The sequence below is a fragment of the Palleniella intestinalis genome (assembly GCF_013166595.1).
Classification (GTDB): domain Bacteria; phylum Bacteroidota; class Bacteroidia; order Bacteroidales; family Bacteroidaceae; genus Prevotella; species Prevotella intestinalis.
Genome location: NZ_JABKKG010000007.1, coordinates 1 through 115343, shown reverse-complemented (window position 1 = coordinate 115343; position 115343 = coordinate 1). Strand labels below are relative to the sequence as shown.

The 115343-nt window shown below is 45.0% G+C and carries 100 protein-coding genes, 1 tRNA gene and 1 pseudogene (1 of these 102 running past the window's edge); 43 read left to right on the top strand and 59 right to left on the bottom strand.

Going from position 1 to position 115343, the window contains the following annotated elements; all coding sequences use genetic code 11:
* From HPS57_RS10570 to HPS57_RS10540, 7 genes are all read left to right on the top strand, one after another.
* Positions 1-254 carry the final stretch of an SPFH domain-containing protein gene (locus tag HPS57_RS10570; protein WP_172182902.1) on the top strand. It extends 700 nt beyond the left edge of the window, so only the last 254 of its 954 coding nucleotides appear in the window; its start codon lies off the left edge, out of view; the stop codon is at positions 252-254.
* Positions 255-522: 268 nt separating this feature from the next.
* Positions 523-604 (top strand) — tRNA-Leu (locus HPS57_RS10565).
* Between the two features lie 152 nt (positions 605-756).
* Positions 757-1071 (top strand): ATP-dependent Clp protease adaptor ClpS, encoded by a 315-nt coding sequence (locus HPS57_RS10560; protein ID WP_172182900.1) that lies wholly within the window; start codon positions 757-759, stop codon positions 1069-1071.
* A gap of 3 nt (positions 1072-1074) precedes the next feature.
* Positions 1075-3300, top strand: coding sequence for an AAA family ATPase (locus HPS57_RS10555; RefSeq protein ID WP_172182898.1), 2226 nt, complete (start codon positions 1075-1077; stop codon positions 3298-3300).
* 50 nt (positions 3301-3350) lie between these two features.
* Entirely contained in the window at positions 3351-4010 is a 660-nt protein-coding gene (aat, locus tag HPS57_RS10550; protein ID WP_172182988.1) for a leucyl/phenylalanyl-tRNA--protein transferase, read from the top strand.
* A 512-nt stretch (positions 4011-4522) separates the two neighbouring features.
* The gene (locus HPS57_RS10545; RefSeq protein WP_172182896.1) at positions 4523-5017 is read left to right on the top strand and encodes an RNA polymerase sigma factor; all 495 of its coding nucleotides are present in this window, start codon (positions 4523-4525) and stop codon (positions 5015-5017) included.
* Between the two features lie 21 nt (positions 5018-5038).
* On the top strand, positions 5039-5623 hold the full coding sequence (locus HPS57_RS10540) for a hypothetical protein (RefSeq protein ID WP_172182894.1): 585 nt from the start codon (positions 5039-5041) through the stop codon (positions 5621-5623).
* Positions 5624-5795: 172 nt separating this feature from the next.
* Here HPS57_RS10540 and HPS57_RS10535 read toward each other — a convergent pair whose 3' ends face one another.
* The 6 genes from HPS57_RS10535 to HPS57_RS10510 all read right to left on the bottom strand — a co-directional run bounded on the left by HPS57_RS10535 (position 5796) and on the right by HPS57_RS10510 (position 12426).
* On the bottom strand, positions 5796-8108 hold the full coding sequence (locus HPS57_RS10535; RefSeq protein ID WP_172182892.1) for a TonB-dependent receptor: 2313 nt from the start codon (positions 8106-8108) through the stop codon (positions 5796-5798).
* 4 nt (positions 8109-8112) lie between these two features.
* The gene (locus HPS57_RS10530; protein ID WP_172182890.1) at positions 8113-9828 is read right to left on the bottom strand and encodes an ABC transporter ATP-binding protein; all 1716 of its coding nucleotides are present in this window, start codon (positions 9826-9828) and stop codon (positions 8113-8115) included.
* Positions 9788-10516 (bottom strand): M48 family metalloprotease, encoded by a 729-nt coding sequence (locus HPS57_RS10525; RefSeq protein WP_172182888.1) that lies wholly within the window; start codon positions 10514-10516, stop codon positions 9788-9790. Before HPS57_RS10525 ends, HPS57_RS10530 begins: the two co-directional genes overlap by 41 nt.
* A 43-nt stretch (positions 10517-10559) precedes the next feature.
* Positions 10560-11216: a hypothetical protein gene (locus HPS57_RS10520; protein ID WP_172182886.1), complete on the bottom strand. Its 657-nt coding sequence runs from the start codon at positions 11214-11216 to the stop codon at positions 10560-10562.
* Complete coding sequence (locus tag HPS57_RS10515; RefSeq protein ID WP_172182884.1) at positions 11209-12111, bottom strand: DUF6895 family protein; 903 nt, start codon at positions 12109-12111, stop codon at positions 11209-11211. Before HPS57_RS10515 ends, HPS57_RS10520 begins: the two co-directional genes overlap by 8 nt.
* 159 nt (positions 12112-12270) lie before the next feature.
* Complete coding sequence (locus tag HPS57_RS10510) at positions 12271-12426, bottom strand: hypothetical protein (RefSeq protein ID WP_172182882.1); 156 nt, start codon at positions 12424-12426, stop codon at positions 12271-12273.
* Positions 12427-12707: 281 nt separating this feature from the next.
* Between HPS57_RS10510 and HPS57_RS10505 the strand changes: the two genes are divergently transcribed.
* Together HPS57_RS10505 and HPS57_RS10500 are read left to right on the top strand one after the other, a co-directional pair.
* A complete protein-coding gene (locus HPS57_RS10505) occupies positions 12708-13460 on the top strand; it encodes a response regulator transcription factor (RefSeq protein WP_172182880.1) in 753 nt (250 codons plus the stop codon).
* 332 nt (positions 13461-13792) lie between these two features.
* Positions 13793-14308 carry a 3'-5' exonuclease gene (locus HPS57_RS10500; protein WP_172182878.1) on the top strand — a complete coding sequence of 172 codons (516 nt, stop codon included), beginning with the start codon at positions 13793-13795 and terminating at the stop codon, positions 14306-14308.
* Between the two features lie 52 nt (positions 14309-14360).
* Here HPS57_RS10500 and HPS57_RS10495 read toward each other — a convergent pair whose 3' ends face one another.
* From HPS57_RS10495 to HPS57_RS10445, 11 genes are all read right to left on the bottom strand, one after another.
* On the bottom strand, positions 14361-14876 hold the full coding sequence (locus HPS57_RS10495) for a nucleotidyltransferase domain-containing protein (protein ID WP_253946529.1): 516 nt from the start codon (positions 14874-14876) through the stop codon (positions 14361-14363).
* A gap of 28 nt (positions 14877-14904) precedes the next feature.
* Positions 14905-15285 (bottom strand): MmcQ/YjbR family DNA-binding protein, encoded by a 381-nt coding sequence (locus tag HPS57_RS10490; protein WP_172182876.1) that lies wholly within the window; start codon positions 15283-15285, stop codon positions 14905-14907.
* A 13-nt stretch (positions 15286-15298) separates the two neighbouring features.
* Positions 15299-16015 carry a hypothetical protein gene (locus tag HPS57_RS10485; RefSeq protein ID WP_172182874.1) on the bottom strand — a complete coding sequence of 239 codons (717 nt, stop codon included), beginning with the start codon at positions 16013-16015 and terminating at the stop codon, positions 15299-15301.
* Positions 15996-16829, bottom strand: coding sequence for a metallophosphoesterase family protein (locus HPS57_RS10480; protein WP_253946528.1), 834 nt, complete (start codon positions 16827-16829; stop codon positions 15996-15998). The genes HPS57_RS10485 and HPS57_RS10480 overlap by 20 nt, the downstream gene beginning before the upstream one ends.
* Positions 16830-16908: 79 nt before the next feature.
* Positions 16909-17706, bottom strand: coding sequence for an HNH endonuclease (locus tag HPS57_RS10475; RefSeq protein WP_172182872.1), 798 nt, complete (start codon positions 17704-17706; stop codon positions 16909-16911).
* Between the two features lie 114 nt (positions 17707-17820).
* Positions 17821-19149 carry an HNH endonuclease gene (locus tag HPS57_RS10470; RefSeq protein ID WP_172182870.1) on the bottom strand — a complete coding sequence of 443 codons (1329 nt, stop codon included), beginning with the start codon at positions 19147-19149 and terminating at the stop codon, positions 17821-17823.
* Positions 19146-21626 carry a DNA cytosine methyltransferase gene (locus HPS57_RS10465; RefSeq protein ID WP_172182868.1) on the bottom strand — a complete coding sequence of 827 codons (2481 nt, stop codon included), beginning with the start codon at positions 21624-21626 and terminating at the stop codon, positions 19146-19148. Before HPS57_RS10465 ends, HPS57_RS10470 begins: the two co-directional genes overlap by 4 nt.
* A 367-nt stretch (positions 21627-21993) precedes the next feature.
* Positions 21994-22854 carry an enoyl-ACP reductase FabI gene (locus tag HPS57_RS10460; protein ID WP_135939745.1) on the bottom strand — a complete coding sequence of 287 codons (861 nt, stop codon included), beginning with the start codon at positions 22852-22854 and terminating at the stop codon, positions 21994-21996.
* Positions 22855-23035: 181 nt separating this feature from the next.
* Complete coding sequence (locus tag HPS57_RS10455) at positions 23036-24790, bottom strand: acyl-CoA dehydrogenase family protein (RefSeq protein WP_172182866.1); 1755 nt, start codon at positions 24788-24790, stop codon at positions 23036-23038.
* Positions 24791-24905: 115 nt separating this feature from the next.
* Positions 24906-25946: an electron transfer flavoprotein subunit alpha/FixB family protein gene (locus HPS57_RS10450; protein ID WP_172182864.1), complete on the bottom strand. Its 1041-nt coding sequence runs from the start codon at positions 25944-25946 to the stop codon at positions 24906-24908.
* A 15-nt stretch (positions 25947-25961) separates the two neighbouring features.
* Positions 25962-26771, bottom strand: a complete 810-nt coding sequence (locus HPS57_RS10445) for an electron transfer flavoprotein subunit beta/FixA family protein (RefSeq protein WP_172182862.1) — start codon at positions 26769-26771, stop codon at positions 25962-25964.
* 1183 nt (positions 26772-27954) lie between these two features.
* On the opposite strand from HPS57_RS10445, the gene HPS57_RS10440 reads away from it, so the two are divergent.
* The 6 genes from HPS57_RS10440 (at position 27955) to HPS57_RS14345 (ending at position 34511) form a co-directional block, all read left to right on the top strand.
* Entirely contained in the window at positions 27955-28686 is a 732-nt protein-coding gene (locus HPS57_RS10440; RefSeq protein ID WP_172182860.1) for an NUDIX hydrolase, read from the top strand.
* A gap of 17 nt (positions 28687-28703) precedes the next feature.
* A complete protein-coding gene (locus HPS57_RS10435; RefSeq protein WP_172182858.1) occupies positions 28704-29516 on the top strand; it encodes an ADP-ribosylglycohydrolase family protein in 813 nt (270 codons plus the stop codon).
* A 229-nt stretch (positions 29517-29745) separates the two neighbouring features.
* Complete coding sequence (locus tag HPS57_RS10430; RefSeq protein ID WP_172182856.1) at positions 29746-30057, top strand: hypothetical protein; 312 nt, start codon at positions 29746-29748, stop codon at positions 30055-30057.
* A gap of 172 nt (positions 30058-30229) precedes the next feature.
* The gene (locus HPS57_RS10425) at positions 30230-31276 is read left to right on the top strand and encodes a tetratricopeptide repeat protein (protein WP_253946530.1); all 1047 of its coding nucleotides are present in this window, start codon (positions 30230-30232) and stop codon (positions 31274-31276) included.
* Between the two features lie 47 nt (positions 31277-31323).
* Positions 31324-31839: a tetratricopeptide repeat protein gene (locus HPS57_RS10420; RefSeq protein WP_172182852.1), complete on the top strand. Its 516-nt coding sequence runs from the start codon at positions 31324-31326 to the stop codon at positions 31837-31839.
* Positions 31836-34511 (top strand): CHAT domain-containing protein, encoded by a 2676-nt coding sequence (locus tag HPS57_RS14345; protein WP_253946527.1) that lies wholly within the window; start codon positions 31836-31838, stop codon positions 34509-34511. Before HPS57_RS10420 ends, HPS57_RS14345 begins: the two co-directional genes overlap by 4 nt.
* A 104-nt stretch (positions 34512-34615) precedes the next feature.
* Here HPS57_RS14345 and HPS57_RS14585 read toward each other — a convergent pair.
* Positions 34616-34830 (bottom strand): annotated as a pseudogene (locus tag HPS57_RS14585) (IS982 family transposase); the annotation flags it as partial.
* Positions 34831-34957: 127 nt separating this feature from the next.
* On the opposite strand from HPS57_RS14585, the gene HPS57_RS10410 reads away from it, so the two are divergent.
* The 14 genes from HPS57_RS10410 (at position 34958) to HPS57_RS10345 (ending at position 50214) form a co-directional block, all read left to right on the top strand.
* A complete protein-coding gene (locus tag HPS57_RS10410) occupies positions 34958-36007 on the top strand; it encodes a hypothetical protein (protein ID WP_172182850.1) in 1050 nt (349 codons plus the stop codon).
* Positions 36008-36439: 432 nt separating this feature from the next.
* Positions 36440-37354 (top strand): caspase family protein, encoded by a 915-nt coding sequence (locus HPS57_RS10405; RefSeq protein ID WP_172182848.1) that lies wholly within the window; start codon positions 36440-36442, stop codon positions 37352-37354.
* Complete coding sequence (locus HPS57_RS10400) at positions 37344-38069, top strand: RNA polymerase sigma factor (protein ID WP_172182846.1); 726 nt, start codon at positions 37344-37346, stop codon at positions 38067-38069. Before HPS57_RS10405 ends, HPS57_RS10400 begins: the two co-directional genes overlap by 11 nt.
* Positions 38062-38829, top strand: a complete 768-nt coding sequence (locus HPS57_RS10395) for a hypothetical protein (protein ID WP_172182845.1) — start codon at positions 38062-38064, stop codon at positions 38827-38829. The genes HPS57_RS10400 and HPS57_RS10395 overlap by 8 nt, the downstream gene beginning before the upstream one ends.
* A gap of 158 nt (positions 38830-38987) precedes the next feature.
* The gene (locus HPS57_RS10390) at positions 38988-39380 is read left to right on the top strand and encodes a hypothetical protein (protein ID WP_172182843.1); all 393 of its coding nucleotides are present in this window, start codon (positions 38988-38990) and stop codon (positions 39378-39380) included.
* A gap of 39 nt (positions 39381-39419) precedes the next feature.
* The gene (locus HPS57_RS10385; RefSeq protein ID WP_172182841.1) at positions 39420-40634 is read left to right on the top strand and encodes a hypothetical protein; all 1215 of its coding nucleotides are present in this window, start codon (positions 39420-39422) and stop codon (positions 40632-40634) included.
* Positions 40635-40718: 84 nt separating this feature from the next.
* A complete protein-coding gene (locus tag HPS57_RS10380; RefSeq protein WP_172182839.1) occupies positions 40719-41090 on the top strand; it encodes a hypothetical protein in 372 nt (123 codons plus the stop codon).
* A 212-nt stretch (positions 41091-41302) separates the two neighbouring features.
* Positions 41303-42013: a hypothetical protein gene (locus HPS57_RS10375; RefSeq protein WP_172182837.1), complete on the top strand. Its 711-nt coding sequence runs from the start codon at positions 41303-41305 to the stop codon at positions 42011-42013.
* Positions 42014-42047: 34 nt separating this feature from the next.
* Complete coding sequence (locus tag HPS57_RS10370; RefSeq protein ID WP_172182835.1) at positions 42048-43103, top strand: tetratricopeptide repeat protein; 1056 nt, start codon at positions 42048-42050, stop codon at positions 43101-43103.
* 122 nt (positions 43104-43225) lie between these two features.
* Positions 43226-43393, top strand: coding sequence for a hypothetical protein (locus tag HPS57_RS10365; RefSeq protein WP_172182833.1), 168 nt, complete (start codon positions 43226-43228; stop codon positions 43391-43393).
* 33 nt (positions 43394-43426) lie between these two features.
* Complete coding sequence (locus HPS57_RS10360; protein ID WP_172182832.1) at positions 43427-44002, top strand: hypothetical protein; 576 nt, start codon at positions 43427-43429, stop codon at positions 44000-44002.
* Positions 44003-44156: 154 nt separating this feature from the next.
* Positions 44157-45443, top strand: a complete 1287-nt coding sequence (locus HPS57_RS10355; RefSeq protein ID WP_172182831.1) for an L-cysteine desulfidase family protein — start codon at positions 44157-44159, stop codon at positions 45441-45443.
* 23 nt (positions 45444-45466) lie between these two features.
* Positions 45467-48763 carry an exo-rhamnogalacturonan lyase family protein gene (locus HPS57_RS10350; RefSeq protein WP_253946526.1) on the top strand — a complete coding sequence of 1099 codons (3297 nt, stop codon included), beginning with the start codon at positions 45467-45469 and terminating at the stop codon, positions 48761-48763.
* Positions 48764-48795: 32 nt separating this feature from the next.
* On the top strand, positions 48796-50214 hold the full coding sequence (locus tag HPS57_RS10345; RefSeq protein ID WP_172182829.1) for a glycoside hydrolase family 88/105 protein: 1419 nt from the start codon (positions 48796-48798) through the stop codon (positions 50212-50214).
* Between the two features lie 424 nt (positions 50215-50638).
* Here the strand turns inward: HPS57_RS10345 and HPS57_RS10340 are convergent, their stop codons facing one another.
* From HPS57_RS10340 to ruvA, 4 genes are all read right to left on the bottom strand, one after another.
* Positions 50639-50980: a winged helix-turn-helix domain-containing protein gene (locus HPS57_RS10340; protein WP_172182827.1), complete on the bottom strand. Its 342-nt coding sequence runs from the start codon at positions 50978-50980 to the stop codon at positions 50639-50641.
* 146 nt (positions 50981-51126) lie between these two features.
* Positions 51127-52416 carry a D-alanyl-D-alanine carboxypeptidase/D-alanyl-D-alanine endopeptidase gene (gene dacB / locus HPS57_RS10335; protein ID WP_172182825.1) on the bottom strand — a complete coding sequence of 430 codons (1290 nt, stop codon included), beginning with the start codon at positions 52414-52416 and terminating at the stop codon, positions 51127-51129.
* Between the two features lie 159 nt (positions 52417-52575).
* On the bottom strand, positions 52576-60147 hold the full coding sequence (sov, locus tag HPS57_RS10330) for a T9SS outer membrane translocon Sov/SprA (RefSeq protein ID WP_501981540.1): 7572 nt from the start codon (positions 60145-60147) through the stop codon (positions 52576-52578).
* Between the two features lie 77 nt (positions 60148-60224).
* Positions 60225-60863, bottom strand: coding sequence for a Holliday junction branch migration protein RuvA (gene ruvA / locus HPS57_RS10325; protein WP_172182823.1), 639 nt, complete (start codon positions 60861-60863; stop codon positions 60225-60227).
* A 252-nt stretch (positions 60864-61115) separates the two neighbouring features.
* On the opposite strand from ruvA, the gene HPS57_RS10320 reads away from it, so the two are divergent.
* Complete coding sequence (locus HPS57_RS10320; protein ID WP_172182821.1) at positions 61116-62015, top strand: diaminopimelate dehydrogenase; 900 nt, start codon at positions 61116-61118, stop codon at positions 62013-62015.
* A gap of 89 nt (positions 62016-62104) precedes the next feature.
* On the opposite strand, the gene HPS57_RS10315 is transcribed toward HPS57_RS10320, so the two are convergent.
* Entirely contained in the window at positions 62105-63451 is a 1347-nt protein-coding gene (locus HPS57_RS10315) for an MATE family efflux transporter (protein ID WP_172182819.1), read from the bottom strand.
* A 45-nt stretch (positions 63452-63496) separates the two neighbouring features.
* Entirely contained in the window at positions 63497-64045 is a 549-nt protein-coding gene (locus HPS57_RS10310) for a hypothetical protein (protein WP_172182817.1), read from the bottom strand.
* Between the two features lie 771 nt (positions 64046-64816).
* On the opposite strand from HPS57_RS10310, the gene HPS57_RS10305 reads away from it, so the two are divergent.
* The 6 genes from HPS57_RS10305 (at position 64817) to HPS57_RS10280 (ending at position 73436) form a co-directional block, all read left to right on the top strand.
* Entirely contained in the window at positions 64817-66223 is a 1407-nt protein-coding gene (locus HPS57_RS10305; RefSeq protein ID WP_172182815.1) for a C1 family peptidase, read from the top strand.
* 105 nt (positions 66224-66328) lie between these two features.
* Positions 66329-68293 (top strand): 1-deoxy-D-xylulose-5-phosphate synthase, encoded by a 1965-nt coding sequence (dxs, locus tag HPS57_RS10300; RefSeq protein WP_172182813.1) that lies wholly within the window; start codon positions 66329-66331, stop codon positions 68291-68293.
* Entirely contained in the window at positions 68290-69633 is a 1344-nt protein-coding gene (gene trkA / locus HPS57_RS10295; protein ID WP_172182811.1) for a Trk system potassium transporter TrkA, read from the top strand. Before dxs ends, trkA begins: the two co-directional genes overlap by 4 nt.
* Before the next feature lie 120 nt (positions 69634-69753).
* Positions 69754-71217, top strand: coding sequence for a TrkH family potassium uptake protein (locus tag HPS57_RS10290; protein ID WP_172182982.1), 1464 nt, complete (start codon positions 69754-69756; stop codon positions 71215-71217).
* Positions 71218-71249: 32 nt separating this feature from the next.
* Positions 71250-72308, top strand: a complete 1059-nt coding sequence (locus HPS57_RS10285) for an aspartate-semialdehyde dehydrogenase (RefSeq protein WP_172182809.1) — start codon at positions 71250-71252, stop codon at positions 72306-72308.
* A gap of 114 nt (positions 72309-72422) precedes the next feature.
* Positions 72423-73436: a PTS sugar transporter subunit IIC gene (locus tag HPS57_RS10280; RefSeq protein WP_172182807.1), complete on the top strand. Its 1014-nt coding sequence runs from the start codon at positions 72423-72425 to the stop codon at positions 73434-73436.
* 42 nt (positions 73437-73478) lie between these two features.
* Here HPS57_RS10280 and HPS57_RS10275 read toward each other — a convergent pair whose 3' ends face one another.
* From HPS57_RS10275 to HPS57_RS10150, 27 genes are all read right to left on the bottom strand, one after another.
* Positions 73479-76949 carry a DEAD/DEAH box helicase gene (locus tag HPS57_RS10275; RefSeq protein ID WP_172182805.1) on the bottom strand — a complete coding sequence of 1157 codons (3471 nt, stop codon included), beginning with the start codon at positions 76947-76949 and terminating at the stop codon, positions 73479-73481.
* A 179-nt stretch (positions 76950-77128) separates the two neighbouring features.
* A complete protein-coding gene (locus tag HPS57_RS10270; RefSeq protein ID WP_172182803.1) occupies positions 77129-77479 on the bottom strand; it encodes a HepT-like ribonuclease domain-containing protein in 351 nt (116 codons plus the stop codon).
* On the bottom strand, positions 77463-77771 hold the full coding sequence (locus tag HPS57_RS10265; protein ID WP_172182801.1) for a nucleotidyltransferase family protein: 309 nt from the start codon (positions 77769-77771) through the stop codon (positions 77463-77465). Before HPS57_RS10265 ends, HPS57_RS10270 begins: the two co-directional genes overlap by 17 nt.
* Positions 77772-77925: 154 nt before the next feature.
* The gene (locus HPS57_RS10260; protein WP_172182799.1) at positions 77926-79206 is read right to left on the bottom strand and encodes an RtcB family protein; all 1281 of its coding nucleotides are present in this window, start codon (positions 79204-79206) and stop codon (positions 77926-77928) included.
* A gap of 155 nt (positions 79207-79361) precedes the next feature.
* Positions 79362-79727, bottom strand: coding sequence for a hypothetical protein (locus HPS57_RS10255; protein ID WP_172182797.1), 366 nt, complete (start codon positions 79725-79727; stop codon positions 79362-79364).
* A gap of 1008 nt (positions 79728-80735) precedes the next feature.
* Positions 80736-80867 carry a hypothetical protein gene (locus HPS57_RS14445; RefSeq protein WP_256378288.1) on the bottom strand — a complete coding sequence of 44 codons (132 nt, stop codon included), beginning with the start codon at positions 80865-80867 and terminating at the stop codon, positions 80736-80738.
* Between the two features lie 26 nt (positions 80868-80893).
* Positions 80894-81037, bottom strand: coding sequence for a hypothetical protein (locus tag HPS57_RS10250; RefSeq protein WP_172182795.1), 144 nt, complete (start codon positions 81035-81037; stop codon positions 80894-80896).
* Positions 81038-81059: 22 nt separating this feature from the next.
* A complete protein-coding gene (locus HPS57_RS10245) occupies positions 81060-81404 on the bottom strand; it encodes a PM1101 family membrane protein (protein WP_172182793.1) in 345 nt (114 codons plus the stop codon).
* Between the two features lie 48 nt (positions 81405-81452).
* On the bottom strand, positions 81453-81647 hold the full coding sequence (locus HPS57_RS10240) for a hypothetical protein (protein ID WP_172182791.1): 195 nt from the start codon (positions 81645-81647) through the stop codon (positions 81453-81455).
* Between the two features lie 354 nt (positions 81648-82001).
* On the bottom strand, positions 82002-82571 hold the full coding sequence (locus HPS57_RS10235) for a hypothetical protein (RefSeq protein WP_172182789.1): 570 nt from the start codon (positions 82569-82571) through the stop codon (positions 82002-82004).
* A 47-nt stretch (positions 82572-82618) separates the two neighbouring features.
* Positions 82619-83179, bottom strand: coding sequence for an HNH endonuclease signature motif containing protein (locus HPS57_RS10230; RefSeq protein WP_172182787.1), 561 nt, complete (start codon positions 83177-83179; stop codon positions 82619-82621).
* A gap of 25 nt (positions 83180-83204) precedes the next feature.
* The gene (locus tag HPS57_RS10225; protein ID WP_172182785.1) at positions 83205-83462 is read right to left on the bottom strand and encodes a hypothetical protein; all 258 of its coding nucleotides are present in this window, start codon (positions 83460-83462) and stop codon (positions 83205-83207) included.
* 186 nt (positions 83463-83648) lie between these two features.
* Positions 83649-83957, bottom strand: a complete 309-nt coding sequence (locus HPS57_RS10220; protein ID WP_172182783.1) for a YkvA family protein — start codon at positions 83955-83957, stop codon at positions 83649-83651.
* Positions 83958-84432: 475 nt separating this feature from the next.
* Entirely contained in the window at positions 84433-87492 is a 3060-nt protein-coding gene (locus tag HPS57_RS10215; protein WP_172182781.1) for a hypothetical protein, read from the bottom strand.
* A 252-nt stretch (positions 87493-87744) separates the two neighbouring features.
* Complete coding sequence (locus tag HPS57_RS10210; RefSeq protein WP_172182779.1) at positions 87745-88395, bottom strand: hypothetical protein; 651 nt, start codon at positions 88393-88395, stop codon at positions 87745-87747.
* A gap of 4 nt (positions 88396-88399) precedes the next feature.
* Positions 88400-89086: a hypothetical protein gene (locus HPS57_RS10205; RefSeq protein WP_172182777.1), complete on the bottom strand. Its 687-nt coding sequence runs from the start codon at positions 89084-89086 to the stop codon at positions 88400-88402.
* A 4-nt stretch (positions 89087-89090) separates the two neighbouring features.
* Positions 89091-89282 carry a hypothetical protein gene (locus tag HPS57_RS10200; RefSeq protein WP_172182775.1) on the bottom strand — a complete coding sequence of 64 codons (192 nt, stop codon included), beginning with the start codon at positions 89280-89282 and terminating at the stop codon, positions 89091-89093.
* A 7-nt stretch (positions 89283-89289) separates the two neighbouring features.
* On the bottom strand, positions 89290-90060 hold the full coding sequence (locus HPS57_RS10195; protein WP_172182773.1) for a hypothetical protein: 771 nt from the start codon (positions 90058-90060) through the stop codon (positions 89290-89292).
* Positions 90061-90065: 5 nt separating this feature from the next.
* On the bottom strand, positions 90066-90269 hold the full coding sequence (locus HPS57_RS10190) for a hypothetical protein (RefSeq protein ID WP_172182771.1): 204 nt from the start codon (positions 90267-90269) through the stop codon (positions 90066-90068).
* A 334-nt stretch (positions 90270-90603) separates the two neighbouring features.
* Positions 90604-91728, bottom strand: a complete 1125-nt coding sequence (locus tag HPS57_RS10185; RefSeq protein WP_172182769.1) for an AAA family ATPase — start codon at positions 91726-91728, stop codon at positions 90604-90606.
* Between the two features lie 154 nt (positions 91729-91882).
* Positions 91883-92995: a hypothetical protein gene (locus HPS57_RS10180; RefSeq protein ID WP_172182767.1), complete on the bottom strand. Its 1113-nt coding sequence runs from the start codon at positions 92993-92995 to the stop codon at positions 91883-91885.
* A gap of 35 nt (positions 92996-93030) precedes the next feature.
* On the bottom strand, positions 93031-94068 hold the full coding sequence (locus HPS57_RS10175) for a PDDEXK nuclease domain-containing protein (RefSeq protein WP_172182765.1): 1038 nt from the start codon (positions 94066-94068) through the stop codon (positions 93031-93033).
* Between the two features lie 100 nt (positions 94069-94168).
* Positions 94169-94678, bottom strand: coding sequence for a GNAT family N-acetyltransferase (locus HPS57_RS10170; protein WP_172182763.1), 510 nt, complete (start codon positions 94676-94678; stop codon positions 94169-94171).
* On the bottom strand, positions 94660-95049 hold the full coding sequence (locus HPS57_RS10165; RefSeq protein WP_172182761.1) for a hypothetical protein: 390 nt from the start codon (positions 95047-95049) through the stop codon (positions 94660-94662). Before HPS57_RS10165 ends, HPS57_RS10170 begins: the two co-directional genes overlap by 19 nt.
* Before the next feature lie 20 nt (positions 95050-95069).
* Positions 95070-95678, bottom strand: coding sequence for a recombination mediator RecR (gene recR / locus HPS57_RS10160; protein ID WP_135938609.1), 609 nt, complete (start codon positions 95676-95678; stop codon positions 95070-95072).
* Between the two features lie 82 nt (positions 95679-95760).
* Positions 95761-97359, bottom strand: coding sequence for an OmpP1/FadL family transporter (locus tag HPS57_RS10155; RefSeq protein WP_172182759.1), 1599 nt, complete (start codon positions 97357-97359; stop codon positions 95761-95763).
* 54 nt (positions 97360-97413) lie between these two features.
* Positions 97414-98427 carry a hypothetical protein gene (locus tag HPS57_RS10150; RefSeq protein ID WP_172182757.1) on the bottom strand — a complete coding sequence of 338 codons (1014 nt, stop codon included), beginning with the start codon at positions 98425-98427 and terminating at the stop codon, positions 97414-97416.
* Positions 98428-98596: 169 nt separating this feature from the next.
* On the opposite strand from HPS57_RS10150, the gene prmA reads away from it, so the two are divergent.
* Positions 98597-99463, top strand: a complete 867-nt coding sequence (gene prmA / locus HPS57_RS10145; protein WP_172182755.1) for a 50S ribosomal protein L11 methyltransferase — start codon at positions 98597-98599, stop codon at positions 99461-99463.
* Between the two features lie 77 nt (positions 99464-99540).
* On the opposite strand, the gene HPS57_RS10140 is transcribed toward prmA, so the two are convergent.
* Positions 99541-100086 carry a hypothetical protein gene (locus HPS57_RS10140; protein ID WP_172182753.1) on the bottom strand — a complete coding sequence of 182 codons (546 nt, stop codon included), beginning with the start codon at positions 100084-100086 and terminating at the stop codon, positions 99541-99543.
* 362 nt (positions 100087-100448) lie between these two features.
* Entirely contained in the window at positions 100449-101741 is a 1293-nt protein-coding gene (locus HPS57_RS10135; protein WP_172182751.1) for an MFS transporter, read from the bottom strand.
* 193 nt (positions 101742-101934) lie between these two features.
* On the opposite strand from HPS57_RS10135, the gene HPS57_RS10130 reads away from it, so the two are divergent.
* The 6 genes from HPS57_RS10130 (at position 101935) to mnmA (ending at position 107256) form a co-directional block, all read left to right on the top strand.
* On the top strand, positions 101935-102729 hold the full coding sequence (locus tag HPS57_RS10130) for a DUF8458 domain-containing protein (protein ID WP_172182749.1): 795 nt from the start codon (positions 101935-101937) through the stop codon (positions 102727-102729).
* A gap of 3 nt (positions 102730-102732) precedes the next feature.
* Positions 102733-103092, top strand: coding sequence for a preprotein translocase subunit SecG (gene secG, locus HPS57_RS10125; protein WP_135938604.1), 360 nt, complete (start codon positions 102733-102735; stop codon positions 103090-103092).
* A gap of 23 nt (positions 103093-103115) precedes the next feature.
* On the top strand, positions 103116-103676 hold the full coding sequence (frr, locus tag HPS57_RS10120) for a ribosome recycling factor (RefSeq protein WP_172182747.1): 561 nt from the start codon (positions 103116-103118) through the stop codon (positions 103674-103676).
* Positions 103676-104647, top strand: coding sequence for a ribosome small subunit-dependent GTPase A (gene rsgA, locus HPS57_RS10115; protein WP_172182745.1), 972 nt, complete (start codon positions 103676-103678; stop codon positions 104645-104647). The genes frr and rsgA overlap by 1 nt, the downstream gene beginning before the upstream one ends.
* 137 nt (positions 104648-104784) lie before the next feature.
* Positions 104785-106155, top strand: coding sequence for an alpha/beta hydrolase family protein (locus HPS57_RS10110; protein ID WP_172182743.1), 1371 nt, complete (start codon positions 104785-104787; stop codon positions 106153-106155).
* A 21-nt stretch (positions 106156-106176) separates the two neighbouring features.
* Complete coding sequence (mnmA, locus tag HPS57_RS10105; RefSeq protein WP_172182741.1) at positions 106177-107256, top strand: tRNA 2-thiouridine(34) synthase MnmA; 1080 nt, start codon at positions 106177-106179, stop codon at positions 107254-107256.
* Positions 107257-108160: 904 nt separating this feature from the next.
* On the opposite strand, the gene HPS57_RS10100 is transcribed toward mnmA, so the two are convergent.
* The 6 genes from HPS57_RS10100 to HPS57_RS10075 form a co-directional block, all read right to left on the bottom strand.
* Complete coding sequence (locus tag HPS57_RS10100; protein ID WP_172182739.1) at positions 108161-110353, bottom strand: peptidase domain-containing ABC transporter; 2193 nt, start codon at positions 110351-110353, stop codon at positions 108161-108163.
* Positions 110354-110359: 6 nt separating this feature from the next.
* Complete coding sequence (locus tag HPS57_RS10095) at positions 110360-112432, bottom strand: TonB-dependent receptor (protein ID WP_172182737.1); 2073 nt, start codon at positions 112430-112432, stop codon at positions 110360-110362.
* 9 nt (positions 112433-112441) lie between these two features.
* Complete coding sequence (locus HPS57_RS10090; protein WP_172182735.1) at positions 112442-114283, bottom strand: B12-binding domain-containing radical SAM protein; 1842 nt, start codon at positions 114281-114283, stop codon at positions 112442-112444.
* Between the two features lie 203 nt (positions 114284-114486).
* The gene (locus tag HPS57_RS10085; RefSeq protein ID WP_172182733.1) at positions 114487-114657 is read right to left on the bottom strand and encodes a hypothetical protein; all 171 of its coding nucleotides are present in this window, start codon (positions 114655-114657) and stop codon (positions 114487-114489) included.
* Between the two features lie 11 nt (positions 114658-114668).
* Complete coding sequence (locus tag HPS57_RS10080) at positions 114669-114839, bottom strand: hypothetical protein (protein WP_172182731.1); 171 nt, start codon at positions 114837-114839, stop codon at positions 114669-114671.
* Between the two features lie 102 nt (positions 114840-114941).
* On the bottom strand, positions 114942-115343 hold a 402-nt coding region (locus HPS57_RS10075), incomplete at its 5' end, for a hypothetical protein (RefSeq protein WP_172182729.1).

Below are 115343 nucleotides of genomic sequence, written 5' to 3'. Positions count from 1 at the left end.
TCCTGCGTGCCGAAGGTGAGGCACAGGCACGCATCCGCAAGGCAGAGGCTGAGGCCATTGCCATACAGAAGATTACAGAGGCTGTCGGACAGAGCACCAATCCTGCAAACTATCTCCTTGCACAGAAGTACATACAGATGATGGAGGAGCTTGCTCAGGGTGACAAGACTAAGACTGTTTACTTGCCTTATGAGGCCACTAATGTCCTCGGCTCTATCGGTGGAATAAAGGAATTGTTCAAGGAAGGCAAGTAAAGCATGCTTGAAATCCTCACACCGCCATTTGTCGAACGGTGTTGAAGACAGAAGTATAATACAGAACAAATGTGCAGAACCGTAACCATTTCGGTTCTGCACATTTGTTTTTCTTCGTTGTTGGGCTTACTCTTCTTCGTGATTAAAACAACCTTTCTTCATTATTTGAAATACCTCTTTTTGTTGTTAAGAAAATCTAATTATTCTCCTGTAATCCCAATATAGTTTTGCAATCTGCCATTTTCTTCGTACCTTTGTATTCGCTTTTGCGCCTGTGGCGAAATTGGTAGACGCGCCAGACTTAGGATCTGGTGTTTTGCGACGTGTAGGTTCGAGTCCTATCAGGCGCACAAAGAAGAGTCCTTGCAGTACATTTGTACAGTAAGGACTCTTTCGTTTTATGTGATAATATGTTTGCTTTTTCGCCACGAAAAAGGAGGATTTTACAAAAAAGTTTTATAATTTTGCACCTGATAGTTTATAATTGAAAAACGAAACAGATATGCCACAGTATAAAGAACAGGAAGGGACAGGCTCGAAGACAAGGGTTAGGGACGAAGAACCGGACATGTATGATGTAGTGATGCTTAACGACGACTTCACGACAATGGACTTTGTCGTGGAAGTGTTGCGGACGGTCTTCTTCCATAACCGGCCTGCTGCGGAGCGGATAATGCTTGCCATACATAAGAAAGGGCAGAGCGTTGTCGGCACATACATTCTTGACATTGCAGAGTCAAAGCAGCACAAGGCAATGCAAATGGCGCAGGCGGAAGGGTTTCCGTTGCGCGTTAAGGTACAACCTCATAAAGGATAGAAGATGCTAATCATAGAAAACTCCACAGAACTACTTCAGGAAGCCCTGAGCGAAGCGGAAGCTTTTGCACAGGAATCACGCCACGAGTTCCTTACTCCGGAACATCTGCTGTGGGCTATTGCGCAGCAGGAACAGTTCCAAAAGGCATGCCCTGACAGTGAAGAATGCCAACGTGCACAGGACAGCCTGCAAGAATATCTGGAGAAATATTCGTCGGTTGTTCCTGACGACATGGACTGTCAGGTTGCTCCTTCACAGCACCTTGGCAAAGTGGTGAATGCCGCCTTCTTGGCTCTTGAAGGCGCTTACGGAAGGCTTCTTGATGTTACGCATATCGTTCAAGTGATGATGATTCAGGAGGATTCCTATTGCAGCAAGATTCTTGCCCGTATTCATGGCGGAAACAAAGGGCTTTTCATGTCGAACCTTGTGACGGAATACGAGTCAGAAGGTATCGAGGAAGAGCATGATGAGAGTGCGGAAACAGTAGAAAAGCAGAGTGAATGGGAGAAATATGCCACTTGCCTGAATGACAATGTTGACCGGTGCAATCCTTTGGTGGGGCGCAAGGAAGAGTTGGAGCGCACCATCCGGATTCTCAGCCGTAAGGACAAGAACAACCCTCTGCACGTAGGCGAACCGGGAGTAGGCAAGACGGCAATCGCCTATGGTCTTGCTGCGATGATAGAAAACGAAGAAGTGCCGGAATGCATAGCCGGCAGCAGGATCTACGCCCTTGACTTAGGCGCGCTCATTGCCGGCACAAGCTATCGTGGAGAGTTTGAGAAACGTTTGAAGAGTGTGCTTGACGGTGTTGCGGAGACAGGCAATGCAATACTGTACATTGACGAGATTCACAACATCATCGGTGCCGGTAGGATGGACCAAGGGTCGCTGGATGCCGGGAACATCATGAAGCCTTATCTTGCCGACGGCACTGTGCGTGTCATCGGTGCGACAACTTACGAGGAGTACAACAAGAACTTCATACGCGACAAGGCTTTCAGCCGAAGGTTTGAGATTGTGCCAATCCTTGAACCGTCCATTGACGATTGCATAGAAATCCTTAACGGTATAAAGGGCAGATACGAGGATTTCCACCATGTGGTGTTTACGGATGAGGCTGTAAAGTATGCCGTCACGGCGTCTGCAAAGTTCATCACAGGACGCTATCTTCCTGACAAGGCTGTCGACATTTTGGACGAAGCCGGCGCATGGAGAAAGCTGCATCCGACACAAGACTCTGTCCAAACCGTTGACAAAAAACTTGTTGCGGAGGTGCTGGCAAAGATATGCAAGGTGGACATACTTGCCGAAGACAAGGACGATTTGCAGCGTCTTGTCGATTTGGACAAGAGAATCAAGGCGCAGATATTCGGCCAGGACAAGGCGGTTCTGGAAGTCTCCGAGGCGGTGCAGATGGCAGGCACAGGACTGATTGACGACAACAAACCCATGGGAAGCCTGCTGTTTGTCGGTCCGACAGGTGTAGGAAAAACGGAGGTTGCCAAGGTTCTTGCAGCAGAATTGGGTGTGCCGCTTATCCGCTTTGACATGAGCGAGTATGCCGAAAAGCATACTGTCGCCAAACTAATCGGCTCACCTGCGGGATATGTCGGCTACGATGACGGCGGTCTGCTGACAGATGCCATACGCAAGACTCCCCACTGTGTCCTGCTCCTTGATGAGTTGGAGAAGGCGCATCAGGACATTTACAACATTCTCCTGCAGGTCATGGACTATGCCATGCTTACCGACAACAAAGGTCAGAAAGCGGATTTCCGACACGCCGTAATCATCATGACCACCAATGCCGGTGCGCAGTTTGCCAAGCAGTCCATAGGTTTTGCCAGCACATCTACCGCCGGCAGCGTGATGATGAAGAGCGTGAAGAGCACTTTCAAGCCGGAATTCCTCAACCGCCTGACCTCAATCACTGTCTTCAACGACATGGACAGAAATATGGCGCAGCGCATTCTTGAAAAGAAACTGCAGCAATTAGCCGACAAACTGAAGGCGAAAAACATCACTCTGAGCTTGTCCGAAGAGGCAAAACAACTGCTGCTTGAAAAAGGTTTTTCGGCAGAATATGGCGGCAGGGAGATAGACCGCGTCATCACTTCGATGCTGAAACCGTTGCTCATGCGCAGCATTCTGCGAGGAGAAACCATGAATGGCAATGCCGTGGAGGTCGTTGTCGAAGACTCTAACCTTAAAATAAAAGCGTAATTCCCGATATGGCGGATACAGAATACTATTATGTTGAGGTGCAGGGAAAGATAATCTTTCTGCTGGATGATGACGACAAATCGTTCCCTGATCCATTGTCCGTTCCTATGACGGACAGACTTTCGGATGGGCTGTTCGCCGTGGGCGGAGACCTCAGTCCTGAGCGTCTTGTCGAGGCTTATTCACAAGGAATATTCCCATGGGCGGCATTCCGTCTCAACGAACTGCATTGGTACTGCCCGATGGAGAGGTTTGTCATCTTTCCGGAAGAGATACATGTCTCGCATTCCATGCGCACATTGCTGAACAAAGGCAAGTACACTGTCACGATGGACACATGTTTCCGCGATGTCATCAATCACTGTTCTCGACTTAGGATAGAGGAGGAGGGTGCTTGGTTGGGACCTCAAATGGTCGAGGCATACACGCTACTGCATGACCGGGGCGTCACACACAGTGTGGAAGTGTGGGACATGGACGGCAAACTTGCAGGCGGACTGTATGGCGTTTACCTCAATGGCGGATTCTTTGGCGAGAGTATGTTCTCCCTTGTGCCGAGTGCGTCGAAGGTAGCACTGGTTCGTTTGGCGGAGCATCTTAAGGAACATGGCGGCAAACTGATAGACTGCCAGTTTGAGACTCCCCACCTGAAATCCATGGGCGGACGGCATATCTCCTACGAAGAGTATATGGATATCCTGTGGACATAGCATTTTGGAATAATGATAAAGAGGCTCTGCCGAAACAGGCATAGTCTCTTTTTTTCACAAATTCCTATTGAAAATTATAGGTATCTGGCAAAAAAATATCACCTCATGTCATGAAAAATTGACACAAGAAAACAGCAGAAGGTGTGGCGGAGCCACAGCCCTTAGGGTAACCACCGGCTTTAGCCGTGTGGATAGTGCGGATGTCTCTAACGCCGTGTGGCAGCGCCACACTCCTTTATGCTACCACTCTCATCTCAGATGCTCTACATATCAGGCAAAAAGGAGTGTGGTTCCACCACACAGCAAGATGGCGTCATTACTACCTCACGGCTAAAGCCGGAGGTTACCATGAGGATTGTGGCTCCGCCACACCTTAAGCGATATTTTGTATATTAATGTTTAAATATTGCATTGAATTTTACCGGACAGTAATAAAAAAACACTTCTTCGTGTAGTTTTTCGCCAAAAACGAATACTAACGATTGAAAGCTGAACAAAAAAACAACAGAAAAATGGAACAGAAAGAACAAGAGTTCATGCAGATGGTCAGGGCGAACAAGAGCACAATCTACACCGTCTGCTATATGTTCTCCAAAGACAGCGATGAGGTGGACGACCTCTTTCAGGAGATTCTCGTCAATCTCTGGCAAGGCTATCCGCGCTTCGAGGGGAGAAGCAACATCAAGACTTGGGTCTACCGTGTAAGCCTTAATGTCTGCATCACCCTCGACAAGAAGAAAAAGCGGAAGCGCGCCGTGGAGAGTGTGCTAAGCGGTGTGAGTCCTTTCGACGACACGGACAGCAATGCCCGACAGATGGAAATGCTGCGCAAGAGACTAGCCAAGCTCTGTCCGTTTGACCGCGCCATCATCCTCCTTTGGCTTGAGAACATGAGCTACGAAGAGATTGGCGATGTCGTGGGCATCACGGCCAAGAATGTGTCGGTAAGGCTTTTTCGCATAAAGGAGGAACTTAAACGGATGAATTCACAGGACAATGAATGTTGAACGATTAAAAGACAAATGATTATGAATACAAATACAACTGACGAACTGGAGATGATGCGCAAGGAACTTTCCGCATTCAAGGAACGGCTTGATAAGCAAGTGACCGTGGGCGACAAGATGCTGCGCAAGGCGATGCACTCGAAAATCATGTGGATACGCAACTGTAATGTCTATATCACCGTGGCAGGGCTCATCATGCTGCCACTTGTTGCAGCTGCCGTCTATTCATTCACGCACTCGCTGTTGCTCACAATGACCCTCTGCATCGGTGCGATAGCCGAGGCTGTCTACAATGCTATTAACACACGTGGGATGAAAGACCTTTCGACGGGTGCCCTCCTTGCCACAAGCCGCCGCATGCTCCGCTTCAAGCGCAATGAGAAACTTGCCATGGCGATAGAGGTGCCGGCACTGCTTGTTTGGCTGGCTTTGCTGACATTCTGCATGTTCCAGGACCATTCCGACAATGCGCTGATGCTCTCAAACATCTATGTGATGTTGGTAGGTTTCGCCCTCGGCTTAGTGTTTTTTGCATGGATGTTCCGCAAGGAAATGCGGCTCATCAACGAGACTGTCAAGGAGATAGAGGAGTTCACGGGACAATGATTCCGCACCCAATGTAAACACTTGTTTTTGCACGCTATGAATTATATGTGATTTGAGAATGGAGACGAAAGTACGACTTAGCATCAATACTCAAATAATCTACTAAAAGATACGGCTCCGATAGTTTTTTTTGAAACTATCAGAGCCATGTTCTTTTATACTTCACATTCGTTTATAATCTCTTTTTTTCAGAGTTTCCTGCTCCTGTACCCTTGTATTTGTGTTTAGAGGCATTGAGATTGTAGGAGAGTGTCATCTTGAACAGACGAGTGTCGAAAGTGTTCTCCTGCAGCAAATGCATCTGATTGCTGTATATAAGGTTGCCGGTCTTTTGCAAATGAAGAAGGTCTTTCCCCTCGAGTTTCAGCACAAGTCTGTTCTTTAGGAATTGCTTTGTGACTCCCATGTCCAGACAGAATACGTTTCGTGTGGAATATATATTCTGATAGTGCCCCTTGGATAGATAGCTTATATCCACATTGGCAATCATATCCCAAGGCAGTCTTATGATATTTGCCAATAGCACATTCAGCATAGGCTTGTTCATTTTGAAAGTGCCCATCATTGTCTTCAGGTCAAGCCACTGTTTTCGTATTCCGACAGTAAAACGTGGATTCCACAATCCAAAAGATGGAGCAGCGGCAATCATAGCATCAAAACTCTTGACACTATTTTGGTTTTTGTATTTTATAGTGGTAACAGATGTGTTTTCAGGCATCTGCTCTGCCCAATATATGATAGCGTCGCGATCGTCTTGCCAACCGGCCATAGCCTGAATGAACTTCCATTGAACCATGGCTGTGATTGCATGAATATGCTCACTGCCAAGATTTGGATTGCCGGACTGCATGGAAAAACGGTTGATATATATGATATTGTTGGATAATTGACGATAAGTTGGCCGTTTGGTCTTGACAGAATATCCTATATTGAGACTTGTCTTGCCTATGTTTGTGGTCAGGGAGAGAGTTGGAAACAGATTGTTGAAATGATGGCTTTGGGACGGCTGGTCGGTGGCATTCTCGTAATGTTTGAATGAAACATGCTCAAAACGTACACCGGCGTTCAGCCGTCCAAAAGATAATCTGTACTGATATTCAAGGAATGGGCTGACTTGGAATTCTTTGAGCCGGCCGGCTGAATTGGAAAGGATGTCCGTTTGGTCGATTGTGTAATCATCATGGCGGTTGTTGGCAACAACTTCAACACCACTCCTGAGTGTTCCTCCAAACAGCGGATTCCCTACAATCAGTTTAGCCGCAACCATGTTGTTGCGTACAGAACTCGTTGATGTGATTTCACGAGATTCATGTGATATGCTGGTCTCGTCATTGTGTTGAGTATTCTTGTTGTTATTGAAAAAGTAGTCAACATTCATGTTGACCGATGTCTTGCCCAGCATTCCATTGTAATAAGCGTTCAATTGATGCTTTGGCCGGTTGTCATATTTTGTCCAAGTGTGTGTGGCTAATTCATCGTAAGCCTGCCCGTTTGCTGTCATCTTGGTATATGTAAGCAAATCAGAGCAGTGGTGGCCATTGAAACTTGCTATGTACCTGACCCCGACAGAATGTTTCTTTGATATCATGTAATCAACTCCGGCTGTCAGGTCATGATTGTTGTTTACAACTTGATTGTCCAATTCGTTCGTCTGTTCCCATAATGGGTCTGCATACACGGTCTGCTGTAAACATCCTTTCTGGAGCACTTTGTCGTGGCTCCATTTGTACAGGCCAAAGGCGTAAAGCCCCTTCTTGTTGTAAGAAAACTCAATCTGAGTGGAATAGTCAGAGTTCTCCGATTGGGCATAAGTGCCGACAAAGCCAATCCCTAACCCTTCGCCCTTAGGCTTCAGAAGGCGAATCTTAACTACAGCTCTTGTGTCAGAAGGGTATTCCGGACCGGGGTTGTGAATGACTTCAACATCCTTTACTTGGTTGGAGTTGATACGCTTCAATTCTTCAGAATTCCTTATCTGACGGTCATTGATGTATATCAAAGGGGTGCCCTTGCCGAAAACATTAATGCCTTCGTTGGTGATTACCATCCCCGGAACATATTTGAGAATGTCCATTATAGAGCCTGCCAAGTTAAGAGATGTTCCGGCAAAATTGGCGACAAGACCTTCCTTGCCCATCAAATATGTAGGGCGACGCCCTTTAGCCGTAATCGTGCCAAGCGTCTTGATGTCTTGCTGAAGGACAATCTCGCCCCCAAGTGGAACAGAAGAAACAGTTTTTGGGACAAAACCAATGACACTGACACGGATAAGACTTTTCTCTGCCGGAGCTGTAATGCGGAACTCGCCATGCTGACCTGAAACAGTACCAGAGATGAATGTGCTGTCACTGTCACTAATGAGGATGACATTGGCGAATTTAATGGCCTGATGATTCTCGTCCACTATGCGCCCCGTGATTTCCTGAGCGGACATTGCTGGCACGATGCAGAGTAATAAAATTGTCAAGACTTTTAATACTTTCATGTTTTTACTTTCTTTTTATAATTGCTTTGTTGTTAATTTCGTAAACTTTATCCATCTGCCGGATAATGGACATTCGGTGGGAAAGCACAATAAGCGTAGTGTCTCTTGATATTTCAGACAAGAACTCATTGATGCATTGTTCCGTCTCCTGATCCAAAGCACTCGTTGCTTCGTCAAGTATGATGATTTTTGGATTTCTGACAAGGGCTCTGGCAATCGTGATGCGTTGCCGTTGCCCTCCAGATAGATTTATTCCATTTTCGCCTATTATTGTATCGTATCCGTCTGGGAGGCTTTTGATAAAATCATGGGCACACGCATAGTGAGCGGCTGCAATGATTTCTTCGTCCAATACATCTGTATTAGGGTACATGATATTTTCCTTGATACTGCCAGAGAATAATTCGATATTCTGAGACACCACACCGAACATGCTACGGTAATCTTGCAGGTTGAATGTGGCAACATCAATGCCGTTAAGCAGAATATTTCCCGATGTAGGTTGGTAATACCTGAGAAGCAGCTGCACCAAAGTCGATTTGCCACCTCCGCTTTCACCTATGATGCCAATTCGGTCACCTGCATGTATGGCTAAACTAATGTCGGAAAGCACTGGTTCTGTCCTTGATTTATAGGTGAAGAATACATTATTTAACAATATCTCATGGAAATCGTTAGACACCGGATTCCCGGTATACTTTTCTTCTTTGGTAGTAAGCAGTTCGCGGAATGTCTTTATTACACCAAGCGTATTCATGACAGATGCGAAAATGGACGATATGCTGGAAATTGCGTTGACAATGAATATCGTGCACATAATAAACTCGAACAGTCTGCCAGTAGTCATTTCTGACTGTTGAATCAGATATATGGCATAAAGCATTATCAGGAATAATCCTGTAAGTAAAAGGCAAGATATTACAAATTGTAATAAGATTCCTGTAAACGAAGCAGAAAGAGACTTTTTCCTGATTTCGGACATAACCTTATTGTACCTATTCTCCTCATGCTCTTCACCGCAGCAACTTTTAATGAGCCTGATAAGTATAAAATCTTCAGCGCGTATCTGATTTGCTGCCGCATAGCAGTTATAAGTCTCTTTGGATGTTTTTTTGATTTTCCCACCTAAGATTATGGATGTCCTTAAAATTAATGGAAATGTGAGTATAAGTAATAATGTAAGCCTGAAACTGATAACAAACAAATTGCACAGACAAAAGACAATAATTAACGGATGAAACAATAACTGGGCTATTTGTTCAGAGCATAGTCGTTTAAGTGACTGGACATCATTGCTTAATCGACTGGACAGACCTCCTGCCTGTGTTTGCTCGAAAAAAGATAAAGGAAATCTTAGAATCCTTGAAAACAGCATCTGACTAATTTCAACTGTGGTTGTTTCAGCAAACATCAAGAAGCAATAATTCTTAATCAAATTAAATAATGTATTCAGCAAGAACACTGTAAATAACATACAGAAGGACAATTGAATACTAATTTCTGTATTTCTGCCAGAAAGTACATCAATGAGTGCTCCAATTAAATATGAGAGAGAAACCTGAGACAATCCTGCACAAAGCACCATGAGCACTCCTATGAAGAAATATTTCTTGTTTATTAGAATTTGCCCTCTGAAATTCCGGTACAGAAAGGTAAAATCCTGTAGTATGGCTTTTGTGTTATGCATAATTGGATATTCTGTCAATTCTTTGTGATACATTTGGATGCTTTGAGAAAAAGTTTCCAGAGAAAGACTTGTTTGTTTTATTAAGTGCACTAACCAAAAACTTTCTTTCGAGATGGGTCGTGACAAACTTATCGGCATCATACTCTTGATTGCGTTGGAGCCAGCACAGTAGCAAACGTAATCCCCACATAAATAGTTCTATACTGATGAAGCAAAATATAAGCGCTTGTAGAGTGGATAGAGATAGTTTAATGCATAGACATGAACATAAGCTGATAAACACTATAAACGCAGCATTTCTGAGACCATAATAAAATCGGATCTTTTTATGATGACTCTTCTTAATATGCCCAATCTCATGAAAAATCAGTGCTGCCATCTCGTATGTATTCAGTTTTTGCAGCACTGCAGATGTAAGGATAATGTAGTTACAATGGTTTCTTTGGATTAAATGTGAATTTATTTCATTGCTATTGTAATACATAATCTTCATGGCAATGTTTGCTGTTGACAGATACTTCCTGATAGATTCAGGCAAATCGTCTTCTTCCATATTTTCAAAATATTGCTCCGGGATATGTCTGTTTTGCAGCTTTTTATCTATAATGATGTTCAAAATAAATATTAAACATGCAATTATCGTACTTGCAGTGAAAACCATTCCTTTCAAGCTGTCGTGTCTTGATAAAATAAGTAAAGCCCCAATAAGAATAGCCTCCATAAATATTTTTTTGATATACCCTATACGCATCTTACAACTCATTTTATTCTGGATTTCCGTATCTATTGTACTTCAGAATTGTTGCTATACAATCGAAACTAATACATAGTATTGCACGTAGCTCATTTGTTTCAAAATGCTTTTTCAGATAGAATCCAAAATAGCCTTCAGGATTCTGCTGCATGCGTAGAAAGGAATATGCTGATACAATTGACTCATTGTTGACTGCCCCAATCCGTATAATCAACCTGAATAGTGCATTACCTGTAAATAAATCATATTTGCGGTATGCTTCCAACAAGCAACCTGTAAGCAAGTTTGTATGGTCGCTCAGACTGCTGAATAGTGAATGATATTTATCTTTGATATTAGAAATCTTTTCTTTATCCAATTCGTATTGCATTACATCATAATCTCGTGCAATATTTTTGTTGATGTTCAATGAAGTTGAATGTTGGCGGAATGTCCTAAACAGCCTAAGATGAAAAGAAGTAAGACTATCTTGGTTATCTCCTTCTTCAATACCAGCCAGTTGCAGAATCACACGTGAATCAAACCAACTGGAGTTTTCAACATTGATACCATTCTGCAACAACAAACAATAAGTGTTGAAAATGATGATGGCACACATTCCATCTACCTCAGTACTATTAAGGTAATCGGAAATCCATTTTTGGTATTTAGAAAACTTTTCATTCATTATGTTTGCCCCTTTCTATACAGATAGAAGCCATGATGGCTACCAGCGTTGTATGATAATTGTTCCTAACAATATTCTTTTTGCGAAGTTTCAAATCATTCACATTCTCATCAAGTTTTTTATTGTTCTTTCTGGTAGGTCCCACGATACAGCCTTCTTTTGTCTGTTGCTGCATTAAAATGCCATAGATTTCCTCTCGATAGCTTTTGAGTGCATTAAGATTACACATATTGATAATGTATTCACCAAGCAAATCAAAATCTCTAACAATCAGTTTTTTTGATGATAAAATTGGAAGATTCCGTATTGCCTTTTCCCTGAGTTCTTGGGCAAGGTTGTACTTTCCGAAATCTGTGGCATAGAAAATTGAATGCGTTAAGGCATATTCTTCTCCTGTCCCCCAGTTTAAGACATCATAGTTTGATGCTAAGATAGTATTGAATACATCCCGATTTATTTTCTGCCGGATGTTTGTACCTGTGTACCTTTTTGTCAAACTTATAGTATGTTCTGTATCAAGAAGTCTGTATGGAAGCAGCTCAGGAGTTATATTGTATGCTTTCTTGTATGAGACCTTTATTAAATACTCAAGGACAGGATGACTATTGTAATTAAGATAATATATAACAGATGCTGCTGATACTCTAAAACATCTGAGATCCAGCAAAAGATGTTCATAGTAAGTTGGATTTTCTATGATCATTTTGGAAAATGCAGATAATTCATCTAGAAGAGTAATGGAGTCTGCTTTAAGAATATTTTTGTGTCGGTGTCCTAACAGTAAAGCCAACTGGAGCTCTGCAAACATCTTTTTTATATGTAAATCCGTATCATCTGATAAAGGGTTAAAAAAATCCTTATTGTCATATATCCATTTTAAGGCTTTGTTCAGCATCAGAATTCAATTTTTCTTAGTAAAAGAACCTACAGTGATGCTATCGCTGTAGATTCTTAAATCAATTAGTAATTGTCTTATGGGGCAACCTCAAGGGTAGAATTATTGTACATAATTGTATCATTTCTACATGAAGAGCCATAGAACGCATTGCCGGAGTTAATCATAAACGAGTACGTAACCGTCGCCGAAGAGGCAGCCCCAATTACTTTGGAGCTCATCTCCTGGCGCATTGTCTTCTACAAAATTTTGTGCACTTGCAAGCAATTTCTTCTCGTCGATAGCACTTGCCTTGGTCATTTTGATTCTTGTCATTTTTCTCAAGTTTTAAAAGTTTAATATAGTTGTTACAAGAGATTCTGTTGTATGCAGAGCCTCCCTCTATCCGGATAGTCTTCGTCTTTGGGGTGGTTATCACAAAGCTATGATGCCTTTGAAATCGGGTTGCAAAATTAATGTGTTTTTCTTTACAAAACAAAAAACTGGTGTAGTACATTTGGGTGATTTTGCGTTGTGAATATAATTTTGTCACCCGATAGTACTACATTTTGGCATTATTTTTATACCTTTGCACGCAGAAATCACAATAAGTAGCTATGATGAAAAAAGAAGACCTCATGTATGTCAGCAATGTCACAGAGAAAGTATCTGATGCAGAATACGAGAATATGCATTTATTATATGACACATTAGACGCAGCCGCCAGAGTGTCAAATTCTACTATGTTTGTAATAGATTTTTCGCAAAACAAATTGGTCTACCGCACCGAAAAGCTTTTGTTTGCGGACGATGCCTGTATAAAAGATGTGCAGCGAGAAAATGCCAATCCGTATTGGTCGCTCATGACTACGGAAGATATGAATGTCATGTTGGAAACAAGAAAGGCATACCTCAACTTGATAGACGGCTTCACCGTAGAACAGAGGTTGAGACATTTTTTTATCATGGACTACAGTATAGTATTGAACAACAGAAGATTCGTCATCACCCAAAAGTTTACTCCCCTAAAATTACGCCCTGACGGGAAACTCTGGTTAGGTCTGTTCTTTATCACGACATCGCCTAATACAGCTTGTGCGAATATTTTTGTCTTTGGTGAATGCTTCCGCTATATTTATGATTCCACAGAAAAGAGGTTCATATTATATAATGGAGGTAATATATTAACTTCCATAGAGAAGTCTATTCTATTAAGGGCTTCCAAAGGGCTTACGACCCAACAAATAGCAGATGAGCTTTGCCTATCTATAAACACAATAAAAACTCATAAGTTTCGTCTTTTCGGCAAGCTGCATGTCTGTTCTATGAATGAAGCTTTGAGGGTTGCCGTTAATTATGGACTATATTAACGTGACTCCGACTAATCACTGCTCATGTAAACACTTGTTTTTGCGCACGGAAAGGACTACGGACGGCACATGCCATGAGTGGTGAAACGAAAGGTAACACTTCGTGCTGTGAGAGGTAACGCTTTATAGTGCAAAAGGTAACGCTTTGCACTGTAAAGCGTTACCTTTTGTTTTGCTCGTCGTATCTTGCTGAATAATAGCTTGATAGCTTCCGTAAAGATGCAAAAAACGTTAAGAAAGGGCAGAATGAAGAAAATACAGAACAGAAGGCGCGTTTTTTCACGGATTAATGTATACCTTTGTAGTGAAACTATTATGAAAAAACGAAAAAAATGACTAAAGGACTGAACTTTATTGCGATAGATTTTGAGACGGCGACAGGCAAGCGCGCTTCGGTGTGTGAGGTGGGCATCTGTGTTGTCCGTGACGGTGAGGTTGCGGAAACTCGCTCTTGGCTGGTGCAACCGGAGGACAACCAATACAGTTACTGGAACATTAAGTGCCACGGCATTCGTCCTGAAGACACTGCCGACAGTCCTTCTTTCCCTGAGGTTTGGGAAGAGATTGAGCGTCTGTACCTTGACGAGTTTGACACGTTTGTGGCGCACAATGTCCCATTTGACCGCAGCTGTCTGGAGCATTCCGCCAACCTCCACCACCTGCATCTGCCGGACTTGAAATGGCATTGCTCATTGAAAACCGCTCGTCAGGTGTATGATTTCGGTTGCAACACGTTAGGGTATCTTTGCGAACAGCTCGGCATTCCCGAAGGCACTCACCACCGTGCCGGTGACGATGCGGAGATGTGCGCCCGCCTGTTTTTGAGGGAAATGGAGGATATGCTATAGTGTAAAACCGGAATTGTAAAGCCTGCTTGCATTGCTGCAAGCAGGAAAAAGATTATTGATTGCGTTCATCAAAAAGTTTCATCCTCCTCAAATCCTTGTCTCTTCCGAAGAGGAGCAGGATTCTTTTTTGCTCTTCGAGGGTCGGTATCTTTACAGTCAGATTTCCAATGTGCATTTCATGGAAATGATTGATGTGGACATCATGCCATATATTGTTCTTCATGACTTGAAGACCTCCCATTACTTCTATGTCCATCAAAGGCAGATTGAATCTGGCAAAATTAGAGCGAAACAGGTCATTTTCCTTTGTCGAAGGATTAATTTCCATGTATTTCTGCATATGTTCCTGAAACTCATCAGCTCCTTGGGTTGTCGTTAAGATGTCGATATCGGAAGTTTTTGCGATGTTGATTCCAGATAAAACCATTGCAGAAGAACCTATTATGTACCATTCAGGTTTTACCTTTTGCAATTTGTCCTCAACTTCAAGCAAGGTATGGATTATCTTTTCTTCTATTTCCATTGCGGGATACGGATAAATTGTTTTTATACCAAAGTTCTGTGCCATGAAGCTTGTCCTTTTTTGCTATATGGAACTAAACTTGCAGTGTGGACATTACTGCCGGCATTTCTGGGAATTCCGTTCTTGTCCTTTTCGGCATTTTCGCCACAACCTCCGCATAACTGTGGCGTATCATGTCGATGATGAGGCTGTCGGGAAGTGTGCCGAAGATGTTAATCTGATTCCAGTATTTCTTGTTCATGTGCCATGCTGCCTGTATCTCGTGGTGGTTCTCACGCAGTTGGAGTGCCAAGTCTGGGTGGCATTTCAGTACGAACCATTCCGGATTGCTGAGACTTATCATTGCGAAAATCTTGTCCATGACGCGGAAGGCAAGCGCATCCTCGTCGAATGGAAAGTCTTCGGAAGTCTGTGGGAGTGACAGGCAGTAATGCCTTATTTGTTCGATGTCCATGGTTATGGAGGAGTTATAGGATTGTGTACTGTAAGCCTACTGCAAGGCATATTATGTCCTTGAGTGGTATTGTCTTGCTCAGGAATTTCTGTCGGACATAGAGGTCGCATGTGGACACTTCGTAGTAGAGTGAAATCTTGTTTGCAAGAAACCGTTTGTTTGCCGGTATGAGGTATGTAATTTTCTGTCCTATGCCGAGGTGGAAACGTATTCTGCTCGAGAAGCCGTAGTAGCCTTTCGGGTAGCGGTCAGGCTCTTTTGTCCAAAATTCATCACTGAGAATTGAGTTGATGAAGAATGTACCGTAAAGTGGTTCGACAGTCAATTTCTTTCCCACCGGCAGACTCCACGGGGTGTACACCTGCTTGACAGTGAATGACCAGTAGGATGACGGTGTGTGGTTCTTCGGGAGATAGCCGAGGAATACATGCGTTCCCCATTGTCCGCGTTTTCCGTAACACCAGCCAATGCCGGCAGAAACCATTCCGATGTCTCCGGCATATTGCAGGGAGAATCGGTTCGGAATCAATGCTGCCCACCGTGCTTTGTACCAGTTTGTGCGCTTCTCGTAGTTTTGGAACTTACGTTGGTCTTCTGTTATGCTGTCGTTGCAAGTAACCAGTGTTAAGGAGTCTGTTGCCACGCTTATTGTATCTGTCTGTGCCGATGCTGTTCCGGTGGATGTGAAAAGCAGTATTGCGGGCAGCAGTTTAGAAAGTAATCTTTTCAAAGTCATATCCGTCTTTCCTTATTTTAAATACATAATAGGCACGCTCCTTGATGTTTGTGCAGCCGTAATAGATTATGCCGTTGTCAAAGATGTCGCTGACATCGTCGCAGTGGTTATGTCCGTTCACACAGAAAAGGTTTGGGTACTGTGACACATAAAGGTTGAATACTTTCCCCACATTGTTGTTGAATTGCTCGTCACCTGGTCGTGAGTGCATCACGGCAATTGTGCGTTTGATGGAATCCTTCTCGGCATTCAGCTTGTTGACAGTCTCAATGTCTTCTTCGATGAAGTTGAAGTCCGGCACAGGATGGGAGTAGTCGTATTCTAAGGCAACAGTGTTGAGGCATACGAAATGGATGTATCCTGCATTGAACGTGAAGTTCGGAGTACCGTAGAGGTACTCGAAAGTGTGCTCGCCATTGCCGAGACAGTCGTGATTGCCTATCACTGAGACATAAGGAAGTCTGGAGGTTTCAAGCAAGTCTCTGCACCACATGAACTCTTTTGGTAGTCCGAAGTCTGTCTGGTCGCCACCATGTACGATGAAATCGATGTCGCCGCGTTCCCGTATCAACTGTATGGCGTCCTGCATGTTTGTGTTGCTGCCCTGCGTATCGGTGATGAATGCGAAGGTTATCTCTTCCTTGTCCTTGCACAGACGTTCAATCTGTTCTATGCTGGCAGCGTGTATGTTTGTCCTTCCCTCAAACTCTGTGCTGTATGGGTGGTATTCAAACATGTCACATCCTGATAGGGTGATGGCTGATAAGGAAGCTGCTAAAAGTTGTTTTATGGTCTTTATATTCATCATGATAGTGTGTCGCCGGCTATGACAATATGCCGGTAAATCAGTGCAAAGGTATTTCTTTTGTTTCAATAGGAAAACTTTTTTAGTGTTTATTTGCAAAAAGACTCCTCAATGTGAAATCTACTTGTATTATGTCTGTCAATTCCACTAAATTTTCATATACGAAACCTCCAACATGTAATTCTTTACGTTGGTTATCAATATATGTTTCTCTGTAAGAGGCTGCACATGGTGTAACCTCCATTAAGAACCTGTGCCCATGTAGCATTACGGAATAAAATCCATAATTATTAATGTCTTCTATTTGAGAAGGTGGAAAATTGAATGTTGGATGTGACATATCGCACTGTGTGAGATAAATTCCACGGTTAACAAAATAATAAACAGGCATGTTTCCTATGTTGTATCGGACAAAGTTTCTTAGATTATCAAACTTAGGGTCCAATGCATTATTATTAATGTGATAAGATTGGAGAAATAGCTCACCCAGACCACGGGCAAATTGTCTTGCATAATTCTGACGCCATAAGGTGTTAAACCTAAAAGCAGGTTTAATTTTGATAGTTTTTTGTGTGTGGTAATAGTTGAAGAATATTGATTTGATTCTTTTGCCGATATACTCTTTGCTGTTTGATTCTAGTAGAAGGCGGGATAAATTGAAAATCTCTTTCACACAAACTTCGATAGAACATGGTATTGGGTATTTCGATAGTTTGTCAGGATTGCCAAAATACTTATTACATTTATCGCATATATCTACGCCAATTATATCCCCTCCCATACTCTTTGGAAGCACATGGGGCTTAGTATAGAAGGAAACAGCTGGATATGATTTTCCACAGAAGATGCAAGTTCCGGTTTTTATATATGCTTTTTTCATCTTCCTTTATGTTTTGATTATATAATAAACAGTTAAAAATAGTTGTATTATTGCAAATGATGTGTTATTTTTGTACTCCAAATGAATATGTTTGTAAAATGATAAAATCAGATATTAGCTTTTGTTTTTTTCAGCTTTGATGCGTTCAAATTCCTCATTGTGCCATTTGAGATAGTGACGTCTTTCGCCGTCAATATATAAGTAGTCAATTTCTTTGTCATGTAAATATTGGAAATCAGGTTCATTTTCAAGTTCGGGAAGATATTTTACTTTGCCAGTTTTTGCATCCACGGTCATATATTTTGCTGACTCAAACAATTTGTCACAAATAGGGCACATAAGTAATCCGTTGTTGCTGTTCATGGCATCATAAGTGTCTTCGCATTTTGCATATGGCAGAATATGGCTTGCAATGAGAAATGTCTCATAGCTGAATCCGCATATAGGACAAACTTTCGGTGTGTTCTCCAATAATCCTCTTCTGAATTCGCCTTGTACTGTACGAACGCGTCCGGAAGCCGTTTGCTTGTATTTGGCATTCTGTGATTTGCGTTTACGCTCTATATTATCTCGTTTATCAAATAATTTTAATTTTCCATCTGCAATGTCTTCAGCCAAAGAAGGAGAGTAGGTGATTTCCAATGTGTTAGGTACATCAATTGTAAGATATGGTTTCAAAGTCAACCGTACATAGTTTTCATCAAAAGTGTACAAGTAGTCGTTCTTCTTAGCAAAGCCATAATTATTTCTTGTGCCGGAAACATTCAGTGCCATATCCTCAATAGAACAAATACGGTCTTTTATGTTACCTGTACGTGTCACATGGTTTTGTTTGTTGGCAAAGTTCAAAACCTCAATATGCTGTTTCGTGACAAACATGGGATAATTTGATGTTTGAGGCTTGTTTACAGTTCCGAACGCAGGATTAGAAGCATACATGCCATGTCGTAATTCCTGAAGAATTTCCTTTTTTATACCAATTTCCTTCGTTTTACAGAATTCCACGTACAAATTCCACCAATTATATGTTTGGTAAATATTATACACCAACATATAATTGAAAATATAGGCATTTTCAAAGCTGGAGGAAATGAATAGCAGCATCTCCTCGTCTATGATTTTGTAGATGCGATTAGCTTTTTCTGTCTTGAGGACACCTGCAAAGCAAAGAACAGCAAGAGCCTCGGTTAAATAGTTCGGAATCTGTTTCGCACCTTTGTCCAACATGAATAAATATCTTGTGTATTCATTGGCATCATTAATGTGGTCACGTTTGTGGAACATGTTTCCAAATCTGAAATGTTCTATGAATCTTGACATAAAGAACATTGTATCAAAAGCATACGCTTTGTCAGAGAGCGTATGTCCATCTTCTGCGTCTAAAAATATGTTTTTGAACTTGGCATTTAGCCAATCTGTAATTTGTTTGTTATACTGTTTCATTTTTTTATACCAATATAATGAATAGAGCAATTATCTATATTTAAAGTGAATCGAGAACGACTTTTAACGATAGCATAATACTCTCTAAAAGCAGGAGTTGCATAGATGGATAAATCTAAGTTGTGGAGTTTGACTTTCGGAATGAGAATTGCTATGCTGCCGTTTGGAATAGTATTTGCAGGAAGCATTGTAGCTCTAGTGTTATATGTGAAATTTGGCATAATAATTGATTCTGTGTTTAAATATTTGCCAACGCCAAAAGCTGATGCATCGTCAATGTATTTGTCATAGCCATTGATATTCACTATAGAGCCATCATTCAATATATTTTTGGATCGAAGGACTCTTATGTTTCCACTGTTCTTAAGATGTTTGTTTGTAATCTGTCTGTCTCTGAAAGTTGTAAAGATATCAAGTTGGAGTCCTTTTATATATTCATCGAACCAAGCGTTTCTGTAAAGAAGCCAAAGTGTATCATGGTAGATATAGCCCTGTGGATGAGAATAATATTTATCATTCACATAATCAATGATTTTCAACTGGTCATCGTAGCCTTTTTGAAAATGTATGGATATAATTTCTACGAACACCTTCTTGAAAAATTTCACTCCAAAATCACATAACCTAACCATAGGAAAATTCTCATATTCTTTGCGTACAGAACGGAATTCATCCGCAATGACAAAGTTCTTTGGTATGACACATGCTATTTGGTCAGCATTGTTCATGAATTTTATCATGAATAATGCAAATAGGTTTTTTGTCTTGTGTGTGTCGCCAGTTATCTGTGGATATTTTTCAGATGTTTTACCATAAGGAGGATTTGTGGCTATCAGGTCATATTTTCCTTGAATATGGAATTTTAGGAAATCATTATGATGGTAGTTGATATTCACATTACATCCTAAATCAAGATATCTTAATGCACGCTTTAGTTCCTTAATAATATTTACATTCAATTCCACAGCATCAATTTCTATTTGATTGGCAGCAGAGAAAACTGTAGCTAATTGCGGTAGGAATGCACCTAAACCTACAGATGGTTCAAGAATCCGAACAACATCTTTATTTATGGACACTGTCTTCAATGCATCAAATACAACGCACTGTGGTGTATAGAACGATCCTGTTTCCTTTGCATTGTTGATTTTTTGTTCTTGTAGGAAGGTGTTGATATAGAAATTATTTTCGTATTCTTCACCAACATAATTAGATATGTTCTCTTCCTTGAAATTATCAACAAAGTCTTGGAAATTAAGCATTGTTTTAATTTTGGACGCAATTTCATGGATTATATGAGTAGGAACAGCTTCTCCAATACAACGTCTGATGTTAAGCTCGTGCATAGCGAGATATCTTTCAGAATCGTTCACTTTGATATATGGTTCTTCCTTGCTCCAACGAAATGAATCAGGTATAGTCATTACCTTCATCAGTTCTCTAATGCTAAGAACTCTGTTGTCTTGTGGGTGTATTGTGTCTTGGCTTGCGAGTTGATCGTTACGTGTTGCGACGCAAGAGCATGGCTTGTCCCATGATAGACGACGATACTTATTACCCATATAGGCTCCCTTTAAAGGGACTTTTTCGCCATCCTTGTCAATCTTGTATGGTCTGCGGGATTTGTCAAGTTGTGCGAATGCGCTTTCACCTTCTTTCAGATTCTCAATCCATGCAATTTGGTATTCGGGAAACTTTCTTGCAAAATGATAGATGTCGTTCGGGGATTTCTCACCAAAAGCTAGTGATGGGAATTCTCCGATAGCCTCTCTTAGCGAAACCTGTTCCTTTCTTGTTGGGAAAAGGTTTAGTGGTGTTATGTTATGTAGAGACTTCAATGTGCCTATCACAATGGTGCGTGGGCGACTTGAAGGTACTCCATAATCCATAAAATTGATTACTTTATGGTATATGTGATATTTGTCTCCGAGATTTTCATATATGCTGTCTTTTATAAGTTTGTCTTCTCCAGATATATCTGTACACAATGTGTTCATAAAGGATCTGACGTTTTCAAAAACAAATACTTTAGGATGTATCTTTAGTATAAGCTTTATAGCTTCTACAACTAAAGAATTGCGTACTTGTTCTTTGTCACTTTTTTTGTAGTTTGCAGTGGACATACCTTGGCAAGGCGGAGTTGCAAATACTACATCTACATCTTTTATTCCTACATAGGTTTTCCAAAGATGTATTTCATCAAGCAAGGCTTGTTTTGTCTCTTCTTTTGTAATGTCACCACAAATATATCCACTATCAAAATCACACTTGTTATTTGCTTTCTGAACGGCTATGCGGCTTTCAACAAGTTCGTTCGTTGCTATACATTTGAACCCATTTTGCTTAAATCCATAACACCCTACGCCGGCACTACTAAAAAGGCTGACGTACGTTCTACAATTTACACCATTGTATGCAGTGCCCATTTCTTGAAGCATTTTTATCTGTTCTGTGGGTGCTATATATTTTTTTATCATTTTTATTTGTTAACATTAGTTTCGCAGCAAAAATATTTGTTTAAAGAATGAAACTTGCCTTGTCATTTTTCTATGTATGTCAGGAGATCTTTTGTCTTTAGTGCTGCAAATATAAAAGATAAAGACTCTCAAATATGATAGCAAAGGTACAAATAAAAAAATAAAAAAAAGAATATTTGTAATGGAAAATTTCAAAGTAGGGAGAATAGTAGAGAATTTTTGCGGTAATCCATTGAGTATTTTTGCGGTAGTATGTCTTTATTATGCAAGCATACTATGTAAAGAACAGCACCGCATCGGGTGAGATTTCCCGATGCGGTGCCGTATGTTGTTCCCGAAAGTGGAAATGTTTCCGGAGAATGGTCGCTTATCCGTAGATAATCTTGCCGTTCTCGTCAGTGTTTTCAGGGATGAATGACTTGTTGTACTGCTCCATTCCGCGGAGAGACATACCCATGTTGGAGAATCCGCCGTCATGGAAGAGTGTCTGCATTGTAACCTTCTTTGTGAGGTCGGAGAAGAGTGTGATGCAGTAGTCTGCACAATCGTCTGCCGATGCGTTGCCGAGCGGTGACATGCGGTCAGCGAAATCAAGCATACCGTCGAAGCCCTTGATGCCGCCACCTGCCGTGGTGAGGGTAGGGGACTGTGAGATACAGTTGACACGCACCTGCTTCTCACGGCCGTAGATGTAGCCGAAGGAGCGTGTGATGGACTCGAGAAGAGCCTTTGCATCAGCCATATCGTTGTAACCGAAGAATGTACGGTGGGATGCAACGTATGTCAGTGCGAGGATTGAGCCGCCTTCTGCAATAGCGTCAAGTTTCTTAGCCACCTGCATCATTTTGTGGAAAGACACTGCGGAGATGTCAAGAGTCTTGTCGAGGAATCCGTAGTCGAGGTCGTCGTATGTGCGCTTCTTGCGCATATTCACTGACATTGCACATGAGTGCAGTACGAAATCTATCTTGCCACCGAGAGCTTTCTGTGCCTCAGTGAAAAGGTTTTCGAGGTCTTCAACGCTTGTTGCGTCGGCCGGGATGACGGCTGCTGCGTGAGTAGTCTTAGCGAGTTCGTCGAGTGTTCCCATGCGGATAGCCACAGCAGTGTTGGTGAGTACAATCTCTGCACCTTCCTCTACGGCACGTTCTGCCACTTTCCAAGCTATGGACTGGTCATTGAGGGCACCGAAGATGATGCCTTTCTTTCCTTTAAGTAAGTTGTACATATTTTCTTTTCTTATGAATTTTGTATCTTGAAAACTTTGGCAAAGGTACAAACTTTTTCATTAACAGACAAATAATTGTAAGAAAAACCACCATAATCTCCGTTTTTGAGGAGATTATGGTGGTTTAAATCATGTCTGTGAAAGTATTGATACAGCTTTCATGCAGTATCTGTTCTTTCGTTTATCTGCGGTAGTCTGCGAGGTCTTCGGCTGTTGCTGACATCACGAAATCGTAATGCTTCTCAACCTCGGATGCAGCGTGGCGTGCATAAACACGTGCCGATTTGCCGAAGAGTTCCGGAGCCTTTGAAGCGTCGGCGATAAGGAGAATAGCCATGATGCAGTCGCCTGCCATTTCGTAGAGGTGGCGGATGACGAGGTCCTTGAACTCATCGTTCTTCTGCTCGTTGGTGTAAGCGACAGCTGCGTTGTACTTCTCAGCCATCTTTGCCACACGCTCCTTCAGTGGAAGGAACTCCTCTGCGCACCAGTCTGCAGAGCCTACGTAAGCCGGAGCCTGTCCAGCCTCAAGCATTTCGGCAATGACCTGACCATAGAATCCGTTTGTGATGTAGCGTCCTGCGGCAACAGTCTGAAGCTGTGTAGTGCCCTCGTAGATAGTGAGGATACGTGCGTCACGGTACAGACGCTGGCAAGCGTACTCAAGCATGAAGCCGGAACCGCCGTGCACCTGTATGCCGTCGTATGCTATCTGGTTAGCATACTCGGAAGTCATACCCTTAGCCATTGGTGTGAAAGCATCGGCAAGGCGTGAGAATGTCTTGCATTCAGCCTTCTCCTCTGCAGTAAGACGCTCACCGTTCTCCTTGCGCTCACGCTCAATGTCCTCAAGAGTCTTGTACATATCTACGTAGCGTGAGGTTGTATAATATAATGTACGGCTTGCGTCAAGCTTAGCCTTCATTGTGGCAAGCATGTCGTAAACGGCAGGGAACTCGATGATTGCCTTGCCAAACTGCTTGCGGTCCTTGGCATAAGCGAGGGCTTCGTTGTAAGCCATCTGTGATGTTCCAGTAGACTGGCCTGCAATTCCGAGACGCGCACCGTTCATAAGTCCCATGACATACTTGATGAGTCCGAGTTTGCGTGAGCCGCAAAGCTCTGCCTTGGCGTTCTTGTAGACAAGCTCACATGTAGGAGAACCGTGGATGCCGAGCTTGTTCTCGATGCGTCGAACGTCAACACCGCCGTCGCGCTTGTCATAGATGAACATGGAAAGTCCGCGTCCGTCGCGTGTGCCGTCCTCTGAACGTGCGAGCACAAGGTGGATGTCAGAGTCGCCGTTGGTGATGAAACGCTTGCAGCCGTTCAGTCGCCAGCAGTTGTTCTCCTCATCGAAAGTCGCCTTGAGCATAACGCTCTGCAGGTCGGAACCTGCGTCCGGCTCTGTGAGGTCCATTGACATGGTCTCGCCATTGCATACTCGTGGCACATAGCGCTTGCGCTGATCCTCGTCGCCGAACTCATAGAGAGTCTCTATACAGTCCTGAAGTGACCAGATGTTCTCAAAGCCTGTGTCTGCGCATGCTATCATCTCGTTGATGGCAGAGTAGATTGCCATAGGAAAATTCAAGCCTCCGTAACGGCGTGGCATTGTCACACCGTTGAGTCCGGCTTTGATTGTAGCGTCAAGATTCTCGTAAGTCTTTGACGCATAGACCATGCGGTTGTTCTCCACATGAGGACCTTCCGCATCCACAGCCTCGGCGTTAGGAGCGATGATGTTTGCCGTAACATCGCCCGCGAGGTCAAGGACACGCTCGTAAGAGTCCAATGCATCCTCGAAATTCTCAGGGGCATAGTCATACTTGCCGAAATCAGAATAGTTGCGCTCCTTGAGCTCCACGATTCTTTTCAGCAAAGGGTGGCTGAGATGAAACTTTATCTCAGGATTATCTTGAAAGAAATTTGCCATTGTTTGTTTTCTTTGGTTGTAGGTTGTGGGCTGTTAGTTTTTGTGATGTATCATGTTGCATTATGTGTTATCATGTTGCATAATACCCAAAAAAAACTAAAACCCAAAACCAAAGTTACTTGTTGTTCTGCTTGTAATACTTTATGAGTTTCGGGAGCACCTCCTCGACTGTGCCAGTGATGACATAGTCAGCGATAGCGTTGATAGGTGCATCCGGGTCGCAGTTTACGGAAATGATGATACCTGAATCCTGCATACCTGCGATGTGCTGAATCTGTCCTGAGATACCGCAAGCGATATAAACCTTCGGACGCACAGTCACACCTGTCTGGCCAATCTGGCGGTCATTGTCCACCCATCCTGCATCGACAGCGGCGCGTGACGCACCAACCTCGGCATGAAGCTCCTTGGCAAGCTGGAAGAGAAGGTCGAATCCTTCCTTTGAACCCATGCCATAGCCGCCGGCAACAACGATAGGCGAACCTTTCAGATTGTGCTTTGCTTCCTCCACATGGCGGTCGAGAACCTTCACGACATACTCTGTCTCAGGAACATACTTCGCAACATCATGGCGGATAACCTCACCCTTGTAGTTCTCGTCGAGCACCTCTTTCTTCATCACACCCTCACGCACTGTCGCCATCTGCGGACGGTGCTCCGGGTTGACGATTGTCGCGACGATGTTTCCGCCAAAGGCAGGACGAATCTGGTAGAGCTGCTGCTCATAGTGCTTGGTCACAAGCTCACCGTCATCATTCTTCACCTTCATGTCGAAATCGCCGATTTCAAGCTCCGTGCAGTCGGCTGTCAGACCGCTGAACAGTGCAGAAGAGACACGCGGACCGAGGTCGCGTCCGATGACAGTAGCACCGAGGAGGCATATCTGTGGCTGCTCCTCCTTGAAGAGATTGACCACAAGTGAGGTGTGAGGATTGGTGGTGTAAGGGAAAAGCCCCTCTGCGTCAAAGACATGAACCTTGTCCACACCATATTTCATCACCTGGTTTTCCACGCCGTCAAGACCGGAACCGGCGATGATACATTCCAGCTGCACGCCGAGAGTGTTGGCGAGCTTACGGCCCTTTGTGAGAAGTTCGAGAGCGACATCCTTCACGGTCGTTCCCTCTATTTCGCAATATACAAATACGTTGTTCATAGAAAATGCGCCTTGTTATCCGATGATTTTCTCATCGAGAAGTTCTACAATAAGTCCGTTGATGTCCTCGTCCGAACCGGTCAGTGTGCGTGACTCCTTTGCCTTGAACACAATGTTCTTCACGGCCTTCACGTTTGTTGGCGAACCAGCCTTGCCAATCTGCTTAGGGTCGCACTCGATGTCCTGTGCGTTCCACTCAGGGATGGCGGTCTTCTTGTACGCCATGATGCGCTTCGCATTAGCCGGACGGCATGGTGCAGCAGAGCCGTTCACTGTGACAACGAGCGGGAGCTGTGCCTCGACAGTCTCCACACCGCCGTCGATATGACGCTTGATGACAATCTTCTTTGTCTCCTCATCAAGTGAGAGAATCTCCTCGGCGTAAGTCACCTGAGTAAGTCCCAACTTCTCAGCTATCTGCGGTCCAACCTGTGCGGTGTCACCGTCGATGGCCTGTCTGCCACCGAGAATGATGTCCACCTCACCGACTTTCTTTATCGCCTGAGCAAGAGTGTAGGAAGTCGCGAGAGTGTCCGCGCCGCCGAGAGGGCGGTCGGTCACGACATATCCGCAGTCAGCACCTCTGAAGAGAGCCTCACGGATGACAGCCGAAGCCTTCGGCAGACCCATGGTTATGACAGTGATGGTAGAGCCAGGGAACTTGTCCTTGAGGATAAGAGCCTGCTCAAGAGCGTTGAGGTCGTCAGGATTGAAGACGGCAGGCAACGCGGCACGGTTGACGGTTCCCTCGGCAGTCATCGCGTCAGGACCGACATTTCTTGTGTCAGGTACTTGCTTTGCAAGCACAACAATCTTTAAACTCATAAGAATGTAGTTTTAGTTATTTTCGTTCTTTCTTGTTTTTTCTTTGCACAGCCCCCATGTGGTTCTGTGGCTATGTATGCCGCTTTCTCCGCACGGTCATGCTTTGCAAAGAGGATGCAAACCCAATGCAATGGAATTTCTTCACAACTGCTGAGGTGCAACTTATCGTATGCAAAAGTACAAAAAAATTCCGAAATAGCAAAAAAATCCATAAAAAATGTATCGCCACAACAATCAGACACACTAAAAAAGCGGTTTGATTGTGTGACGGTTTGCTTGTTTTATGTTGCTCAAAGAAACTTAGTAACTCAACGCATGTTGGGCGCAATGCCGATGTCCCTTTGCTTTCTTTGCTTTCTTTGCTTTCTGTGAGGCATGTCTGTTCTTTGCATAGGTGTCCTGATAAACGTTGGGTGGCTTCTGAAATGTTTGCCTCGTTTGTTTGCTCAAACAGTCATTAGTGAAATTTTGCATTTGTTAAAAGTGTGAAATGTTTTGACAATAAAGATTGCTTTGCCATTGCTCTGGCTATGCTTTGAAAACAGGAAAACCATGAGCAAAACAGCGTTTCCCGACAGATTTTCCTCCGTTTCTGCGTCGAAAACACCACCAATGATTACCTTTCACACTGTCGTTCGTAACCTTTCGCAGTGTCAAGCAATACTTTGTGTACGGTAAAGCAATACCTTTTACACTGCAAAATGGCACTTTTCGCATCTTTTTTGACGAGAAAAGGGCGTTAAAACAAATAGATTTCCATGTAATATATTGATACATAGGTAATTGTGTTTTGATGCGTATTTTCGCAATATTTCCAAGTTTGTTTCGAGTTTTTTTTGAGGAAATGTTAAAATGATGTGTTGTTTTCCTCATCTTACCTTTGAGAAATGGCTTTTGGAGGCCTGAGAAAGCAAAGAAACAAGCAATACGATTGCAATGCCGTTTGAGGAAAAATCCTTTGTTTTCTTCTCTTCCATCGAGTTGGAATGTGTGCTGCGATACGCTTTTGGTGTCTTTCTTGGAGGTTTGTTTTTATGGGCTGCGAATGCTTGTTCAATAACATTGAGGCATTGTGTTTTGGCATAAAACACTATTGATATGTAAAATTTACATCAAAAAAAGTTTGGAGCTTTGAGGGAAAATGGTTATCTTTGCGCTGTAAAATTTACATCACAAAAAAGATATGAAGATAAACTACCAAGGCGAAGAAGGCTATTTTTACAAGTATGAGCATGCGGCGTTCACGACAGACTCAGTCGTGTTCGGCTTTGACGGAAAAGAGCTGAGTGTGCTGCTCATCCAAAGGAAGAGTGACACTTACGATGGCTGCTGGGCGTTCCCCGGAGGTTTCCTCAATATGAGTGAGGATGCCGACGAATGCGCGCGGCGTGAGTTGGCTGAGGAGACAAATGCCGTAGACATCAGTCTGAGTCAGTTCCGAATGTTCAGTGCTCCGGGACGTGACCCACGCGAGCGAGTCGTGACAATGGTTTATATAGGCCTTGTCCGCAAGGGCGATTACGACAAGGTTTTGCGTGCGGACACCGACGCGCAGGATGTGGCATGGTTCCCATTGGACGAGGCGATGGCAATGTCGCTGGCGTTCGACCATAACCTTATTCTTGTCGAAGCGTATGCGGAGCTGAGGCGCAGGCTGCGCTATACAGACCTTGCGTTCCACCTTCTCGACGAGAAATTCACCATCAATGACCTTCGCAATGTCTGCGAAGTGATTAACAATGAGGAATATGATGTGCGGAATTTCCATAAGAAAATCACCGGCGCAAGGTTCATAGAGAAGACCGGAGAGCAGGGCGAGCCTGTCCACAACAAGCGTCCCGACCTCTATTCTTTCCGCGAAGAGGCATTCGTGGAGGAGCGGGCGGCAGCGCAAAAGTTCCCGTTTGATTTTTGATTCTAAATTGCACGATTATGAAAAAAGCAACTTTATTTGGAGCCATAGCAGGGGATGTCATTGGCTCTGCATACGAGTTCCGACCTACAAAGGATTACAATTTCACTCTGTTGGACGAGTGGAGTGACATAACCGACGATAGCATCATGACCATTGCCGTGGCAGACTGGATATTGTCCGCTAAGGATGCAGGACTGACAGCTCACAGCCTGACAAGCAAAATGCAGCATTGGGGCAGGAAGTACCGCTACCCGATGGGCGGTTATGGAGGGATGTTCGGAGAATGGCTCGGCAGCGAATGTCCGCAACCATATAACTCCTGGGGCAACGGAAGTGCCATGCGAGTGTCAGCCTGCGGCTTCGCCTTCGACACGCTGGAGCAGACTTTGGAGGCTGCGAAGGCAAGTGCGGAAGTGACGCACAACCATCCCGAGGGGATAAAGGGTGCGCAAGCCACTGCCGCCGCCATATTCCTTGCGCGCACAGGGCATGGGAAGGAGGAGATAAGGGACTATATCGGCAAGACATTCGGTTATGATCTCAATCGCACATGCGACGTCATCCGTGCCGACTACTCCTTTGAGCCAAGTTGCCAAGAGACCGTTCCCCAGTCGCTAATCGCGTTCCTTGACAGCAAGGGCTACGAGGACGCCATCCGTCTGGCAGTATCCCTCGGAGGCGATGCCGACACGATGGGCGCAATCACGGGTGCCGTCGCCATCGCCTACTACAAGGAAATGCCTGACGAAATCCACTCCTTCGCCATGTCCCGCCTCCCCAACGACCTGAAGGACGTTGTCACCCTGTTTGAGGAAACGTACACGGAATAAGGTGGATAGGTGTGCAGACTATGAGTTCGCAACCACTGTTTTTGTGGCCTAGAGCTATGGAAGGTACGGACATGCAGAAGTCTTTTGCGAATGTGATAAAGGCCCCTGCATGCTATCAGACAGTTTTTGTGAAATTTTATCTAAAACCATTTGGATTTTACAGAAATAATGATTAATTTTGTGCTTGAGAACTATATACAGGCTTAGTTTTACAGAATACGACAAAATTATGGATAGTAAAAATATGATGAAATCTCTCTTGGAGTTCGCTTGTGGAACTACTAAAGTTCCAGGATTAGCAAAACTCTTGAATGTGTTATCCAAGGCTGACACAGATTCTCAACAGCATATTTCTACACATACTGTTGACAGTGCCATTAAATGTATGGAAAACTTATGGCATTCGGAAATATCACGCTCCAATGTATACCGTAATAAGGAACAAAGAGAATTTGATGAAACATATTCTTCAATGCTGGCAGAACTCTTGAAGGAGTATATGAAAGGTTATCTAAGGCTAAGAGGGTTGTTGGATGAATAGCACATGTCAAATATATTCATTAAATGATACAAGGAAAAGTGTCTTGTGGGATTGAGTATTCCAATAAATATTTAAGACTATGCCTGTACCGAAATACATATTAGCTTGTATATTTTCATTTCTGACGATAAGTCTTTTTGCGCAGTCCACTATAGCAGAAAGATTGGAAGAAATGATATATAACACACAAGATTTTGAAGAAAGTGTGAAGGTGTATCAATCCATTACTCCATTAGATATTGAGCAAATGGAGGATAGTGTTTTATTCGATTATTATTATTTAGGCGGATATATCAATAGAGAGTTGAAAAACCATTCTAAGACTATTGAATATCTGTCAGAAGCAAGGAAATTGTGTGAAACAAAACTCGGTACTCACACGATACAATATATGGATTCAATGAAAGGGTTAGCTGATGTGTATCTTGAAATTGGCGACAATGAAAAGGCTTTGGAAACATTCCAAGAAGCTATTGTAAAGTCAATGGCTGCTTGTAATTATGGTGGACAAACTTTTGGAAATCTTATTATGGGCATAGTTGAATGCTATGAGAAATTTGGGTGGTTTGATGAAATTCCGAACCACTTAATGGATGCATGGTCATTTTGGACAAAGGATGAAGCGCCGTTGGTTACCTATAATTACTATCCATTATGGTATTTGGAACAATATTATCAGCGATATGGTATGTATGATAAAGCAATTGCTGTAAGTGATAAGATTGTTGATTTTATTATTTCAAAAGGAGGTGAAAACCACCCTGAATTATGTCACGCATTTTATATGAGAGGAAATATACTCCGTAATACTGATAAAAAAGAAGCTATTGCTACTTATGAACGAGCCATCACTATAGCAAATGCTAATGGAAACTCAGATTCAGATATATTAGGTATGATATATGGTAATCTCATAACAGCTTTAGCTGATGAAAAAGAAATTCATCGGTGTAAAAATATATTAGCTGCGATAAAAGAGTATAGTACTTCTAAAAATAATGGTAGATTTTATGCCGATGCTGCGTACACTTGTGCATTACATCTTGGACAAGCTAATTGTTATGAGGATGCACTTACTTTTATAGAACTGATACCCACAGATGGGTTCTCCGCAGATGAACAAAACCTGATTAACAACATGCGAGAATCTTATCAGAAAAATAGAGAAATACTTTTAAAATTTGATGATTTAGTCAATTCTCAAAAAAATATGTTGTAGGATCAAGTGAATGGTATGATATCTCATATAAAGTGGCTAATGCCTATATGATGAAAGATGATTTTCTGCAATGTTTTAAAATGTTTGAAACAATCTATCAAGCATACTTGGCAGATTCATCAAATCCAGATGCGTCACCATTATATTTAATGGATTGTTTGCTAAATCTCTCAACACGGCTTGGCGATACTTCATCTTTTTTTAAATATGCGCTCGCACAATACGACATTCTGAGTAAAATGAACGATGTGCCACAGGAATATTTTATAGAATGTCAAAATAGTATTGTGGTAGGACAATTACGATGTCGACAGTTGGACGGTATTGATGACATGCTAAATAAAATAGAATCATTTTATCGCGAGCAATATGGCGAGGTTTCCAATAAGTATGCTACTTATCTACATAACAGAGGATATGCCTACCAACTACAAAACAAATTGGACGAAGCTAAAGCAACATTGCTAAAAGCTATATCCATTCAAAACAAAATTGAAGGTAAGCCGTTTGAAAAGACAGTGAAGTATTACATGGAGGTAGAACAAGCACTTGGTGAATTATGAAGAATGTTGTTAAAATATTATTATATCTTTTCATTGCCTATCTTCCTATAAAAGTGCATGGGCAAAACGATTATGCTCGTCAGTTTGAGGTCATGTCGCAAGTTGACTCTTTAGTAAAAGAAAAGAACTTTGGTGAGTCTAACTCTAATATAGCCAATTTAACCATAGATGCTATGGATAATTTTATGGCGAGAAATTATAACAAAGCAATACCTCAATTTATACAAATTGTGGATTATACCAAGGTCAATAGACCAAATGAATATGTGCAGTTGGTAGCATGGCAGAATGTCTTAGCTATGGCATATATGAATATTGGGGATTATAAAAAAACTGAAGAATATTATTTGTCATCTTTGGATATTCTGGAATCTAAGAACCTTCAAAATGAAAAGATTTATCGTAACGTACTGGATGGTTTGGGTCTATTGTATTTTCATGTGCATAATTATGATAAGGCTAATCGCTTAAATGGCAGAGCGAAAATATTATATGAGGAGGCTTTGGATTTTAGTGATGAGTATGTACGATGTCTTAGCAATGGTGCTTTGATTAAAAATGCATTAGGATACAATACTGTTACTAAGATGTTTGTTGATGTGGCATTACGGCAAGCTAAGAAAAATTTGTCTGATACTATTGCAATTAGTTCATCTGTTGCTACGCTCGGGCAGTTGTTTGGCGAATCGCAAAAACGAACATTAGATCACAATTTCTACATTCAAAGCAGAATAATTCCTTATGTCACTTTATTGACAAATTCTTTTACAATATATCTACAGATAGGATATTTTTCTGACGCGGTTAGGGCTGTAAAGGAATCTATTCGGGTTTCAGAACATTATGGACTGAGAGAGTCGTCTCCATATAATAATCTTGGTACACTTTACCTGTGTAAATCAAATTTCCCTCAAGCTGCCGAATGGTTCTTGAAAGGATATTCTCTCTGTAAGACATCATATGAACGAGCTGAGGTTGGCATGAACACCGTACTTGGATTATTCCTGTCTCATGATAAAAGGGCGGCTTCTTTTGCGTGTGAAGTATCTTCTGAAATGAAGCAAAATATCCGGAATAATTTTGTATTTCTCAATTCGATGGAACGAGTTAGTTATTGGAAACATTTTGAAAATTATTTTCCAATGATGAATCTTGTCATTTATGAAAGCAGGAAGACTGACTGTTTTGGAGTAATATACGATAATATAATTGAAGCAAAAGGGCTTTTACTGCGTTCGTCAAATAATATTCGTGATGCGGTTCTCAAATCCAACAATTCAAATGACAAGGCAACATTCCAGACATTGAAAATGTTTAGACAGAAATTGCAAAGTGAGCGTGATTCTTTGAAAAGAATAAACATAACGAAGGAGATAGAAAAATTAGATAAAGAGCTTACTCGTAATGTAAGTACTTATGCAAATTTTGTACGCCAAAACAATGTCAGTTGGATGAATATTCGTGATGCTCTTTCCGAGAAGGATGTTGCGATTGAATTCTATAATATTCCTTTGATATATGGATTAGATTCCATTCAAACACTAAATGGGGAACCGAGATATTGTGCTATCGTTCTAAAAAAGGGCTATGCATATCCGCATATAATACCATTGTGTGAAGAAAAGTTGCTGACAGGATTGGAACAATATGATTTATATTCAACAGATGTTCTTTATAATGCAGTTTGGAAACCGTTGGAAACGGAGCTGGCAGGAATGAAGCGTATTTTCTTTTCTGCGGATGGAGAACTACATAAAATTGGGATTGAGAATGCCGTGTTGCCTGATGGAAAGCGTATGAAAAATAGCTTTTCGTTATTTAGGCTTTCATCTACAAGGGAACTTGTGACCCAGTCAAAAACTATATTGCCAGAATCTGCAGTCCTTTATGGAGGTTTGCTTTATGATATTCAAAAAGATGATTTGATAGTAGAGAGTAGGAGTGGTGTATATCATCCATCCAATGCGACTCGTACAATAACTATGGATAATTTGCGTTATGGCGTTAAAAATCTCGACGGTACAAAGAAAGAAGTAGAGTCAATTGCTGAATATTTTAATGACAATTGTCGTTTAATTACAGGGGCTGCCGGTACGGAAGAATCGTTTAAGGCTTTGGATGGCAGTTCTGTTAATGTGGTTCATTTGGCTACTCATGGGTTCTTTTGGAATGAAAAAGAGGCGCAAAAAAGAAATTATGTAAGTTTTCTGACGACAACAGCACATGATAAGCAATCTTTTGAAGATAAGGCTTTGTTACGTTCCGGTTTGCTATTTAGTGGTGCTAATATAGGATTAGCAGGCGAAACTCTTCCTGATGATGTAGAGGATGGAATTCTGACAGCGCAAGAAGTATCAAATATGAATCTGAGTAATATTGATATGGTTGTTATGTCTGCCTGCCAGAGTGGTTTAGGAGAAATTACTGGAGAAGGTGTGTTTGGCTTACAGCGAGGACTTAAATTAGCAGGTGTCAATTCAATATTGATGAGTTTGTGGGAGGTTAATGATGATGCCACTTGTCTATTGATGACGGAATTCTATAAAAATCTCCTTGCTGGCAAATCAAAATGTGAGTCATTACATATTGCACAACAGACACTTCGAAACCATAAGGATTTTTCAGACCCAGAATACTGGGCTGCATTTATATTGTTGGACGCATTAAATTAATTTTATAAAATAACGTGAGTTCGACGAATTTAGAATACAGTAAGCTGCTTGTCCAGAGTTCCTTTAACATTGATGCATGGCTTCTTCGGAAAGAAATAGTATCATATAGATTCAAGACAAAAATGCTTTATGCAACAGTAGGCGGAACTATGGAAGAGTATCACTATCAGCATCACCTCCGCATCTGAAAGAGTGCTTGCACGGTGATATTTGCGTTTTTTCCGTCCTTAATGTTATGTTTTTCCATATAAGTGTTAAAAAACTTGCATAATTCATCTGCCATAAGGAAAATTTCAGTAACTTTGTCGTCAGCGAACATAGCGAAGATTATTTGTAATTATTTATACTTGAGTACTATAAAGTTACAACAATTTTTCGTTAATCACCAATTTTTTAGACAATTAATCTCGTCAAACTCACGTTAATATAATTAATCGTTATAAATTATGAATGAAACAGATATAATCATACGAGAACTTACCAAAGAAGAATTGAGTGCAAGAAAGCCTTTCTCACATTTTGGCTGGGAAGGAGCCGGAGCGTTCTCTTTTTTTACCATTTCAGAGGGATATTGGAAAAGTGCAAAAATGTTGCTTGAGAGAATGGAAAAAGAAAGCAATAATTTTGCTATTGTCGATTCTTTGGTATATCCTTTGTTTTTTAATTATAGACATTCGATAGAAACGTACTTAAAGTTATTGTTTTTCAAATACGGAGGACAAACGGAGCAGGATAGGCGTAATTTTCTTGATTTAGGACATGATTTGCAAAATCTTTGGGTCAATTTACGACCACATTTGAATAAAGGAAAAAAACACGTAGGAAGTACTATAAATCTCAATGCAATGGAGCATTATATAAAATCAATAAATAGATTTGATCCTGATTCAATGATGATGCGTTATTCTATTGAAAAGGATTTAAAAGCAAACAAAGAACATGACCATCATTTCGATTTTGTCAATTTTGGGAAACGAATGAATGAATTGTGTGTTTCTTTTAGACAACTGGATGATGATTTGTCAAACCAGATGTTAGAAATGGCATCATTGGAAGAACTGAATACCTATCTTGGTATGATTGAAAAATATCGTCCTAAGATAGATAGTTTTTTGTCAATATTGAAAGCTGAATCAAAAGAAGAAGCCATAAAAACATTCAATATTTATGACTTTTTTGATAATTTAAAAAGTTATGAACCATCCAATATGTATAAGTTTCTCAATGAATGTGACCCTGATGTGCTTATTCTTTTAGATAATTTATTCTATGGTGGACGAACTGTAAATTCAAATGAAATTCGTTTATCAACTTCTCCGGTTTGTAGGCAAAAAGAGTTTGTTAAATTTTGTTTTGAGTTGTTGGACAATGATGGACTCTGCTTTAGAACAGTTCCTCGTGAAGAACAAATTAACATTTTTGGCAAAACTGCTTCGGCTCTTTTAGATGGAATCTCTACAGCACTTTCTATTATAGATTTAGAATCCAATAACTAATAATACGTGAGTTTGATAAATTTGCATATATTTGTCTGGGATATCGGTATATCCATAAAGCATTGATAACCATTTCGTTTTTATTCATTTTGGAGGACTGGATTTCTTATTGTATACAATTAACTGGTGATTCCTTGTGAACAAAATGCCTTTCAGTCGTCAGACAGACAGGAAAGCCTGTCCTCCAAGGTATACTCGTCCAAGATGCAATGTGGATTTTAATGATAATTTTGATGTAACAAGTTCTCAGATAGATAAATTCGTCGAACTCACATTTATCATATATCAACTAAAAATGAGCTACTAAAAGTCATGCGGTTGGGTAAAGCCAGCGATTCGTATTTGCGCTTTGCGGTAGAGGTCTTGAAAAATGCTGGTGCTCTTGAAATTGGTGACGATGTCTTATGTGAATTATTTATCTAAACAAATGCGATGAACTTTACATATTCATTATTAATTACAAATGTGCTTGTTGCTGTGGTGATTTGCTTTTCCACTCTCAATGCTGAGGCTCAGACGAAACATGCATTACTCATTGGAATTTCGGACTATGGCAATGCAAGAGAATACCAAGGGAAATGGTCGGATATCAATGGTGCTAATGATGTCGCTTTGCTTTCTCCTTTGCTCACAAAGCAAGGCTATAAGGTGAGGACAATAGCTGATGCGCATGCAACATACGCCAATATTATCAGTGCCTTGAAAAAGGTGGTGAAAGAATCCCGAAAAGGGGATATGGTGTATCTGCATTTTTCTATGCATGGTCAGCCTTTTGAGGATTTGAATGATGATGAGACCGATGGTTGGGATGAAGCGTTAATCCCGGTTGATGCACAGATGCGTTATGTCAAAGGAAAATATGAGGGGCGGAAACATCTTCTTGACGATGAATTGAAAAGATATATTGCTCAGATTCGTTATAGGTTGGGATCAACAGGGCAGTTATATGTTGTGCTTGATGCGTGTCATGCAGGAACACTTTCACGAGGAGATGAACATATCCGTGGTGTGAAGGAAGGTTTTAGTCGTTCTGGCAAGGTGTACAGACCTGATAGGAATAAAGAGAAGAACGACTATTTTAAGATTAAGACATCTGCCGGTCAGTCACCTGTCGTTTTTCTTGAGGCTTGCCGTTCGTATCAAAGGAATATGGAGGTGTTTGACAAGCATAGCAAGAAATGGTATGGTTCATTATCCTACTATGTTGCGAAGGCAATGGAAAAGTACAAAATAGACGAGTCAGGGGAATGGGTGAAGGTTGTTAAGGCAGGTATGTGTTCAGACCGCAGGCTCAGGCATCAGAATATGGTTATAGAAACATCAGACAAGAATAGAAATGGGAAATGACAAAGAACTATTGACTGACGAAAAGAAGCTGAATAAGTTTCTTACGGAGCAGAAAGAAAAGAATTCCAAGTTGATAAGGAAATATTATCCTCAAATCAAGAGTGAGGACATTGAGGATGTTTATCAAGAAGCATGCCTTGCCATGTTCATCAACATAAAGTCGAACAAGCTGAAGGAGTTCGTGTCTACAAGGCATGAAGGTGTTGTTCCGAAAGCTTCGACTTATTTCTCTCGGATATGCCTGAGTCAGGCAGGCAAGTTCTGGCGGGGCGATAGCAAAAGGGACTCATTGGATGAGATTATAGAGCAACATTCGCACAAGCTTAAGTTTCATCAGGAAGGCGATGATAATGACAACGATGTTGATTTTGATGACGGCTTGGTCAACAGTCTTATTGACGGTGCGACAGACGACGCAAAAGAAACTACGATGGTGATGCGTGAGTTGGTGAAGCAACTGCCAAGCCCATGTGAACAAATTCTTTGGTACTACTATGGCAAAGAGAAATTAAGTTTGGCAGACATTGCAGAGGAAATAAATTTCAAGACGGCGAATGCTGTAAAGGCAAGAAAGTCTCAATGTATGAGCAGGCTGAAGGAAAAAGTCAGTTACTTGACCGGTGTGGTGAAGGGGAGACTTAAGGAGGACCCTAACACCTGCATAACAAAATTGATAGACAGTTATATGGACATAAACACTGATAGCCATGAGTAAGATTGATTATATGGAGTTTGATGAGAAGGTAGAGCGCTATCTTAAAAAGAAAATGACAGCCGATGAGATGGCGGAGTTCAAGGCTTTACTTGCACAAGATAATGATTTGAAGGAGCGTGCTCGCATGACTGCTTTGATGATTCGCACCATGAAGGATGTGGAAACTGAAAGTCTAGCAGAGGACAAACAGTTGTACAAGACAATTTCAAATATGACGGAGGAACAGTTCCGTAAGGCTGCCGGAATAAAGCCAGCATTGAGACCTGCGGCAAATAAAGTTCCAAAATCCAGGAAACTGTGGCTTGTTGTAACAAGATGGACTGCGGCTGCATGTGTGGCATGCGCTCTTGTATTTGGTGGTTATAGATATTATGGCTATCAGCAAACAGTTGTATTGGGAAATACTTCCTATACGGCTTACGTTTCGGACATATCAAGTTCCGGTGGTGTGCGTAGTTCCAGTGACGATGTGGAAATCAGCAAGCAGCTTTATGCATTGTTCGACAATGTAAAAAATGGTGAGGATATTTCTTCATCAATAGAAGAACTGAAAGGTTTGTATGAACAGGCGCAAGATGAAAACTCAGAATACAGTGTGTATATTGACGACATAGCATGGAATCTTGCCATAGCTTATCTGAAGGATGGTGACAAGGAAAGTCCACTGCCTATTCTTGAACACATGTTGGAGCGCAACAAAAACTATTCTGACATTACGAAGCCTGTACAAGAGCTGATAGACAAAATAAAGGATCTGTAAATAGTACCACTACTTAGCGAAAAGAAGATTTTCCAGAAATGGGAAATCTTTTTTTCGTTTTTTTCAATTATATCGTTAACCTTTTTGAATACTCTGGTATATATGAACAGCAAGGAATCAATAAAACAAATAAACAATAACACTAAAAACAAAAAAACATGAAAAAAAAATTCGCTATTACGCTCTTACTTTTGAGCACTGTGATTTCTGTTAACGCACGTGAACCATACGGTGATTATATCTGCCGTTATATAGTGACAGACGTGAATGGTTACAAGAAATACCATCCAGTATACAATCCGCTGAAAGTCACTCATTATGGATTGCAAGTCAAAAACACGAATGCTGGAACCAAGACTTGGAAGGCGACATATCAGGGGACGATAAGTTTGACGAACAGTGCAGGTAGTGAGCGTTTTCATAATTTTTACCTTGTTAATCAGCATGTGGAGTTTGACATCAGCGACAGACCGGTAGCAACATATAAAGGTAAAACATACTATGTTATAATTTTTGACGGACAGTGGCAGCTGGCTGAGGCTGTATATTAAAAACAAGAAATGTTAAATCAAATAATAATGTCGATGTATATGGATAAAGGTTATTCTATTTATGCAATTATTAGGCAGAGCAACTCTAATCAACTGCGACTGATAGAGAAAAGAGCTTGCTTAAATCGAACTCTTAGTCTAAACGACTATAAGCAATACCATGATTATGCAGTGGATTTGTATAGATCATACTGTAGTTGCATACCTTGGAACACAGGTATAAACAGAATTGATCAATTAACGCTTGGAGAACGTGATGCCCGAGAGAAAGCATTTGCATTTGAAGATACGTTATCACAAATGAAAAATGACTATGATGTCGTGGCTTATTCGCATCGTAAGGGTGGTTTCAAATCTTTTGTATGGCACTTTAATGATGATATAAAGATTGTTGTCTATACAAACTTCGGATATGGATCTTCAAGTAGTTTTGAGCAGAGCTTCTACTACAAAGGTATGAGACTGACTCCATATTCACACTTGATAAGATTCCGGTATGCCAATTATTCGCAGATAACGCAATATACGTATGCTTATAGTTTTGAGTATTCGGAATGGAAAGTGTTGCTTCAGGATTCTCTCGACTTTTACAATGCATTGATAAGTGGGGCTGATCATTATATTTTCTCATGGATTACAAACCATCTTGAGAAGATGACGAAGGGATTGGAGGATTATCTTGCTGCCAAATACGTGTATTTTGATAACAAAAAATGCGTAAACAACTATGGGTACATCCATTATGAGACTGTGAAAGAAAAAGTTGAAGGTGATGAGCTGTGGGTTGTTAAATCGGGAAAGATTGCTGATTCTCTGAAATTCATTGACAGCATCAATGCACTGCCTGCCCAAGTTTGCTCTAAAAAGTATGTTGAACGGATTATAAATGTTAGCAATAGTTTTTTGCCAATGCTGGAGGCTAAGCTGACGGAACTTAATACAGAAATCGAAGAATTGGACAAATATATAGAACAAATTCATTCAGATGGGAATTTTGCCCTTTATCAAAGAATCTGCAAGAAATATGTCAATAAGTACCCTAAGATGAGATTCTTCGTATCGCTGTTGCACAGAAAAGGATTGTGTGTCAACGATGTCAGAACAGAAATTGCCAATACAGCTGATCTGGTGAGGAAAGAACAAGGTCTGTCAAGCGATAGAAAGGCGAAAATGAATTTGCGCGACATACTTGATAATAATATGAATTCCATCAAGACTTACTTTGACAAAAACCGAGATCAACTTGACATTTGAACATATTCCAAAAAGGCAATGTTTCATTCGAAGATAATTAAATTATTTTCGAATGAAACATTGGAGAACTATAAAAAAAGCATTATGGTATCATACTTATCATTAAACGAAAGAAGCAGACAACTCATAAAAAATATATGGGTTAATGCAAACAACCATCCGATGTATGCAGGTTATTTGGTAGAGAAGGATGAAGCAAGTTATTTTACGGCTGGTGCAATAGCAATCAAAGTATCAAAGGGCGGCAAACCTATGAATATGTTTCTATTCTATCCTGCTTGTGACAATAGCGGAAAGATTGGCTCTGTGGCAATATACGGGTGCCAGTTGGAAGGTCATAAGAAGGCTATAGAGCGCAGCATGTTGATGTTTGGACTACCTGTGGAAAGTGTGGAGATGGATTCCGGAATAGAGGATTTCGTTGATGTGACGCTTAGAGATTATAATGATTGTTAATGGTAACTTGAAATCTTGTTTTCCAGGAATATCATAACTTGTAGTAAAGGATTGTAAAAAAGCGCATCATGTTAATCTATAGTCAAATAGAATTGATTTGCGAAAAACAGTAGATGTTCATAATTGATATTCTAATGATTACGCAACCAGATTTTTGTAATATACTTATATTTGACTATAAAAATGTATAATAACGATAAAAGAAACAATCAATGGAATTAAGTAACAAACAAAAAGCGTGGGCGATAGTCGGAGGTTTTGTCGCCATCACAGCAGGTGCAGGTTATCTCGTGGCGATAGGAGCGGTCAGTCCGTTCGTGTTCGTATTGTGGCCACTAATGTTTTGGCCATGGGGAAAGTATGTGTGGTTGGTCTGTTTGGATGAAATGAATGACTCCATGCGCCTTGTGGACAAGGCGTTGGGTAAGTTCAATTTCACTGTTGAAAAGGTGGAATGGAGTGAGGACAAGACCATAAGGCATGTCATAGGAAAATACCAAGAGCAGCATTTCATGATAGAGGTGTCTCCTGGTTGCTACACAATCCGCATAATCTATTTGCCTTGGTCGGAAGTTGATAGTGCAGACCCTAATGTGCCCAAGCTGATGGAAGCCGTCAATGACACTAATGCGGAGTTTTCCAATCTCTGTGTGGTGGTAACCAATCCTGGCGATGATGGGAAACGTGGGATTTACACCAACATGAATCTGGTTTTGCCTTCTTACCGAACCGCAGAGGTTCTTGAACAGATGCTCATTGATATGTTGAACAGCAGAATCTGCCTTAACAGGAATCTTGACCGTGAGCGTCCTTGGATGAACCAAAAGAAGAAAGTCGTAGGTTTTAATGCATACAGTCAGGAAAAGGATGAAAAGAAAGATGCTGTCATCGCTGCAAAAAGCGAAACGAAGATAGAGGGTTGAGTCCGTCGTACCAATAAAAACACAACCAAGTCAAATGAGAAACGGAATAGTGTTGATGGTTTTAGCAATGCTGCTTGCAATAAGCAGCATTGCATGTTCAGAGAGGAAGGGTGATAGCTATACTTTCACTTGTGCAAAGAAATATTTCGAGATTTGCGATTATGACAAGGCGTTGGAGTACGCACAAAAGGAAGTGGCGGAGAATCCGAAGAACGGAGCGGCGCATGCTATTATCGGTAGTGTGTATGTCTTCAGAGGTGAGTCTGTCAAAGCGTTGACAGCTTTGGATAAAGCCTTAAGCAATCTGTCGGAGAAGGACAAGAAAGAGAGAGCACACGCTTTGTATTACCGCAGTGTTGTGCATTCTTGTATGAGAGATACATTGGCTGTGCTGGAAGATTTGAAAAAGTCGTCAGAGTGTGTACCGGACAATAGGATTGTCAACTATGCCCTTGCTTGTCTTTATGAGGAAATGAAGATGTTTGCCAAAGCAGACTCCATCTATCGCAGGATGCTTGCGATAGGCAAAAGTGATTCTGAGACGGTTTTTAGTCATGCGGAGGTTGCTCTTGCAGAAAAACGCTATGATGAGGTGCACCGGTTAGTTGCGAAGGCCCAGTTACAGGGTGAGCAGGGCTATGTGTTGGACAAGCTGGAAATGGAAACGGCTCTTGTCAGAAAGGACTATGACAAAGCGCTTGAGAAGCTGGTTGCAGTACTTGAGCAAGGCTATTTTTCATCTGATATAGATGAGGCTTTCATGGAGTTAAGCAAATTCGCATACGCAAAAACCGTTGATGTGTTCAGGAAAAAGGCGATAGAGAATAAGGAACACAGTGATATATGGCTTTTTTGGTCGGGTGTATGTCAAATGTATGGCAAGGATTATGTCCATGCCGTGCAGACTATGAAAAGAGTAGCTGATGGCAACTCACCGGTCAGGCCTTCTGCACTGCGTGGCTTGATAGAGTGCTATGAACGTCTTGATGACAAGGAACAGATGGGGAAAGCTGCGGAACGCTATCTTGAAATCCGTCCGGATAATGACTATGCAAAACAGAAACTTGCGGAATCACGTGCCACTCCATGAAGTTCTCATTGCGCATTCTTTGATGAATTTTGGACACAGCCAAAGCTGCCTATGCAAAAACCATAAGACATCTGCTGTACTATAATATAAAAGCTGTACTATAATATAAAAAATGAACGATAATGAGTAATACAAAAATTCCCGGTCTGAGCTTTTCTTGGAAGAGAGCTTTAGGCATCACAAAAGTGAAGAGGGCTTTTACGAAAGCAACAGGAATCCCTACGACCAAAGCGGGGATAGAAAGAAAAATTGGTGGCACTATACTAAAACTACTGATAGGGAAGAAGTGACAATAGCAATATTTACATATAAAAGCAAACCAAATGGATATAGAGATAATGATACCGTGTGCGATACTTATTTGTGCCGCTTATATAGCTGGCAGGGTAGGTTTCGCTATAGAAAAGGACAAAGAAAAGAAATCTGATTATGACAGAATGGAAGATGCTGTTAATAAAGCAATAAATGAGGAAGACCGGAAAACGCGTAACTTGTTGGCAAAGGCATTGGATACTATAGGCTGTCAACATGAGGTCAATGATAAAGGAAACATTGTGTTCAAATATCAGGGAGAAGAGTTCTCTATAAGTGCAAGTGATGATGGTGATGTCATTTGGGTTTATAATGTCGCATGGCGGGTAATGAACATAGATGACCCAAAAGTTGGATATATGAAGCAGGCGGTGAATAAGGCTAATGCACACTGCGGAATCACGAGTCTTTACACGATAGATGATAAGCAAGGACTGGTTGGCGTGCATAGCCGAGGTGCTACATATTTCGCTTATAACATGCCTGATTGCGCAGGTTACCTGAAAGATTTTTTAGACGGATTCTTCTATTCCCATAAAGTGGTTGAGGAAGAATTTGTGAAGATATGTAATAGAGAGGGAAAATAAAAGTTTTTTTGTAGTAGATAATTAGGGAATATTCGTGGCTTTTGGATTAGCCACGAATATTTTTATTTTATTTAATAAATTCCACCAAAAGCGTGTGGTTTCTCATTTTTTATTTGTAATTTTGCTGACATATAGTAAATAAAAACCAACTACTATGATTACTCAAAACGAAAAGGAAGCGATAATAGAACTTATCAAGCAGCAGGTGGTGCCGGCAATTGGCTGCACGGAACCGATGGCTGTTGCGCTGTGTGTGGCTCGCGCAACGGAGATTCTTGGCGCAAGACCGGAGCGTATTGCACTGAGACTGAGTGCGAACATGATAAAGAACGCCATGGGCGTAGGTATTCCCGGTACGGGGATGATTGGGCTGCCGATAGCGGTGGCACTCGGTGCGCTTGTCGGAAAACCGGAGCTTGGGCTGGAAGTGTTGCGTGACAGCAACAAGCAGGTTGTGGAGGAAGGCAAACAGTATATTGCTGAAAACCGCATAGAGATAAAGTTAGAGGAGGAAGACCGGGACAAGCTCTTTATCAATGTCATTTGTCAGGCTGATGGCCACGAGGCGGAGGCAAGGATAAAGACTCACCATACTGAGTTTGTCTTCCTGCGCAAAGACTCTGAGGTGCTGCTACAGCAGGACGGTGCTGCTGTTCATCATGAAGGGGAGTGTGAGGTCGACCTCACATTGAGAAAGGTTTATGATTTTGCCACGGAGACCGATGTGGAGGACTTGCGTTTCATCCTTGAGGCGAAGCGGCTGAATGAGGAGGCGGCAGCAAGCGGTTTGCGTGAGAACTATGGGCATCAGCTTGGCAAGACAATGTGCAGTCCGTTGGGGCAGGGCATCATGGGCAACAGCATTTTCTCAAAGATTCTCTCCGTCACCAGCTGCGCCTGCGATGCACGTATGGCGGGAGCTATGGTGCCTGTGATGAGCAACAGTGGCAGTGGCAATCAGGGCATCTGCACCACTTTGCCGGTTGTGGTGTTTGCCGAAGAAAACCACAATACGGAGGAAGAACTGATAAGGGCGCTCATCATCAGCAACCTTACGGCGATTTACATTAAGCAGCACCTTGGCTCATTGTCAGCACTCTGCGGATGCGTGGTGGCAAGCACCGGCAGTAGTTGCGGCATGACATACCTTATGGGTGGAACATACGAGCAAATTTCCTTCTCTGTGAAGAACATGATTGCCAACCTTACGGGAATGATATGCGACGGAGCGAAGCCAAGTTGTGCGCTGAAACTGACGACCGGCGTGAGCACTGCTGTGATGAGTGCGATGCTTGCCATACAGAACAAGCATGTCACTTCCGCAGAGGGAATCATCGATGACGATGTCGACCACAGCATCCGCAACCTCACGGCTATCGGCAGCCGTGGCATGGACATCACTGACCGCTATGTGCTTGACATCATGACGCACAAAGGATAAAAACAATATTTCTTGTCTAAATTATGAAAAACAAAACATTTGCATCCTACATCAGCCTTTTGGTTGCCGCCCTCTTCGTCTGCCAAGAGGTTTGCGCACAGCAGAAGCAGCCCTTGTCAGGGTTGAATGCCAAACAATTCAACAAGTATTGGAGAGTTGAGTCTGAGTCGCCCGACTATCGGGTGACATTCAGGGGGGATACAGCAGAAATTTTGTCCCCTAAAGGTTTGACACTCTGGCGTAAAGAGAAGATGAGTGGCAAAGTGACCATAGAGTACGATGCCTGCGTGGTGGTAGAGAAAGAAGGCGACCGCCTGAGCGACTTGAACTGCTTCTGGATGGCATCCGATCCGCAATCGCCTGACAATCTGTGGAAACGGGCTGATTGGCGCAGCGGCATATTCCTGAATTGCTACACACTGCAGCTCTACTATCTTGGCTATGGCGGAAACCATAACTCCACGACACGATTCCGCCGATATGACGGTGATGAGGCCGGAGTGACCAATAAGGACAAACGCCCAGCCATCCTTACGGAATATACCGACAAGGAGAACCTGCTGAAACCAAACCATTGGTATCACATCAAGATTACCAATGAGAACAACCGTGTATGCTACTACATTGACGGAAAACGCCTGGTGGACTTCCGTGATCCAAACCCATTGACAGAGGGATGGTTCGGATTCCGCACCACCTTGTCACGTACACGCATCACCAATTTCCGCTACCACTGTGAACCTCTGCAAGCCTCGCAAGTTCCATTGCAATGGATAGGTGAGGCACCGGAATCCGCAAAGCCTGTCAGCTTCGGCGTGCCTTTCTCCAAAGGCTATCTGCGTGCCAATGACCCTTTTGTACTGAAAGATGCCAATGGAGATGCCATTGCCATAGACACTTGGCCGTTGGCTTATTGGCCTGACGGCTCTGTAAAATGGAGTGGGGTGGCAGGCGTTATTCCTGCCGGAGCAAAGAACATTATGCTGCAGAAAGTTGACGGCAAAAAGAGAAAAACGGAAGTGGCTTCCTGCATCAAGGTGAGCGAAGAGTCCAATCGCCTTGTCATAAATACCGGAAAACTGACGGCATACATCCCAAAGTCAGGAGAAAACCTGATTGACAGTCTTCTGAAAGGAGAAATAAAAGTGGGCGGCAATGCCCGTCTGGTGTGCCGCACACAGAGCGAACCGCTATCGGAAAGCACTCAGCAACTGACCTTCCAAGACTATACCGGACACCTTCAGAAAGCAAGCATAGAGCAAAACGGAAAAGTACGCGCCACCGTCAAACTGGAAGGTGTGCACCACGGCAAGGACGGACGTGAGTGGCTTCCTTTTGTCGTGCGCCTCTATTTCTATGCCGGAAGCGAACAAGTCAAAATGGTGCACAGCTTCGTCTATGACGGCGATCAGGACAAGGACTTCATCCGAGCATTGGGCATACGCTTTGAGGTGCCTATGCGTGAAGCTCTCTACAACCGCCATGTCGCTTTCTCATGCGCCGACGGAGGTGTGTGGAGCGAGCCTGTGCAGCCGTTGATAGGCAGGCGTGTGCTGACCTTGAATAAGTCGGACGAAAAGCCGAAGAACATTACCCATGGATTGCTTCAGCAACAGCAGATGGAGGGAAAGCGCATTCCAGAGTATGAGGCATTTGACAAAACAAACCAAAACCTGATAGACAACTGGGCTTCATGGGACGGCTACCGCCTTTCGCAGTCCAATGCTGACGCATTCACCATACGCAAGCGTGCCAATGCCGACAATCCTTGGATTGGGACTTTCTCCGGCACACGCAGCGACGGCTATGCCTTTGTGGGCGACATCAGCGGAGGACTCGGACTCCGGATGCACGACTTCTGGCAGTCCCACCCGTCAGCGTTGGAGGTCAACGGGACAAAAAGCAAGATGGCAGAACTCACAGCATGGATTTGGAGTCCTGACGCCGAACCGATGGACTTGCGCCACTACGACAATGTGGCTCACGACCTGAATGCCAGCTATGAGGATGTGCAAGAGGGCATGAGCACTCCTTACGGCATTGCCCGCACCTCTACCTTTACGCTCATCGCCGAAGAAGGCTATCATGGGAAAGAAGCGTTCGCCCGACAAGCGGAAGAGCTGTGCAAGCCGGGAATGCTTATGGCAACACCCGAATATCTCCATGCCCAACGTGCGTTCGGAGTGTGGAGTCTGCCCGACCGCACGACACCTTTCCGCACAGCCGTGGAGGACAGACTTGATGCATACATCGACTATTACCGGAAAGCCATAGAGCAGCATAAATGGTATGGCTTCTGGAACTACGGCGATGTCATGCACGACTACGACCCTGTGCGCCACTGTTGGCGTTACGACATCGGAGGATATGCGTGGGACAACACCGAATTGGCGTCCAACATGTGGATTTGGTACAATTTCCTGCGCACCGGACGCGCCGACATCTGGCGGATGGCGGAAGCCATCACACGCCACACCTGTGAGGTGGATGTCTACCACATAGGCCCTAATGCGGGATTGGGCAGCCGCCACAATGTCAGCCATTGGGGATGCGGAGCCAAGGAAGCCCGTATAAGCCAGGCGGCTTGGAACCGCTATTACTACTATCTGACCACCGACGAGCGCTGCGGCGACCTGATGGCGGAGGTGAAAGACGCCGAGCAAAAGCTCTACACATTAGACCCTATGCGCCTGGCGCAGCCTCGTGAACTCTATCCATGCACAGCTCCCGCACGCTTGCGCATCGGCCCTGACTGGATTTCTTATGCATGCAATTGGATGACCGAATGGGAACGCACGCAGGACACCCTCTACCGTGACAAGATTCTTGCAGGCATGAAGAGCATCTGCAAGCTCCCTAACCGCATTTCCACAGGCCCTGCCGCATTGGGATTCGACCCTGCTACTGGCATCATCACTACCGAGTGCGACCCGACTTTGCTTAACACTAACCACCTTGTCACCATTATGGGAGGCTTTGAGGTTATGAACGAAATGATAACCATGGTTGACCTGCCCGAATGGGAAGATGCTTGGCTGGAATACGCCTTGAACTACCGCAAGCGGACAAAGTTCAGGAACTCACGCCTCACAGGCTATGCCGCTTACCGGACAATGGACAGAGCCTTGGCGGAGGAGGCATGGAAAGCCTTGCTGAAAAGCAAAGAGGGCGGCATACCGCAGCCTCTTGATATAAAGGCAATTCTGCCTCCTCATGTCCCAGCCCCCGCAGATGAAGCTGTCGGCGTCACCACCAACGGAGTGGCGACATGGAGTCTTGATGCCATCTATCTGCAGGAAGTGGCACCTGTGAATGATTAATAATTAAACTGATTAATTGAAAACTAAACATAATGAAACAGAAAAGAATTATCCTGATTGGCGCATTGGCGCTGCTTGCTTCAACTGGGATGCAAGCCCAGAAGAAGAAAAAGGAAGTGATGAACGACTCCAACACTCCTCTGCATCTCTTGCAGCCTGCGTACAAAGTGCCTTATGGGGCTCTGACCATCGAAGGCATCAAGAAAGACATGGACAGAGTGCTGCACTATCTGGAAGCCAACACTCCAACTCGTGTCATCAATGAGAAAACCGGAAAGACCATAACCGACTACAGCTTTATAGACAAAAACTCCCAATTGGAGCGTGGCGCTTTCCGACTGGCAAGCTATGAATGGGGCGTGACCTATTCCGCCATGCTTGCCGCAGCCGACGCCACCGGCGATGCAGCCTACATGGACTATGTCACCGACCGCTTCAAGTTCCTTTCCGAAGTAGCCCCTTACTTCCGGGAACTGATGAAGGAAGGGAAAGTTGATCCGCAGATGCGCCAGATACTCCGGCCGGCGGCATTGGACGATGCAGGCGCAGTATGCGCAGCCATGATCAAGGCTTCGCAGAAGGACAAGAGCCTGAAACTGAATGACCTGATTGAGAATTACATGGACTTTATCCTCAACAAGGAATATCGCCTTGCCGACGGTACTTTCGCCCGCACCCGTCCGCACTGGAACACACTTTGGCTGGACGATATGTTCATGGGAATACCTCCGGTGGCCTTCTACTCAACGATTGCCGGCAAGGATGCGCAGAAGTATCAGGCCGAAGCCGTCCGCCAAGTCCTGCAGTTTGCCGAGCGCATGTGGGTGCCCGAGAAGAATCTCTTCCGCCACGGATGGGTGGAGGGCATGAGCGAGCACCCTGCCTTCCATTGGGGGCGCGCCAACGGTTGGGCATTGCTGACCATGTGCGAAGTCCTCGATGTGCTGCCCGAGGACTATCCGCAGCGTGACAAGATCATGAGCCTCCTCCGATCCCATATCCGCGGACTGGCAGCACTCCAAAGCGCTGAAGGACTGTGGCACCAGCTGCTTGACCGCAACGACTCCTATCTTGAAACCTCCGCCACCGCCATCTACGTCTACTGCATGGCCCACGCCATCAACAAAGGATGGATAGACGCCATGGCCTACGGCCCTGTCGTGCAGCTCGGATGGAACGCCATAACCACACAAATCAATGCCGAAGGACAGGTCGAGAACACTTGCGTCGGCACAGGCATGGCCTTTGACCCCGCATTCTACTGCTACCGCCCCGTGAACGTCTACGCCGCCCACGGCTATGGCCCTGTAATCTGGGCAGGCGCCGAGATGATTAACCTGATGAAGCACCAGCACCCGAAGATGAACGACAGCGCCATACAGTTCTATCAGACAGAGCAGAAGACCACACAGCCTATCTTCCATGCCGACAGCCCCGAAGCGTCAAGGTGAAAAAACGGTGGTGCTTGAAAAAATAAACTTTTTATGAGGTTTGGAGCTTCCCATTTCCAATTCGTCCGTTTTAATGGACGAATTGGAAATGAGCGATGAAATAGATATATCTCATAGCTTATAACTTTATAATTGTGTGGGAGTTCTGGTTGAATATTTTTTGAAAGAAATCCTCCAAAAGATGTTATTGCTGTCTTTATTATGTCAGTAGATTGCGCAAAATTAATTATACCAACGGGTTTCGTGATTAAATATGTAGAATTCATGACTCTCAGTGTAGATATTTTTGGCAATAATGCAGGTAGATGACTTTTGGAAAGTCTCTAAAAACATTAATAATAAATAATTCAGTGCAGACATTTCATCAGAAATGCCTGCACTGAATGTATATGAGTTCGTCAACAAAAATAATCAAGAAACAGAATTAGGGGAGATTGTATTGCTTGATTTTATTAACGAATCTGGTTATTCTTGATTCATTTGATTTGTATTGTTTAGATATATGCATCATTCCTTTATCTGTAATTCTGTAATGACCACGTTTTACGGTTTCAACCATTCCTGCCATTCTCAAATGGTGTTTTGCCCATCCAACATTGAAGTGGATTTTTGTATCTTTTCCATTAGGCTGAAGAGTATTGCGTTCTTCTTGTGTTAGATGAAAGTGGTTGGCAATAGCATCGCTACACTCCTGCCACGAGTGTGTTTTACCGTCACTTAAGAAATGTAGTAAAGGTTCTTGGCAATCTTTGACATTAGGTATCATTGTTATTGTAAGTTTGGATGATTAATATATTTAGATGCAATGTTGTACATTAGATGTTACTTCTTTGCAAATTTAGTTGAAATATTCGACATCTGCAAATGTTCTTATTTTTTTAACAATGCGACTCTTTGCGGTGATATTGTTGGTTATTCCGCTCCGTACTCGCAGAGTAGTATGCAGACTTTGTCCTGGAATGCTTTTGCGGGTGCGGCGCGTCGGATGCCTTGGTTGATGATGGAGAAGCAGAGTGTGGAGCCGCTGTCGGTGGTGAGGTAGCCGGCGAGGGAGGAGATGCCGGAGAGTGTGCCAGTTTTGGCGCGGACATTGTTCCTGCCCTTTGTGCGCTTCATGCGGTCCTTGAGTGTGCCGTCGACTCCGGCGATGGGGAGTGAGGAGTGGAGGTGGCTGTAGATGTTGGAGTCGTGGTAAGCATAGCGCAGGAGGAGGGTCTGGAGCTCCGCTGTCTGGTAGTTGTAGAGGGAGAGTCCGGAGCCGTCGGCAAGGCGGTAGTCGGAGGGGTTGAGCCCGAGTTTCCTTATCAGTTGCTTCATCACGGTGAAGGCGTGCTTTGCAGAGGCTTTGCGTCCGCCGTGGCGGTGTGCTATCTGGTAGAGCATTGTCTCGGCATAGAAGTTGTCGGACTCTTTCATCATCCTGCCGAGAATCTGGTCGAGGGTGTGGTGGCGTGTGATGAGAGTGGCGGGCTTGACGGCTGATGATGCGACGGCGATGCGGTTGCCGAGGGAGTCGAGGGGTATGGAGTCCTTGGGGAGGATGGTGATGTTGGCGTCGTCAAGGCGTTGCCGGAACTTCTCGAGGAAGTTGTCCTTGCGGCTCCAAGGCAGCGGAGTGAGCACCGGATTCTTGTCATCCCAGCACCAGCCTTCGCCAAGGAGTTTGTCGTCCTTGAAGGAGCGGTCCGCCTTCAGAGAGCCGTAGATGGTGTCCAGCTTGAGTTTCTCGATTGCTTCCACGAAAGCGTTCATGTCGTCAGTGTTGAAACGTGGGTCCATTCCGCCGGCAACGGTGATGTCGCCGTCGTTGTATTTCAGTGAGGTGGAGTAGCGGTAGGAGCCTTCAAGGTAGTCCAGGGCGGTGATGGCGGTAAGGACTTTCATCGTTGAGGCAGGTCGCAGAAGCTGCCGCTCGTTGTGGGCGAAGACGAGGGTGTCGGCGGTGAGGTCGTAGACCATTATGCCGACCTGTGTCTTTTGGAAGAACTCCGTGTCGAGGAGTTCATGGATGCGTTGCTGTATGGTCTTTGGTGTGACGGAGTCGCACTGTAAGGTGTCTGGTGCGATACTGTCCGAGAATGCCAAGATGCTGTCGGGTGAGATGGTGTCTTCCGGTATGGAGTCAGTCATTTCTTGTGCTGTTACGGGCAGGAGGAATGCTGCTTTGAAAAGGAGGAATATCAGAATGAAAAATCGTCTCATAGGTATTTGTTTACGATACTTTATGGTTAGTTTTTATGTTCAATATTGTGACTAAAACGAAAGGTAACACTTTGCGTGGTAAAAGGTAACACTTCACCATGCAAAGTGTTACCTTTTGTTTGGTCAAGTGTTACCTTTCGGAAAGTCATGTGGCAGGCATCATCTTGCCAGCGAGAATTTCAGTGACAGTCCGAAGTCCTGCGTTGTCGTAGGGTAGGAGTTGTTCGACAGCAGCGGAGTGTTGCTCTGGCGGTCGAAATAGAAGCTCATGGTCATCAGTCGTGACATGGCGTAGTCGGCAGAGAACGACAGTTTGAAGGCGTTGTTGCCGCTTGTCGCCGTGGAGACCATGGAGGCGATGTCACGGTTGATGGCCGCCTGCTTCCTGAAACTGAGGTCGAGACGCAGGTTAAGGTCGTGGCTGAATCCGTTGCGTCGTGTGTTCCTCTTCGTGCTGTTTTTGTTTTTATTGTTGTCATCGTCATTGCCGGAGCCTTTCTTGCCGGAGCCTTTGACCTTGCGGTGGTTCGTTCCGCCGAGGAGGCGGAAGTCCTGAATCTTGTAGCCCATGCCGAACACCCAGTCCTTGGACGTTGTCTCAGAGATTTGCACACTTGTCATGGAGAGGTTTATGACACGTGTGGTACGGTATTCGCCCTTCAGTGTCATGCCGTTGTGCAGGGTCACGTCGATGCCGAGGAGAGGGGAGAACGCCTCGTTGATGCTCACCTGTGAGATGTTGTACATCGAGTTAGGGATAGGGTTGGAGGTCGCTGCGTCGGAGATGAAGCCCAGTCCGTTCATGAACTCCTGGAATGTGGAGAAGCTGCTGTAAGAGCCTACGGCGTAGATGCTCTTGTAGCCGTGGTTGATGTTGACGCTCTTGAACTTGTTGCGGAACCATGTGAGCTGTCCAAGCCCGCTGTAGCGCAGTGTCCAGTTAGGCAGCAGTTTCGCCAGTGACGGGAACGGGCTCAGGTCGTTGCCACCCATGGAGGTGTAAGCGTTGAGGAACGCCGGCACCATCACGTCGGCACTGTATTGGTTGACGCCACCGTATTTCGCTGCATCGAAAGGTTGTCCGGCGAGAGCCGTGCCCTCCGGATACCTTGCGCCCGAGTACTGCGCTTCCACACGCTGGCGGAATCCTTCGAGAGAGTTGCAGAACTTCTCGAAAGTCTTGGAGCGGAAACCGTTGCTTTGGCTTCCGCTGCCTTCGAGAGCCGAGCCGAGGGAAAGGGTTGTCATGGTGAATGTGCCGGAATGTGTGGTAGGGTTGCCCCGGTACATGTACTGCACACTCTTCGCCCGTGTCATCGTGCGGCTTGCGTTAAGGTCAATCTTGAATTCGCGGAACGGTTCGAGAGTGGCACGGAACTGTATGTCCTCAGTATTGTTTGTTGCGGCAGGAGTGGCTATGGAGTCGTTTGTCATGAGCCATCCGCGCTCCTTTGCATGGTCGATGTAGCCGTCGCCGACAAGTCCGAAGGCGAAGTCAAGTCCCGGCGACAGCAAGCCGTCGCATTTCTTTTGCCCGAAGGCGTCGCCCACAGAGTTCATGAATCCCGGCAGGGAGAGTGAGTAAGTGTTGCGGTAAGTGAAGCTGACGTTGCGCACCATCATGAGGAATCGTGCCACGGACTGTGCCGTGCGGTACCATTTCTCGGAGTCGAGGTCAGGGAGTTTCATCACAGTGAGCTTCACTGTCATGGCGGAGTCGGCTTTCAGGGAGACCGCAATCTTGTTGTTGTCCTTCTTCTTGAAGCGGACAGGCACGAGTTTTCCGTCCTTTGTCTTTGCGGTGACAAGGAGGCGCTTGGAGTTCTTTCCGTGTGCGAACTCTATGAGGCTGTCAGGATAGAGAGTAAGTTCTTTCTCGACGGAGTTCTTGTTTTTCGGCAGTTGCGTCTTAGGGTCGTTCTTGGCATCCTTGGAGCTTTTGCCGTCGTTCCTGCTTTTTGCGAGCTTTGCCTTTGCGGGTTTTGCGGGAGCACGCTTGGGTGCACGCTTGAATCTTTCGTTTGTTTTTTTCAGGAAGGGCACATGGTTGTACAGTTTTTCCATGGCGAAAGTGCCGTTGAGGGAATATGTACGGTTCATCGCTATGGTGTTTCCGAGCGATGTGCCGTCCTCAAGTTCTGTGCCTCGCACCCAGTTGTAGGTCGATGAATAGCTGCCGTCGGCGGTGAGCCAGTCGAAGACAGGAATCATGTTCAGCGGCAGTCGGTAGGACGCGCTGACGTTCTGGCTGTAGTCGAGTGGTGTGCCGAAATGCCTTATGCTTGTCCATACAGAGTCCTTCCATGCCTGATAGCGTTCAGGATAGAGGTCTTTGTTTACGGCAGTGTACGGCTCTTCAATCTCAGCGTGTGTGGCAGACTGGAAATTGAAGTGCAGGTTCTTTGTCAAGTCCCAACGCAGCGAGAAATCACGGTTCCACAGGAACTGCGAGTTGAAGGTCAGTGGCAGTTGTGAGTCGCCCATGGCCTCCATGTCACGCTCTTGCAGTTCGTAGTAGGAACGTGTCATTTCCGTGTTGAAAGCGACAGACTGTGGCAGCCAGTTCAGGCCGAAGCGTTTCAGGATGTCGTAGTATTTGGATTTTGACTTTATCTTCTTGAACGGCTCAATAGGCTTGTAGACAGGGCTCCATGAGTAGTTCATTGAGCCACGCCAGTTGTCCTCGTTCTCGTAGATTGTCGTCTCGCCCTGCTTGTGAGTGTGCGAGTGGCTGTAGGAGAATGAGAAGTTTGCCGGGTCGTAAGGCATAGGATGTCCTTTGGTCGATATGCCTACGCGAGCGTTGGAGACAGAGAAGTTTGTGTTTGTTATTTTAGATACGGCAATGCTCTCAATGGAGTCCCTGCGGTGCTTGTCAGGTTCGGCGTCAAGAGCCTCCTTGAGTTCCATGTCGGTGTCCAGAGGATTGTACTTCGGGGAAGTCTTTTCCTTTGTCATGCTGTAGTAGACAGGCACGGATACTTTTGCCTTGTCCGGGAAGAACTTGCCGAGTTCGACGTTTGCTGTCACGGAATAAGTCGTGAAATCGTCAGTGGAACGCTGCGTGACGCCCTGCTCCAATCCGCCGAATCCTGCCGATGTATGCTTGCCGTTGACATTGACGGTTCCGAGGTCCGACAGCTGCAGGTTCATGTTTCCCTGTGCCGCCCAGCCTCCGGAGTTCTCCGTGTCTTTGAGGCGCAGCTCGTTCACCCACACTTCTCCCGACTTGGTTGTCGAAGAAAGGTTACGCACACCGATAATCATGGTCTTCACCTCGCCGAGAGTAGGGTTGCCCATGATAGACACTTTGTTCTTCGGGTTGTTTGGGTCGTAAGCCGTAAAGACTTTGTTGTATGCGCTGCCTGTTCTGTTACGCTCTTTTTTCAGGCTTGTGAAGACGGTGAGGTCGATGTCGAGCATGTTCTCTTCGGGCCATACGGCACGGCGTTGTTCAGAGGAATATTTTCCTTCAGGTGTGAGTTTCAGTGGAATCTCGTATTCGTAGAAGTTGGATTTGTAGTCCGAACCGACACGCACGAAGAGAGCAAGCTGGTTGTTTTCCAATGCTGTAGGGTCAGCTTCGAAAGCGTGTGCGTGGCTGAACATCTGCAGATGCTTGTAGTAGCGCATGTCAAGGGACATGTTTTTGTACACACATTTTGACTCTCCCGGAGCCAAATTGGAGAGAGTCATGGCAAGAGCCTGCTCGTTGTTCTCTGTCAGCTGTGGCTGTGAAGGGTCTACCACACGGGAGATTCCCGGCGGCAGGACGTAGTTGACAGGAGTCTTGTCGTTGTTTTCCTCTATGTTTACAGCACTTACCGAGAGTGTACCTGTTGATGCGGAACTCTCAAGGCTCTGCTCATAGATACGCCATTCGCCACGGACAAGGTCGAGTGTGCCGAGGCGCACGATGACAGGTTTCTCGAAATTGGTGAGGAACATGCGCATGAAGCGTATGGATGTGAAGTCAGAGATAGAGCCCACTTTGCTCTCGTATTCACGCAGAGGAATGCGGAACTGATACCATGTGACCTGTTCCGTTCTGTCACCGCTGTTCCTGAGTGGCGGCAAGGCCACACGCTTGTCGACGATGAAGTTCTTTCCCACCTGCATGTCTTCAGGGCGCAGTGAGATGTGGTACTGGTAGTATTTCTCGTATTCGTTAAGTGTGAAGTCCTGGTTTATGTCCTCGACATCAGGCGTAGTCTTGTAGGATGTGTCGTAAGCCTCTGTCCTTTGGTCAGAGTCAGGAGAGTTTCCCTGTGGGTTGTTTATCCGTTTGTAGCGTTCAAGGATAGGAGTTTGTCTGTTGTCAAACTCTGTGCTGCGGAAATACTGGTAGTTGTCGGCAGCCGGGTCGTTCATGATAGCGTTGTAGACAGAGTCGTTTCCGCTGTATGTCGTATTGACAAAGTCAAGGAATGTGCGGTAGCCGTCGAAAGAACGCTCCTCGTCATCTGTCAGTCCGTTATAGCCCACATCCTGCAGATGGCGTGTTCCCGGAGCTGTGGAGAAGGCGTAAGTCACGGCAGCCTGTGTAGGAATCTTGCCCCATTGTGTGGTTGTGAAAGCCTGTGAGCCGTCGGTAGGCATACCGCTCTCATAGAATTTCTTGCCGTCACGGAGGATGTCCTCGCTCACTTCGCCGAGGTTGAAATACATGTCTCCTCCCATTCCTTGTGTGTCAGCGTAACCGTTAGGCGAGGTGATGAACGGGTCAAGCATCCAGAATTCGATATACTCCACGTTGGCTGTCTCGAAGTCCGATGTGTCAAGTTTCCTCATCATGCCGCCCCAACTGCGCTTAGGCATGGTCAGTCTGCCCTTGTCGTTGAGGGCAGTCGTGAAGTTGTACGGACCACGCTCGTCAGGGTAATATGCGAGGTTGAGTATTGAAAGGGTGCTTGTTGCGCCGTTGTATGTGCTTTGGTCGCGGTTAGGGAACAGTTCGCTGACATACACCTCACGGACATAATGGTTGGAAAGCTGGTCCAAGTCGCCCTTGATGTGTCCCGGTGTGAGTGACGAGCCCTGTCGTGTGAACAGAGGGTCGATGTTGTACCATGCAAGGCGTGAGCGGTTGAAGCCGCTTCGCAGAGTGCTCTTGTCCTTCTGTTCCTCGAACATTGACGGCACACTTGACAGTGTCCATGATGTCGGAGTGGACACGTCAATCTTGTTCGTGGCATTCTCAAAGTCGTCAAGATAGGAGGCGTTGTCCTGCGTTCCGCTGGCAGTTCCGGCAATGAGTTGTGCGAATTCTGCCGAGATTTGTATGGACGATGGTGCTGTGAGATGCAGGAAAGGCAGTTTGTCAAGGATGTTTGTCAGCCATTGTGACTCCTTCTTCCAATTCAGGTTGACGCCCCAGATGGTGTTCTTCAATGGTTCAGAGCCCATGGTCACCTTTGTTGTCAGTGCCTGCTCGGAGAGATGCTGGAACGTTCCCGACATCTGGAAATCCTTGGAGAAGTTGTATTCCCAGTTCAGTCCGACCATTGTCTTCCTCTGTTGGCCGTAGTCGGTGTCGCTTTCCAATGAGACATTGATGTTCGTTCCGGCATCGATGATGCTCTGGTTGAGGATTGTCACCTCACCGGCAGCGTAGTCGACAGAGTAGTCTGAGCCTTCGGTGAGCACCACTCCGCCCGCTGTGACAATGACAGAGCCACGCGGAACATTATATGCTCCGAGTGAGATGACGTTGGATGATGTGCCTTTGAACTGTCCGGTAAGAATGAATTTGTCTTTTTCTGCGATTTGCTTCGCTATGGTTTTCGTGGAGTCGTAAAGCTCTGTGTAAGCGTATCTGTCAGGGTTCGGCACACCGGCGTTCCTGAGTGTCTCACGGAGATAGCTTCCGAACGGTTCTACTTTAGGGAAGAACACACGGCCGTTGCTCACGGTGTAGCCTTCAACGAAGTCGAAATAGCCGTTGGAGTGTGCCTTGTTGTTATTGTCAAGGCGGTCAGCGCCGAGGAGTTTCACCAATGGCGTGCCTTTCACTTGTTGCTCCGGAATGTAGGTGAGGTAAACACCCGCCGAGTCAGACTGGAACTTCACATCAAGGCGGAACTTTGTTTTCTCCACGCTTGACGCAAGGTAATAGACGTTCTTCATCATCAGCGGCCAGTTGCCCTGTTGCGGATTGTTTGCCGTATTCTTAAGAGACTTGACGAAAAGAGCCTTGGAATTGTCCGGCTGGTCTGCCGCAAACTCACCCACCTGGTATGTCTGTCCGCCGTAAGTGTATTCGTATGCCACGGCAAGCACCTGGTCTGTCTGTAGGGTAGTTTTCAGAGAGACATATCCGAGGTATTGGTTTACGGTGTATTCTGATGATGACAGCTGTCGTGCACGCTCTATTTTCTCATAGTCAGCGCCACCGACAAGACTATAGCCGTCGAGAGTCGATGATGTCAGGTCTATGTCACGTGCCGCCTGCAGCGTGCTGACCATGGTGGCATACTCAGAGTTTGCGGAGTTGCTTGAAGGCACATCACTGCCTTTGTCGCCACCCCAGAGGCTGTTGCTTATCTTCTGCGCTTCGCCAAGGTCTGTCAGTGCAACGACATTGCGGGTGTTGGATGTTGCTCCGGACTTGTTTGTCACCCAAATCTCCACACGGTTTATCTTCACTCCGGTGGTAATGTTCGGGAGTGACGCCATGCCTTTGTCGTACTGCGCACGGAAGAAATTGGAAAGGAAGAAGTGGCGGTTCTCCTCGTAATTCGCCACATCAATCTCAAACGGTGTCAGCTGCACGCCGCCCTTTGAGTTTACGCTTGAAGAGTTGGACTTCTTCTGTGACAGTACGGTCTGCAGCTTCAGCTTGCCGAACTGCATGTCAGTACGTATGCCGAAGAGCGAGGATGCGCCCTGCACAAGTGAGGAATTGGACGGGAAGGATACATTGCCCGCTTCCACGAGTTTGATAATCTCATCCTCTTTGCCCTCATATTTCAGTTTGATGTTCTGCTGGTCGAAATTGAAAGTAGCGTCAGTGTTGTAGCTGAGTCCCATGTTCACCTTGTCGCCAACCTTACCTGTCACGTTGATATTTATCTTCTCGTCGAAGTCAATGGATGTCGTTTTGCGGTTGCGGATAGGGAGTGAAGGGTTGTCAATCTTCTTTACTGTCGCACCGAACCTGAGTTCCGCTGTTCCCTTTGTGGTGACCCTTACTCCTCCCGGGCCGAAGATTTTCTCCGCCGGTCCGAGGTCAAAGTGCATGTCAGTGAAGTCGAATTTCTCCTTGCCCTTCTTCTCGAAAGTCTCAGTGTTCTTGTTCCGATAGTACTGTGCACGCTGTTTCTTTCCGACATAGTCCAGGTATTCATCAAGAGTAAGCATAATAGGGGCGTCAAGATATGTGCCGCCCATTTTGTAGCCGATGATGTAACGGTCGATGGAATCGTTATACTCTATTTTCTGTTCGAGGTTCTCCGGCCGCTTCAAGTCTGCCGAACCTTGTTTAAGATCCTCAAATGTTGCGGGAATTGTCCTTTGGATTTTCCATCTCGGGTTAAGCAAAGAGTCCGGAATATCCTCGGTGTCGATAACGAGAATCTCGTCAAGCTTTGTTGTCAGCGAGTCCTTTTTCTCTTTGTTGGCGTTATCTTTTTTCTGTTGCCTTACCGCCTGCGGCATGGTCATGGCATAGCCTGTCAGCACAGTAAATGCACTGACAAGAATCCATGTGGCAATATTTCTCAGTTTGTTCAAGCCTGAATCGCTTTTTTATGTAAGTGAGCTTACAAGGTTGTTCTTTATGCAGTCAATTCGGAAGTGATGTCGCTCACTTACTTTATCATCTTCAGTGCCGCTTTGATTACATCCTGCACAGGAGTGTCAGGAGCATCCTTGAGGATAGCCGTGACGGCCTTTGCCGACGGTGCAGGGGAGAAACCGAGGGCAGATAGTGCGGCAACAGCCTCGTCACGGATGTCGGTATTGACAGTCTCCGCGGCACCGTCGGTACCTGCGCTGGCATGCAGTTCGCCTGTTATTCCGAGTGAGACAATCTTGTCCCTGAGTTCAAGGATTATCCTTTGTGCTGCCTTTGGTCCGATGCCTTTCACTGTCTTCAGCATTTTCTCGTTACCGCTTGCTATGGTGTTGCACAAATCCGCCGGTGTTGTGGCAGAGAGAATCATGCGTGCAGTGTTTCCTCCCACGCCGTTGACGGTGATGAGCAGGCGGTAGAGTTCCCTTTCCTGCTTTGACGAGAAGCCATAGAGAGTGAAGGAATCGTCCCTTCCTCCGGTCACGAGCTGTTCATGGACATAAAGCTTTGTCACGTTGTCTTCTTTGTTCTTTGTCCCCTGCAGCGATGTGTATGTGTTGAGTGTAATGCACAGTCCGTAGCCCACGCCTCCGGCTTCTATCACAGCCATGGCGGGAGTCAGTTCGGTGAGTTCTCCTTTTATGTATTCAATCATGATGCGTTTTTATAAATATTTACGTGTGTACAGAAATAATAACGCACGAGAGGTGCTTTTATTGCCTTGCAGACTGATATTTGTGTTAAATAATATTACCCGAATAAAGAAAACAGACAAATAGTAATGATTCACGAGAATTATTGCTAATTTTGCATCCGAAAACATCAAAAGCCTTACATAAAGCAAGTGGAACTGCGATGTTTTAGGTAAAAAACACTCAGGAATAACTATTAAAACAAAGAAAATAATATGGGAAAAATCAGAGCAGCCGTAGTGGGTTACGGCAACATAGGTCGCTTCACCGTTGAGGCTCTTGAGGCGGCAGAGGATTTTGAGATAGCAGGCATCGTGCGCCGCAATGGTGCGGAGAACTGCCCGAAGGAGATTTCTGACTACAAGGTCGTGAAGGACATCAAGGAACTTGGTGATGTTGATGTGGCTATTCTCGCCACTCCGACACGCTCATGCGAGGAATATGCAAAGCAGATTCTTCCGCTCGGCATCAACACAGTGGACTCTTTCGACATCCACAGCTCTATCGTCGAGTATCGCCGCTCCCTTGGCAAGGTCAACAAGGAGACCGGCACTGTCAGTGTCATTGCTGCCGGATGGGATCCGGGTTCCGACTCTGTTGTGCGCACACTTATGGAGTCTCTCGCACCGAAAGGCCTTTCCTACACCAACTTCGGCCCGGGACGCTCCATGGGACACTCCGTCTGCGTGCGTTCAAAGGCAGGTGTCAAGGACGCTCTGTCAATGACAATCCCTGTGGGTGAAGGCATCCACCGCCGTATGGTTTACGTGGAACTGGAGGACGGTGCGGTATTTGAGGAAGTGGTGAAAGCAATAAAGGCTGACCCGTATTTCGTCAATGACGAGACTCATGTCTTCCAAGTGGAGAGTGTGGACGCCCTCAATGATGTCGGTCATGGTGTCAACCTGACACGCAAGGGTGTCTCTGGAAAGACTCATAATCAGATGTTTGAGTTCAATATGAAAATCAACAACCCTGCGCTCACTGCACAGGTGCTTGTCAATTCGGCACGTGCTTCCATGCGTCAGCAGCCGGGATGCTACACAATGATAGAGATTCCGGTGATTGACTATCTGCCGGGTGACCGCGAGAACCTTATCGGACATCTTGTATAAGACAATCTTATCAATGGTACATATACAGTTCAGGGCACGTGACCGATGGCGTCACGTGCCCTGAATCGTATGTGTGCTTTCTGCGGTTATTAAGCCTTTTTCTTTGCGGTCATAAGTATTACCGCCGTTGTCATTGCTTCTGCGAGTGGCAAGGCAAGCCACGCACCGTTGCTTCCCACTGCCATAGGGAGGAGGATAAAGCATGGGATGCAGAAGACAAACCCTCGCAACACGGTGAAAACCATTGCTTTCTGTGCCTCCTCGATGCTTTGCAGATAACCTGTCATCACAACGTTTACGGCAATGAACAGGAATGCCGGAGAGTAGTAGGGCAGTCCGTCACGGCACAGCTCGTATGCATGGCAGCCCGGGTCCATGAAGGTCATCGCAATCAGGCTTGCTCCAATCCACATGAAAAGCATGCCGACGATGCCTGTTATTACAGCCGTTCCGAAGGCTATGCGCCGTGCGCCGGCAAGCCGTTCGCTGTCGTTCATGCCATGCGCAAAACTGATTATCGGCTGCACACTCTGTACAATGGCGTTGCCGACCATGAAGACTATCGGCAGGCAGTAGCATCCTACGGAGAACGCTGCCACACCGTCCTCGCCGAGATAGTGGATGAAGACATAGTTCCCGACGATTATTGTCGATGCCAAAGCCAGCTCTCCGAGAAGTCCCGAAGCACCGATTTTCATCTGGTAGCCGAGGTTTCGCGCGGTCAGTTCCATACTTGTGTGGCTCGTTTTCAGCCTGCGGAAATGCACGTTCTTTGTCTTCTTGAGCAGAAACCACAGCAATGGTATGCTGCCGGTGGCGAATGCCGACATGGTGGCTATCGCTGCGCCCTCCAACCCCATTTGCAGCGGAAAGATAAGCAGGTAGTCCAGCAGTATGTTCAGTGCTGCAATGGAGCAGTTTATGCCCATGGCAAACTTCGGGTTGCCGTCAAGGCGCACCATGAACATGCCTGTCATGCCGAACATGTTGAACGGAGTGAGCAGTGCCACCCACTTGATGTAGGAGCAGGCAAGTGGCAGCAGTGCCTCCGAACAGCCGAAGAACAGGCAGGTCTCCTTTTGGAAAGTGAAGACAAACGCTCCGAGAAGAATGCCGACAATGATGCTTGCGAGTACGCTTTGGGTAAGGTTGATGTTGGCAGCCTTTGTGTTTCCTTTCGCAAGATGAATGCTTGCCACCACGCTGCCGCCTATGCCGAACATCAGTCCGAGACCGCTGACAATCAGGTACAACGGTGCCACAATGCTCACCGCTGCCAATGCGTCGCTGCCCACACCGTGACCGACGAAAGCACCGTCGGTGATGTTCAGCACCACCATGGAAATCATTCCGACAAGGGTAGGGAGGAACATCTTGCGGAAAAGTCTCCCCACCGGTTCTTTCGAGAAGTCTAATGAGTCTCTGTTGTTGTTCATATTGTTTGTTGTTTTCTTAAGTTTTTAATGCAGCCATGCCTGCCGTCAATAGTTATCGATTACCATGCGCTGCTTCTCCTCCCACATCCTTCTCTTCTTCCCGAAGTCAGGGAGAATCTTCAGTTTTTCGGCCGCAAATAGCAGCAGACCAAGGAGGTTGCCGCCCATATTGCCGCCAATCTCCGCCAGCTCGGCATCAGTCTTGGTCATCGGAGTGAAGAGATTGGCTTGGTTGCCGCGCTTTCCCCATACCGTCACCTCCGCTATTGTTCGGGAGGCGGGCAGGAGGAAGAGAGTGTCAGTGAACTCGTCGCGCCGCAGATGGCGTGTGAGGAATCCGTTTCTCGTTATGCTTGCCGTGGCGAACGCCGTGTCCGTGATGCAATATTTGCCGTCCCATGGTGTGGTTATGGTCTTGCCGTTGCTTAGAGAAATGCAAGCTCCACGCAGTGGGACGTGCGTCAACTGGTTGGCAATCACTCCTTTGATTGTTGTGCCTTGTTCCTGCGTAATGCTGTCGCAATGCACTTCCTGCCTTGCCTCCGCATACAATGTGGACGCGAGAAGCATAGTTGTCAGAATCTTGCATGTCATAGGATTTTCTTTTAGAGGGGGTGATTTTTGTGGCAAAGGTACGACTTATTTTGCGAAGACCAAAACCTCTTGTTTGCGCTTTTGTGAAAGATTCAGGATAATAGGCATTAATTAACAAAAATCCGTTGTCTTGGACAGTTTGTTTCTGCGATAGTGCTTGTTGGCGATGTCCTTTGTTGTGATTGCTTGTTTGTGTTTGTCGGAAAATTAGAAAACTCATGCCTGTTTTGGCTCCTGAGGATCGCGTGAAAAGAAAAAATGACGGATTTCTGTGAAAAACGCACGGATTTTGTGTACAGGATAACTATTTGATAATCAAAATGTTGTGTATTTTGGTATGCAGAAAGATAACAAAAACAAGACAAAAGGTTACCTTTTGGAATGCGAAAGGTAACCTTTAGCAGGGCAGAGCGTAACCTTTAGTAAGGCAAAAGGATACCTTTTTCACCGTAAAATGTGGATTTTTTGCTTGGAAAACACCAAAAACAGCATTGAAAATTCTGATAAAACGCCATTTTGACCTTTGTTTCTCTGATTATGATAAATAGAACATTAGAAAACTCATGCATAAAAAACACTTGCTTTCCCATACCGCCATGCAGCATGAAAACTGCTATTTCCGCACCCACACGGAATCAGTTTGGCAGGTGAGGCGTTACCTTCGGATTAGCGACACAAGAGGGAACTTTAGTTAATTATTGTATAAGTTTCGTGCGTAAGTCAAATATTTATAGTAATTTTGCATTTATAATAAAAAAGATACACGCGCGTATGAAAACAAGAATGATATTGTGTGCCATGGCACTCACTACAGTTGTGGCGTCTGCACAGACAGTAAACGGCGGCCTTGACGCTGCCCAGATAAAGGATATAACAACACGTTCGGGTGTGGATTCGCCTGCACAGAAGGCTCTGACTACAGCAATCCGCATGAACCCTATCGACCAGTTGGCGAAGGGCGAGGCACAGCTGAAGGCTGTACCGTCACGTTTCTCCGTGGAGACAGCCAAGCAGTCCATCCACAACCAGAAGAGTTCGGGACGCTGCTGGATGTTCTCCGGCTTCAATGTCCTCCGCTCCGACTTCGCCGCAGCCGACACATTGGGTCGTGTGGTGGAGTTCTCTCAGGGCTATCTCTTTGTCTATGACCAGTTGGAGAAGGCCAACCTTATGCTTCAGGGAGTGATTGACACTGCCAAGAAACCTATGACTGACCCGGAGGTAGATTTCTTTTTCAGTCATCCTATAAGCGACGGCGGAACATTCTGCGGTGTCGTTGACCTCGTGAAGAAATATGGTCTTGTGCCTATGGAGGTCATGCCGGAGACATATTCTGCCGAGAGCACATCACGCATCGACCGCCTTGTGTCAAGCAAGCTCCGCGAGTACGGACTGAAATTGCGCAAGATGGTTGCCGACGGCAAGAAGCCTGCGGTGGTGAAAAAGGAGAAGACGGAGATGCTGAAGACCGTCTACCGTATGCTGACAATGGCTTACGGTGTGCCTCCTACAGAGTTCACCTACTGTCATCACGACAAGGACGGCAAGCCGGTGGGTGAGGAGAAGACCTACACTCCGCTGTCTTTCGCCGAGGAAGTTGGAGCGTTGAAGACGCTGAACGACGGCTACCTCATGGTCATGAACGACCCTCGCCACCCTTATCACAAGGTTTACGAGATAGAGTACGACCGTCACACTTACGACGGAACCAACTGGCGTTACCTCAATCTGCCTATGGAAGAGGTGGAAGCCCTTGCCATAAAGGCGCTGCAGGGCGGTCAGAAGATGTACTCTTCCTACGATGTCGGCAAGTTCTTGGACTCAAAGCGCGGTTTCGCATCGCTTGAGAACTTCGACTATGCAAGCCTTTTCCAGACCGATTTCAGCATGAACAAGGCGGAGCGCATCAGCACACACGACAGCGGTTCCACTCATGCCATGACCCTCTCCGCCGTGAATCTTGACGCAAAAGGACAGCCTACGGCATGGAAAGTGGAGAACTCATGGGGCTCGGACCACGGACAGAAAGGCTGTCTCGTCATGACTGCCGACTGGTTCAAGGAGTATATGTTCCGCCTTGTTGTGCCTGTGAAGTACGCTTCCAAGGAACTCATGAAGGAGTATGCCCAAAAGCCGGTCATGCTGAAGTATGACGACGCACTGTTCTCTGACAAATAAGCCGGGGAAGAACAGCATATTAAGCAACTGTCGTTTAGCCTGAAATTGCTGTCCGACAGTTGCTTATAACACGAAAAAACACGAAAAGCAAGGAATAAAGGAGAAATGTCTCAATTACTTGATAAGATTAATACTCCGGAAGACCTCCGCCGTCTCAGGGTGGAGGAACTGCCGCTTCTGTGCGATGAACTGCGCCGTGAGGTTGTCAACGACTGTGCTGTCAACCCCGGACATTTCGCCTCAAGCCTCGGAGCACTGGAGCTTACGGTGGCTCTCCACTATGTCTTCGACACTCCGGAGGACAGGATAGTCTGGGACGTCGGTCATCAGGCTTATCCGCATAAGATACTCACCGGACGCCGTGAAGCCTTCAAGACCAACCGAAAGCTCCACGGACTGAAGCCGTTCCCGTCACCGGAGGAGTCGGAGTACGATACCTTTACCTGCGGACATGCCTCAAACAGCATCTCCGCAGCTCTCGGTATGGCGGTGGCAGCGCGTCTCTCAAAGGACGAAGCGGCTAAGGACGGCAAGAAAAAAGATAATGGAAAAATGCGCCATGTCGTGGCCGTCATTGGCGACGGAGCAATGTCCGGCGGTCTGGCTTTTGAAGGACTTAACAATGTCTCTTCATCACCTAACGACCTGCTTATCATCCTGAATGACAACAACATGTCCATCGACCGCTCTGTCGGTGGCATGAAGCAGTACCTTCTGAACCTGAACACAGGAAAGAGGTACAATGACTTCCGCATGAAGTTTGCCGGTTGGATGGGGGCACATGGCTGGATGGACGAGAAACGCAAGAAGACAATCATACGTTTGAGCAACGCTTTCAAGTCTGCATTGTCACAGCAGCAGAACATTTTCGAGGGGATGAACATCCGCTATTTCGGCCCTGTGGACGGCAACAATGTCATTGAGACCGTGCGTGTCATGCGTTTGCTGAAGGACATGAAAGGCCCTAAGCTCCTGCATCTGCACACAGTGAAGGGTCATGGCTACAAGCCTGCCGAGGAAATGCCGACCATCTGGCACGCACCGGGAGTCTTTGACCCGGAGACAGGCAAGCGGCGTGAGGGTGAAGGACAAGAGGGGGAGAATGAAAAGTCTCAGAAACCTCCTAAGTTTCAGACTGTTTTCGGTGAGACTTTGCTTGAACTCGCCGGGCAGAACCCTAAGATTGTCGGTGTCACTCCTGCCATGCCGACTGGCTGCTCCATGAACATCATGATGGAGAAGATGCCTTCACGCACCTTTGATGTGGGAATCGCCGAAGGCCATGCCGTGACTTTCTCGGGAGGAATGGCTAAGGACGGGCTGCAACCTTTCTGCAACATCTACTCCGCTTTCGCACAGAGAGCGTATGACAACATAATACATGATGTGGCGACAATGCGCCTTCCTGTCGTCCTTTGCTTCGACAGGGCGGGACTTGTCGGTGAGGACGGGCCTACGCACCATGGTGCTTTTGACATGGCAGCGTTGCGCCCTGTGCCTAATCTGACCATCTGTTCGCCAATGGATGAGCATGAGTTGCGCCACATGATGTACACTGCACAGCTGCCGGAGAAGGGCACATGGGTCATCCGCTATCCTCGCGGATGCGGTTCACAACCGGACTGGAAATGCCCGATGCATGAACTGCCGGTGGGAAAGGGCAGGCTTATGTGTGAGGGCAAGCGCACTGCGGTACTCACAATCGGACCGCTTGGCGTGGATGCCGGTGAGGTGGCAAGGGAAGAAAATGCTGCACATTATGACATGCGATTCCTCAAACCTCTTGATGAGGACATCCTTCGTGAGGTTTCGGAGCGATATGAGCGTATTGTGACCGTGGAGGACGGCACACGCAATGGCGGTCTTGGTTCTGCTGTGTGTGAATGGCTTCAGGACCATGGCAAGATGATTCCTGTCACGCGTCTCGGGCTTCCTGACTATTTTGTGGAGCATGGAACGGTGAATGAATTGAGAGAAATTGTCGGACTTGACAAGGATTCCATCCGCTCTGCTATAAGAGGCTGCGGAGGGTGCTGCGGAAAACAAATGACAAACAAGGACGAAAGATGAGACTTATTATAGCCGGTGCCGGAGATATGGGTGTTCACCTGTCAAAACTTCTGGCGGGAGAGAATTTCGACTGCACACTGATAGACGATGACAATGAGCGTCTTGCTGATGTCGGTGCAAACTGCGATGTCATGACGATGGTGGCTTCACCGACAAGTCTGCGTGCGCTTTCCGATGCAGGGGCGGCAGACTCGGACTTGTACATAGCCGTCACTCCTGACGAGACGACGAACATAACGAGTGCCGCAATAGCAAAGGCTTTGGGCGCAAGGAAGACTGTTGCGCGCATCGATAATTTTGAGTATATCGACCCGACATTGCCGGATGTGTTCCCGAAAATTGGCGTGGACTCCATGATTTATCCTGAAGTGTTCGCTGCAAGGGACATTATCAACGGACTGAAGATGTCGTGGGTGCGTCAGCGGTGGGATGTCTTTGACGGTGAACTGGTGCTGCTTGCCATAAAGATGCGCACCTACTCAAAGATTCTCGATACTCCGCTGAAAGACCTTTGCGGACCGGATGACCCGTATCACATCGTTGCCATAAAGCGTGGCAACGAGACTGTCATCCCGGGTGGCTGGGACACGGTGGAGGATGGTGACCTCTGCTATTTCATGACCACTAAGGAGTACATCCCTTACATCCGTCAGATAGTTGGCAAGGAGGATTATGCCGACGTGAGGAATGTCATGGTTATGGGTGGCGACAAGGCTGCGGTACGCGTGGCTCACACCATCCCTGAGTACATGAACCTCAAGATCATAGAGCGTGACGAGGCACGTTGCAACCGCCTTAACGAATTGATTAACAAGAAGAATGTTATGGTTATCCATGGTGACGGTCGCGATATGTCTCTTCTTCGTGACGAGAACATTGCCAATACGCAGGCTTTTGTGGCGTTGACCGGCAATGCTGAGACGAACATCCTTGCTTGTCTGGCAGCGAAACGTCGCGGAGTGCGCAAGACTGTGGCACAGGTGGAGAACGTGGACTATATCTCTATGGCGGAAAGTCTTGACATCGGAACGATTATAAACAAGAAAATCATCGCGGCAGGGCATATCTATCAGATGCTTCTTGCCAACAATGTGTCAAACGTAAAGTTCTTCATGACGGCGAACGCTGATGTGGCGGAGTTCCTTGTGGCTGAGAAATCGAAGGTCACAAGGAAGCCTGTGAAAGATCTCGGGCTGCCGAAAGGCGTCACCATCGGCGGACTTCTGCGTGACGGGCATGGAATGTTGGTGTCGGGTAATACGCAGATTCAGCCGGGCGACTCCGTCATGGTGTTCTCCCATGATGTGAATCTGCGCAAGATAGGGCAACTGTTTAAATAAGAAGCCATGGTGAGTTGAAAAGGTTGTCATGGGTCTTCATGATGTCTCATGTTGTCTCATTTGTTGCAACATGTTGTCTCATGATACATCATGTTGCCTTTAACAAAAAAAGTAAAGAAAGTGCTTAACTGGAGAATAATATCAAGGATTATGGGCTCGCTGCTGTGGCTGGAGGCATCGCTTCTCCTGCTGTGCATGGTGCTCTCTGTCTGTTATGGTGAGAAGGATACGTTGCCATTCCTGTGGACAATAGTGATTACTGCGCTGGCAGGGTTCGGATGCTACACCTATGGAAAGGGGGCACGGAACAGCCTGAGCAGGAAAGATGCCTATTTCCTTGTCTCTGCAACGTGGATTGTCTTCTCGTTTTTCGGAATGCTGCCGTTCTATATAGGCGGATATATCCCAAACCTGACGAATGCTTATTTTGAGACAATCTCAGGGTTCACCACTACTGGAGCGACAATCATCGATGATGTTGAGGTGCTTCCTCATGCCATACTCTTCTGGCGGACGATGACGCAATGGATTGGAGGCCTCGGCATCGTGTTCTTCACCATAGCACTGCTGCCGTCGCTGGTTGGCGGAGGTGGCAACATAAAAGTGTTCTCGGCAGAGGCGACAGGACCGATAAAGACAAAGCTGCATCCGAGAATCTCCACCACATCCCATGCCATCTGGATGGTCTACATCATACTTACTGCGGCATGTATGGGCTTCTATTATATAGGTGGCATGTCTGTGTTCGACAGTGTAAACTATGCCATGACAACGACGGCGACAGGAGGCTTTTCGACACACAACTCATCAACAGAGTTTTTCAACTCACCGTTCATAGAACTCTCCGGAGCGTTCTTCTGCTTCCTGTCAGGCGTGAACTTCACACTGTTGTACATGTCTGTGGTGAAACTGAAGATAATGGACTTGTTCAAGAACACCGAATTGCGCTTCTATCTCTTCGTGACATGTGCCGCAACGGTGGTTGTCATGTATTATCTGATAGCGTACAATGACTATTCTGTATGGCGGGCGTTCCGCTTTGGCATATTCCAGGTGGTCTCTTTCCTTACGAGTACGGGACTGTTCAGTGACGACGCTGCACGCTGGCCTCATGTGACGTGGATTGTTCTTGGCATCTGCATGTACATCGGAGGTTGTGCCGGATCTACGGCAGGAGGAAACAAGTGCGTACGCATCGTGATTGTCTTCAAGATAATCATCAATGAGTTCCGCCAGATTCTTCACCCTAATGCGGTGCTTCCTGTGCGCGTCAACGACACGATAATATCGCAGTCGGCACGTAATCGGCTGCTGGCATTCATGATGCTTTATTTTGTGCTGTTCCTTGTGGCGGCGACATATTTCATAGCAATAGGTGTTGATGTCATCAACTCCATAACGCTGTGCCTGTCGTGCCTTTCCAATGTCGGTCCGACACTTGGCACGGAAATCGGTCCGACAATGTCATGGGGGGAGTTGCCAATGACCTGCAAGTGGTTCTGCTCTGTGCTGATGCTTGTCGGACGTCTTGAAATCTTCACGGTGCTGATACTCTTCACACCGGAGTTTTGGAAAAACAATTAATGTAATATATAAAAAATTAAGGTAAAAGAAAAATGAAAGTAGCAATTGTTGGCGCTTCCGGCGCAGTCGGACAGGAGTTTCTCCGCGTTCTTGACGAAAGGAATTTCCCTCTTGATGAGCTTGTGCTTTTTGGCTCTACACGCTCTGCGGGCACAAAGTACACATTCCGCGGAAAGGAATATGAAGTGCAGCTCCTTAAGCATGGCGATGATTTCAAGGATGTGGACATAGCATTCACATCTGCAGGTGCCGGCACATCAAAGGAATTCTGTGAGGACATCACCAAGTATGGTGCGGTGATGATTGACAATTCCTCTGCTTTCCGTATGGACAACGATGTGCCTCTCGTTGTGCCTGAGTGCAATGCCGAGGATGCTCTTGTGCGTCCGCGTGGCATCATTGCCAATCCTAACTGCACGACAATCATGATGGTTGTCTGCCTGCAGCCTATCGAGAAACTCTCTCACATCAAGCGCATACATGTCGCTTCTTACCAGTCTGCGTCAGGTGCCGGTGCTGCGGCAATGGCAGAACTGCAGCAGCAGTACAAGCAGCTTGCCAACGGCGAGCAGCCGGAGGTAGAGAAGTTCGCTTACCAGTTGGCTTACAATGTCATCCCTCAGATAGATGTTTTCCAGGACAATGGTTACACAAAGGAGGAGATGAAGATGTTCAACGAGACAAAGAAAATCATGCACACCGACGCGCGCTGCTCTGCAATGTGTGTCCGCATCTCTTCTCTCCGCGCACATTCCGAGGCGGTATGGATTGAGACTGAAGAGCCTGTATCCGTGGAAGCTGCAAAGGAGGCATTCCGTAATGCAGAGGGTGTGACGCTCATCGACGACATGGCGAAGGTTGGTGCAAAGGCTGATCCGGACGCAGCCAAGGAGACAATGGAAGGATTGCCTTACCCGATGCCTCTCTACACAGCAGGAAAGGATGATGTCTACGTAGGCCGTGTACGTGAAGACCTTGCCGGTGACAATGGTCTGACATTCTGGCTCTCAGGTGACCAGATAAAGAAAGGTGCGGCTCTCAATGCCGTACAGATTGCAGAGTATCTGATAAAGGTAGGTAATGTAAAATAGGATAAAGGCAACTGTATGTTGCAGCGCAATAAAGGGGAGCGTCAGAAGCTCCCCTTTTCGTTACGTTTACCCTCCAAGGTCGCAGGGTAGTGCACATATTAATAATATAGAACGATGAAGAAATATTTTGTTGATGCCTTGGGCGCAATGGCTCAGGGACTTTTCGCATCACTGCTTATAGGCACAATCATCTCCACCATAGGACAACAGGCAGGTGTTGCATGGCTTATTGAAATCGGTGATTTCGCAAAATCAATGGCAGGCCCTGCCATGGCTGTTGCAATAGCTTATGCCTTGCAAGCATCGCCATTGGTGCTTTTCTCTATGACCGTTGTCGGAGCGGCAGCCAACGCTCTTGGCGGTGCCGGTGGACCTTTGGCAGTGTTCTTTATGGCAATTGCCGCTACGGAAGCAGGCAAACTCGTATCAAGAAAGACAAAGGTTGACATCATTGTCACTCCGCTTGTCACCATAGGTGTGGGCGTCGGGCTGTCACAGTTGCTTGCACCTGCCATTGGCAGTGCCGCAATCAGCATCGGTGAGCTTATCATGTGGGCTACCGAGCAGCAGCCGTTTGTCATGGGAATTGTTGTCAGTGTTGTCATGGGAATATGCCTTACGTTGCCGATTTCTTCTGCAGCGATATGCGCAGCCCTCGGCCTGACAGGACTTGCAGGTGGTGCTGCCGTGGCAGGATGCTGTGCGCAGATGGTTGGTTTTGCTTTTGCAAGTTTCAAGGAAAACCGCTGGAGTGGCCTGCTGTCACAAGGCATAGGCACAAGTATGCTGCAGATGGGCAACATTGTTAAGAATCCCCGTATATGGCTTCCTGCAATCCTTGTCAGTGCGGTGACAGGCCCTCTTGCCACCTGTCTGTTCCACCTTGAGATGAATGGCCCTGCTATCTCTTCAGGAATGGGAACTTGCGGCTTGGTCGGCCAGATTGGTGTCTATACCGGTTGGGTGGCAGACATCGCGTCAGGAAGCAAGGCCGCCGTCACGACAATGGACTGGACAGGCTTGTTGCTCATCTCCTTTGTCCTGCCGGCTATCCTCGCCCCACTTTTCCGTTACCTGCTTGAAAGAGTAGGTTGGATAAAGACCGGAGACATGAAGCTTGATGCGTGACGTCCGTTTCCATCGTCCATTGCATAAGTACACTTTTCTTGCTCAGCCAAACAGCTCTTGCAGCTCATCGTTGCTGAGTTTTCCAATCCAGCTCTCGCCGCTTGCCACTGTCATGTCGGCGAGAGCTTTCTTTTTCTGTATCATGTCATCAATGCGTTCCTCGAATGTTCCTCGAGTGATAAACCGATGCACAATGACATTCTTGTTCTGACCTATGCGATAGGCACGGTCTGTGGCTTGTGCCTCGACAGCGGGATTCCACCAAAGATCATAATGTATCACATGGGAGGCTGCGGTAAGGTTCAGTCCTGTGCCGGCAGCTTTCAGTGAGAGTATGAGCGCACGGTCTTGAGTATTGTTTTGGAAACGCTCCACTATTTCGTTGCGTTGGCTTATGCTGCATCCGCCATGATAGAACAGCGGTTGGCGTCCTGTTTTTTCCGCAATGAAGCGTTCAAGCATGTCGCCCATCTGTTTGAACTGTGTGAATACGAGTACTTTCTCTCCGGCATCGGTGATGGCTGCGATGTTGTCAAGCAAAGTCTGTACCTTTGCGGAGATGTCAGGGCGAAAGTCTCCGTTCTTAAGGAACAGGGCAGGGTGGTTACAGATTTGTTTTAGGGCAAGAATCATTTGGAGTATAAGCCCTTGGCGTTTGAACAACTGTTTGTTGTCATCGCTCTTTATGGCGGTTATGCTTTCCATTGCAGCGTCCAGCGTTGTCTGGTAGAGTGCGGCCTGGTCAGGCAATAGGGTGACATAGTCGTTCTTCTCTATCTTGTCAGGCAAGTCACTGATTATACTCTTGTCGGTCTTCATTCGCCGCATCATGAACGGTGCAGTTATTTTGCGAAACCGTTCTGCGCATGCGGCATCGCCCTGTTGCTGTATCGGTTTGGCAAAACGCTCATGGAAGTCTTTTTCTGTGTCAAGGTATCCGCGGTTGGTGTAGTTCATTATGCTCCAAAACTCCGACAGGCGGTTTTCAACAGGTGTTCCGCTTAATGCTATGTGTATGTCGGCAGGAATGGAGCATACGGCTTTTGACTGCTGTGCAGTATGGTTTTTGATGTTTTGCGCCTCGTCGATTACCATGAGCCGCCATGGTTGTCTCTTTAGTTTTGCCGCATCAGTGCGCACCATGCCGTAGGTTGTCAGAAGGATGTCAGAATGGAAACGCCTCAAGGAGCGTGCTCCGCCATGGTACATCTCGCATGAAAGGTTTGGTGCGAACCTTTCCACTTCCGCCATCCAGTTGGAGAGAAGTCCGGTAGGTGCGACGATAAGGATACGCTTTTCGCTCAAGGCGTTTTCTTCCTTCAGTTTTGCGATAAGGGTTATGGTTTGCAGTGTTTTTCCGAGACCCATGTCATCGGCAAGTATGGAGCCAAAGCCTATCCTCATGTTCCGATACATCCATGAGAATCCTCGCTGCTGGTATGGGCGCAGTGCGGCGTTGATGTCCGCAGGCAGTGGTATCTCTTCCTGCTGTGTAAGTTTTTTTATGAGTTCTTTTACTTCATCGCTGAGTTGTATGGGAGCAGACTCATATTCTCCGCTCAATACAGTTTGCAGGAGTTTCCCGTCACTGAGTTTGTCTGTCTTGGATATGGTGTCATGAATCTTTTTCAGGTCATCAGGACTTGTATATACAAACTGCCCTTTGAACTTCAGTAGTGTAGCATTGTTGCTCATCAGTTTTTCAAACTCATCCAAGGAGATGACGGTGTCACCGACGGCTACTTTCCATGAGAAAGACAAAAGATCTTTAAGTCCGAACATGCTGTTGTCACTGTTCTTGCGCGACACCTGCATTGTGGCTTTTGGGCGCAGCAGGGCAACAAAGGATTTTGGCATATAAACCTTGATGTCCAGTGTTTTTACAATAGGAATGACATCCAACAACAGTGGAGCAAACTCCTCATAACTGTATGTCAGCGGTGCGGCAGCTCCACGGTCGATATATTCTGTTATGCCCTTTATGAGTGTGGCTATCAGCGCGAATGGGCGGAGCATGATGAAGCGTTCGTCCATATAGTCATCGTTGCCAATGACCTCGCTCAAGGCGATGACCCTTGATTCCGGATGTTGGCGGTCGCTGACGGCAAGATGCAGAAGAACTTGTTCTTTCTCTTCATCGTCAATAAAACTGAAAACGGGCTGATAACGCCCTTGTACGCTCCAAAGATGGTCAATCCATGCCTTTACCGCACCGGGGCGTTCCGTGTCGCCGATGTTGCCAAGGCTTACTGTCTTGTTTTTGAAGAACACATTGTATATGTCATCATTGGAGGCTGAGGAAGGTGCCAGCTTGCTTATAAGGTGGGTGATATATAGCGATACAAGTGCCTTTGCCGGTTCTTGTGGGTATGTTCTCCGCTTTTCTTTGGGAAAGACAACTATGTCCGGCGGTGTAATGTTTGTAAGTTCAGAAATGACGTTACGAACCTGATTGTCTATCTCGGCGGGCATCCAGAAAATGGCGTATCCTACTTTAGGATAACATACTATCCGAGGTGCGACACAGCCGCACTTTATAAGATGTATCGCTGTCATAAGCGCTTGATGGGCGGCAATGACGCTATGGGTATGGCTTGAAAGAGCATCAAGGTTCAGGCTGAGCAATGACATGATGTTCTCGCCAATGGTGTCGGTGGCCGCCACTGTCTGTATCTTGGAATCCTCCGTGAGTCGCAGATAGGATTCTACACCAAGAACCTTGCCGGCAGAAGCCACTCCTCCAAGCACTCTGTCCAGTGAACGCTGCACCTTCTTTAATGTTGTGGCATACGTGCTTTTGAAATTACCTCGTGTTGCAAACGACGGATTGTCAGGTAAAAGTTGAAGCAGCATCTCTGTGTGGTTTTCAAGTGTACTGAAATCAATACGCTTGAATGAATTGCCGGAGAGTGGTGTGGCTGATGCGGCCGGGTTGGAGGAAAGCCCGAACAGTGTGTCTTCCGTGGGAATCTCTGTTTCTTTCTTTGTGCTTTCTGCTCCTATTCCTCGTTTTGCAAGTTCTTCCATGAGGTTTACTCCGTGCATCTCGAAAACGAGGAAAGGATTGTTGTCAATCTCACGGCTAATCATATATATGACCGCGGCAAGATGCTTGCATGGGACAGCCCAATCAGGACAGCTGCATTGCATCTTAAGGTCGTTCCATGTTGTTGGGAACAACTGTATGCCACATTTGTCCGCTATGCTTAGAACCTCGGTGTCGAGTTTGCGGTCAAGGAGGTTGCTGATGATGGAAGGATGGGTGCAGAGTGCGTCAATCAGCTTGTGTGCCTCCGCAGGTGAGAATCTCGGTATTTCTATCCTTATATTATATGGTTGTGCTTTGCTGCCTTTAACTTTCGCATTGATTACATTCCCGCTGATCTTTATTTCCTTGACACATCCGTTACGCGCATACTTTGTGCCGCGAGGGATACGATTGACGTAATCTATATGTGTCAGTGAACGCAGCCAAGCCTCTCCCCACCATGTCTTACCGAATTTCTCAGCCATAGTTTATGTTTGTTTCTCTTTGGATTGTAATCCTCATGCATATTAACTCAACTAATCTTTAGAATCTGCATGAGAAGATGATAAGGTATGTCTTCTTTGAAATCCATGTGACAATGAGTGCCTATTCTTGCAACATGTTGTTGAATCAACAGCAATCAAGAGTTGCAAAATAGAAACCCTCAGTCTGCAACTGAATCTAATAGTTTTGTTACCTCAACAATAATGGCAGGGATGTCATGTATTGCAGTGTTCCACAATGTTTCAGGAACCACTGTACTATAACCATGAACAAGAACATGGCGCATACCCGCTATTTCTTTCCAAGGGAGAGTAGCGTGCTGTTCGCGGAATTCCTTTGTGAGCATATAAGCTGCTTCACCAACTATTTCCACGTTCTTCATGACGGAATAATAGATGGTAATATCATCTCTAAACTGTTCAAATGATTTTCCTTGGATGATTCGGATGACATTCTCGGAATAATGCAGCATATCCTGCAGTCGTCCCTTGTCCCTACTTGCCTCTCTCATAAATCAGAATTTTATCGCGTTCTACGGTTTCACGAGCATAAGGACGCAAAGCACCATCCTCAATAAAATCAACTTTTCTGCCCAAGAGCTGGTTCAAATCCATATAAATGGCTCCCTGAGTGAAAAGACTGAAATGTTGACTCCTGTCAGCTTCAAAAAGTAAGTCGATGTCACTGTCTGGCCTTTCTTCCCCACGTGAACAAGAGCCGAACAGCCAAACTTTTTTGATTGGCCGGTCTTTCATGAGAGCCCTGATTTTGGGGATATATTCACGAACTTGTTTGTTTATCATACTTTTGTGAAATTAAATTATTTGCAAATATAATTTTTTATCTGCAAATCACCAAACAAAACAGCCTTTTTATGCTAAATTAAGGATTCTTTCTTTTACAAAGCACTATGGTGGCAAGAGAATAAAACATTCCTCTTGCCACGTGAGCGCAAAGTCAGTTCTTTCGTGGATGAAAACTTTCTGCTGCCTTGAAGTTGAATATCGGCTTGATGATGTTTTTGATTCTGACCGTATCTTGGATGTTTGCCATGATTTCTTCTTGAGGCTTATAGACCATCGGTGATTCGTCCTTAGTCTCCTCTGTGACAGTCTCGCTATAGACACCTTGCATGGACTGCTTGAAATCGTCCATGTCAATCTGTTTGAATGCTTGGCTGCGACTCATGATGCGTCCTGCGCCATGTGGGGCGGAACAGTTCCAGTCGTCGTTGCCCTTTCCTATGCAAATCAACGAACCGTCGCGCATGTTCAGTGGAATGATGCAACGCTCATCGAGTTGTGCGGAGATAGCACCTTTGCGAATCATATTGTTGTCAGCGATATAGTTATGGACGCTCTCGAAAGCGGCATCATAATCGGGCATACACCCCTCCTGAATCAGAAAGTCCATTAACAAGTCTGCTATCAGACGGCGATTGATTACAGCCCAGCGCTGGCACAGGCGCATGTCATGCAGATAGTCCTCACGGAACTGTCCTTCAAGGAAAGAAAGGTCAGGAGCCACTTTTGGCTTGCGCATCTTGAAAGAGCTGTGCAACTGACGGATGACCTCCTTCAGTTCCGCCTTTCTGCCTGCACTCTTGTATTCCTCAATCAGCCGGTCTCGCTCTGCCACTAACTCGTCCCATCCTGATTGGCACTTCACGGCAAGTGTCTGATAAATCTGTGCCACCTGCTTGCCGAGATTGCGGCTGCCGGTATGCACAACGAGATAAAACAGTCCCTTATCGTCCTTGTTCAACTCAATGAAATGATTGCCACCGCCCAGCGAACCGATGGATTTGTTGAGGCGTCTCAGTTCTTTCAGTTCACGATAGCAGTGCATTTGCAGTATCAGCTTCTTCGCCTCACTGTACCGTTCCATGTACTTTTCAGGCAGCGGAGAATAATTATCGTCCCTATGGTTTCTGCCTGAAGGTATGGTACGGAGGATGTACTCATTGAAAGCATGGAAATCAATGTCTTTCGTGACAGAGAACGGCTGTACAAGAATACCGCAACCTATGTCCACGCCCACTATGTTAGGAATAACCTTGTCGCCCAAGTTGCCTGTGAATCCTATCACACATCCTGCACCTGCATGTACATCAGGCATGATTCTTATCTTGCAATCGCTGAATACATCAATGGAGAGAAGTTCCTCTATTTGCTCGATTGCCGTCTCTTCCACATTGTCTGTGAATATTTTCACATTGTAGTTTTCTATTGTTTTCATACACTTTGTGCTTTTAGTTTAATAAAAACTCCCATCCACCCGTTAAGTGATTAATGATTTCGAATGTAAAGTTGCAGCATGAGTATGCCAAAATACTGCATAGGATGAATAAATTAATGGATTTTATTGAAATACTTTCATTTTTCCCGTCATAATCAAGCGTTACGATTGTCAGACTTCTTGTTTGTGCGTCTTCTCCATGAGTAATTTTGTAATAGCTCTACTATCGCACCTATGATTATAAATGGCATCCCAGCAATTAAAGAAGCATACAAATAAACTTTAAGTGCTATTAGGAAGGCAGTTCCTGTTCCGCTGTCCATAATGTGCTCATGCCAAATCAGAACCGTAGTGGCATATTCTCCCAATATGTCATTAAGCCATGTCGGGTAATCGTAGATAAGCAGATAGCAGACAATCGTCATAGGAGGTATCCACACGAACAAATCAAGTAGCAAAACCAGCAATTTAAATACCATGTCGTTGCTGCCATTACAAGATTCAGAATCTTTTTTCTTCATGGCATTCTTTTTTTTGTTTCTGTAGTTTCGCAGGTTTCTGTATGTGTATATTTGCCCTCCAATATACAAACATACCAATAGCATGTAAATAAGGATATCTAACCAAAGTATTCCTATTGGGACGCCAAAAAATCTTTCGACCTCTGCTGGTAAGACACTCAACCATCCTTCGTTCATAATTCTTTGTTTTTTAGTTATGTAAATATTGTTTCCGTAGTCCGATTCCTCCTGAGAGGGATTTCTGAGTGCAAAGTTAAAGGCGATGTGTGCCAAAACGCGGCAGAGGAAGAAAAATGTTTAGAAAATAAGTTAGTCCACAAAATTAATTTGCATTATCTGCGCCGTTATTTTTGAGGAAAAAGCGTAGGTTGAAGAGGGAGTGTAGCGGGCTACATGACCGATGATACCTATGGTTTTTACCAAAAAGAACAAGTAGAGAAGGCGAAAGACAAATCCATACATAACGATTGAAAATAATGTCGGTTAATTTTGTGGACTAACTTATCGTTTAATTTTGTGGACTGACTTATATTTATTCTTTATAGAAGATGAAACACCTGTTGCTCTTGTTTTTATCCGTTATAAGCAACTGTTGAAAATTAGTTTGTACTAAAACTTGTTCTGTTGCTTAGTGTTTCTATTAACACTGCCAATTATATGAAGATTGTGGAGTTTGCCATAATAGATTGCACGGAATTTTTGTGGAAATAGTGCACTTTGATGTTATTAAAATCGCGGAATAGCGCAGTTTATGGATTAAAAAAACATAAAATAGCGCACTTTGATGCTGTAAAAATCGCAAAATAGCGCAGTTTGTGGACAAACTTAGTTACTTATATGCCTTCCATTGATTCTGCGTGCATTTGACTCCTTAGCTCATTGCTAATCAGTGGTGGCATCATCACAGCCACCTCATTATTATGGAGGTGACTGTGATGTTAGTACGCATCGTGCGTTGTAGAGTGATACATATTTTTTGATATAATGTCGATTTGCAAAACATTATAACTATTTGCCCAACATTCCAAGAAGCAGTTGGAACATCTTTGGACCTATTCCGTTGGAATCCATATAGGAATCATCGGCACAGTTGCGTTTTCTCTTGCCACTCAGCAAGTCCCAATAATACTTTGTATCCATATTTAAATGTTTTTGTTAATTATAATTTAATCATCAAATGACTCTAACCAATCCTCTTGATCTTGCGTACGTTCTTCGTAGTCCTCATCAGTTTCGTCATCTTGACGTTCCCAAGATGTTGGAGTGTAATCGTCAAACTCCTCTTCATCATCGTCATAATTTTTCATCATAGTGCTCTTCTTGTGTTTGTAATTATTTTGGTTCTACTTCAACACTTCCGTCTGGATTGTATTTGACTTTGTATCCTTTGTGGATGCCATAAATAGCAGCTGTCCCTCCAAGGATAACCGCAATTTCTGCAGCAGATATGGTTACCGTACCTACTGTTAATGCAGTCATGGTTGCTAAGCCGGAGAGCCCTCCTGTGAATGGCATAGCAAGTAATCCTCCTACAGCAACTGCTGCCGCAGCTATTTTTGTATTCTTCTTGCTCTTTTGTTTTTTAATAAAGCTGTCAGCCAAAGGTCCAGTGACTCGTACTTTCTCTTTGGCTTTTAGAGCTTTTGCAAGTTCTTCTTTTGTTGTAACTGTTCTCATAATTATTATTGTTAGAATTATTTATTATTACCAAGACATGTTCTCCGGTTATTTGCTTTTATTGCCATAGAGTTTCCATAGAGCTTTAACCAAGAACTCGCCAGCTTTTCTTTTGCCGTTATGATCTATATAGCTTTTGTCAGAAGCTGACATGCCTCTTGTTCCTGTTAAAATATCCTTTGTCCATTTTGTATCTTTGGACAAATCTTTTGCAAGTTCAATTGTGTCTTTGAGAAATTTCATGATGATTTGTTTTTATACGTAAAATCAGACAAATTAGTCAATTAAGTTCTACGAAATTCATAACCCTGTTACACATACGCTTTCTATATCGCCAAGCCGCCTTGATGAGGGGGATTGCCGTGGATTTCTTTATGGGCGGGCCTATCAGTTTTTTTATTCTTCATATTCTGCTTCTTTTGCCTTCTGGTATCCACTTCTAAAAAGTTCCATATCCTCTTGTAGTCTAAGATTTAGCTTTTGTGCCATTGGTTTGAAAGATGCATAAGTTAGACCGCCAGAAATAGCTGCGCCAACAATCGGTATAATCTTAGATAAACCACGTGCAAAACTTTTTTTTGTGACACTAATTCCAATCTATGCGGCGACTTTCTTAACAATAGGATAAATCACAGTTTTAGTTAAAGCCATTCTTGGTACCCGTTTTGTTATTTGTTCTGCAAAACCACGTACGATAAAGTTTACTCCCTCATTGGCGACTACAATACCAGACATTACGCCGACAAATAAGGTCAATATATTTTTAGACTCCTCAGATAATTCCCCATTATCATCAGTCAGAGAAGGATAACCGTAAATGTATGCTAATTCTTGAGCTAAACGTAGTACATGACCATAGAATTGTGCTAAATCGGCAGGTATGGTTCCAACCATACTAAACCCTCCAGGGAGTCCTGCAGCTGCCGATAACAATGTAGTATTACGTGTTGATGATGCTATACAATCTGTTACTACGCGTTTAATGATTTTTTCATCCAAGTAATTTGCAGGGCTGCTTTCCAATATCCCTAACATTGTTTTCGCATCGCAATACTTGCGAAATTTTGCAGTGAGGAAAGCGTTCCTATCCACTTTGATGACAGGAAGCTTCATGGCGGAGCCTAAGATTCCATTCCACACTTGTATTCCCTTTTCTTGATTTTCCATTGTTGCTTATTTAAAGATTGTTATAGATTTTGTTGATCAACTTATTTTCACACACTCACCTTCAATATTGCCACGCCACCTTGGTGAGGGACATTGTCGTGGATTTCCCTTGGGACGAGTTGGAGGGTTTTTAGGTCGATACATTCGTGCCAGACATAGTTGTTAGTGTCTTTCCATGCATACACTTCCTCCATGGTTTTGCCGAGGTGTTGGGCGAGGATGGCGAAGGCGGTGTCATGGAGACGGGTGCGTATGCCTTTTTCAAGTTGGCGCTCGGTGAAGCATGAGCCTATGCCATCGGGGATTATGACTTCTGCTTTCACCAGACCGGTGCGTGCGAAGTCTATCTCTCCGTTGGTAAATATGATACCGTCAGTGCAGGAGTTCTCCTTGAGAATTTGACTCCATGGCTTTCCCCACATATTATTATAGTGCTTGTTTTTTGGTATATAGTCCGTGTCAGGAAGCCAGCGTGAGTTGCCTTGTTCACCGCTCCAACAGCCGTTGGAGGTTGGAAGTCCACCCATAAGGTTGTCATGAAGGTCTGTGGCGGACATATTGCCTATACTTCTAATGACTCCCGCCTTATAATTACTGATGTTACTCATAGATATGTTTTTAGGTTATATTTGTTTACAATGCCGGCGCATGTGGTCCTTTATTACTTCCTTTCGGATGGTAGGCACATGTGCCGCCAACCATTGTCATGATTGATGGGAATTGTCTGCCACAATACTTGCAGGTGTACTTGGACTTCTCGCTGCCTTCGTAGAGTTTGTGACGACCGCGGTTGCAGCCATCAGGATGCCTTGAACAAGTGGCGGAGGTGAGAAGACGAACATCGGGGAACTTGTGCCCGCAATATTCGCAATAATAGTTGTTTTTAGCCATACTTAGGTTTATATTAGTTAAGCAAATTATCAACAATATTTTTATAGATAAAGTCATATTGCTCAGAGTTTTTTTTATTGCTCTAAGAACTCTAAGAATCCAAAGAAATTTTCTTGATTCGTCAGGGTGATTTGTGAATGACAGGAAGTTTCTTTGTTTTCTTTTGTTTCTTCGAGAGACTGCTACTTATGTGAACAGTTGGATGCCGAGCATGATGAGGAGACCTAACAGTGCGATGATGAGGATACCGATGAGGGCGACAATCCATTTCAGGTATTTGGCTATTGTGCCGAGCCATGCCATGCTGTCATTGCAGGTTTTCTGTATGAGGTTGAGAGTGCCTGTTGCTGTGATGAAGAAATCGTCTATCCACCCGATGACCGGGATGTCAGGGATAATGTCAACAGGACTGATGTCGTAAAGGATGCATAGTCCGAAGATAATCCAAGGGGTAATTGGATTGCCATTGGAGGTGTTTTGCAGTTCGTTTGCCATAGTATGTATTATATAAAAGTCAGGTTTACAGATGTATATATAGCAAGAAAGGCGTAGATGCTTCGTCTGCAACTACACCTGACTCAAAAGGTATCGCCAAACACCTGCCAGAACAGGTGCGGAAGAAGAGGAATACATGCTACGCCGTATGCTGACAGGTGCGCATTCCTGCACATTGTCGTCCATTACGTGCTCCTCTTTCTGTAACCTTTTGTTTCCTCGTGTATAGTTACAATGCACCATTGCCGTCTGTTAGCTATGGACGGCAAAGGAAAGAGGAGCGTAGCTGCGTTTCACCCTTCTGTTAGAATTTTGGCGATTTCTTTGAGTGGGTTGTTGCAACTTGCCAATCTTGCTGTGGAGTTCTCTTGCTCCAACCGGTGGCAAAGGTACACATTTTTTTGCAGACTACGCTCCTTTTATGCAAGTTTTTTATGCGATGGCGTGAAATTTTGTTTCTGCTGACATCTGTTTATCAGAAAACTATCTCTTTTTTGCCGTTGACAATATAGATGCCGGGTTGGAGATTATGTTTCCAAGCTCCATAGATCACTTGCTTTTTCACCAATACGCCACGCACATCATAGACATCCACCGTTGATTTAGAGGTAGTGTTCACGTCTTTTATGGCAGTGGACGAAGACTTTGTCACGCGGTTCATGCGGACTGCTGCCACCTCGCCGTCCTCGCCAAGTATGTTGACAATGACAATCAGTTCTCCGTCAGGCAATGCAGAGACATCCACATTTGCATCCCACTGTCCCGGAGCCATTCTCAATCGTCCCTTGCTCTTAGCCTTATTGCTGTCACCGGAGATTTCCTGTCCCGTCTCCTCCTGTATGATGCGGTAGGTGAAGCCATAGAGTGTGCCGGTCTCTGTTGACAAGCCGAGATTAAGGATGTTGTCATCCGTCAGTTCGGAGAACAGCACATAGTCGGTAGATGAGTCATCCGGCTCGAACAATACTGTTTCGACAAAGTTGTATGTCCTGCCGTTCCACGCCTTGTCCCATGTTGTGAGTTCTGCCAATCCCCAAATGCCTGGTGTACTGCCTTGTGGCAATACGCAATTAATGGTGTATCGCTTCCAGACTGTCGGGTCACCATCAAAAAATATCTTCCAATCTCTGTCTGTTGAGGTTCCATGCCTGATGCCCTGAGGGTCAAGTAGAGCATAGTCAAAATGGTCAATTCCAGAAATGTTGTCTCGTCCATAGAGATTAATAGTGACAAGAGTTTCACCATCGGGTGCTTCCGGATGAGTAGGTTCTGCATAGACAACGATTCTGTTCAAGTCAATCTCTGCACCTTCCGTGTCAGGGTTAGGTGTGGTTATATTCACCTTTACAAGTGGCTCGTCCAATGGAGACTCCGAGAAAGTGACCCATTTATCAACTCCGGTAGAGTCATTTATGAAAATGTTTGAAACAAAATAATCACCTGATGGATAGTAATCAGGAATTATGGCATCAATGATACCCAATTGGCTTTTCTTGTCATATCTTCCATATGTATCAATACCATAATATGACATATTTCCTCTAGCCAATCTGCACATGACATTCTTCATACCGATATTATCTGTAACCTTACATATAATTCTAAGATTCTGGACATGACGGTCTTCAACAACGGAGTCTGTAAGTTCATATCTCAAACTTCCTTTTTCATAGACAGGGCTTTCCAAATCCTCTAATGGATTGTTCACATAACTATTGACAACAACATCGTTGCGTCCTTCAAAGCGTTGATTCCCTACTGCGTTATCTACAGTTATATCTCCTGCTGCCCAATACCCAGCCTTGCAATATTTACTAATAGTTGCTTCGCCACGCAATAAATGGTCATTACCATCAACAGGGGACATCCTAACATCAGCAAAATGAAATAGTTTCTCACCAAACTGGTCTATATATTTTTGGCTTGAAACCCTGACATAAGCGCCTGTAGCTCCATCATCATATCCCTCCAAGTCATTAAGCTCTATCTCAACAGTCAGGAGTTTGTCCTCTTCAGGTGCGCCTTCCACTTTCACATCCACGCGCTTAATCTTTCCCGGATAGTCATAATCCGGGAAGAGGTTCAGCACCTCGAATGTAAGATGGTCAGGAATCTTGGAAATATAACGTGCGTCATGCATGATGCGGTCACGTATGAACTCATATTTCTCAGGAGCGCGTGACAGAAGTTTGTCAGGGTCTTTCAGATAGTAAGCCACACTCTCAGCCATGTCCTCATTAGGGTTTTTGCTGTGAGCATACTGTGTGACAAACTCCGTATTCTTAGTTGTCGACCAGCCTTCTGCAGCATTAGGGTCAGGATACCATCCGCCAACCTCTGCCCAATCGTTCCTTATCTCCTCGGAGAAAGAATACGCCCAAAGGAAATGGGTCTTTTCGTGGAGAATCAAGCGCAGGGTCTCAAACTGCTGATTGTTTCCACCGAAAGCTGATTCCATAAACTCAATGTAGCCATTATCCACACACCATGCTATGGCCGCAGCCTCCGGCTCCAATGGATGTTTCATACCATTGATTCTGCGTATCAGATAGTTCAAGTGTGGAGTCTTGTGGAATCCTTCCGGCAACTCCTCAAACATATTGATTATGCTTACCAACTCGCTTGGCACAAACTCCTGGAAGCGTCCGGCATCCTCGTTTGTTTGTCCACGTGTAAGCTCTTCGTAATTGATGTCCAACACTTTACATCCGAAACGTATGAAAAGTATGTCGTTGACACGATATTTGTCGCGACCGAAATCGGTCACATAGTTCACCATAGCATGATGCAGGCGCTTTGAGAAGAACCTGCCACGCACACCGTCAAGCGACACAAGGAATGGATTGGCATAATAGAATGCGTCTTTGGAGATTCTCACCTCGAAGCCTTCGCCCAAATCCTTTACTTCAATGTCATCACCTAAGTGGTCTGCTGTAAGACAGAATTTTGCTGGTTTGTCACCGCCATAAGGAATTGTCTTCAGTGTCTCAACAAGTCTATACGCATATTCCTGTGTCCAAGGTTCTTCCTCGTCGGCAAGCAAAAGATTGTAAGTCTGTTGCAGGATGCTGAATGACGGTACATCAGCCGGCACAATCTTCTTGCCAAGGAACTCAACTTCCGGCGGAGTATTCACATTCGCCGTTGTTGTATGACCGCCTGTACTGCCATCCTCCTGCCAAGAGAAATGCCATTCGTCAGGGTTGTCGCTCATGCGTGTAACCGCAACTTTCAGTGGCTCTTTCGGTGCAACACTGCCGTCGTCATTGACGACAACACTCAGAGACGGAGGCAGGTTGTAGCCTGGTGCCTCAACTTTCACAGCGTGCTTTCCTGCCGGAACATTCTCAAACTGATAGTCACCATTGGTGGTTGTGACAATGGCATAAAGATAAGCATTGGACTCCAAAGTCAGCGTGACTTTGTTACCGTCCTCCACTCCTGTTAGTTTCACTTTCACAGTTCCCGTACCGGCTATTGCCATCTGGACAACAGTCAGCATCGTGATGAAGCTGCATAAAAATACTTTTTTCATAGGTTTGTTGTTTAGGAGATTAATATATGAGGTTAGTCGTTAGTTTCGTAGATGTTGCGTCCATAATGACGCAGACAAAAAGGCATAAAAAAGCGTGAACCGTTCTCTCTCTACTTGATAATAGTTTTTATAGTTAATCTTTTTGGCAAAGATAATGCAATTATCTGAAACAGCAAAACATTTCGGAACATTTTTATCAGGTATGAGCCTTTTTTGCTTTAGACACAACGCTTTATGCCATAATCGTGTTATTCATATAAATTCTATTGTTCCATTGTTCTTTTGAATTGTTTTTTGTATATGTTCCCAGCATTTTGGTTCTACACAGTGGTCGGGTGATATGACAATCTTTGACAGCTGTGATGCATTGCTAAGGGTGATTCTACGCAGATTGTGGCAACACCAGCATTCGAGTGTCTTGAGGTTGTCGCACTTGGAGAGCAGAAGGCTTTGCATTTCTCCGCAACTGCAGTCCAGCGTTTCGAGCTGAGTGTTGCTGTTCAAATCCAATGTTGTCCCGGACGATTCGTGGTACCAAAAATGTTTGAGTTCTTTGAGTGGTGATAAGTCTGCATGAGCGCCGTGACTTTCCAATGTCTCTAAAGAGGGAGACTCGCGGAAGTCGACGTTGTCAATTGCCATATCAAAGCACCCCGTGTGGAAATACTTGAACGTGCAATCTTCACATTCAATAATGACCTTGAAAGGTTCTCCTGTCTTTTTTGCACTGCTATGATAGCTATGTTCAGCACGTATTTCTTTCCCATGGTAATGTGATGTGTGGCCGTCTCCCCATTCTACTTTCAACCGTCCAATGTCGGACAACGTGAAGTAAAAGAAAGCAACTTCGCCCATAGTCCAGTCCAAAGCATGAAGCTTTACAATGATTTTCTCTTTCTGCATAGGTTTATAGTCTTGTGTCTCTTGGCGTAGCCCAATGGTCAATGTCAATCTTTATGTTTATGTCATATTCCTTTATGTGGAGTATGTCGAAGAGCGACCATAGGGTGTGGTCGTACATGTGGTGGAAATAGCGTGGGAGCTTAATGTCCTTGCACCATTCCCGGTCCATTCTCTCGTCCCATGAGCTTAGGCTTGAATAAAGGAACTCGTCATCGTCCATACATTCGTGGTACTCGTATCTGGGGGGCATGTCAAGATTGTATTCCAGTCCACCGAAGGATTGGTCATCAAACATGTCGTGGAGATTGTCCAGATACTCTTCGTCCGCTTCGGGATGGCTTATGGAGAAGTCAAACCGGGGATAGACATAAGCATCTATGGCTATATCTTCACCGATTTCGGTATGGCTGCCAATGAGTTCGTGAGTGATGCGCAACCGCTCGCGCATATCAAACATTGCTGCTTTGGACTTTTCGACAAACTCCTCTAACAGCTTGTGGTTCTCGTCGGTAGAGAGGAATGCTTTGTCCAGGATACGCTTCCTTTCTCTCAGCAATTCTGTGTAGATGTTATCCCGATGATTGGAAGGGAAACAGTTCCTGTACAACTGTGCAAGCCGCCTCTCTATTGAGTCGACAACAGCAAGCTGTGCTTCCGTCATCTCTTTGAAATATACAGGTAGTCTTTCCATAGCTTTATTTTTTTGTAAACAGTTTTATTAGCTTGTCCGGCCATGTCATTGTCCATGGCCATTCCACTTCTGTCCATCCTCCGCACTTTGGACACTGCACCGGGGCGGTGGCGACTGTGCACTTCCATTCGATGTCGAATGCCTTGAACTCGTGCCCGCAGTGGGGGCATTTGAAAGTTCTTATTCCTCTTACCATAATGTTGTTATTTTTTTGTGGTTAGAAACTTTTTGTACGCATAGGCAAGCCTTTCGTAAGTGTCCTCGTAGCTTATGCGGGCAGACGGATGATAGCTGTTGATTGCAATCTTCCCGGTTGAGGGGGAATAGTAAATCCAGTCTTCGCACTCGGGCAGATACTGCAAGTCGGGCAGGTACTGTGCGCGGACAAAATCAAGGATTCGGTTTGTGCCGGCAGAGCAACCGCAGCATAGCAGCAGGTTGGCGTCGTAGAGGGCTATCTGGCGACTGAGGAGTGGGGCGTAGTCATGCATATACTTCAGCAGGGTGCTGTCGGCGAGGCTGCCGTTGCCCACCTGCTTCTTGCAGTTTATGCGTGCGATAGGAGCTTGTTCGTAGAACGGCCCTGTTACTTTCATGTCGCGCGCCTCGCGGAACGAAGGGGTGTTATCCGCCGTGGCGGTAAGCAGGAGGTAGCTCCACATCCGCAGGTTCTTGTAGAAGGGTAGGGCCTGCTCGTAGTTGAAAGCGATGGTGTTCGTGCGTCCCGTCTCCTGACGGATGTCCCATGCTTCGTCGTCGTTGAGGTCCTTGGTGAGGATAAGCAGACGGCGTGGTGCGGCGTTCCACGTTCCCTCTTCGTCTCCTCTCTCGCGGTGCCAGTAGCCATCGCGATTGCTTATCTCACCTCGGAACAGCAGACCATCAACGCAGAGTTCGTCAGCGTCCCCAAACCTTTCCGCTTCACGCAGCCATTCGGCTTGCAGCGCCTCTTCTTGTTGGTGGATATTCTTCATGTTTTTTAGATAAGTCCGTTTTTCTCCATATCGTCAAATAGTGAATCCAAGCCTTTGACGCACAGTGCCACGCCTACGCCTATTGTAAGTGCGGTGTCGACTTTCACGCCAAGGATTTTCGGTGTTTCCTGTGGCACACCTGCGTTAGTGTTGTTGTTTTGCATGGTGTTGACGCCTGACACCAACAGTTGCATAATCTCGTTGTTCATAACTTTGTTTTTTTATTAATAGGTTAAGGCATGCCGCCTTTGGCACAACCACGTTTTTTTGTTGATTGCGATGCAAAGTTAGTAATAATGATGCTATTACAGTGGGGTCATAATTGATATTGCCTTTTTATTGCCGTAATAATAAAAGGATAGTGATGAATATCAGTGTGTTATGCGTGAATAAAAAATGCGTATCTCCAAAAATCCTCCAAAAAAATATATTGGGTTGCGAAAGGTGACCTTTTACCGGGTGAAAGGTGACAGTTGACATGACAAAAGGTGACCTTTCGTTGTGTGAAAGGTCACCTTTTGTTTTTTGTTTGTTTATGTGTGGTTAATATTCTCTGACAATCCAATAGCTGAGGAACACATCATAGACAGCGTAGTGTCCTTGCTCCTGTGTGACATAGTCCTTCTCCAACAGGCCGCGCAATGCCGATTGCACGGTGCTTGCACTGCTCAGTCTGTGCTTGCGGATGAAGGCACCCGATGTGACAGCCGCCGCTTCGCCCTCTTTGGCTATGGCTATCAGGACGCGCCCCTGCTTCTCCGGCAGTCTGAACATCTGCTCGCGGTAACCGAAAGCCTGGCTGTCAAGGATGTATGCCAATGCCTCGTCAACCATGTTTACTGTGCATTTGCCACCTTGTTCTGTGGCGGCGAAGAGGGTGTTCATGAGTTTCTGCATGTACCAAGTTATATTCTTTGACAACATGCAGACCTTTTCCACAACGCCATCTTCCAGTTGTTTGCCGTTATCCGTGAAATGTTTCTTGGCAAAGTAAGCGTATTTCCCTTCGTCAATTTTCCCTAAGTGCATTATGGAGACACTTTGGTAGAATGGGCGTGAAGGGCTTAGGAATATTTGGCTCATCATGTGGCGTTGGCTTCCGGAAAAGATGAATCTCGCGTTTGGGCATTGCTGGATGTATGTCCGGAGCAGTGCCTCTACATTCTCATCGCCATAGTTGGCAATCTGTTGGAACTCGTCTATTGCCACTATGCATGGACGGCCGGCAGATGAAAGGTAACTGAAAATCTCGTCAAGTGTGCTTTCCGATTGTACGATGTCGCCAATCTGCAGGTTGAATGATACATCTCCAAGCGGTGAGAATGATATGCCTGCCTGCAACGACCTGACGCTTTCCCAAAAGCGTTGCAGCGCTTGGCGTCCGTAGGGCTTTAGTCCTGCGAGGATTTCCCTGCTCATGCGGAATACAAAGTCAGACAATGAGCGTGTGGCGTAAATGTCTATATAAAATGTGTAGAACTCATTCCATATCTGCTCTTGTTGGAAACAATGCTTTACCAATCCGCTCTTTCCCATACGTCTTGTGGCGACCAATGCCACATTATTGCCGTTAATCAACTCGTTGGTCAGTTGCATTGTCTCTTGCTCACGGTCACAGAAGTATTCCGAACCTTCATATCCGTTGATTATAAATGGGTTCCGTGCCATGCTTTTCCTTTTATTGTTTTATAATAACGTAAAGATAATAAATCGTCATGTTGCGCTGCAAAGGTAAGCATTTTATTTCATTGGCGCAACTTTTCTTCAATGTTTTCGTGGCAAGTGACGGGCGGGAATTGCGTTTTTGGTTTGCAACAAGGCATTATTTGTATGGCGTTATTTCTTGATGTCTCCACTTATCTGCCAACTTAGGGAAGCAGTTTTTGGTTATAGTTATGCAGAGCTTGTCTGTTTTTGCGTCTTCTTCTTTGTAATACGAATACTTTGCAATATTCTTTTCATCGAACATTTTCGCAATGGCTTCGTTTGCGCCTCCTATCTTCAGGAGATATTCTTCTTTCAGGAAATGGAAGAAATAGCCTTTGTGCTTTGTTGTCCATTTTCCATAGAAGCTATTATTAAAATAGATGGAATCTTCGGTAGTACCCAGCAAATCACTATCTACCATATCATAAAGGTTGTCTCCAAGTTTGCGGATTAGCCTGTTCTGTTGGTCTTCATCTGTTTCCATATATGGCGATAAGCTCTCACGCACCTGATTCTTGAACCATTCTTGATGGTGTATTGTGGTTTTTATGCCATAGGTGTAGCGGATACGCCGTAAGTCGGAGTCCGGTATTTCTTTCGCAACAGGCAGGTAGGCAAAGGCATAGACCGACAGGCCGTGGGCCATGTTTGCCTTGCCGAGATAGCGAAGAAGGTCGGAATGGTTCTTGAGAACCTCGCATACGCGGGTGTTCCAAACGTAGATTATGTGTGGCTTTAGCTCCTCCAAAACCTGCAGGAATGCCGGGAAACTGTCCGCATAGAGTTGCTCATCGGCAGGCAAAGTCTCATCATTGTCGTGGAAAATCTGCAGATAGTTGGTGAAAGCGACATGCTCCCAGAATTCCTTTTTGCGCTCGTAGGGCATTTCATCGGCAGCTTTCAGCATATAGTAGGTGAAGGCGGAGTATGCCGGATAGCGTGCCTCACCATCGATGAACGACAGTATCTCTATCTCGTTGGAGTTTGAAAGGCGGTAATAGTCTTCTCTCTGTTTGTAGCAGGGGCATTCCTTGTCCATCGTTTTTATGCCTTCAACAGAGGTGCAACGGTCATGGAAAGGGCAGCTGTTGGTGCAGATGTGTGTCACGCCCACTACCAATGTGCGGAGATTCCGGAAGCCTTCTGCGTAGTGTTTGCCCACTCTTGGCATGAAGAAATATGCTTTTCCGCCATCGGTGTGTTCCGATATGTATCGTTCTGTTTGCATAAGAAATTGATGAAGAGATAGGTTTAGTGTCAGTTTTACTTGTCTATCAGGAATTCAAGCCTTTTAGCGATGGCTTCGGAGGTCGGCAAGAACTCTCTGTAAGCCTCAGGTAGCTCAGATGACAGATTGTAGGTTGCCACTCCGATAGGCATTGTCGATGATTTCAAGGCGTATTCAACGATTGTCCTGCTTTTTGATTTGCAGACGATAATACCTATAGCCGGATTCTCGTGTGGCATTTTCACTGTGTCGTTGAGGACATTAAGGTAGAACTCCATCTTTCCCTTGTATTCGGGTTTGAATTCTCCGACTTTCAGTTCAACAGCCACCATTGCCTGCAATCGGCGGTTGTAGAGAAGGAGGTCAATGAAGAATTCTCTGCCGTCAATCTCTATCCTGTATTGGTTTCCCATGAACGCAAAGTCCGGTCCGAATTCCATAAGGAAGGCGCGGATGTTCTTGACTATGGCTTGTTCCAGCTCGTATTCTGAAGGCTCGTCGCCCAGCTCCATAAGGTTCAGAGTGTATTCATCCTTTACAGCCAGTACGGCTTGACGCTTTATTTTCTCAGGAAGTGTGCGCTCAAAGTTTGTCTGTCCCAAAAGGAATTTTTCGTATTCCTTCAGCTCTATCTTGTTGATTAGCACGTCTTTCGTCCATCCGTAACGTTTCGTCGCCAATATGTAGAACTGCCGTTGCTGCGTATCCTTGCACTTGGTGAGGATGACAATATGTTTTGTCCAACTGATTTCTGCAACTAACGGTTGCAGAATTTCATTGGACCGGTATTCAGCATAGAATCGTGCCATATCCCATACGTTTCTAACCCCGAATCCTTTGATTCCGGGAAACTCTTTCTGGATATCTTTTGACAGGTTCTCCACCACGGATTTTCCCCAGCCCTGAGCCGATTGTCGCTCGGTTATTATCCTGCCTATTTCCCAATATAGTGCAATGATTTCCTTGTTTACGGCTTTGGCTGCTTCATATTGTGCTGTCCTTATCCGTTGGGTTATTTGGTTTTTGAATGTTGCGTACTCAAATTCTCCAATCTGTTTGTTTTCGGTATTCATAGTGTAATGGCTTTTAGTTATTGCTTGCAAAGATATATCTTTTTAATGATTAATGCAAATTATTATGGAGATTTCTGAATATCAATAACATAAGTTGCCGTTACAAGAAACATTGCATGAGCAGCGCATCTTCATAGTTGCCGTCATGGATGAGCCAGTCTTTCAGTATGGCAGACTGTTGGAAGCCGATGTTGAGGAGCATTTTTTCCGACGCAAGGTTGGAGGAAGGGACGATGGCGTATATCTGGTGGATGCCCACGATGTCACGGGCGTAGGCCATAACCACCTTTATTGCTTCTTGGGCGATGCCTTTTCCCTGTGCGGACTTTGTGATAGCGACGCCAAGTTCCGCACGGTTGTTGCGTGCAGAGAAGTTGAAAAGGTCGATAAGTCCTACTGCTTGCGGTGCTTGTCCGTCACCGGTCTCTGCCTCGATGACGAAGCGCACCTGCTCATCTTTATATATGTCAGACTCGCAGGTGGCAATGTATTCCTTCAGGCGGAACCGTGACAATGGTGCCGTCTGTGCTCCCAACCACCATAATGAGCGGTCGTTCTCGATGGTGTAGAGTAGTTCGAGGTCCTCCGGTTCTATAGCTCTGAGTCGCATCGTTTGACGGTTGGTGTGATGAATGCCATGGAAATGAAGCCCACCATAGCCATATAGCCGAAGGCAGGAGCCATGTAAAGATAATATAATAATGTGTTTACAAGCATCGGTAGGCATATCAAAGCCATGCGGACCAATGCCATACGGAACAGTCCGTCTGCCTTTTTCCTCTCAATGATGCTTCTGACAGCCTTGAATTTGAACAGGCGCAATGCCAGCGGTATGGAGCAAATGGTCAGTAGTTCCATAATTGTGACAGTGAGGAACTCGCCCTGCACATCGCCTGCAAGTCCGCCTTCGAGGATTATTTGTGTCTCATAAAGCACTACCATGCCGGCAGCAAGGATGATGCTGCCGATATATGGTATCATAAGTTTTCTGCTTGTCTCTTTCATTTTAGTTCTGTTCTGTTGACGATTGACCGTCCGAGTGTCACCTCGTCAGTGTATTCAAGTTCGTCACCAACGGATATTCCTCGTGCAATGACTGACAGTTTTACGCCCAACGGCTGCAGCTTGCGCGAGATGTAGAAATTGGTTGTGTCGCCTTCCATTGTCGAGGCAAGGGCGAAAATGACTTCTTCCACACCGCCTTCCTTGACACGTTCCACAAGGCTTTCTATCTCAAGGTCGCTCGGTCCGATGCCGTCCATTGGCGAGATGATGCCTCCAAGGACATGGTAAAGTCCGCGGAACTGCCCTGTACGTTCCACAGCCATGACGTCCTGGATGTTCTCTACGACACAGATTGTGCTCCTGTCCCTCTGCGGATTGGCACAGATAGGGCACAGTTCCGTGTCGGAGATGTTGTGGCAGACGCTGCAATAGCGCACCTCGCGCCGCAGTTGTGCCACGGCATTGGCAAGGTTCTCGGCAGCATCCTTGTCCTGACGCAATAAATGAAGCATCAGTCGCAAGGATGTCTTGCGACCGATGCCCGGTAGTTTGGAGAACTCGCCCACGGCGCGCTCCAACAGTTGTGATGGATATTGTTCTATCAAAAGTCTCCTGTTGTTTTCAGGGGTGTGTATTAAACTTTAAGTTGTTGAATTACGATTGTAACCGATTCCCAATACCTCTATGTTAGAATCGGAAACCAAGTGTCATCAGCAGCTGGTGACGCTTGTCACTTACGCTTGTCGCTCCCGGATTGTTTGTGTAGTCACCCTTGCCGATTCCGTCGTAGAATGGGTAGAAATCACCGTTTGTCTGGCTGTACTTGTAAGCCACATCGATTGAGAACGGCCCTTTTGCGTAGCCTATACCACAAGTGAAACGGTTAGTGTCCTTCCAGTTTGTGTATGCTGCTGTTGATGCGAACTCCACACCCTGTGAAGGAATGTCAGTGTCACGGCAGCCAAACTCAGAGTATTTCGGAGATACATAGTTATATCCGAAGCGCAGTGCTACCTCAGGACAGAGCTTGAGTTCGGCACCCAAACGGAGAGTGTGCACTCCCTGAAGGCTCTTCTCTGTGTTGCGCTTCATGGCTTTGTCCGATGTCGAGCGGTCACCTCCGTAGTAGTAATCATCATACCAGCTGTCATAATAATAGTCCTCATCAATCACACGGTTGTCCAAAGAACCATAGTCGCTGTACTCGTAAGTTGCGCCGATAGCAGCAACATTGCCTATCGTATGACCTAATGAAACACCGAAGAGCCAAGGCGTGTTGAGTCTGAAATCAAGATGGTCTTCTGACGAAATGCTGATGATTTTGTCTGTTTCAAAGTCCTCTGTTGCCATCTCTGTATAATTGGATGTTGTCAGTTTGTACCATGTCGGAGTGTGGACATAAGCACCGATGCGGAACGGTGAATCATCCACAGGGCGCACGATAGCACCGAACTTGACATTGAATCCTGTACCTGTTATTCTGCGAGAATCATCAAGATACATCATTCCCATCTCATCTATGTCATTCTCAAACAGCAGAGTCTCTGTATAAAGGCTGCGGCTTTCGTAGTTGACATCCTTTATTCCGAAGGTCAGTCCGAGGTAAATACGGTTATGGATGTTGCCACTTATGTTGAAATCATAATCTCCAATGTAGCCACTTTGCACCTGATGCTGTGTGAAATCCTTGGCATGGAAATAGGAATTGAATGAGCTAAGATATTTGCCGTCACCATCGACAGTGTAAGGATTAACCAATTGGTCGTTCAACCAATCCACTGTGGAATAGCTTGGGTCATAGAAATTATTGTCAGTGTCTACATCTACAAACTTATTGAACGACACTTTATTCAGTGACGCGCCATTCAAGGAGTTTGCGGCAGAAAGCAACTGGTTGAAGTTCTTTGACTTGTGATAATTGAATCCGAAGTTCAGGTAGGAGTCATATCCGGCTTTTGTAGTCAGCACGAAACCAATCTGGTCAAAGCTGCCTGTGGTCTTTTTGCCGTCAAGATAACTGTTGAGAGTGTTGTTCTCGTAGTTGCCTCCGAACACCTGCAGACCTCCGGAGACAGATGCCTGAGACTTGCGAAACATGCCTATTCCGGCAGGGTTGGTGCCCATTGTCGAAAGGTCTGCACCGAGTGCTTCCATCGCTCCGCCCATTCCGACATAGCGTGCCGTGCCGTTGAGGTCATCGCCGGCTAACCGGGCGCTCTGATATGTGTCCTGTGCAGCAGCAGAGAGAGACACTGCCATAGCTGCCATTGTCATGATTTTCTTCATATATCTGTCTTTTTATGTTGTTCTTTTTGCACAATGCTTTAGGAAAAATCCGCATCATCTGCGGCCTCCGCCACGTCCTCCGAAGCCACCTGCACTGCGTGAACCGCCGCTATGGCTGCCACCTCCGAAGCTGCCACCGTGGGAACCGCCTCCCATGTTGCCGTTGGAATAGTTCGGGCGGTTTGCAGGACGGTTGTTATTGTTGTTCCAGTTGTTGCGGTTGTTGAAGGAATTGTTGTCATACCTTCCTGACGTGTTGCGGTTGAAATGGTATCTTCCTGTCCTGTCACCGTTCCTGTTTGCCACAGCATAGCTTGAGTTCCTGTTATGGCCGCGTGCCGTGTTCAGTGTGCCACGGCGGTGCACTCCGGCATATCGTGTAGGTGCGTTGCCTGCCGGTCGGTAGCTCGGATAGACAGGAACCGCCCATCCCATGTTGTGCCACGGATGATACCATGGGTCGTACCAGCCCCAGCCCGGACCGTACCAAGGGTCAAACCACGGGTCATACCAGCCGTTCCAAGCGTAATAGTTGTAGCTCCAGCGCGGTCCGTAGTACCAAGGATTGTAGTACCATGGGTTGTAGAACGGGTCGTGGAAGGCATACCGGAAATAGAAATCGTCATAGCGTGAGAGCAGTCGGGAATAACGGTAGTCGTCATCGTCCATGACAATGTACTTGTAAACCGTGTCCACACGCGCCTCGTCTGCGGTAGGGTAGACGCCCTTTTCCATGCGTGACGCGTTGCCGGCAGGGAACTCTATGATGTCACTTGCTATGGAATCCGTGCTTGCAAGGATAGTGTCGTTGATGGCTACCGGCTTGAAATCCCTGTGGCTTACGCGACGGTTGTACTCGTCATCAGTCTTGTTCAGTCCGCTATAGTACACCCCACGTGCTTGCTCATACGCCTTTCTGCGTGCAATCTCCGCCTCACGGTCCTTCTTTCGAGCTTCCTTTGCAGCTTTCACCTCGGCTTTTGTCGGTGTGAAATACATGTCGTCCTGCGCCATCATCGTGAGTGGCAGGAGCATTGCGGCGAGTGTTGTAAAGATTGTCTTTTTCATATTGTTCATCCTTTCATCGTTAATCTGTAAACATCATTATCTGTTTCCTGACGCAAAATTATGGAAAAATAACTATGCAAATATACGGAATTTTCCTAAAACGTATGGGGATTTCCCCTATTTTTTATAATTTTGCACAGTATTTTAACAAATAGTCTACATTAGAATTATGGATTACAGCGTAACCCACTTTAAGATAGAGGTGTCAGAGGAACTGATGCAGGTGTGTCGCGAGCTTCTTGCCGACAGTGTTTGTGAGGCCGGTTATGAGTCGTTCGTCGATACGGACGACGGCATTGACGGTTATATCCAGACGCAGTACTACAGTGAGGAGCATACCCTCGCGCATATTCTCGATTTCCCGATAGAGACGGCAGCCATCAGTTTCCATACCGAGGAGGTTGAGTCCCAGAACTGGAACGAAGCCTACGAGAAGGAAGTTTTTGACCCGATACGTGTCGGCAGCGAATGCGTCATCTACGATGCGGCGAGCCCGGAGGCGGAGATTCTCGCCACGGAGGCACCCATTTCAATCGCCATAGACCAGAAGATGGCGTTCGGCAACGGTGCCCACGAGACAACGAAGATGATTGTAGGGAAGCTCCTGCAGTTTGACTTCGCCGGCAAGCGCGTCCTCGACTGCGGATGCGGCACGGGCATTCTGTCCATTGTGTCAAAGCGTTGCGGGGCGGAGCATGTGACGGCTTACGACATAGACGAGTGGAGTGTGGACAACACGCACCATAATGCCGCGCTCAACGATATCACCATAGACGAGATACTTCTTGGCGATGTCTCCGTGCTGAGCCATGTCGACGGTGTCTTTGATGTCATCGTTGCGAACATCAACCGTAACATCCTCCTTGCCGACCTGCCTGCGATTGTGGAGACACTGAACATGGGTGGCACGGTGATTCTCAGCGGTTTCTACGAGGAGGATGTCCCGATGCTCCTTGAAAAGGCTGATGAATTGGGGCTTCACGAGTTGGAGCGCAATGTCACGAACGATTGGACAATGCTTGTACTTGGCAGATAGTGAAAAACGTCCGAAGGCTTGCCTGGTTATGTGCCGGTCTGCCTTCGGGTGCTTCTTTTGTTCATTAATGCTTTTTGTCAACCTACATTGTGCCCACTGCATATAATGGAATGTTTTTGCTCAACATAGCCGTTCATGGAAAGACGGATATCAGTGGCTTTCTGTTTTTGCTTGCCTTCCAGTCCGTTAACTGTTTGTAAATCTGTCTTTTCATGGTTTGTGATTTTTGTTTTGTTTTGCAAATTTACATTTTTTCGACGATAAAGTCTGTTAAAACCTACATTTTTTCGACGATAAAAACAAGCAAGCCCTACATTTTTTCGATGATAATTCTTTGTAAAACACAGAACAAAAGCATGGTCATCCGGTGTTTTTAACATTTGTTTTGCAATAGACTTGGAATGTGAAAAAATAACGGAAATTATTATCCGCAAAAGCGTGTGAGTTTTTTTATTGCTTTGCTGTAAAGTCGGGAGAAATGGCATGTGTAAGAGTGAAAAATGCACATTCCAACCTTGTTTGTAGCAAAAAAGAATGCGAATGGTATCACTTTGCAATATGAATAGTATCGAATCACCACCCGAATCAATACCAATTGTTATGCGGAAGGCTACCAACCACATTGTGACAGGTTGCCAATTGCATCTTGTTGAAGGAGAATTGATTGTGGGATTGTGGCTAACATGTTGATTGCTATGTGATTAGGCGAAATGCGAAATTTGCGGAATCTTTACTGCTTTAGTTATTTTAGTTTGTTTTTCGCGAGTATTTGTGTTAAAAAATGCGTGAGTTTTCTAATTCCCGGAGGTGCTTTTCCTTGCTGGCGAAGGAGGTGGATGCACACAAAAAAAGGTGTCTGTTTGCAATGCAAAAGAACACCTTTTTGAATATTGTAGTGCAGTCCTCTACTTGAAGAATGTTAAGTCTCAGGATGTAAATATGGTTGTGGTAGGCTTGCATGCCCTATGAAAAACGAGGACAGCCATTATTTCTCCTTCTTTCCGAACTTAGGGTCTATCTTCAGCATCGCGGCAACAAGGAACGTGACAGCACAGGTGCACATGACGATTATGAAGAAATTGCGGTAGCCTACCGCCTCCTGCAGCGCACCGGCATACAAGCCCGGAATCATCATGGAGAGAGCCATGAAGGCTGTGCATAAGGCATAGTGGGAGGTCTTGTATTTCCCCTGGCTATAATAAATAAGGTAGAGCATATACGCTGTGAAGCCGAAGCCATAGCCGAACTGTTCCACGAAGATGCAAAGGTTGACGATGAAGAGAGAGGAGGGCAGGGCATAACTGAGGTATATGTATACTGCATCCGGCAGCGTTATGGCGCACACCATAGGCCATAGCCACCGTTTCAGGCCGTCCTTTCCTGCACAGATGCCGCCGATTATGCCGCCGATGGTCAGTCCGACAACGCCCACCGTGCCCTGCACAAGACCGTATTCCATGGGCGAAAGGCCTAGTCCGCCGGCACTTTGCGGGTCAAGAAGGAACAGCGACGACACCTTTACAAGCAGTCCTTCAGGCATGCGATAGAGCAGCATGAACAGTATTCCTGCCACCACCTGCGGCTTCTTGAAGAACGAGATGACAGTCTCGCCAAGCTCTGCGAACATCGCTTTTGTGCTTAGTGTGCCTTTCTCGCCTGACATGCCACGTTCGTCGTCTTCTTTCGGGCGCGGCAGTATGTAGTTATGCCATAGCCAAAAAGCTACAAACAGTCCGAGAAGCCCATAGAAAGTGAGGCTCCACGAGAAAGCTATGCTCCCTCGGAACACCACCTGCAGATTGCCTGCTATCATCACGAGAAAGCCTTGTCCCATAATCATTGCAAGGCGATAGAAGGTCGAGCGTATGCCTACAAAGCAGGCCTGGTCGTGCTGGTCCAGTCCGAGCATGTAGAATCCGTCGGCTGCAATGTCATGTGTGGCGCTTGAGAATGCCATAAGCCAGAAAAAGCAGAGCGTCCCCTGAAGCCATATTGATGTCGGAATGGTGAATGCTATGCCGCCGAATGCCGCGCCGATAAGCAGCTGCATTGCGGTTATCCACCAGCGTTTGCTCTTGATTATGTCCACGAAAGGGCTCCAAAGAGGCTTTATCACCCATGGCAGGTAAAGCCATGATGTGTAGAAAGTGATGTCAGCGTTGCTCAGGCCAAGCTGCTTGTAGAGTATGAGTGATATGGTCATTACCGCCACATAAGGCAGTCCTTCGGCGAAATAAAGTGAGGGCACCCATGCCCATGGTGAAGATTTTGAGTTCATTCTGTTGGTGTCGGATTTGTTCTGAAATATGGAACATTTCATGAAAATATTATTGCAAAGATACAAAAATACTGCTAAATTGTGGCATATTGACATAAAAAAAATACCTTTGGCACACATTTTTAATTGCAAGGGTATGCAGTTTGCCTTTTTTTTCGTAACTTTGCACTCCTTAACGACTATTCCACAACGAATGAATCTGACAGAACTGATACAACACCCTGAAAGGATGGACCGTGAGACTCTTTATGACCTGAGGAGTCTCATAGCACTGTATCCATACCACCAGACTGCCAGACTGCTGATGCTGCAGAACCTCTATCTGCTGCATGACGCCACGTTCGATGAGGAACTGAGGAAGGCTTCGGTGTACATCACTGACAGGAAAGTGCTGTTCCAGCTTGTCGAAGCGGCGCATTACAAGTTGCGGAAACCTGAAGGCGCTAACGCCGAGGAAAAGAAAACGGCACGCAAGGACGGTGGAAACGCCGTAAGCAGGACATCGGAACTTATTGACAACTTCCTTGACTCCTTGCCTGAGGAGAAACAGGAAGAGAAGCCTGCCAGACGAAGGAAGCCTACTCCGGCGGACGCTACAGTGGACTATGTGGCGTATCTCCTGGAAAGCAGTATGCCGGCAGAGGACGAACCGGAGGTGGAAGCTCCGCAGATGAAGGGGCAGAGCCTTATCGACGACTTCATCTCACATGAGGGAAATCCGTTCACGCTACCGGATTTCCGTGACGAGGAAAGCAGGGAAGAGCCGCGTGGGTATGTCCCACCGCCTCAGGACGATACACCACCGCAAGTGACTATCTACACGGAGACAATGGCACAAATATACGTGCATCAGCGAAGATATTCACAGGCATTAGAGATTATTAAGCGTTTAAATTTGGAAAATCCGAAAAAAAATGCTTACTTTGCAGACCAGATACGTTTCCTTGAGAAACTTATAATGAATAATAATAACAAAAAAACAAAATAACCAATGTACACATTATTCGTAATTCTTATCGTCATTGTAGCACTTTTCATGATTGGCATCGTGCTCATCCAGGAGTCTAAAGGTGGCGGTCTTTCAACAGGATTCTCAAGCGGCAATGCCATGCTTGGCGTCCGCAAGACAACTGATTTCATCGAGAAGACAACATGGGGACTCGCTGCAGCAATGGTAGTGCTGAGCGTCTTCTGCGCATACGTCGCTCCAAAGGCAGTTACAGAGGAGAGTGTCATAGAGAAAGCCGCTACAGAGCAGCAGACAACAAACCCTAACAACCTGCCGGGCTTCGGTGCAAGCCAGACAAAGCAGGCGGCACCTGCACCTGCCGCACCGGAAAAGGCAAAGTAACCAAACCCCAAAAACATAATACTATGATTGATGTAAAAGAGACCCTCAAGAAAGCTGAGGAAGAGATGGAAATGGCATGCACATTCCTCTCCGAACAATTATTACATGTCCGTGCCGGAAGGGCAAACACTGCTCTTGTTGACGGTATCAGAGTGGAATCCTATGGTTCTATGGTGCCTCTCAATCAAATAGCAAACATCTCTACTCCTGACCCGCGCACAATCGCTATCCGCCCATGGGACAAGAAGGCTATCCGCGAAATCGAGAAAGCCATCGTGAACTCTACTCTCGGCATCACTCCGGACAATAACGGTGAGATAGTACGTCTTTGCATCCCTGTTCCGACAGAGGAACGCCGCCGCGAACTGGCAAAGCAGTGCAACGGCATTGGTGAGAAGGCGAAGGTTTCTGTACGCAAGGCTCGTGCCGAGTATAAGGAGACCTTCAAGAAAGCTGTAAAGGACGGACTCGCTGAGGACGAACAGAAGGATGCGGAAGAGAAACTGCAGAAGCTGCACGACAAGTTTATCAAGAAGATTGATGATATCCTTGCCGAGAAGAATCAGGAAATAATGACTGTCTGATGCAAGGACTCGTAATTAAAAATACAGGATATTGGTACACGGTGCTCACCGATGAGGGGAGCACCGTGGACTGTAAAATAAAGGGCAGTTTCCGGCTGAAAGGCATCCGCAGCACCAATCCGGTGGCTGTCGGTGACCGTGTGACAATCACCGAACCGACACAGAACACCATTGCGGACAAGACGCATTCGACAGGGGACATGACGGCTTTCATCACAGAGATTGCCGACCGGAGGAACTACATCATACGCAAGTCGCAGAATCTCTCAAAGGCAAGCCATATCATTGCTGCCAATGTCGACCAGGCTGTGCTTGTCGTCACGGTAAACCATCCACAGACAAGCACAACGTTCATAGACCGTTTCCTTGCCTCGGCAGAGGCTTATTCCGTGCCGGTGATACTTGCTTTCAACAAGAAAGACCTGCTCTCGGAGGACGAACTGCATTATCAGGAGATGATGATGGCATTGTATGAGACCGTGGGGTACAAGTGTCTTGCCCTCTCAGCCCTGCAGAACGATGGCGTAAACGAACTGTCGGCATTGCTGAACGGCAAGGTCACACTCTTCAGTGGTAACAGTGGCGTGGGCAAATCGACTATTCTCAACGCTCTGCTGCCGGGAGTCAACCTGCGGACAGCGGAGATTTCCGATGCCCATAACACCGGCATGCACACCACGACATTCTCGGAAATGCTTCCTCTTCCTGACGGGGGAGGATGGTTGATTGATACTCCGGGAATCAAAGGGTTCGGCACTTTCGACATGGAACCGGAGGAAATTTGCTCGTATTTCAAGGAGATTTTCCACTTCTCCAAGGACTGCCGGTTCAATAACTGCACACATACTCATGAACCGGGATGTGCTGTCAGAAAGGCTTTGGAGGAGCATTACATCTCCGAAAGCAGGTACAATTCCTATCTTAGTATGCTTAATGACAAGGAGGACGGCAAGTACCGTGAGGCGTTCTGATGTGATTTTTTTCTTACATCATGATGAATCATGGTTTATCATGATGGTATCATGTTCTATCATGAGACAACATGTTGCATCATGATTCATCCTGCCACTATTAACCAAAACAACAACAATCAATCCCTCTTTCGCCAATGAAAAGAATAATCCCATTCATCTGCCTTGCATGCCTCATGCCGCAATCCATGTGCGGACAAGAGATTTCCGGCTCTTGGAAAGGCAAACTTAGCTTGGGCATGACAAAACTGAACATTGTCTTCAACATCCAAAAGGATGGTGAAAAGCCTGTCTGCACAATGGATAGTCCCGACCAAGGGGCAAAGGACATAAAGGCGGAAGTGGATTTTCTCTCTGCTGATTCATTGGCTGTGTCCGTGCCTTCTCTTGGTGTCTTGTACAGAGGACATCTTGACAACGGCACGATAAAAGGAGTATTCACACAGGGAGCATACAAATTCCCTTTGTCACTCAAGCAAGGGACTGTTAAGTTGAACCGCCCGCAGACACCGGTTCCACCGTATCCTTATGCGACAAAAGATGTGGAATTCAGGAATAATGCTGACGGAGCGGTGCTGTCTGGCACGCTGACTTATCCTGTCGGATATGACCGTACAAAGCAAAAGAGCTCCATTCCTGTCGTGCTGATGGTCACCGGCAGCGGTCTGCAGGACAGGAATGAGGAGGCTTTCGGCCATAAGCCGTTCCTTGTAATAGCGGATTTTCTTGCGCGTAACGGCATAGCCTCATTGCGATATGATGATCGCGGATTCGGGAAATCGACAGGAGATGCTAAGAATGCGACTACGGAAACATTCAAGAACGATGCCAAAGCGGGGCTTGATTACCTGCGCTCAATGAAAGAGTTTGGCAAAATCGGTGTCCTCGGGCATAGCGAGGGTGGCACGATAGCGTTTATCCTCGGTGCAGAAAAAACGGCTGATTTCATTGTCAGTCTTGCAGGAATAGCACTTAGAGGCGATAAAGTCATCATCGAACAGAACCGCGCAGCATTTGCCGGCGCAGGATTATCGGAGGCGGAAGTGACGGCTTATTGCGCTGCATTGGAGATGATATACGAACAGAAGCGTGACGGAAAGAAGCCTGAATCACCGGAAAACATATTGGAGAAATTCCTTAGCGACAATGGTTTCTCTCTTCCGGAAGGTGCGAAAAAGAATCTCCTGACTATCATGAAAATGGATAATGCATGGATAAACCATTTCGTTTCCTACAATCCGGCAGAAGCCATCCGACGGATTTTATGCCCGGTTCTTGCCCTCAACGGTGACCTCGACCTGCAGGTTCTGTCAAAGGACAACCTGCCGGAGATTAAGCGACTTCTCCCGAAAGGAAAATATAATATGGTGAAAGAATACCATGGACTGAACCACATTTTCCAACATGCCACAACTGGGGCTGTCTCTGAATACGGGAAAATAGAAGAGACAATATCGGAAGAGGTGCTTAACGACATTGCCAACTGGATAAATTCCCTGAAGAAATAATTATTTACGCTTGCTTTTTTCATGAACATTGACGAGATAAAGGATAAGAAAATAGCTGTCCTGCTGTCAGGCGGAGTGGACTCCGCCGTGGTGCTTCATCTCCTGTGCGAGCATGGATTGCACCCGGACTGCTTCTACATAAAGATTGGCCCTGACGAGGAGGAAGGCTACGACTGCACATCGGAGGAGGACCTTGAGATGGCGACAGCATTGTGCCACAAGTACAAATGCCGCCTTGAAGTGGTGGACTGCCACCGCGAATATTGGGACAAGGTGACAGCATACACCATGGACAAGGTGCGCAACGGCTTCACCCCAAACCCTGATGTCATGTGCAACAGACTCATAAAGTTTGGTGCTTTCCATGAGAAAAGAGGTCACGACTACGACCTTATCGCCACAGGTCACTATGCTCGCACAGAGATTATCGACGGCAGGAAATGGCTCTGCACATCGCCTGACCCGATAAAGGACCAGACGGACTTCCTTGCACAAATCTACGATTGGCAACTGAAAAAGGCTATCTTCCCTATCGGCGGACTACACAAAGAAGATGTTAGGCGCATTGCAGAGGACAACCACCTCATCAATGCCAAGCGCAAGGACTCGCAGGGGATATGCTTTCTCGGCAAGATAAACTACAATGACTATCTCCGCAAGTATCTCGGAGAGAAGGAGGGCAACGCAATAGAACTCGAAACAGGAAAACTCATCGGCAAGCACAAAGGACACTGGTTTCACACAATCGGACAGCGCAAGGGTCTCGGTTTTGGCGGAGGACCATGGTTTGTCATTAAAAAAGACATTGCGGAGAACATCATCTATCTCTCGCATGGTTATGACCCTGCCGACGCATACGCATCGGAGTTCATCATACACGACCTGCATCTGCTCACGGACAATATCATGCCGGAGCGTGAAATAACTTTCAAGATACGCCACACAGCGGACATCAACAAGGCCATCATTGACGACCTCGGCAACGGACGCTACAGAATCCTTTCAGAAAAGCCTATCCACGGCGTCGCCCCCGGCCAGTTCTGCGTCATCTATGATAGCGCCCACCACCGCTGCTTCGGCTCCGGTGAGATCACCTTGTGACAGACTCCTTCCAAAGGGAACTCTCCCATAAGGTCCAATATCATTAAGACAATACCCTCGTTCATGAGAACAATAAAAGTCGTTTCTTTTGGATTCTTTAATTTCTTTGAGTGATAAATCTCTTTGAGGAAACATCTCTCGAAGAATAAAAAGAAAGAAGTAGATTTGTATTGATGGCGAATAACTGCGTTTAGGTTTAATCGCTCAGCAAATGAAACTCCGGCGGAGAGAAAATCGAACCGCGAATTACGCTAATTTCACGAATTCATTCCCATGCGGATTATGCGGAGAAATCGCATTAGCGGTTTAAGACCGTAGCTTTGCCGAATGACACCCATCGTGGAAGAATCCGCGCAAATCTGCGGGACACTTTCCTCTCCGCATGCCTTGCGCCAATTCGTTGTTGAGAGTCGTGGTTCGAAGAAGATGAAAAAAATAGAAAACTCATGCATATTTTTCATGCAGAAAATTCTTTGGTTTCTTTGTTTTCTTAGAGCGGAGAATTCCTTTGAGAGGATCCGCACCAAACACAATTAAGAATCCTCCGACAACGGGCATGACAAAAGGTGGCACATTGCATGGTAAAAGGGTATCTTTCGCCATGCAATGTGCCACCTTTCGCTACACGTTCAAATATCTTTTATTGTTCATACCGCTATGAAAGGAAACCTCACATAAACAATACATGCTGTAAGATACTTTCACCTTGTGAATGAGGATAAGGCACAAAACAGACGACCATTAGCAATATCAAGAATATAGCTACGATTATTACCGTGCCCCATTCTACAAGAAACGGAGGGATTTCTCCTAATAGATTACGAACTTTCTCAGAACGCAGTTCCATACCGGTGGATTTTCTCTTTCTCATCTTGTCATTTTTTTATAATGTATATTAAGTTGCTCAGTTTCCGAGTTCAAGCTGGTTCTTGACCAAATTGTAGTACGCGCCTCTTGTCTCGATAAGAGAAGTATGGTTGCCTGTTTCAACTATCTTTCCTCCATCAACAACAATGATTTGGTCAGCGTTCTTGACTGTAGATAGCCGATGCGCCACCACCACAACTGTACGGCCTTTGTAGAATCCATCCAGATTCTCAACTATTGCCCTCTCGTTCTTAGCATCAAGGGCATTTGTGGCTTCATCCAAAAAGATGAAATCCGGATTTTTATAGACTGCACGGGCTATGAGAATGCGCTGTTTCTGACCTTGGCTCAGCCCAAGACCGTCACGCCCGATAATAGTGTTGTATTTTAGAGGAAGTCCAATCACATAGTCATGGATATTCGCGATTTTCGCAGCTTTTTCAAGTCGCTCCACATCTATCTCGCCATCATCAACAGCGATGTTCCGGGCTATGGATTCAGAGAATATCACTCCATCCTGCATTACCACTCCACAATGGCGACGCCACCATTTGAGGTTGTATTCATTGATATTTCGCCCGGCAATAGAGATTCTCCCCGCCATAACAGGATAGTAGCCGAGCATGAGTTTTATCAATGTGGTCTTTCCACTCCCCGATGCTCCAACGATAGCGGTCACTTTCCCTTCAGGAATCTCAAATGATACATCTTCAAGCGTTTTCTTCAAAGCATGAGGATCGTATTTGAAATCAATGTTTTCAATTCTGACAGACTTTTCTGCGTCAAATGTCTTTACATGATTCTCTTTGGACTCTTCGTTTTTGCCTCCATGAATCTCATTGATGCGTTCAAGAGAGATTTTTACATCCTGCAACGAATATATGAATGACATAAACTGCTCGACAGGAGAGTTGAGCTGCCCCACGATATACTGAATGGCAAGCATTGTGCCAAGAGTGATCTGATCGTTTATCACTGCAGTTGCTGCAAAGACTGTTATCAGTATGTTTTTGACCTCGTTGATGAATATTGAGCCTGCCTCCTGTGTCTGTTGCAGTTTCAATGAATTCATTTGAACTCTGAACAAGTCGGCCTGTGTGTCCTCCCATTCCCATCGTCTGCGCTGTTCACAGTCTTGGAGTTTTATCTCCTGCATCGACGTTATGAATTGGTATGTTTTGTTTTGGTTAATCGCCTGCTGCTCGAAGATTTCATAATCAAGTACCTTGCGACGCTGTAGAAAAGATGATATCCATAATCCGTAAATAATACTTCCTGCAATAAAAATGCCAAAGATTTTTGTGTCGTAAATGAACAGGACAATACCAAATGTCATGAAACTTAAGAATGTGAATACAACATTCAATACCTGTCCGGTAAGGAAATTCTGCACACGAGAATGGTCTCCGATACGTTGTAACAAATCACCCATCAATTTTGTGTCGAAGAACGACATGGGCAGTTTCAATAACTTGATAAAGAAGTCACTTACTAATGAAATGTTTATCCGCATAGAGATATGAAGTAACAGCCAACGACGTATGAAGTCTGTGGCTGTACGCCCGATAACAATCATCAGTTCTCCTAATAACACAAGCCAAATAACCCCAATGTCGTCATGCTTTATTCCAATGTCGACGATTGCCTGGGTTAAGAATGGCATGATTAGCTGAAGTAAACAACCCAGCAGCAAACCGAGGAAAATCTGAAGGAAATATTCACGGTATTCCATGACATACCTCAAAAGGAAGCGGGATGAATGCCGTTCTTCTGTCTGCACACCATGCTGACAATAGAATCCCTGCGTCGGTTCAAGCAACATTACAATTCCCTTTTTCTCACCGTTAGACTGCATACAGACCCAATGGCGTTCGAATTCCGCCCTGTTGTATTTTATCTTACCTTTACCAGGATCTGCCACATAGAACTTTTTTCCATTACGGCTGACTTTATATAACACAACAAAATGATTCTGATTCCAATGTACAATGCATGGTAGTATGTTATTGGTTAACTGATCAACAAATAATGTTCCGCATAAAGTGTTCATACCTATTTTTTTCGCAGTGTTAGATATTCCATTCAAAGAAACGCCCTCAGGCGTGGCAGAGCAGAGACTGTCTAAAAAGTGATAGCCACATTTAACACCATAGTATTTAATTATCATTTGTAAGCATGCAACACCACACTGCATGGAATCACGCTGTTGAATAAAAGGGAATCGGAACATACTGTATTACTTGCTTATGCCAAAACGAGACTTGTCTATGTCAATTGTCTTAGGCTTGAAACTGTTAAAACGATAAATGAACGATACCTTAAATTGGCGGGTCATATCATAAGTGTCCATTTTTAAATTCTGCCCATATTTCATAATCGCCATTTGTGGATTCCATGTGTTGAAAACGTCTGTTCCGTTAAACATCAAGTCGGCTTTGCCATTTAGCATTGTCCATTTCAATCCTAGATCAAACTTCCATATATCACTCAAGTCCGTGATACCCTGTAGTGATGAAGTCAACCCTGTCAACCCTACGGTCAAATATAGAGAGGATTTGGGCAGAAGTTTGACAGAATTAGTAAAGTCCGCATAAAAAGAGAATTTCTCCCGATCAAATTTAATACCATGGAAATCATCGGCTTTGTTATGCGTATAATATCCATTCAGCGTCAAGGAGGACTGCAATGTCTGTCCGATGTTAAATGGAATACGCACCATCAAACCCAACATCTGATTATAATTGTAATTTTGTGTCTGATAGATGAGCTTCAAGATATCAGGATGCTGGTATGGCAACTGGACAAAATAATCATCGGTATAGTTATAATACAAGACTGCCATATATTTCTGATGATAAATATAAATCAGCTGATTCTCATAGGTGTACGAAGGTTTTAACATAGGATTGCCCACCAGCATCATATAGTTGTTCAGCCATGTTTCCCCACCATGTATTTCCCAATACGAAGGATAATTCTTAGTGGTTGAAATGTCTATTTGGAAAATATTGCGCGGACTCTTCATGTAAGTGAGTGCGATTTGAGGCGATACCCACCATTTTGTATCATTATTGCGGTGATAATAATCAACTTTAACAGATGTAGAAAAACTCAAGCCATTCTCAAAATTCCGTTCAACACCTACATAGGCGTCCGCAGAATATTCCTTTAATTGAGTGTTGAAATTGTCCGCGTCATCAGAGGTCATAAACGATTGGGAGCTGTAGTCGTTAGAATAGTCCATTAACAAGCCGTAGTTTATCCCCCATTGCTTGACATGGTGAGACTGGTCTGCATGTAAATGATATTTCTTGATATTCTGCGATGATGTATAATCCCTCAAAACTTCCCCAGCCTGTCTTTGATATAGCACAGTATTACTATTCTCCTTATAGTTTGTATAGGACATTCCAAGAGTCAGGCCAAATGAGCTTTCGTAATCAATGTTGACATTATTGAATTTATTGGATGAAGGATAGTCTTTTGATGTTGTATATTCTCCCAAAGTTCCAGAAGAGAAGTTTGTGGCATATTTGATTGGATTAATTTGAAAATTGTATGAAACAGATATATTGTTTTCCTTGCATAGCTTCCAGTCGAATCCTACATGACCATTGTGGCTATGCCCATTTGTTGTTGACTGCTCATTCTGTTTAACGGACTCATGGGTTCCGCCAAAAATATGATATGAATCGATGAATTGATGTGCCCAATCTTTACCTGCTGTAAAATTGTACATAAAATCAACCGACCATTTGTCTGCAGAATAAGTACTTGCTATATTGACTGCCCCTTTGGAATAGTGCTGCTGTAAGAAATCCAACCCCATCTGTCCCTGCAAGCCGTCCAAGGCAGATGGGGTTTTCATGATAATGTTTATAGAAGCCCCATCAACATGATACTTGGCAGGGGTGCTGTACATTACTTCCACATTTTTCAATCTGCCAATAGGATAGGATTGCAAAAGCGCTATAACGCTTTCTTCAGACATTTGTGGACGCTTTCCATTTATCAGTATAGTAATTCCATTTGTACCTGCCAAGGACAAGTTCCCAGACAGCTCTTTGGTTACACCTGGCAGATAAACTAATGATTCATAGATGTTAGTGACAGGCTTGTTTTTGATTATAGTGGGCAAATCAACAGAAATGACCCCGTTTTTCCCTTTTATTTGAGGTTTTTCTCCAATCACAACAACCTCAGCTACATTACAACTTTTTATTGAGTCATCTTGGTTTACAACAGTCTGTGCTAAAGCTATCGGCAAGTAAAACAAAATCATACTGATAATAATTAGGAATCGCATCATATCAATAATTTATTTAAGTTTATCTATATTTATTATTGTGACTATTTCTGAATAATCATGATTTCTATATAAAAGTTTTTCTTTTGCTAAAGAATCAATAATGCTTGTGACAGAATCCTTCGCCAGACTTAATTGTTCTATAAGCATATCTATAGAATAGATTTGTTTATTGCACAAGCAAAGTATTTTCCAATATGGTTCATCTTCGTTAAATTCCAATTCATTAATCACTAATCCATTATACAATTCTCTATAAAAAATGGAGGAGTTATCTGAGAGGAGTGAGTATGAGTAATCATTATTGATATAATGTTTTTCAATTTGGGCAAATAAGTTCCATTTTTGACTGTGCCCTGATTTCATAAAATCAAGTATTATAGCAAATTTATCTTCGTCATTTATATATCCTTTAGGAAGGAAATCAAATGTTGACGAATGACTCCATTTGTCCAGAATGCCAGATCTATCTAACTCTTTGAAATATCTTGAAGCTTCGCAGATCGCCAAGTCAGAAAGAGTATGAGTGAAACTTCCTTCTTTGAGGAAAAACCGCATATAGCATAAATTGGAAATGCCTTCATCAATGTCCATTTCTGTTTCTTCTGGAAGATTTCTAATAATATTTGCGCCATTAATACATATACCGAAAGTCGTTGCCCATTTTATAAAAAACAAATTACTTGCGAATGTATTCTTTTTTTCAATCTTTTTGAGAAGTTCTGAACTTGGTGATTCGTATCCTATTTGCACACCCTCAAAATTTACTACTGCCATTTTTGCAATGGCTTCATACGTTATTCCTTTGGTGATGATTTCTGCAGACTGAATTGAAAAATCATTATATTCTTCACGAAGTTTTATTAATCCATCAAGAAGATTGACAAATCTATCTTCATCGCCACCTATGATGTCATTGTCTAAGAATAGAAATCTTCTTACATCATATTTTTCAATATAACTCCTAATTTCATTTATAATAACATCACTTGATTTAGTGCGACTTTTATATCCTGTATTTAAAAAGCAGAAATGGCATTTTCTCCAATGACATCCTCTTCCTCCCTCGATAGGAAGTACTATTTCTTTTTTATCAAGCACATTTTCTACTTGCTCGAAATAATCTGTAAAATTGAATCTCAGTGTATTTATATTTGAGTATTGAAATGGCCTTACATTATTATTGGCAATACCTTTTACTGACAACGTATTTGTTATATCACAAGTATCGCCTCCCTGTGATAAAATGTCACATATTGATTTGAGGGAATATTCCCCCTCTCCCCATGACACAAAATCAAAAAAATCGAAATTCCTCTGAAATGCTGAAGCTTCATTTTTAGTTCCAAATCCTCCAATCACCATATGAAGGTCTGGCAATGATTCTTTAACCTTACGGGCAATGATTGTGGCAATAATCCATTGATAAAAAAGTGAAGAGAAACCTATTAAAAGATATTCTTCATGCAATAATTTTTTTTCAATAAATCCATCTATATATTCATTGAAGAAGTCGTAAAACTTATAGAATTCCGATATTATATACTTTTTCCCCTTTATATGAAGTTGCGGTTTGATATACAGCACGTAATCAGCCAGCGAATTCAACAATGCGCCCTGCTTGTATTCAACCCCTAAGTAAGCATAAAAAGGGATAAATTTATTAATTTCAGCCTTATATATATCATTTCCAAAATTCAAGAAAGACTCCAGTGAAGAACTAAGCTTTAAATTCCAATATTCAATATGAACATCATATCCAAATTCTTCCAAAGTATTTTTCAATACCGAATGCGCAGGTGATGGCATATTCTCCATTGAAGGAGGAAGCCAATTTAATAGAACTTTAGCCATATCAATAATTTTAACGAGGGTTCGCCAAACTTGAGTATAGAGAAAGTGAAAAACAGACAACTAATGTTTTTAGTAATAATAAAAATGTTTCACTATTCAAAAACTGATGCTTAATCTAAAATCACTACTTTCTTTAGCTGCTATTTGTAACTTTTATGAATACTATCCTTAGGTTTAGCCAACCCTCTTAAATTTGTAAAATTTTAATCTCCAATAATAGAATTGTTAGAAATTTCAACACTTCCACTCACTCCTTTACAGTTAACAGAAGCAGTGCCTTTTACATGAACTTTTCCACCTTTTATTATGTCATTTTCACTTTGGGTGAAATTATCTATTAAGGTGATGTTTGATTCAATGTTCTTCTTTTTCATTGTTTTTCTGTTTAAAAAGTTATTCCTACACCAATACTAACCCAAGGTTCATTTGGCATTGAAGAGGTAGGTGTTCCTTGTAAGGAATTTTTAACAAGTTTTCCACCTTTGACAGAGTCCAAAGATGTTTGTGTAAGGAAATCAATTTCCTTCACACTAAAATCTACAACTTTTTTTTTCATATGCACTCAATTTAATATTCCGATTATAACGCCTTTCGGATTCGCGCCTTTTGTACAGTCTGGTCTGTGGGATTATTGTCGACTTTAATCTTTCATATCTGATTATTGCACTTCAACTTCTCCTTCCGCATTCCATCCATCCCCTTGGATCAAGATTGTGTAAGTACCGGGAGCCAAAACTGTGAAATCCGTGTTCAGCGTTGATGAGTAGTTTTCAAGAGCGCCGTCTGCACTATAAAGGAAAACTTCGGCTTCCATAGTATCATTACCTATAACCGATATTTTGTGAGTATCGGAATCGTAGACAACTTCTATTGGCAGAAGCATACGTGAACGGTTTACATCTCTAGTATTTTCTGCCTTATTTTTTCGATAAAACCTCAGAAAAACACCTTGTTGCTCTGCTAAAGAGTCAACCCGCAAGTGCAATTGTTTTTGCAAAGTTACATAAAGAATTTGAAAAACTCCCTTACCGGCGTAGAGAATTTCAGTTTTTCCCTTGGT

Coding starts and splice junctions, on each gene's coding strand:
- HPS57_RS10560 (WP_172182900.1), top strand. CDS start 757: ATGCCACAGTATAAAGAACAGGAAGGGACAGGCTCGAAGACAAGGGTT.
- HPS57_RS10555 (WP_172182898.1), top strand. CDS start 1,075: ATGCTAATCATAGAAAACTCCACAGAACTACTTCAGGAAGCCCTGAGC.
- HPS57_RS10545 (WP_172182896.1), top strand. CDS start 4,523: ATGGAACAGAAAGAACAAGAGTTCATGCAGATGGTCAGGGCGAACAAG.
- HPS57_RS10540 (WP_172182894.1), top strand. CDS start 5,039: ATGAATACAAATACAACTGACGAACTGGAGATGATGCGCAAGGAACTT.
- HPS57_RS10535 (WP_172182892.1), bottom strand. CDS start 8,108: ATGAAAGTATTAAAAGTCTTGACAATTTTATTACTCTGCATCGTGCCA.
- HPS57_RS10530 (WP_172182890.1), bottom strand. CDS start 9,828: ATGTATCACAAAGAATTGACAGAATATCCAATTATGCATAACACAAAA.
- HPS57_RS10525 (WP_172182888.1), bottom strand. CDS start 10,516: ATGGAGGCTATTCTTATTGGGGCTTTACTTATTTTATCAAGACACGAC.
- HPS57_RS10520 (WP_172182886.1), bottom strand. CDS start 11,216: ATGAATGAAAAGTTTTCTAAATACCAAAAATGGATTTCCGATTACCTT.
- HPS57_RS10515 (WP_172182884.1), bottom strand. CDS start 12,111: ATGCTGAACAAAGCCTTAAAATGGATATATGACAATAAGGATTTTTTT.
- HPS57_RS10510 (WP_172182882.1), bottom strand. CDS start 12,426: ATGACAAGAATCAAAATGACCAAGGCAAGTGCTATCGACGAGAAGAAA.
- HPS57_RS10505 (WP_172182880.1), top strand. CDS start 12,708: ATGATGAAAAAAGAAGACCTCATGTATGTCAGCAATGTCACAGAGAAA.
- HPS57_RS10500 (WP_172182878.1), top strand. CDS start 13,793: ATGACTAAAGGACTGAACTTTATTGCGATAGATTTTGAGACGGCGACA.
- HPS57_RS10495 (WP_253946529.1), bottom strand. CDS start 14,876: ATGGCACAGAACTTTGGTATAAAAACAATTTATCCGTATCCCGCAATG.
- HPS57_RS10490 (WP_172182876.1), bottom strand. CDS start 15,285: ATGGACATCGAACAAATAAGGCATTACTGCCTGTCACTCCCACAGACT.
- HPS57_RS10480 (WP_253946528.1), bottom strand. CDS start 16,829: ATGATGAATATAAAGACCATAAAACAACTTTTAGCAGCTTCCTTATCA.
- HPS57_RS10475 (WP_172182872.1), bottom strand. CDS start 17,706: ATGAAAAAAGCATATATAAAAACCGGAACTTGCATCTTCTGTGGAAAA.
- HPS57_RS10470 (WP_172182870.1), bottom strand. CDS start 19,149: ATGAAACAGTATAACAAACAAATTACAGATTGGCTAAATGCCAAGTTC.
- HPS57_RS10465 (WP_172182868.1), bottom strand. CDS start 21,626: ATGATAAAAAAATATATAGCACCCACAGAACAGATAAAAATGCTTCAA.
- HPS57_RS10460 (WP_135939745.1), bottom strand. CDS start 22,854: ATGTACAACTTACTTAAAGGAAAGAAAGGCATCATCTTCGGTGCCCTC.
- HPS57_RS10455 (WP_172182866.1), bottom strand. CDS start 24,790: ATGGCAAATTTCTTTCAAGATAATCCTGAGATAAAGTTTCATCTCAGC.
- HPS57_RS10450 (WP_172182864.1), bottom strand. CDS start 25,946: ATGAACAACGTATTTGTATATTGCGAAATAGAGGGAACGACCGTGAAG.
- HPS57_RS10445 (WP_172182862.1), bottom strand. CDS start 26,771: ATGAGTTTAAAGATTGTTGTGCTTGCAAAGCAAGTACCTGACACAAGA.
- HPS57_RS10440 (WP_172182860.1), top strand. CDS start 27,955: ATGAAGATAAACTACCAAGGCGAAGAAGGCTATTTTTACAAGTATGAG.
- HPS57_RS10435 (WP_172182858.1), top strand. CDS start 28,704: ATGAAAAAAGCAACTTTATTTGGAGCCATAGCAGGGGATGTCATTGGC.
- HPS57_RS10430 (WP_172182856.1), top strand. CDS start 29,746: ATGGATAGTAAAAATATGATGAAATCTCTCTTGGAGTTCGCTTGTGGA.
- HPS57_RS10425 (WP_253946530.1), top strand. CDS start 30,230: ATGATATATAACACACAAGATTTTGAAGAAAGTGTGAAGGTGTATCAA.
- HPS57_RS10420 (WP_172182852.1), top strand. CDS start 31,324: ATGATGAAAGATGATTTTCTGCAATGTTTTAAAATGTTTGAAACAATC.
- HPS57_RS14345 (WP_253946527.1), top strand. CDS start 31,836: ATGAAGAATGTTGTTAAAATATTATTATATCTTTTCATTGCCTATCTT.
- HPS57_RS10410 (WP_172182850.1), top strand. CDS start 34,958: ATGAATGAAACAGATATAATCATACGAGAACTTACCAAAGAAGAATTG.
- HPS57_RS10405 (WP_172182848.1), top strand. CDS start 36,440: ATGAACTTTACATATTCATTATTAATTACAAATGTGCTTGTTGCTGTG.
- HPS57_RS10400 (WP_172182846.1), top strand. CDS start 37,344: ATGGGAAATGACAAAGAACTATTGACTGACGAAAAGAAGCTGAATAAG.
- HPS57_RS10395 (WP_172182845.1), top strand. CDS start 38,062: ATGAGTAAGATTGATTATATGGAGTTTGATGAGAAGGTAGAGCGCTAT.
- HPS57_RS10390 (WP_172182843.1), top strand. CDS start 38,988: ATGAAAAAAAAATTCGCTATTACGCTCTTACTTTTGAGCACTGTGATT.
- HPS57_RS10385 (WP_172182841.1), top strand. CDS start 39,420: ATGGATAAAGGTTATTCTATTTATGCAATTATTAGGCAGAGCAACTCT.
- HPS57_RS10380 (WP_172182839.1), top strand. CDS start 40,719: ATGGTATCATACTTATCATTAAACGAAAGAAGCAGACAACTCATAAAA.
- HPS57_RS10375 (WP_172182837.1), top strand. CDS start 41,303: ATGGAATTAAGTAACAAACAAAAAGCGTGGGCGATAGTCGGAGGTTTT.
- HPS57_RS10370 (WP_172182835.1), top strand. CDS start 42,048: ATGAGAAACGGAATAGTGTTGATGGTTTTAGCAATGCTGCTTGCAATA.
- HPS57_RS10365 (WP_172182833.1), top strand. CDS start 43,226: ATGAGTAATACAAAAATTCCCGGTCTGAGCTTTTCTTGGAAGAGAGCT.
- HPS57_RS10360 (WP_172182832.1), top strand. CDS start 43,427: ATGGATATAGAGATAATGATACCGTGTGCGATACTTATTTGTGCCGCT.
- HPS57_RS10355 (WP_172182831.1), top strand. CDS start 44,157: ATGATTACTCAAAACGAAAAGGAAGCGATAATAGAACTTATCAAGCAG.
- HPS57_RS10350 (WP_253946526.1), top strand. CDS start 45,467: ATGAAAAACAAAACATTTGCATCCTACATCAGCCTTTTGGTTGCCGCC.
- HPS57_RS10345 (WP_172182829.1), top strand. CDS start 48,796: ATGAAACAGAAAAGAATTATCCTGATTGGCGCATTGGCGCTGCTTGCT.
- HPS57_RS10340 (WP_172182827.1), bottom strand. CDS start 50,980: ATGATACCTAATGTCAAAGATTGCCAAGAACCTTTACTACATTTCTTA.
- dacB (WP_172182825.1), bottom strand. CDS start 52,416: ATGAGACGATTTTTCATTCTGATATTCCTCCTTTTCAAAGCAGCATTC.
- ruvA (WP_172182823.1), bottom strand. CDS start 60,863: ATGATTGAATACATAAAAGGAGAACTCACCGAACTGACTCCCGCCATG.
- HPS57_RS10320 (WP_172182821.1), top strand. CDS start 61,116: ATGGGAAAAATCAGAGCAGCCGTAGTGGGTTACGGCAACATAGGTCGC.
- HPS57_RS10315 (WP_172182819.1), bottom strand. CDS start 63,451: ATGAACAACAACAGAGACTCATTAGACTTCTCGAAAGAACCGGTGGGG.
- HPS57_RS10310 (WP_172182817.1), bottom strand. CDS start 64,045: ATGACATGCAAGATTCTGACAACTATGCTTCTCGCGTCCACATTGTAT.
- HPS57_RS10305 (WP_172182815.1), top strand. CDS start 64,817: ATGAAAACAAGAATGATATTGTGTGCCATGGCACTCACTACAGTTGTG.
- dxs (WP_172182813.1), top strand. CDS start 66,329: ATGTCTCAATTACTTGATAAGATTAATACTCCGGAAGACCTCCGCCGT.
- trkA (WP_172182811.1), top strand. CDS start 68,290: ATGAGACTTATTATAGCCGGTGCCGGAGATATGGGTGTTCACCTGTCA.
- HPS57_RS10285 (WP_172182809.1), top strand. CDS start 71,250: ATGAAAGTAGCAATTGTTGGCGCTTCCGGCGCAGTCGGACAGGAGTTT.
- HPS57_RS10280 (WP_172182807.1), top strand. CDS start 72,423: ATGAAGAAATATTTTGTTGATGCCTTGGGCGCAATGGCTCAGGGACTT.
- HPS57_RS10275 (WP_172182805.1), bottom strand. CDS start 76,949: ATGGCTGAGAAATTCGGTAAGACATGGTGGGGAGAGGCTTGGCTGCGT.
- HPS57_RS10270 (WP_172182803.1), bottom strand. CDS start 77,479: ATGAGAGAGGCAAGTAGGGACAAGGGACGACTGCAGGATATGCTGCAT.
- HPS57_RS10265 (WP_172182801.1), bottom strand. CDS start 77,771: ATGATAAACAAACAAGTTCGTGAATATATCCCCAAAATCAGGGCTCTC.
- HPS57_RS10260 (WP_172182799.1), bottom strand. CDS start 79,206: ATGAAAACAATAGAAAACTACAATGTGAAAATATTCACAGACAATGTG.
- HPS57_RS10255 (WP_172182797.1), bottom strand. CDS start 79,727: ATGAAGAAAAAAGATTCTGAATCTTGTAATGGCAGCAACGACATGGTA.
- HPS57_RS14445 (WP_256378288.1), bottom strand. CDS start 80,867: ATGGATACAAAGTATTATTGGGACTTGCTGAGTGGCAAGAGAAAACGC.
- HPS57_RS10250 (WP_172182795.1), bottom strand. CDS start 81,037: ATGATGAAAAATTATGACGATGATGAAGAGGAGTTTGACGATTACACT.
- HPS57_RS10245 (WP_172182793.1), bottom strand. CDS start 81,404: ATGAGAACAGTTACAACAAAAGAAGAACTTGCAAAAGCTCTAAAAGCC.
- HPS57_RS10240 (WP_172182791.1), bottom strand. CDS start 81,647: ATGAAATTTCTCAAAGACACAATTGAACTTGCAAAAGATTTGTCCAAA.
- HPS57_RS10235 (WP_172182789.1), bottom strand. CDS start 82,571: ATGGAAAATCAAGAAAAGGGAATACAAGTGTGGAATGGAATCTTAGGC.
- HPS57_RS10230 (WP_172182787.1), bottom strand. CDS start 83,179: ATGAGTAACATCAGTAATTATAAGGCGGGAGTCATTAGAAGTATAGGC.
- HPS57_RS10225 (WP_172182785.1), bottom strand. CDS start 83,462: ATGGCTAAAAACAACTATTATTGCGAATATTGCGGGCACAAGTTCCCC.
- HPS57_RS10220 (WP_172182783.1), bottom strand. CDS start 83,957: ATGGCAAACGAACTGCAAAACACCTCCAATGGCAATCCAATTACCCCT.
- HPS57_RS10215 (WP_172182781.1), bottom strand. CDS start 87,492: ATGAAAAAAGTATTTTTATGCAGCTTCATCACGATGCTGACTGTTGTC.
- HPS57_RS10210 (WP_172182779.1), bottom strand. CDS start 88,395: ATGCAGAAAGAGAAAATCATTGTAAAGCTTCATGCTTTGGACTGGACT.
- HPS57_RS10205 (WP_172182777.1), bottom strand. CDS start 89,086: ATGGAAAGACTACCTGTATATTTCAAAGAGATGACGGAAGCACAGCTT.
- HPS57_RS10200 (WP_172182775.1), bottom strand. CDS start 89,282: ATGGTAAGAGGAATAAGAACTTTCAAATGCCCCCACTGCGGGCACGAG.
- HPS57_RS10195 (WP_172182773.1), bottom strand. CDS start 90,060: ATGAAGAATATCCACCAACAAGAAGAGGCGCTGCAAGCCGAATGGCTG.
- HPS57_RS10190 (WP_172182771.1), bottom strand. CDS start 90,269: ATGAACAACGAGATTATGCAACTGTTGGTGTCAGGCGTCAACACCATG.
- HPS57_RS10185 (WP_172182769.1), bottom strand. CDS start 91,728: ATGGCACGGAACCCATTTATAATCAACGGATATGAAGGTTCGGAATAC.
- HPS57_RS10180 (WP_172182767.1), bottom strand. CDS start 92,995: ATGCAAACAGAACGATACATATCGGAACACACCGATGGCGGAAAAGCA.
- HPS57_RS10175 (WP_172182765.1), bottom strand. CDS start 94,068: ATGAATACCGAAAACAAACAGATTGGAGAATTTGAGTACGCAACATTC.
- HPS57_RS10170 (WP_172182763.1), bottom strand. CDS start 94,678: ATGCGACTCAGAGCTATAGAACCGGAGGACCTCGAACTACTCTACACC.
- HPS57_RS10165 (WP_172182761.1), bottom strand. CDS start 95,049: ATGATACCATATATCGGCAGCATCATCCTTGCTGCCGGCATGGTAGTG.
- HPS57_RS10155 (WP_172182759.1), bottom strand. CDS start 97,359: ATGAAGAAAATCATGACAATGGCAGCTATGGCAGTGTCTCTCTCTGCT.
- HPS57_RS10150 (WP_172182757.1), bottom strand. CDS start 98,427: ATGAAAAAGACAATCTTTACAACACTCGCCGCAATGCTCCTGCCACTC.
- prmA (WP_172182755.1), top strand. CDS start 98,597: ATGGATTACAGCGTAACCCACTTTAAGATAGAGGTGTCAGAGGAACTG.
- HPS57_RS10140 (WP_172182753.1), bottom strand. CDS start 100,086: ATGTGGTTGGTAGCCTTCCGCATAACAATTGGTATTGATTCGGGTGGT.
- HPS57_RS10135 (WP_172182751.1), bottom strand. CDS start 101,741: ATGAACTCAAAATCTTCACCATGGGCATGGGTGCCCTCACTTTATTTC.
- HPS57_RS10130 (WP_172182749.1), top strand. CDS start 101,935: ATGAATCTGACAGAACTGATACAACACCCTGAAAGGATGGACCGTGAG.
- secG (WP_135938604.1), top strand. CDS start 102,733: ATGTACACATTATTCGTAATTCTTATCGTCATTGTAGCACTTTTCATG.
- frr (WP_172182747.1), top strand. CDS start 103,116: ATGATTGATGTAAAAGAGACCCTCAAGAAAGCTGAGGAAGAGATGGAA.
- rsgA (WP_172182745.1), top strand. CDS start 103,676: ATGCAAGGACTCGTAATTAAAAATACAGGATATTGGTACACGGTGCTC.
- HPS57_RS10110 (WP_172182743.1), top strand. CDS start 104,785: ATGAAAAGAATAATCCCATTCATCTGCCTTGCATGCCTCATGCCGCAA.
- mnmA (WP_172182741.1), top strand. CDS start 106,177: ATGAACATTGACGAGATAAAGGATAAGAAAATAGCTGTCCTGCTGTCA.
- HPS57_RS10100 (WP_172182739.1), bottom strand. CDS start 110,353: ATGTTCCGATTCCCTTTTATTCAACAGCGTGATTCCATGCAGTGTGGT.
- HPS57_RS10095 (WP_172182737.1), bottom strand. CDS start 112,432: ATGATGCGATTCCTAATTATTATCAGTATGATTTTGTTTTACTTGCCG.
- HPS57_RS10090 (WP_172182735.1), bottom strand. CDS start 114,283: ATGGCTAAAGTTCTATTAAATTGGCTTCCTCCTTCAATGGAGAATATG.
- HPS57_RS10085 (WP_172182733.1), bottom strand. CDS start 114,657: ATGAAAAAGAAGAACATTGAATCAAACATCACCTTAATAGATAATTTC.
- HPS57_RS10080 (WP_172182731.1), bottom strand. CDS start 114,839: ATGAAAAAAAAAGTTGTAGATTTTAGTGTGAAGGAAATTGATTTCCTT.